The following is a 114,073-nucleotide window of genomic DNA, read 5'->3' as shown; positions in this document are numbered from 1 at the left end:
AGTCCGGCGGCGGTCAGGGCCGCGTCGACGCGCTGCTGCGACTCGCGGGCCAGGTCCGTCCGGCGGCGCAGCAGCAGGCGTGGCGAGTCGCCGAACCTGTGCTGCAGCAGGGCCCGTTCCCGCAGGTGCTCCCCGACGGTCAGGGCCGGTTCCAGGTCGGTGACACCGGCCACGTTGGCCACGGCGGCGACGCGGCGCACGGCCGCCATGTGCCGGGGGATCGCGGACCCGCCCACGGCGGCCGCGCCCTTGGTGGCCTTCATCCGTCCCGTGAGCGCGAGCAGCAGGCACGTACGGCCGGAGCCGGACGGTCCCTCGATCGCGATCAGCGAACCGGGCTTCGCGTCGAAGGTGATGTCCCGGAAGGCCCACCCCCGTGGCCCCTTGAGCCCCAGGCCCTCGGCTGTGACGTTCACGCCGTCCACAAGCCCCCCTGCATGCTTGCCATCTTTTGAACTGACTGGTCAGTGCAAAAATACGCCCGAACCTGCGATCGAGGCAAAACCCCAGGTCAGAACGGATTGTCAGTGCCATACCTCACGATGGGCACATACGGCACCTGTGCCGTCACCCAGACGACAGGAGGTTCGTCATGGCCAACTCCTCCGCAGCCGCCGCCCACCGGCGCCGCGCCACCGGCCCTGCCCCCTCACTGACCGGCCCGGCGAGCGATGTGCACCCCGTGCTCCGCCGGGCCACGGCCCCGCCCGCCGCCCTCGACCTGCTGACGCAGGCCCGGGCCGGCCTCGAAGAAGCCGCCGTCCTGGAAACCCCCAACGAGCGCTATGCGACGGCCCACCTCGCCGCGCTGCGCACCGCCGCCGCCGTGCTCGCCGCCCGGGGCCGCCCCGAGACCTCCCCGCGCCGCCGGGCCCGCATCCGCAGCGCCTGGGAGGTGCTGCCCGAGATCGCCCCCGAACTGACCGAGTGGAGCGCGCTCTTCGCCTCCGGCGCCGCCCGCCGGGCCCGTGCCGAGGCGGGCATCGAGGGAGCGGCCAAACAGCGGGACGCCGACGACCTGATACGCGACGCGGGGATGTTCCTCCGCATCGTCGAGCGGATGCTGGTGCTCCAGCCCGTCCTGCCCCAGCCCCGGCAGGACACCGACGAGCGCGGCGGCCCGGGCCCGCACGACGGTCTGCCGGACGCGGGCTGACCGGCGACGGTCCACCGGTCGGGACGGACACGGCAGTGCACCTCGGCGGTGACCGGCTACGGCGCCGGAGGCAATAGGGTGGAGTTTCCTGAAGCCGTCCGCCCTGCCGAGGAGTCAACTGCCGTGTCGGACCCGATGCGCCCGCCCGTCTCCCCCCACCACCCGGAAACGACGTCGCCGCGCTCCGGCTCCTCCCGACCCCGCGCCTCTCTCCGTACCGCCGTGGTTTGGGAGGTCCTCCAGGACGCCCTCGACCGCCGGATCAAGGCCACGGGGCGGGACTCGCTGGATGTGCTCGACACCGGAGGCGGCAGCGGCAACTTCGCCGTGCCCCTCGCCCGCCTCGGTCACCGTGTCACCGTCGTCGACCCCAGCCCGAACGCGCTGTTCGCGCTGGAGCGCCGCGCCGCCGAGGCCGGCGTCGCCGACCGGGTCAAGGGCGTCCAGGGCGATGCCCTCGGCCTGTTCGAGGTGGTCGAGCGCGGCGGCTACGACGCCGTGCTGTACCACGGCGTCCTGGAGTACGTCGACGACCCCGCCGAGGGCCTGCGCAACGCGGTCGCCGCGCTGCGCCCCGAGGGCGTCCTCAGCGTGCTCGCCGCCGGTCTCGGCGGTGCCGTCCTCGCCCGGGCCCTCGCCGGTCACTTCAAGGAGGCCAAGCAGGCCCTGGAGAACCCGGAGGGCCGCTGGGGCGCCGGCGACCCGATGCCGCGCCGCTTCACCGCGGAGCAGCTCACCGCGCTGGTCGAGGGCGCGGGCCTGACGGTCGGTGCGGTGCACGGCGTGCGGGTCTTCGCCGACCTGGTGCCCGGCGTCCTCGTGGACACCGAGCCCGGCGCCCTCGACGCCCTGCTCAAGCTGGAGGCCGCGGCGGCCGAGCTGCCCGCCTTCCACTCCGTCGCCACCCAGCTCCATGTGCTCGGTGAGACGCGAGGGGCCGCAAAGGCCTGAGCGGCCTCCCGGGACGCGGCGCTGATCAGGGACTTGGCGGCAGATGGAGTACGCCACAAGCCCCCCGATCGAGCGGTTTGCGCCGTATGATCGAGGTATACCGTCCGGCATGACGGATCGGCCGCCGGGGAATGGAAGCCTCAGCGAGCCGAGACGGCCATGGCGGATTCCGGTTGGCCTATTGGCGTAGAGGGGCGGGTTTCAAGGGGGCGATTCCCTGCCTATCCTGAAGGGACCCCCAGGTCGCCCCGGCGACTGCACGATGAGGAGGACTCCGTGCCGCTCTCGGAGCACGAGCAGCGCATGCTCGAGCAGATGGAGCGAGCGCTGTACGCCGAAGATCCCAAGTTCGCGTCGGCGCTTGAGGGAAGTGGGCTGCGGACGTACACCCGGCGGCGGGTCTACCAGGCGGTCGCAGGCTTCCTCGTGGGTATCGCGCTCCTCATGGCCGGAATGGTCGCACAGCAGATCTGGGTCAGCGTGGTGGGCTTCCTCGTCATGCTGGGCTGTGCCGTACTCGCCGTCACAGGCTGGCGGAAGGCGCCCAAGCCGGGTGAGCAGCCCGCGGCCGCCCCGCGCCGCCAGGTACGGCAGAAGCGCTCCATGATGGACCGGATCGAGCAGCGCTGGCAGCGCCGCCGGGACGAGCAGCAGGGCCACTAGCCGCTCGCCGGTTCGCGCCCACAGCTCGCGCACACCACAGCAGACATCCGTGAGGGGTGACCACCGGCCGGTGGTCACCCCTCACGCGTTCTCCGGTCTCAGCCCTGCTGCCCCGAAGGCCTGCGCAGCGTCGGCCGGGCCGCCACCGCACGCGCCCTGAGCGCCGTCCACCGGGCCGACACCGCCCACAGCACCCGCACCATCGACCGCGGCGCGAACCGTGCCCGCAGCCGCGTCCGCCCGCTCACGCCGCCGTTCAGGCCGGCGATCACCCGGCGCACGTCCTCCGCCAGGCCAGCCACCAGGCGCGGCCGGGGCGCGTACAGCACCTGCTCCAGCGCGTCCGCCACCCGGTGCACGGCGGCCCCGGCCGCATGGTCGAGATCTCCCAGCCGCACGATCCGGGCCGCGGCCCTGCGCGGCGTCTGCGACTCGTCCGGCAGGATGCCCACGTCCCAGGCGCTGTCGATCAGCTCCTGCCAGGCCGCCAGCGTGTGTGCCGCCGCGCCCTCCTCGGTCCGCGCGTGCGCGCCGAGCCGTACCGACCGCACCCGCGCCCGCCACAGCATCGGCGCCAGCGGGATCGCCAGCACCACCAGGGCGCCGAGCCCGATCAGCGCGTACCACAGCCAGCGCCACGAACCGCCGCCACCGCTGTGCGCCGCCACCGCCTCGGACGGGCTGCCGCACGCGTCGAGCCCCCGCAGCTGGGCCTTGCAGCTCTCGCTCGGCGAGGCCGACACCGACGGCGCCGCCGACGCCCCGTGGGACGGCACGGTCTCCTCCGGCTTGGAGGTGCCGGGCTTGTTCGACAGGGTGTACGACGGCACGGTGCCCCGGGTCGGGGTCGGCTCGAAGCGGGTCCAGCCCACGCCCTCGAAGTACAGCTCGGGCCAGGCGTGCGCGTCCTTCAGGCTCACCGAGACCGTGCCGTCCGCCTGCGGGGTGCCGGGCGCGAAGCCCACCGCGACCCGGGCGGGGATGCCGAGCGTGCGGGCCATCGCCGCCATCGTGAAGGAGAAGTGGACGCAGAAGCCCTGCTTCTTCTTCAGGAAGGTCGCGATCGCGTCGGGACCGCGGCCGACCTCCACCTGGGTGTCGTACTGGAAGCCGCCGGACACCGCGAAGTAGTCCTGGAGCTTGACCGCCTCCTCGTAGTGGCTCGCCGAGCCCGCGGTGATCTCCTTGGCGGTCCTGGCCACCACCTTCGGCACCCTGGACGGCACGTTGGTGTACTCGCGCCTCAGCGTCGCCGGCGGCTGCGGAGCCGCGGCCAGCTGCTCGGCGGTCGGCTGCACGTCCAGGCTGTTCACCTGGTAGGTCTCGCCGCGCGTGTTCTGCCCGTGGTCACCGACGAGCGTCATGCCGACGGGCTCGTACCGCCATTTGCCGCTGACCCGCACACCGCTCGGCGGGTACGGCATCGGCAGCCAGTCCTGCGCGTACCAGTCCGCGGCCGTGATCGTCGTCTTCACGGTGGTGCGCTTGACGCCCGTGCCCAGGCCGACGGGCGTGGGGAAGACGTCGGGCACGCCGACGATGTGCCGCTGGGACGGCTTCCAGGTGGTGCCGTCGAAGTCGTCCAGCGAGACGATCCGCAGATACATGTCCGAGAGGTCGCCGGCACTGGTCTTCAGGGACAGCACCTGGCGGTCGGTCTCCACGTTCAGGCTGTCGCGCAGGGACACCAGGGGGTTGACTGCGGAGATCGTGCCGCCGTTTCCGTTGCCCGCGCCGACGCCCGCTCCGGCGCCGTCCAGCAGGCCGCCCTGCATCGCGGGCAGGGCCAGCGGCACCACCAGGGCGACACCGAGGGCGACCGCGCCGATCCGGCGTCCGGTGCGCACCGGGGCCACCGCGCCGGCCTCCGGGTCGCCCGGGGCGCGGGCCGCGCTGCCGAAGACCCGGCCCCACTGGGCCAGCCGCTCCCGGCCCTCGGCGAGCAGCAGCATCAGATAGCCGGCCGCCGCGACCAGGAACCACAGCCAGTCGGTGCCGCCGCCGGACAGTCCCGCGGCCACCGAGTACAGCGCGAGCAGCGGCAGTCCGGCCGGGGCCGCGCTGCGGAAGGTCACCGCGAGGGTGTCCACCAGCAGGCCGATCACCAGGACACCGCCGATCAGCATCAGCTTGATGCCGTCGGTGAGCGGTGCCGGTATCGCGTACTGGCTGACGTCGTCGGAGCCCTGCTGGAGCAGGTCGCCGAAGTGCCGGAAGGCCTGCGGACCGGGGACCAGCCCGACGAGCGCCTGCTGCCGGGCGAAGACCAGGGTCAGCAGCATCAGCGTGACCAGGACCTGCGCCGCCACGGTCAGCGGCCGAGCCAGCGGCACCCGCCGGGCCGCCGCGCCCACTCCGGCCTGCACGGCGACCAGCAGCACCGTCTGGAAGAGCCACGTCGGCTGGTCCACCAGGGGCAGCAGTGCGCACGCGGCCATCAGCGTCGCCGCGGCGGCACACAGGGCAAGTCGTGCCCGCCCGCTCATCACAGTGCCTCCCCGCTCACCGCGGTCAGGCCCGAGCGTTCCCGGTCCGCCTGCCGCCACAGATCGTTCAGCGAGGCGCCGCGCGGCACGCTCAACGCCGTCCAGCCCGCCTCGCGCAGGATGCGCAGCCGCTCGCCGTGCCGATCGCCCGGGCCCGGTACGTCCGTGGCCTCCCGCACCCAGGTGTCCGGGTCCAGCACGAACGCGATCGCACCGCCGCTGCGTTGGCGCATCTTCGCGACCACCGCGGCCTGCTCCTCGTCGAGATCGCCCAGGAAGGCGACCAGCAGCCCCTCGTTCCCGCCGCGCAGCATGTCGTACGCCCGGGACAGGCCCGTGCCGTCGGAGTGGTCGATCACCGCGAGGGTGTCCATCATCAGCCCGGCCGCGTCCGCGGAGTCCTGGCCGGCACCCGCGAACCCGTCGGCGCCCTCGCCGGGCACCGAGCTGCCGTTCTCCGTCAGCAGGCGCACCGTGAAGCCCCGTTCGAGCATGTGCACCAGGACCGACGCGGTGCCCGAGACGGCCCACTCGAAGGCCGAGTCGGGGCCCGCGCCCTCGTAGCCGACGCCCCGGGTGTCCAGCAGGACCGTGCAGCGTGAGCGGCGCGGCTGCTCCTCGCGGCGCACCATCAGCTCGCCGTAGCGCGCGGTGGAGCGCCAGTGCACCCGGCGCAGGTCGTCGCCGTAGCGGTACCCGCGCGGGATCACGTCGTCCTCGCCCGCGAGGGCCAGCGAGCGCTGCCGCCCGTCGCCGTACCCCTTGGCCTCGCCGCTGAACCGGACCGGCGCCAGCGGCTCCACGCGCGGGATGACGGTCAGCGTGTCGAACGTCGAGAAGGCGCGGGTGAGTTCGCACATCCCGAACGGGTCGGTCAGCCGCAGCTGCAGCGGACCCAGCGGATAGCGGCCGCGCAGGTCCGATCGGACCCGGTAGGACACCTCGCGGCGGCCGCCCGGCTCCACCCGGTCCAGCACGAAGCGCGGCCGGGGCCCGAGCACGTAGGGCACCCGGTCCTGGAGCATCAGCAGGCCCGTGGACAGCCGGGAGACGTTGTCCACCCGCAGGTGCACCCGGGCCTCGCTGCCCGCGGGCACGCGCGCGGGGGAGAGCCGGCGGCTGCCGGCCACCCGGTAGCGCGTGCGGTAGAGCACGGTCGCGCAGAGCAGGGGCAGCACGGCCAGCAGCAGGCCGACCCGCAGCAGATCCATCTGGCCCAGCACATAGGCGCAGACCGCGGCCGCGATCCCGGCGGCCAGGAAGGAACGCCCGCGAGTGGTGAGCCCCGCCAGGGCCGTACGGACCCCGCCCGCCTCCCCGCGGTCGGACTCCGCCTGCCCCGTCCCCCCGGCGCTCATCACAGACTCCGCGGGGGCTGCTGCGGATAGGCCGGGACACCCCGGCCGAGACCGCCGAAGCCGCTCTGCTGCTGCGGCGCCGCGGGCACCGGGGTGTGCTGCAGGATCTCCAGCACCACCTGCTCGGCCGTACGGCGGTTGAGCTGGGCCTGGGCGGTGGGCAGCAGCCGGTGGGCGAGGACGGCGACGGCGAGTGCCTGGACGTCGTCCGGCAGCGCGTACTCCCGGCCGCTGAGGGCGGCGGACGCCTTCGCCGCGCGCAGCAGATGCAGCGTCGCGCGTGGGGAGGCGCCGAGTCTGAGGTCGGGGTGCGTGCGGGTGGCCGCGACCAGCTCCACCGCGTACCGCCGCACCGCCTCGGAGACGTGCACCCCGCGCACCGCCTCGATCAGCTTCACGATCTCGTGCGCGTGCGCCACCGGCTGGAGGTCCTCCAGCGGGGAGACCCCGCCGTGCACGTCCAGCATCTGCAGCTCGGCCTCGACGCTCGGGTAGCCGACGGAGACCCGGGCCATGAAGCGGTCGCGCTGCGCCTCGGGCAGCGGATAGGTGCCCTCCATCTCCACCGGGTTCTGCGTGGCCACCACCATGAAGGGGCTGGGCAGTTCGTAGCTCTGCCCGTCGATGGTGACCTGGCGTTCCTCCATGGACTCCAGCAGCGCGGACTGGGTCTTGGGCGAGGCGCGGTTGATCTCGTCGCCGATCACGATCTGCGCGAAGATGGCGCCCGGCTTGAACTCGAAGTCCCGGCGCTGCTGGTCCCAGATGGACACACCGGTGATGTCCGAGGGCAGCAGGTCGGGCGTGAACTGGATGCGCCGCACCGAGCAGTCGATGGACCGCGCCAGTGCCTTGGCGAGCATGGTCTTGCCCACTCCGGGGACATCCTCGATCAACAGATGTCCCTCGGCGAGCAGTACGGTCAGCGAAAGCCGTACGACCTCGGGCTTGCCCTCGATCACACCCTCCACCGAACTGCGGACACGCTCCACAGTGGCGGTCAGATCAGTGAGGCTCGCTCGATCGTCATAGGTCGTCACCCGGCCCTCCTCGGCCCGTTCTTACTCGGGCCGACGCTCTGCGATGCGAAACCGGCCCACCCCGAAAACACGGACACCGCGTGGAAAAGGTTCCACGCGACGCCCACACCCCGCATTCTTGCTGCCGTTACCGATTCGTGTCACTCGCCTGTGGACAACTGCCCGCACGATGTCGGTCTTACGGTCTTTTCGACCACCGTTTTCGATGCCGTGCGGCGGAATGCTTTCGCAGGCGGTGGTGTTCGGGGTGGGCCGGCGGCCCCGGTCAGGCCGGGTCGACCTCGCGCAGCAGACCGGTGTGCACGTCGAAGACGAAGCCGCGCACGTCGTCGGTGTGGAGCAGGAACGGCGAGGTGCGCACCCGCTGCATGGACTGACGGACGTCCTGGTCGACGTCCCGGAAGGACTCCACCGCCCACGCCGGGCGCTGGCCGACCTCCATCTCCAGTTCGTGCCGGAAGTCCTCGGTGAGGGACTCCAGACCGCATCCGGTGTGGTGGATCAGGACGATGCTGCGGGTGCCGAGCGCCCGCTGGCTGATGGTCAGGGAGCGGATCACGTCGTCGGTGACGACTCCGCCCGCGTTGCGGATGGTGTGACAGTCGCCGAGCTCCAGGCCGAGCGCGGCGTGCAGGTCGAGTCGGGCGTCCATACAGGCCACCACGGCCACGTGCAGGACCGGACGGGCGTCCATGCCGGGGTCGGTGAAGGCCTCGGCGTAGTGCCCGTTGGCCTCCACCAGGCGGTCCGTCACGGTGCCACCGCTGGTTATGGCGGCTTCGGATCCAGGGGGAACTGCTGCGGAAGTCGTCATACTGACGACGTTACTGGTCACCCCCGGTCCTGGCCTGCTGTGAGAGCGGACAAAGAACGTCATCGTGGCTTGTTGTGAGCTAACCCACACGGAGGGCAAACGGGGGCCGGACGGGTGAATCTTTTCGAATTGCCGCTCCGCCCGAGGTGCGGTACGCGACGCGCAGGCCGGTTGATTGACCGCGAGACACGGTGGACTAAAGTGACGCGAAGCGGGAGGGGTGGCTCTCCCTGCTGGTGAAACCCCGGAGACCCCGGCCCACACCCGGACCGTCTCCCCACGTGCGCGGCGCGTACGTACGGCTCGGCCTCCTCCCGCTCCCGGTCGGCTGACGCTTCCGGCGCCGGCAGGCCTCCCCTTCACAGAGCGGGCGGGGACCCGGCGGTGCGTCACGGCCCGCCGGAACTGAGAGGCCCCCTTGAGTCAGAGTCGACACGTCCCGGTGATGCTCCAGCGGTGCCTGGATCTGCTGGCACCTGCCCTGGAGGGGCCGGGAGCGGTGGTCGTCGACTGCACCCTCGGCCTCGGCGGCCACAGCGAGGCCCTGCTGACGCGGTTCCCCGAGGTGCGGCTCGTCGCCCTCGACCGGGACAAGGAGGCGCTGCGCCTGTCCGGCGAGCGGCTCGCGCCCTTCGGCGACCGGGCCACCCTGGTGCACGCCGTCTACGACGAGCTGCCCGACGTACTGGACCGGCTGCGCATCCCGCGCGTGCAGGGCGTCCTGTTCGACCTCGGCGTCTCCTCCATGCAGCTGGACGAGGCCGACCGCGGCTTCGCCTACGCCCAGGACGCCCCCCTCGACATGCGCATGGACCAGACGACCGGCATCAGCGCCGCCGAGGTCCTCAACACCTACCCGGCGGGCGAGCTGGTGCGGATCCTGCGCGCGTACGGCGAGGAGAAGCAGGCCAAGCGGATCGTCTCCGCCATCGTCCGCGAACGCGAGAAGGAGCCGTTCAGCAACAGCGCGCGGCTCGTCGAGCTGATCCGGGACGCGCTGCCGCAGGCCGCCAAGCGCACCGGAGGCAACCCGGCCAAGCGCACCTTCCAGGCGCTGCGCATCGAGGTCAACGGCGAGCTGTCCGTCCTGGAGCGGGCGATCCCGGGCGCGGTGAAGGCCCTCGCCGTCGGCGGGCGCATCGCCGTGCTGTCGTACCACTCGCTCGAGGACCGGCTGGTGAAGCAGGTGTTCGCGGCCGGCGCCGCGTCCACCGCGCCGCCCGGGCTGCCGGTCGTGCCCGAGCGCTACCAGCCGCGGCTCAAGCTGCTCACGCGCGGTGCCGAACTTCCCACCGAGGAAGAGGTCGCCGAGAACCGCAGGGCCGCCCCGGCCCGGCTGCGGGGCGCCGAGCGCATCAGGGAGGACGCCGAGTGAGCGAATCGGGTCGGTTGGGTTTCCGAACTCACCCGTCGGCGCGCCGGAGCCACCGGAGGCCCAGTGAGTAGGAAACCCGAACTGAGGGGGAGGGCCGCCCGGCTCGCCCGGCTCTTCCCGGCCGGCCGCGCCCGCGCGGCCCGCACCCCGTTCGTCCTCCTCGTCGTCCTGCTGCTCGGCGGCGGCCTCATCGGGCTGCTGGTGCTCAACTCCGCCCTCAGTGAAGGCTCGTTCAAACTCGACGACCTGCAGAAGCAGACGAAGAACCTCACCGACGAGGAACAGGCGCTGCAGCGGGACATCGACGCCTACTCGTCCCCCGACGCCCTCCAGCGCCGCGCCCGCGAACTCGGCATGGTCCCCGGCGGCGACCCGGCCTTCCTCGGCTCCGACGGCAAAGTCAAGGGCGTACCGAACGCGGCCAGCCCCGAGCCCGCCACCTTCGCGCAGCCCGTCGCCCCGGAGGCCCTCCCCATGGCCCCCGGCGCCTCCGTGCCGCCCTCGACCGCCGCGACCCCGTCGTTCCCCTCGGCCGCGCCTACACAGCCGCCCGCGACCCCCGCCCCCTCGGCCCCGGCGGCCGCCCCGGGCGGGGCGGTGCCGCCGCCCGCCACCCTCCAGTCCGCGCCCACCCCGACCCCCGGCAGGTGACGGAAGTGTCCGACAGGGAAGCGCCGCGGCGCCGCGTGCCCGGCCCCGCGAAGCCGCCCCGGCCGCGGGGCGCCGTACGGCGGCAGCCCGAGCCCGGCGCCCGTCCGGCCCGCCGGCCGAGCGGGGCCCGGCCCATGCCCCCGCCCGCCCTCCGGCTCGGCAGCCCCCGACCCCGGCTGCGCATGGTCGGCCTCGCGCTCACCCTGGTGCTGCTCGCCTTCGTCGTACGGCTGCTCCAGGTCCAGGCCGTCGACGCGAGCGCGTACGCCGCCAAGGCCGAACTGAACCGGTACGTCGTGCACACCCTGGCCGCCGACCGCGGCCAGATCACCGACCGCAACGGTGTGGCCCTCGCCATCAGCGAGGACGCGTACGACATCACGGCCGACCCGACGATGTTCACCGTCAAGCAGCTCAAGATCGACGACGGACCCGAACAGGCCGCCGCGCTGCTCGCGCCGATCCTCGGCCAGGACCAGGCCACGATCGTCAAGAAGCTCAGGCCCGCGAACAAGCTGTCGCGCTACACCCGGCTCGCCACCCGGCAGACCCCGCAGGTCTGGAAGCAGATCAAGGACCTGAAGAACGCGCTCGCCCAGAAGGCCAAGACCGACAACACCTCGGCCAACGTGCTCGCGGGCGTCTTCGCCGACCCCAGCAGCCAGCGCGTGTACCCCAACGGCGAGCTGGCCGCCGGGATACTGGGCTGGGTCAACGCCGAGGGCCAGGGCGGCGGCGGCATCGAGCAGGAGCTGAACAAGCAGCTGTCCGGCAAGGCCGGCAAGATCCGCTACGCCCAGTCCGGCGGCCGCGAGGTGCCCACCGCGGGCTCGACGGAGACGCCCGCCGTGCCCGGCAGCGACGTCGAGCTCACCATCGACCGCGACATCCAGTGGGCCGCCCAGAACGCCATCACCGAGCAGGTGAAGAAGTCCAGGGCGGACCGCGGCTACGTCATCGTCCAGGACACCCGCACCGGCGAGATCCTGGCCATGGCCAACTCTCCTGGCTTCGACCCGAACGACCTGTCGAAGGCCGACGGGGCGGCCATGGGCAACCCGGCCGTCCAGGACGCCTACGAGCCCGGCTCCACCGCCAAGGTGATGTCGATGGCGGCGGTGCTGGAGCAGAACGCGGCCACCCCGCTCACCCACGTCGTCGTACCGAACCGGCTGCACCGCGGCGACCGCCTCTTCCAGGACGACATGGACCACAAGACCTGGTACCTCACGCTCAACGGCGTGCTCGCCAGGTCCAGCAACATCGGCACCATCCTCGCCACCGGCCAGCTCGGCAAGACCCAGCCGGAGGCCAACAAGGTCCTCTACTCGTACCTGCGCAAGTTCGGCATCGGCGGCCCCACCGGGCTCGGCTTCCCCGGCGAGACCAGGGGCATCCTCGCGCCCGCCGGCAAGTGGTCGACGTCGCAGCAGTACACGGTTCCTTTCGGCCAGGGCTTCTCCCTGAGCGCCATGCAGGCCGCCTCCGTGTACTCGACGATCGCCAACGGCGGGGTCCGCGTCGAGCCGACCCTGGTGCGCGGCACCGAGGGCGCCGACGGCCGCTTCACCCCTGCCGCCCAGCCTCGGAAGACGCGCGTGGTCAGCGAGAAGACGGCCAGGACGCTCGCCCAGATGCTGGAGTCCGTCGTGGACGACGAGCACGGCACCGGCGTCAAGGCCCGCATTCCCGGCTACCGGGTCGCGGGCAAGACGGGTACGGCCAACCGCGTGGATCCGGCCACCGGCCGCTACCGCGGCTACACCTCGTCGTTCGCCGGATTCGCACCCGCGGACAACCCGCGGATCACCGTCTACTGCGCGATCCAGAACGCCACGTCCGGCAGCTACTACGGCGGCCAGATCTGCGGACCCATCTACAAGAAGGTGATGGAGTTCGCCCTGAAGACCCTCCAGGTCCCGCCGACCGGGGCGAAGCCGGCGAACCTGCCCGTCGAATACAAGCCCTGATCAGCCCCGCCCCGCACCACCGGAACACCACCAGGAACGAGCCCGTGAGAACGATCACCCCCGATTCCGGGAACCAAGGCGCCGCAGAGCCCTCACTTCGCTCCGGAGCGGGTGCGCCCGGTACGCTCACCGCCGTGCCACACGCTGATCAGTCCCAAACCTCCCAGAAGGGCGCTTCCGTGACATATCCGGGACCGCCGCGACCGGTTCAGGTCTCCGCCACACCCCTCGCGGAGCTGGCCGATCAGCTGGGTGCCGCCGTCCCGGACAGCGCCGCCGAGGTCACGGGGATCACCCACGACTCGCGCGCCGTCCGCCCCGGAGACGTGTACGCCGCCCTTCCGGGGGCCCGCCTGCACGGCGCCGACTTCGTGACCCAGGCCGCCGGCCTCGGCGCGGTCGCCGTGCTGACCGACCCGACGGGCGCCGAGCGCGCCGCGGCGACCGGACTGCCGGTCCTGGTCGTGGCGGACCCGCGCGGGCGGATGGGCGAACTGGCGGCGACGATCTACGGCCACCCCGGCCGCGACCTGCTCCAGATCGGCATCACCGGCACCTCCGGCAAGACCACCACCGCCTACCTGGTCGAGGGCGGTCTCAAGACCACCCGCGACACCGGACTCATCGGCACCGTCGAGATGCGCATCGGCGAGGAGCGCATCAAGTCCGAGCGCACCACCCCCGAAGCCACCGACCTGCAGGCCCTGTTCGCCGTCATGCGCGAACGCGGCGTCGAGGCGGTCGCCATGGAGGTCTCCAGCCACGCCCTGGTCCTCGGCCGGGTCGACGGCTGCGTCTTCGACATCGCCGTGTTCAACAACCTCAGCCCGGAGCACATGGAGTTCCACTCCGACATGGAGGACTACTTCCGGGCCAAAGCGCAGCTGTTCACGCCGAAACGCAGCAAACTCGGTGTGATCAACGCCGACGACGAGTACGGCCGCCGGCTCGCCGAGGAGGCGACCGTCCCGGTCGTCACCTTCTCCGCCGAGGGCCACCCCGACGCCGACTGGCGCGCCCAGGACGTCGAGGTCGGCCCCATGGACTCGACGTTCACCGTCGTCGGCCCCCAGGGCGAGCGCGTCCACGCCAAGTCGCCGCTGCCGGGCCCCTTCAACGTGGCGAACACCCTCGCCGCCATCGTCGCCCTCGCCGTGGCCGGCCTCGACCCGCAGGTCGCCGCAGACGGCGTCGCCGCCGTACCGGGGGTCCCCGGCCGCCTGGAGCGGGTGGACGCCGGGCAGCCCTACCTCGCGGTCGTCGACTACGCGCACAAGACCGACGCCGTCGAGTCGGTGCTCAAGGCGCTGCGCAAGGTCACCAAGGGCCGGCTGCACGTCGTTCTCGGCTGCGGCGGCGACCGCGACCAGACCAAGCGCGCCCCGATGGGCGCCGCCGCGGCCCGGCTCTCCGACACGGCCGTACTGACCTCCGACAACCCCCGCTCCGAGGATCCGCTCGCGATCCTCGCGACCATGCTCCAGGGCGCGGCCTCCGTGCCCGCGCACGAGCGCGGCGAGGTGCTCCTGTTCGAGGACCGGGCCGCCGCGATCGAGGCCGCCGTGGGCCGGGCACGGCCCGGCGACACCGTGCTGGTCGCGGGCAAGGGCCACGAGCAGGGCCAGGACATCGCCGGCGTGATCCGTCCCTTCGACGACCGCCAGGTGCTTCGCGAAGCTATCCAGAAGACCCAGGGATGAACTTGTGATCGCCCTCTCCCTCGCCGAGATCGCAGCAGTCGTCGGCGGGCAGACGCACGACATACCGGATCCGTCCGTCCAGGTCACCGGACCGGTCGTACGGGACTCCCGCGAGGTGGTGCCAGGCACCCTGTTCGCCGCCTTCGTCGGCGAGCGCGTGGACGGCCACGACTTCGCGCAGGCCGTCGTGGAGGCGGGCGCGGTCGCCGTACTGGCGTCGCGTCCCGTCGGCGTGCCCGCGATCGTCGTGGACGACGTCCAGACCGCCCTCGGCGCCCTCGCCCGCCATGTCGTACGACGGCTCGGCGCGACCCTCGTCGCGCTGACCGGCTCGGCCGGCAAGACCAGCACCAAGGACCTCATCGCCCAGGTGCTCCGGAGCAAGGCGCCGACCGTGTTCACGCCCGGCTCGCTCAACAACGAGATCGGGCTGCCGCTGACCGCCCTGTCCGCCACCGAGGACACCAGGTTCCTCGTCCTGGAGATGGGCGCGCGCGGCATCGGCCACATCCGCTACCTCACCGACCTCACCCCGCCGAAGATCGGCCTGGTGCTCAACGTCGGCACCGCCCACATCGGCGAGTTCGGCGGCCGTGAGCAGATCGCGCAGGCCAAGGGCGAGCTGGTGGAGACGCTGCCCGAGGACGGAGCCGCGATCCTCAACGCCGACGACCCGTTGGTCCGTGCCATGGCCTCCCGTACCAAGGCGAAGGTGGTCCTTTTCGGAGAGTCGGCCGAAGCGGACGTACGCGCCGAGAACGTGCGACTCACGGACAGCGGACAGCCCGCCTTCAGGCTTCACACACCCTCCGGTGCAAGCGATGTGACCATGCGCCTGTACGGTGAGCACCACGTGTCGAACGCGCTCGCCGCGGCCGCCGTCGCCCATGAGCTGGGCCTGTCCGCGGAAGAGATCGCCACCGCGCTCTCCGAGGCGGGCTCCCTCTCCCGCTGGCGGATGGAGGTCACCGAGCGCCCGGACGGCGTGACCATCGTCAACGACGCCTACAACGCCAACCCCGAGTCCATGCGGGCCGCCCTCAGGGCGCTCGCGGCCATGGGCAAGGGGCGCCGCACGTGGGCGGTGCTCGGCAAGATGGCCGAGCTGGGGGACGAGGCGCTCGCCGAGCACGACGCCGTCGGACGGCTCGCCGTCCGGCTCAACGTCAGCAAGCTCGTCGCGGTCGGGGGGATTGAGGCCTCCTGGCTGCAACTGGGCGCATATAACGAGGGTTCGTGGGGTGAGGAGTCGGTGCACGTGTCCGACGCACAGGCGGCGGTCGACCTGTTGCGCAGCGAGTTGCGCCCAGGGGACGTCGTGCTCGTGAAGGCGTCCCGTTCGGTGGGGCTCGAAAGCGTCGCCCAGGCGCTCGTCGAGGCCGGTGCCGAGGGTGAGGTTGCCGCCCGATGATGAAGCAGATCCTGTTCTCGGGAGTCATCGGCCTCTTCCTGACCCTGATCGGGACCCCGCTGCTGATCAAGCTGCTGGCCCGCAAGGGGTACGGCCAGTACATCCGTGACGACGGCCCGCGCGAGCACGCCAGCAAGCGCGGTACGCCCACCATGGGTGGTATCGCCTTCATCCTGGCGACGATCGCCGCGTACTTCCTGAGCAAGCTCATCACCGGCTACCCGCCCACCTACTCCGGCCTGCTGGTGCTCGGCCTGATGTTCGGCATGGGTCTGGTCGGCTTCCTGGACGACTACATCAAGATCGTCAAGCGGCGTTCGCTCGGTCTGCGGGCCAAGGCGAAGATGGCCGGCCAGCTGATCGTCGGCATCTCCTTCGCGGTGCTGTCGCTGATGTTCTCCGACTCCCGGGGCAACACCCCGGCCTCCACCAAGCTGTCGTTCATCACGGACTTCGGCTGGTCGATCGGCCCGGTGCTGTTCGTCGTCTGGGCGCTGTTCATGATCCTGGCGATGTCGAACGGCGTGAACCTCACCGACGGTCTGGACGGCCTCGCCACCGGCGCCTCCGTCCTCGTCTTCGGCGCCTACACGTTCATCGGCGTCTGGCAGTTCCAGGAGTCCTGCGCCAACGCGCAGACCCTGACCAACCCGGCCGCCTGCTACGAGGTGCGCGACCCGCTCGACCTCGCCGTGATCGCCTCCGCCCTGATGGGCGCCTGCCTGGGCTTCCTGTGGTGGAACACCTCGCCGGCGAAGATCTTCATGGGCGACACCGGTTCGCTCGCCCTCGGTGGTGTCCTGACGGGCCTGGCCATCCTCTCCCGCACGGAGCTGCTGGTGGCCATCATGGGCGGCCTGTTCGTCCTCATCACCATGTCGGTCGTCATCCAGGTCGGCTCCTTCCGGCTCACCGGCAAGCGCGTCTTCCGGATGGCGCCACTCCAGCACCACTTCGAACTCAAGGGCTGGTCCGAAGTCCTGGTGGTGGTCCGCTTCTGGATCATCCAGGGAATCTGTGTAATTGTCGGACTTGGCCTCTTCTATGCGGGATGGGCAGCGGACAAGTGACCTCCTCGGTGCCTTCTGAGCCTTCTGACTTCCAGGGCAAGCACGTCACCGTCGCCGGGCTCGGCGTCTCCGGCGTCCCGGCGGCGAAAGTGCTGCACGCGCGCGGCGCGATCGTCACGGTCGTCAACGACGGCGACGACGCACGCGCGCGTGAGCAGGCCGCGGAGCTGGAGGCGCTCGGGATCACCGTGCGCCTCGGCGACGGCGCGACGCTTCCCGAGGGCACCGAGCTGATCGTCACCGCGCCCGGCTGGAAGCCGGACAAGCCGCTGTTCCTCGCGGCCCAGCAGGCGGGTGTGCCCGTCTGGGGCGACGTGGAGCTGGCCTGGCGCCTGCGGGGCCCCGACGCGGCCCCCTGGCTGGCCGTGACCGGCACCAACGGCAAGACCACCACCGTCCAGATGCTGGCGTCGATCCTGAGGGCCGCAGGCCTGCGCACGGCCGCCGTCGGCAACATCGGCGTCTCCCTGCTGGACGCGGTCCTCGGCGAGGAGCGGTACGACGTCCTGGCCGTCGAACTGTCCAGCTACCAGCTCCACTGGGCGCCCTCCCTGCGCGCCCACTCCGCGGCCGTCCTGAACCTCGCCCCGGATCACCTCGACTGGCACGGCTCCATGGAGGCGTACGCCGCCGACAAGGGCCGCATCTACGAAGGCAATCGGGTCGCCTGCGTCTACAACGTGGCCGACAAGCTCACCGAGGACCTGGTGCGCGAGGCGGACGTGGAGGAGGGCTGCCGCGCCATCGGCTTCACCCTCGGCACCCCGGGCCCCTCCCAACTCGGCGTCGTGGACGGGATCCTGATCGACCGCGCCTTCGTGGAGAACCGCCACAAGAACGCGCAGGAGCTGGCCGAGGTCTCCGACGTCAACCCGCCGGCCCCGCACAACATCGCCAACGCCCTTGCCGCCGCGGGCCTCGCGCGCGCCTTCGGGGTGCCCGCCAAGGCCGTACGCGACGGCCTCAGGGCCTTCAGGCCGGACGCCCACCGCATCGCGCACGTCGCCGACATCGACGCGGTGGCGTACGTGGACGACTCCAAGGCGACCAACACCCATGCCGCGGAAGCCTCGTTGGCGGCATATGAACCGATCGTATGGATTGCGGGCGGTCTGGCGAAGGGCGCGACCTTCGACGAGCTGGTCGCCAAGTCGGCAAAGCGACTTCGCGGTGCCGTCCTGATCGGCTCCGATCGTGCCCTGATCCGCGAGGCCCTCGCGCGACACGCCCCGGAAGTACCCGTCGTCGACCTCGAACGGGCCGACACTGGGGCGATGCTCCAGGCGGTGACGGAGGCGAAGCGGCTCGCGCAGCCCGGCGACACGGTGCTGCTGGCCCCGGCCTGCGCCTCCATGGACATGTTCACCAACTACAACCAGCGCGGTGACGCGTTCGCGGAGGCGGTCCGCGAACTCGGAGCGGGCGCCTGACGGCGGGTCTCACCCCCTGGGTGCTTCGGGACCCTTGGAGGTACGCGTGAGGCGGATGTGGCTCGGGTTTGGTCGGCGGGTGCGAGGAGCTGGTGATGCCCAGTAGCCGTACAGGCCGTCCCCCGGTTCAGCGCGCCGCCAGAAGGCCCACGGCACCCCGGCCGTCGGGCGACAACCCTCTCCTGCGGCTCTACCTGCGCGCGCGCAAGGCCTGGGACCGGCCGCTGACCGCCTACTACCTGATCCTCGGTGGCAGCCTGCTGATCACCGTGCTGGGCCTGGTGATGGTCTACTCGGCCTCCCAGATCACCGCGCTGCAGTTGTCGCTGCCGGGGTCGTACTTCTTCCGCAAGCAGTTCCTCGCCGCGCTCATCGGCAGCGGACTGCTGTTCGCCGCCTCCCGTATGCCGGTGAAGCTGCACCGGGCACTCGCCTACCCGATCCTCGCCGGTGCCGTCTTCCTGATGGTCCTGGTGCAGGTGCCGGGGATAGGGATGGCGGTCAACGGCAACCAGAACTGGATCTCCCTCGGCGGCTCCTTCCAGATCCAGCCCAGCGAGTTCGGCAAGCTCGCCCTGGTGCTGTGGGGCGCCGACCTGATGGCCCGCAAGCAGGAGAAGAAGCTGCTGACCCAGTGGAAACACATGCTGGTGCCGCTGGTGCCGGTCACCTTCCTGCTGCTGGGCCTGATCATGCTCGGCGGCGACATGGGCACCGCGATCATTCTCACGGCGATCCTGTTCGGCCTGCTGTGGCTCGCGGGGGCGCCGACCCGGCTGTTCGCCGGCGTCCTCTCGATCGCCGGTCTGATCGGTGTGGTCCTGATCAAGACCAGCCCCAACCGGATGGCCCGGCTCGCCTGCATTGGCGCAACCGAGCCGAAGTCCGGGGTCGCCGACTGCTGGCAGGCCGTGCACGGGATCTACGCCCTCGCCTCCGGCGGACTCTTCGGATCCGGTCTCGGCGCGAGTGTGGAAAAATGGGGCCAACTACCTGAAGCACACACCGACTTCATTTTCGCCGTCACCGGTGAGGAACTGGGCCTTGCGGGGACGCTGTCGGTGCTCGCCCTGTTCGCGGCTCTAGGCTATGCGGGTATCCGCGTGGCCGGACGCACGGAGGACCCCTTCGTGAGGTACGCCGCGGGAGGCGTGACCACCTGGATCACCACCCAGGCGGTGATCAACATCGGTGCGGTGCTCGGTCTGCTGCCGATCGCCGGCGTCCCCCTCCCGCTGTTCTCCTACGGAGGGTCCGCCCTGCTGCCGACCATGTTCGCCATCGGGCTGCTGATCGCCTTCGCACGCGACGAGCCCGCTGCGCGGGCGGCGCTTGCCATGCGGCAACCTCGCTTTGGTAGAAAGCGGGCTGGAGGCGCCAGGATGGATCGGGGGCCTCGGAGATGGAACACGATGCGACGGCGTGCCTCGGTGGCGCGTTCGTCCGGAGAGCGGTGAATTTCGGTGCATGTCGTACTCGCTGGTGGGGGGACCGCCGGCCACATCGAGCCCGCGCTCGCCCTCGCGGACGCCCTGCGCAGGCAGGATCCGACCGTGGGGATCACGGCCCTGGGCACGGAACGCGGACTTGAGACCCGACTCGTCCCGGAGCGCGGCTACGAGCTGGCGCTGATCCCCGCGGTGCCACTGCCCCGCAAGCCCACGCCCGAACTGATCACCGTTCCGGGCCGGCTGCGCGGCACGATCAAGGCCGCCGAGCAGATCCTGGAGCGCACCAAGGCCGACTGTGTGGTCGGCTTCGGCGGCTACGTCGCCCTGCCCGGCTACCTGGCCGCCAAGCGCCTCGGGGTGCCCATCGTGATCCACGAGGCCAACGCGCGGCCCGGCCTGGCGAACAAGATCGGCTCGCGGTACGCGGCCCGGGTCGCCGTCTCCACTCCGGACAGCAAGCTGCGCGACGCCCGCTACATCGGCATCCCGCTGCGCCGCTCCATCGCGACCCTGGACCGCGCCGCCGCCCGCCCCGAGGCCCGCGCCCGCTTCGGCCTCGACCCGAACCTGCCCACGCTGCTCGTCTCCGGCGGTTCGCAGGGTGCCCGGCGCCTCAACGAGGTCGTCCAGCAGGTCGCTCCCTGGCTGCAGCAGGCCGGCATCCAGATCCTGCACGCGGTCGGCCCGAAGAACGAACTGCCGCAGGTGCAGCAGATGCCGGGAATGCCCCCCTACATCCCGGTAAGTTACCTGGACCGGATGGACCTCGCGTACGCCGCGGCCGACCTGATGCTCTGCCGCGCGGGCGCGATGACCGTCGCCGAACTCTCCGCCGTCGGGCTCCCGGCCGCCTACGTCCCGCTGCCCATCGGCAACGGCGAACAGCGGCTGAACGCCCAGCCGGTGGTGAAGGCCGGCGGCGGACTCCTCGTCGACGACGCGGAGCTGACCCCCGAGTGGGTGCAGCAGAACGTCCTGCCCGTGCTCGCCGACCCGCACCGGCTGTACGAGATGTCACGCGCGGCAAGCGAGTTCGGTCGCCGGGACGCCGACGAGCTGCTGGTCGGCATGGTGTACGAGGCGATCGCCTCGCGCCGATAGGACTGTATGACGAAGGGGCAGTGAGCGTGGCCGGACCGACGACCGCCGAGCGCGGTGAACGCCAGCAGGAGTCGTCCGGCCCGCCGCTCGCGCGAAGGTTGAGGAAACTCCGCCTTCGTACGATCGTCATTCTGGCGGTCGCTCTGGTGCTCCTCGGGGCGGGTTCCGCTTGGGCGTTGTACGGCTCCTCGTGGCTGCGTGTGCAGCGCGTCTCGGTCTCGGGCACCCGTGTCCTGACCCCGGCCGACGTGCGCGAGGCCGCCTCCGTGCCGGTCGGGGACCCGCTGATTTCCGTGGACACGGACGCCATCGCGGCCCGACTTCGCCGGAAATTGCCCCGAATTGACACCGTTGATGTCGTCCGTTCCTGGCCGCATGGAATCGGCCTGAAAGTCGTCGAGCGCACCCCGGTGCTGCTTGTCCGAAAAGCGGGGAACTTCGTCGAAGTCGACGAGGAAGGTGTCCGTTTCGCCAAGGTTTCGCAGGCGCTGAAAGGCGTTCCGACGCTGGAATTGACCGCATCCCGCAAGGGTTCCGGTTCCGCCAGCTTCCGGCGTTTCGGCACCGACCGGCTGGTGCGCGAGGCGGTCCAGGTCGGCGGCGACCTGCCGGCCGCGGTCGCCCGGGACACCCGGACCGTCCAAGTCCGTTCCTACGACGACATCTCGCTGGAGTTGGGCGACGGCCGCACCGTGGCATGGGGCAGCGGCGAGAACGGCCGCGCCAAGGCACGGGCCCTCACAGCTCTCATGAAAGCAGCTCCCGGTGCGCGGCACTTCGATGTCAGCGTCCCCACCGCCCCTGCGTCATCGGGGAGTTGACGCACATCAGCGCAGGCCAGCACCCTGGTTGGGCACTGCTACGGCTGATCACATAGGGTGAAAAGAAAAACGGGAGGTTCGGCGTGTTCGTTGAACGGGCGCCACTTGTCGACTTAGTGTCCTGTTCAGAAGACTCCAGGGAACAGACACACTGGTAACCCTAAACTTCAGGGTTAGGGTTCGGGTCGGCGTTCGGACCGTCCCATTCGGCATCCGTCGTCCCGGTGCGGGGAACCGCCCGGTGGCGACAACGTAATTCGAGGCGAGAGGCCTTCGACGTGGCAGCACCGCAGAACTACCTCGCAGTCATCAAGGTCATCGGTGTCGGCGGCGGTGGTGTCAATGCCATCAACCGGATGATCGAGGTCGGTCTCAAGGGTGTCGAGTTCATCGCCATCAACACCGACGCACAGGCGCTGTTGATGAGCGACGCCGACGTGAAGCTCGACGTCGGCCGCGAACTCACCCGCGGACTCGGCGCCGGAGCCAACCCGGCCGTCGGCCGCAAGGCCGCCGAGGACCACCGCGAGGAGATCGAGGAGGTCCTCAAGGGGGCCGACATGGTCTTCGTGACGGCCGGTGAAGGCGGCGGCACCGGCACCGGCGGCGCGCCCGTCGTGGCCAACATCGCGCGCTCGCTGGGCGCCCTCACCATCGGCGTGGTCACGCGTCCGTTCACCTTCGAGGGACGGCGCCGCGCGAACCAGGCCGAGGACGGCATCGCCGAGCTGCGCGAAGAGGTCGACACCCTCATCGTCATCCCGAACGACCGGCTGCTGTCCATCTCGGACCGCCAGGTCTCGGTCCTGGACGCCTTCAAGTCCGCCGACCAGGTCCTGCTCTCCGGTGTTCAGGGCATCACCGACCTCATCACCACCCCCGGTCTGATCAACCTCGACTTCGCCGACGTCAAGTCGGTCATGTCCGAGGCCGGCTCGGCCCTGATGGGCATCGGCTCGGCCCGCGGCGACGACCGCGCGGTGGCCGCCGCCGAGATGGCGATCTCCTCGCCGCTCCTCGAGGCCTCCATCGACGGCGCCCGGGGCGTCCTGCTCTCCATCTCCGGCGGCTCCGACCTCGGCCTGTTCGAGATCAACGAGGCCGCCCAGCTGGTCAGCGAGGCCGCCCACCCCGAGGCCAACATCATCTTCGGCGCGGTCATCGACGACGCCCTCGGCGACGAGGTGCGGGTCACCGTGATCGCGGCCGGCTTCGACGGCGGCCAGCCGCCGGCCCGCCGGGACAATGTTCTCGGTTCGGCGTCCTCCTCGGCCCCGGCCCGCCGCGAGGAGTCCGCTCCGGTACGGCAGCCGGAGAGCCGCCCGTCCTTCGGCTCGCTGGGCAGCGTGACCCCGAAGGAGGAGCCGGAGCCGACGCCCGAGCCGGTGGCCGACGTCCCGGCCGCCCCGCCGGTCCCGTCGTCGCGGAACTACTCGGACAGCGCGGCCGAGGAACTGGACGTCCCGGACTTCCTGAAGTGATAGGACAGCGCGAGAGCGTGAGCGGCGCGCACTTCGCCTTCACCGACCGGTGGGGCGGGGTGAGCGCCGCTCCGTATGAGGAGCTCAACCTCGGCGGCGCGGTCGGGGACGATCCCGCGGCCGTGCGGGGGAACCGGGAGCTGGCCGCGAAGGCGCTCGGGCTGGACGCCGGGCAGGTCGTCTGGATGAACCAGGTGCACGGCGCCGACGTGGCCGTCGTGGACGCGCCCTGGGGTGAACGGCCCGTACCGGAGGTCGACGCGATCGTCACCGTCCGCCGGGGACTCGCCCTGGCCGTCCTCACCGCCGACTGCGTGCCGGTGCTGCTGGCCGACCCCGTCGCCGGGGTCGTGGCCGCGGCGCACGCCGGGCGGCCCGGCATGGTCAAGGGGATCGTTTCCGCTGCCGTACGGGCCATGGCCGAACTCGGCGCCGAGCCGGGCCGGATCGTCGCCCGCACCGGACCGGCCGTCTGCGGCCGGTGCTACGAGATGCCGGAGCAGATGCGCGCCGAAGTGGCCGCCGTCGAGCCGACGGCGCACGCCGAGACGAGCTGGGGCACACCCGCGGTCGACGTGAGCGCCGGAGTGCACGCACAGCTCGACCGGCTCGGGGTGTGCGACCGGGCGCACTCGCCGGTGTGCACGCTGGAGTCGGGCGATCACTTCTCGTACCGCCGTGACCGCACCACCGGGCGGCTCGCGGGCTACGTCTGGCTGGACTGATGGGGCATGACGGACCGTAAGACCGAACTCGCCGCAAATCTGGCGAAAGTCGAGCAGCGCATCGCCGCCGCGTGCGCGGCGGCCGGGCGGGGGCGGGAAGAGGTGACCCTGATCGTGGTCACCAAGACCTACCCGGCGAGTGATGTGCGGATTCTGTCGGAACTCGGTGTGCGTCATGTCGCCGAGAACCGGGACCAGGACGCGGCACCGAAGGCCGCGGCTTGTGCGGATCTGCCCCTGAATTGGCATTTTGTCGGCCAGTTGCAGACCAACAAGGTACGTTCCGTGGTCGGTTACGCCGATGTCGTGCAGTCCATCGATCGCGCGCGACTCGTCACCGCGCTGTCGAAGGAGGCCGTGCGGGTGGAGCGCGAGGTGGGGTGTCTCATCCAGGTCGCGCTCGACGCCGGCGAGAGCCTGCGGGGCGAGCGCGGTGGCGTGGCGCCCGGCGGAATCGAAGAGTTGGCCGACCTCGTGGCCGGTTCGCCCGGACTGCGGCTCGACGGACTGATGACCGTCGCTCCGCTCACCGGGGAGTACGCGGGACGCGAACAGGCGGCATTCGAGCGGCTCATGGATTTGTCGACTGACCTGCGCCGAGCCCATCCGGCTGCAACCATGGTGTCGGCAGGGATGAGTGCGGACCTCGAACAGGCCGTGGCCGCCGGGGCGACACATGTGCGCGTCGGCACCGCGGTACTCGGAGTCCGCCCCAGGCTCGGGTAACGTCGCCAAGAAGTCGGACCACAGCAGAAAATATGGTCAGTGCCTGTGAAGGCGGGCACAACGACCTCGTGGATCGCGGGCACTTGGCAGTCGTCAGTCGATCCACCACAGAGCGGAGGACTCAGAGCATGGCCGGCGCGATGCGCAAGATGGCGGTCTACCTCGGCCTCGTGGAGGACGATGGGTACGACGGCCGCGGATTCGACCCCGACGACGACTTCGAGCCCGAACTGGACCCGGAGCCCGAGCGGGACCACCGACGGCATGAATCGTCACACCAGTCGCACAGTGCACATCAGTCCCAAAGGGACGAAGAGGTGCGAATCGTGCAGCCGCCCGCACCGCGTGAACCGGTGGCCCGTTCGACTTCGCTCGCCGCGGAATCCGGACGTCCGGCGCGCATCGCGCCCGTGGCATCCATCACACAAGAACGTCAGTCCCTGGAGAAGAACGCACCGGTGATCATGCCCAAGGTTGTGTCGGAACGAGAGCCTTACCGGATCACCACGCTTCACCCGCGGACGTACAACGAGGCCCGTACCATCGGGGAACACTTCCGTGAGGGCACCCCGGTGATCATGAATCTGACTGAGATGGATGACACAGACGCGAAGCGACTTGTCGACTTTGCGGCCGGTTTGGTGTTTGGTCTTCACGGCAGCATCGAGCGGGTGACGCAGAAGGTATTCCTGTTGTCTCCTGCTAACGTCGATGTCACGGCGGAGGACAAGGCCCGCATCGCAGAGGGCGGGTTCTTCAACCAGAGCTGAGACGCACCACCGGAAAGAAGCACGGAACAGGGGAGAGGGAAGTCCAGGCCATGAGCGTGTTCGCGCAGGTGATCTACATCGCGCTGATGGTGTTCCTCGTTGTGCTCATCTTCCGGCTGGTCATGGACTATGTCTTTCAGTTCGCCCGCTCGTGGCAACCCGGCAAGGCGATGGTGGTCGTCCTTGAGGCCACCTACACTGTCACCGATCCACCGCTGAAGCTTCTGCGGCGGTTCATCCCGCCGCTGCGTCTCGGGGGCGTGGCGCTCGACCTGTCCTTCTTCGTACTGATGATCATCGTCTACATCCTCATCTCCGTTGTGCAGAGCTTCTTGTGATGAGAGTGGACGATACGGTCTTGCCGACTGCCGATGACTACGTTGAGGTGAAGAGATGCCGTTGACCCCCGAGGACGTGCGGAACAAGCAGTTCACGACCGTCCGCCTCCGAGAAGGCTATGACGAGGACGAGGTCGATGCCTTCCTCGACGAGGTCGAAGCCGAACTGACCCGTCTGCTCCGCGAGAACGAGGACCTGCGCGCCAAGCTGGCCGCGGCCACGCGCGCTGCTGCCCAGAACCAGCAGAACATGCGCAAGCCTCCGGAGCCGCAGGACCAGCAGCAGGGCATGCGAGGTCCGGGCGCTCCGGTACCCGCCGGCATATCGGGCCCGCCGCAGCAGCAGATGGGTGGCCCCATGGGTGGTCCGCCCCAGCTGCCGAGCGGTGCCCCGCAGCTGCCCGCCGGTCCCGGCGGTCAGGGCGGCCCGCAGGGTCCCGGCCCGATGGGCCAGGGTCCGATGGGCCAGGGCCCCATGGGTGGTCAGCCGCCCATGCCGCAGCAGATGGGTGGCCCGATGGGCGGCCCGATGGGCGGTCCGATGGGCGGCCCCGGTCAGGGCCCCGGTGGCGACAGCGCCGCCCGTGTCCTCTCGCTGGCTCAGCAGACCGCCGACCAGGCGATCGCCGAGGCCCGCTCCGAGGCCAACAAGATCGTCGGCGAGGCCCGCAGCCGCGCCGAGGGTCTGGAGCGTGACGCCCGTGCCAAGGCGGACGCGCTGGAGCGGGACGCGCAGGAGAAGCACCGCGTCGCCATGGGCTCCCTGGAGTCCGCGCGCGCCACGCTGGAGCGCAAGGTCGAGGACCTGCGCGGCTTCGAGCGCGAGTACCGCACGCGTCTGAAGTCGTACCTGGAGTCGCAGCTGCGCCAGCTGGAGACGCAGGCCGACGACTCCCTGGCTCCGCCGCGCACCCCGGCCACCGCCTCCCTGCCGCCGTCCCCGGCGCCCTCCATGGCACCGGCCGGCGCGGGCGCGCCGTCCTACGGCGGCAACCAGCCGATGGGTGGCCCTCCGGCCCCGCCGGCCCCGTCCTACGGCGGCCAGCAGCAGATGACCCCCGCGATGACCCAGCCCATGGCTCCGGTCCGTCCGCAGGGTCCGTCCCCGATGGGCCAGGCACCCTCGCCGATGCGCGGGTTCCTGATCGACGAGGACGACAACTGACGGGCCGCGGCCACTAGTACGACAACGGCGTCGGCAGCGTTCAACAGGGCGGGGCCCCGGACTTCGGTCCGGGGCCCCGCCCTTTTTACGCGTGTTGCTGCCTCAGAGAAGAAGGGGCCCGGCCTCCTCGCCGGAGACCGGGCCCTTCAAACGATCAGCGCTCAGGCCTTGCGCAGCCGGAACGTGAGAGACAGCCCCTCGTCGGTGAACGGCTCGCCGAAGCTGTCGTCCGCCTCACCCTGGCCGAAGTCGGTCGACAGGACCTCCTCGGCGATCAGTTCGCTGTGCTCGGTCAGGGCCGCGATGACTGCCGTGTCCGTGGAGGTCCAGCGCAGCGCGATCCGGTCGGCGACGTCCAGGCCGCTGTTCTTGCGGGCCTCCTGGATCAGCCGGATCGCGTCACGGGCCAGGCCCGCCTGCCGCAGCGCCTCGGTGATCTCCAGGTCCAGGGCGACCGTCGCGCCCGAGTCGGACGCCACCGACCAGCCCTCGCGCGGGGTCTCCGTGATGATCACCTCGTCCGGGGCGAGGGCGACCGTCTCCCCGTCGACCTCGACCGACGCCGTGCCCTCGCGCAGGGCCAGGGACAGCGCCGCCGCGTCCGCGTTCGCGACGGCCTTGGCCACGTCCTGGACGCGCTTGCCGAACCGCTTGCCCAGGGCGCGGAAGTTGGCCTTGGCGGTGGTGTCCACCAGTGAGCCGCCGACCTCGGACAGTGACGCCAGCGCGGAGACGTTCAGCTCCTCGGTGATCTGGACGTGCAGCTCGGGGTCCAGGTTCTCGAAGCCGGTGGCGGCGATCAGGGCCCGGGACAGCGGCTGGCGCGTCTTGACGCCCGACTCCGCGCGCGTGGCACGGCCCAGCTCCACCAGCCGGCGGACCAGGACCATCTGCTTCGACAGGTCGGGGTTGATCGCGCCGAGGTCCGCCTCGGGCCAGGAGGCCAGGTGCACCGAATCCGGGGCGCCCGGGGTCACCGGCACCACCAGGTCCTGCCACACCCGCTCGGCGATGAACGGGGTGATCGGGGCCATCAGCTTCGTGACCGTCTCCAGCACCTCGTGCAGCGTGCGCAGCGCGGCCTTGTCACCCTGCCAGAAGCGGCGGCGCGAGCGGCGGACGTACCAGTTGGACAGGTCGTCGACGAACGCGGAGAGCAGCTTGCCGGCGCGCTGGGTGTCGTACGCCTCCAGCGCCTGGGTCACCTGGTCGGTGAGTGCGTGCAGCTCGGACAGCAGCCAGCGGTCCAGCACCGGGCGGTCGGCCGGGGCCGGGTCCGCAGCGGACGGCGCCCAGTTCGAGGTACGGGCGTACAGCGCCTGGAAGGCCACCGTGTTCCAGTACGTGAGCAGCGTCTTGCGGACGACCTCCTGGATCGTGCCGTGGCCCACCCGGCGGGCCGCCCACGGGGAGCCGCCGGCCGCCATGAACCAGCGCACCGCGTCCGCGCCGTGCCGGTCCATGAGCGGGATCGGGTCCAGGGTGTTGCCCAGGTGCTTGGACATCTTGCGGCCGTCCTCGGCGAGGATGTGGCCGAGGCACACGACGTTCTCGTACGACGACTTGTCGAAGACGAGGGTGCCGACAGCCATGAGGGTGTAGAACCACCCGCGCGTCTGGTCGATCGCCTCGGAGATGAACTGCGCCGGGTAGCGGCTCTCGAACAGCTCCTTGTTCTTGTGCGGGTAGCCCCACTGCGCGAACGGCATCGAACCCGAGTCGTACCAGGCGTCGATCACCTCGGGCACGCGCGTGGCGGTCTTGCCGCAGCCGTCGTGACGGCAGGCGAAGGTGACGTCGTCGATGTACGGGCGGTGCGGGTCCAGGCCGGCCTGGTCGGTACCGGTCAGCTCGGTCAGCTCCGCGCGGGAGCCGACGCAGGTGAGGTGGTCGTCCTGGCAGCGCCAGATCGGCAGCGGGGTGCCCCAGTAGCGGTTGCGGGACAGCGCCCAGTCGATGTTGTTGTTCAGCCAGTCGCCGAACCGGCCGTGCTTGACCGTCTCCGGGAACCAGTTGGTCTGCTCGTTCTCCTGGATCAGGCGGTCCTTGACCGCCGTGGTGCGGATGTACCAGGAGGGCTGCGCGTAGTAGAGCAGCGCGGTGTGGCAGCGCCAGCAGTGCGGGTAGCTGTGCTCGTACGGGATGTGCTTGAAGAGCAGACCGCGCTGCTGGAGGTCCTCGGTGAGCTTCTCGTCCGCCTTCTTGAAGAAGACGCCGCCGACGAGTGGGACGTCCTCCTCGAAGGTGCCGTCGGGGCGGACCGGGTTCACGACCGGCAGGCCGTACGACCGGCAGACCCTGAGGTCGTCCTCACCGAAGGCGGGGGACTGGTGGACCAGACCCGTACCGTCCTCGGTCGTGACGTACTCGGCGTTCACCACGTAGTGGGCCGGCTCCGGGAACTCCACCAGCTCGAACGGACGTTGATACGTCCAGCGCTCCATCTCGGCGCCCGTGAAGGACTGGCCGGTGGTCTCCCAGCCCTCGCCGAGCGCCTTGGCGACGAGCGGCTCGGCGACGACGAGCTTCTCCTCGCCGTCGGTCGCGACCACGTAGGTGACCTCGGGGTGCGCGGCGACCGCCGTGTTGGACACCAGGGTCCACGGGGTCGTCGTCCACACCAGGAGCGCGGCTTCGCCGGCGAGCGGTCCGGAGGTGAGCGGGAAACGGACGTACACGGACGGGTCCACGACCGTCTCGTAGCCCTGCGCCAGCTCGTGGTCGGACAGGCCGGTGCCGCAGCGCGGGCACCAGGGGGCGACGCGGTGGTCCTGGACCAGCAAGCCCTTGTTGAAGATCTCCTTCAGCGACCACCAGACGGACTCCACGTACTCGGGGTCCATGGTCCGGTAGGCGTCTTCCAGGTCGACCCAGTAGCCCATGCGGGTCGTCAGGTCGGTGAAGGCGTCGGTGTGCCGGGTCACCGACTCGCGGCACTTGGCGTTGAACTCGGCGATGCCGTACGCCTCGATGTCCTGCTTGCCGGAGAAGCCCAGCTCCTTCTCGACCGCCAGCTCCACCGGGAGGCCGTGGCAGTCCCAGCCGGCCTTGCGGGCCACGTGGTAGCCGCGCATGGTGCGGAAGCGGGGGAAGACGTCCTTGAAGACCCGCGCCTCGATGTGGTGGGCGCCGGGCATGCCGTTCGCGGTGGGCGGGCCCTCGTAGAACACCCACTCCGGGCGGCCCTCGGACTGCTCCAGGCTCTTGGCGAAGATCTTCTGGTCGCGCCAGAAGTCGAGCACGGCGTGCTCAAGCGCGGGCAGGTCGACCTGGGCGGGCACCTGGCGGTACGTCGGCGCTGTCATCTGCGAGCATCCTCCAACGGAACTTGCTGCCTTCCGTCGGAGGGACGAGAGCCTTCATTCCTGCTACGCCGTGTGCGGCGCGCTCCCGCGGTACCACCCTCCTTGGCTCCCCGCCGCGCCGTACGCGCCGGTGAGCCCCCTCATTGGGGTCGCGAAGCCGGCTCTACTCGCCGTGGGTCCTCCACGGCTTTCTTCCGGCGGCTCCGGGGTGATCTTCACGTCGCGCTCACCCCCGGGCTCACACCGTCCCCGGGTCGCTCTGGGCTGCGTACGTCGCTACTCGTCCCCATCCACGCTTTTCGCTCCGCCCAGTGTACGGCGCCGCGCGGACAGCGGCCGACCGCTTTTCGGGGCCCGCTCGGGGCCCCGCCGGGGCGGCGGCGGGATGACCCGAATGGCGAGGGGTACGGGTGCGCGCATCCGGGCGCGCCCGGCTCGGCGGATTACCCGGCGGGGAGCTGGGCACAACGGATGCAGGTCCGTTGCGCGGGGGGTGCGGGCGGGCGAATCGGGCGGTGTGCCCCGTTGCCGCGGGACTCAAGTCGATTTATCGTCCCAGCACGATTCGCGGGCAAGATCACAATATGTGAAGGGGTCGCGGCCATGGTGGCGAAGAAGACCGCCGTACAGCAGCCGGCGACCGGCCGCTCCCAGGGAGCCGGCCGCAAGAAGACCACGCGCGCGGGTGCCGCCTCGGCCGGCCTGGCGGGACCGGTGAAAACGGTCCGTTCCCGCGCCGACGGAACAGCACGCTCCGACCGCCCCCCAGGCGGCACGGCAGCCACCAAGACACCGAGGAAGCCGCCCGGGGAGCAGCCGAACGCTGCCACGAAGAGGGCGGCCGCCGCAGAGGAGACCGAGCGGAAGAGGGGCTCGACGGCCAAGAGGGGCTCTACGGCGGGGGCCGGGAAGAGCACGGCCGTCGTGGACGCCGGCAAGAGCACGGCGGTCGAGGAAGCCGGGACGAGCGCGTCGGTCGGGCAGGCAGGGAAGAAGACGGCGTCTGGGGAGGCGGGGACGAAGCCTGCCGCCGGGAAGGCGGGCGCTGGGAAGGTTGCGGCCGAGGCGGGGGTGGTCGAGGGGGCTGCGGCCGGGAAGGCGGCGGCTGGGAGGACGGCGGGCAAGAAGGCGGCGGCTGAGGGCGCGGTGGCCGAGCAGGCTGCGGCAGGTAGGGCAGCTGGGAAGGTTGCGGTCCAGGCGGGGGTGGTCGAGGAGGTCGCGGCTGGGAGGGCGGCGGGCAAGAAGGCTGCGGCTGAGGGCGCGGTGGCCAAGTCGGCTGCGGCAGGTAGGGCGGCTGGGAAGAGAGCGGGCGCCGGGAAGGCTGCCGCCGAGGCGGGGGTGGTCGAGGAGGTCGCGGCTGGGAAGGCGGCGGCCGGGAGGACGGCGGGCAAGAAGGTTGCGGCTGGGGAGGCGGACACGAAGCATGCCGCCGGGAAGGCTGCGGCTGAGGGCGCGGTGGCCAAGCAGGCTGCGGCCGGTAAGGCGGCTGGGAAGAGAGCGGGCGCCGGGAAGGCCGCGGCCGGCGTAGGGGCGGTCGAGGAGGCTGCAGCCGTGAAGACGGCGGCAGAGAAGACGGCGGCCGGGAGGTCAGCGGCCAAGGAGACGGCACCGAGGAAGGCTGCGGCCAAGAAGACAGCGGCCAAGGAGGCGGCTGCCGAAGACTCGGCTGCGAAAGCGGTGCCCAAGAAGGGCGCGGCCAAGGAAACGACCGCCAAGGAGACGAGCGCCAAGGAAACGGCCGCCAAGGGGACGGCAGTCAAAGAGTCGGTCGCGGAGGCGGGGGTCAAGAAGGCAGCGGGCAAGGAGACGGGTGCCAAGGGGACGGCCGCCGGCAAGAAGAGGGCCGGGAAGGGCGCCGTTGCCGAGAAGGGGGGCGGGAAGGCGGTGGAGGTGGCCGCCGAGGAGACGGTTGCCGGTGGAGTCGTGAAGAAGGCTGCCAGGAAGGCCGTCGGCAAGAAGGCGGTTGGCGAGGGCGTCTCCACCAGGGCGGCAGGGAAGAGCACGGCCAAGAAAGCGGGCGCGGCGCGGGCCGCGAAGCAGACGGGAGCCACGACGGTGGTTGCGAAGAAGACTCCTGGCACGGCCACGGCGGAGCAGACCGCCGTTCCCAAGGCGCGGGTCGCCGCGGCGGAGCCCGGCGAGCTGGCGGTGCGCCCGGGCGAGGAACCCTGGACCCCGGACGAGGTCGCGGAGGCCCGTGCCGAGCTGGAGTCCGAGGCGGAGCGGCTGCGAGCTGAGATCAGCTCCTCCGAGGCGTCCCTCGTGGGCCTGATGCGGGAGTCCGGGGACGGCGCGGGCGACGACCAGGCCGACACCGGAGCCAAGAACATCACGCGCGAGCACGAGATGGCGCTGGCCGCCAACGCGCGCGAGATGCTCATCCAGACCGAGCGCGCCCTGGAACGGCTCGACGCGGGCACCTACGGCCTGTGCGAGAACTGCGGAAACCCCATCGGCAAGGCCCGCATGCAGGCGTTCCCGAGGGCCACACTGTGCGTGGAGTGCAAGCAGAAGCAGGAACGTCGCTCCTGAGCACCAGGGCCCGCCGGGACGTGCCGTACTCTCGTCCTCAGTCAGGCACCTAGGTTGAGGGACTCACGTGGCAGAGGCGGAGCGCATCATCGGTACGCCGGACACCCCGGACGACAGCGGCGAGCAGACGTCCGGCGTGTCCGACACGGGTGAGCAGGGGGCGGCGGCGCCGCAGCGGACCGGGCGCGGGCGCCGGATCGCGGTGCTGTTCGCGGTGGCCGCGTTCGCGTACGCCCTCGACCTGATCAGCAAGATGATCGTGGTCGCGAAGCTGGAGCACCACGCCCCGATCGAGGTGATCGGGGACCTGCTGGAGCTGCACGCCATCCGCAACCCGGGCGCGGCCTTCGGCTTCGGCGCGGCCTTCACGATCATCTTCACGCTGATCGCGGCCGCCGTGATCGTGGTGATCATCCGTCTGGCCCGCAAGCTCTACAGCTTCCCCTGGGCGATCGCCCTCGGCCTGCTGCTCGGCGGCGCGCTCGGCAACCTCACCGACCGGATCTTCCGGGAGCCCGGGATCTTCCAGGGCGAGGTCGTGGACTTCATCGCACCCAAGGGCTTCGCGGTGTTCAACCTGGCCGACTCGGCGATCGTGTGCGGCGGCATCCTGATCGTGCTGCTGTCCTTCCGCGGCCTGGACCCCGACGGCACCGTCCACAAGGACTGACGCCGACCGCCACCGCGGGGGCGTTGTCCACAGGCTCGTTCGGGGCCGTCGGAGCCGTCCGGCATACTCGTCGGGTGAGCACGATTCCCGAGATCCGTACCCTGCCCGTGCCCGACGGCCTGGAGGGCGAGCGCGTCGACGCCGCCATCTCCCGCATGTTCGGCTTCTCCCGCACCAAGGCGGCGGAGCTGGCCGCGGCCGGCAAGGTCCAGGTCGACGGGACGGTGGTCGGCAAGTCGGAGCGGGTGCACGGAGGCGCCTGGCTCGAGGTCGAGATGCCCCAGGCACCCGCGCCCGTGCAGGTGGTCGCCGAGCCGGTCGAGGGCATGGAGATCGTGCACGACGACGATGACGTGGTCGTGATCGTCAAGCCGGTCGGCGTGGCCGCGCACCCCTCGCCGGGCTGGAGCGGCCCGACCGTCATCGGCGGTCTCGCCGCCGCCGGGTACCGGATCTCCACCTCCGGCGCCGCCGAGCGCCAGGGCATCGTGCACCGCCTGGACGTCGGCACCTCCGGCCTGATGGTCGTCGCGAAGTCCGAGTACGCGTACACGTCGCTCAAGCGCCAGTTCAAGGAGCGCACGGTCGACAAGCGCTACCACACCCTCGTCCAGGGCCACCCGGACCCGACGAGCGGCACGATCGACGCCCCCATCGGCCGCCACCCGAACCACGACTACAAGTGGGCGGTCACGGCCGACGGCAAGCCCTCCGTGACCCACTACGACCTCATCGAGGCCTTCCGCGCCGCCTCCCTGCTCGACGTGAAGCTGGAGACCGGCCGCACCCACCAGATCCGCGTCCACATGTCCGCCCACCGCCACCCCTGCGTCGGTGACCTGACGTACGGCGCCGACCCGACCCTCGCCAAGCGGCTGCACCTGACCCGCCAGTGGCTGCACGCGGTGCGGCTCGGCTTCGAGCACCCCGGGGACGGGCAGTGGGTGGAGTTCGCCTGCGACTACCCCGAGGACCTGCAGAGCGCCCTCGACCAGGTACGCGAGGAGACGTGGGCGTGAGCACGCCGTACACCGTCCGGATCGCCGAGGACCCCGCCGACCGCGAGGCCTGCTTCACGGTGCGCAAGAGCGTCTTCGTCGTCGAGCAGGGCGTCCCGCAGGACATCGAGTACGACGCGTACGACGCCGCGGCCGTGCATGTGCTGGCGGTCCGCGAGGACGGCGTGGCGCTCGGCACCGGCCGCCTGCTGTACGGCGAGGCGGCCGCGGCGAAGACCGGCGGGGACGCCTCGGTGGGCTCCCTGGGGCGGCTCGCCGTCACCCGTGAGGCGCGCGGGCTGGGCGTCGGCGTGGCCCTGGTGCGGGCCATCGAGGAGGCGGCACGCGCGCGTGGCCTGGCCGCGGTGGACCTGCACGCGCAGACCCACGCCCTGGGCTTCTACGAGCGCCTCGGGTACGAGGCGTACGGCCCGGAGTACCCGGAGGCCGGGATTCCGCACCGGGCGATGCGGCGCGTCCTGTAGCCGAGGCGCCGTGACGGCCGGGGCGCCGAGGGCCGTGGCAGGCTGGACGCCTGCCGTGTGATCGTCGACTCCCGGAGCGCCGGCCGTGGACCAGTTGGCTCTGTTGTTCGTGGTGCTGCTCGGGGCCCTGGTGAGCGTCCCGGTGGGGGAACGGCTCGGGTTGCCGGCGCCGGTGCTGATGACCGTGCTCGGCGGGGTCCTGGCGGTGACCGCCTTCGTGCCCGACGTGGACATCCCGCCCGAGCTGATCCTGCCCGGCCTGCTGCCGCCACTGCTCTACGCCGCCGTACGACGGACCTCGTGGCGGCAGTTCACGGCGAACAAGCGGCCGATCTTCCTGCTGGCCGTCGCGCTGGTCTTCGTGACGACGATCTGCGTGGCGGCCGTCGCCCATGCGATCGTGCCGGGCCTGCCGGTCGCCGCCGCCGTCGCGCTGGGCGCGCTGATCGCCCCGCCCGACCCGGTCGCCGCCACCGCCGTCGCCGGGCAGCTCGGGCTGCCGCGCCGCCTGGTGTCGATCCTGGAGGGCGAGGGGCTCTTCAACGACGTCACGGCCATCGTGCTCTACCACGTGGCGATCGCCGCCGCCGTGAGCGGGGAGTTCTCGGCCTGGCACGCCGGTCTCGACCTGGTCCTGTCGGCCGTGGTCGCGGTCGTGGTGGGACTGGTGCTCGGCTGGGGCGCGAACAAGCTGATGGACCTGCTCGGTGACCCCACCCTGCAGATCGGGATGACCCTGCTGGTGCCGTACGCCTCCTACGTGCTCGCGGAGGAGCTGCAGGGGTCCGGGGTGCTCGCCGTGCTCACCACGGCCCTCTTCCTCGCCGAGTACGCCACCGACGCCGACGACGTGATGACCCGGCTGGCCGGGTACACCTTCTGGGACATCGTCGACACGCTCGTCACCGGCGTCGCCTTCGGGCTGATCGGCCTCGAACTGCACAACGCGATCAGGACGGCGAGCGGGCGCTGGGGGGAACTGCTCGGCTGGTCCGCCGTCATCGTCGGCGTCGTCGTCCTCGTACGGCTGCTGTGGCTGATGCCCGCGACCTGGCTGACCAAGCGGCTGCACGCCCGGCGGGACTACGACGAGGAGATCCCGGTGGGCTGGCGGGAGACCGTGGTGATGTGGTGGTCCGGGATGCGCGGGGTGGCCTCGGTGGCGCTGGCGCTGGCGATCCCGCTCAGGACGGACGACGGATCTCCCTTTCCCGAGCGCGACGAGATCATCTTCATCGCGTTCGGGGTGATCATCGCCACGTTGGTGCTGCAGGGGCTGACCCTGCCCTGGCTGGTGAAGCGGCTCGGGGTGCGGGCGGACTCCGAGCGGGAGAAGGAGTTCGAGGAGGAGCTGGCGCGACGGGCCACGAAGGCCGCCAGACGGAGGCTGCGGGAGATCGAGCAGGTGGAGGAGTTGCCGGAGGAGCTGGCCGAGCAGATGTTGCGGCGGGCCTTCGACATCGGGATCCGGATCAGCCCGGACCTGGGGGAGACGGAGCGGCGGGAGGCGCATCAGCACAGGGAGCGGCGGGTGAAGCGGGTGCGGCGGATTCAGGGGGAGATGTTGAGTGCGGCCCGGCATGAGGTGTTGGCCGCGCGGAGTGAGCCGGGGGCGGATCCCGAGATTGTGGATCGGGTGCTGAGGCATCTCGATGTGCGGAGCCTGCGTTGAGATTTTTCTCCCACCCGCGCACCACCCGTTTTCCAGTCGGCCGAGAGGTCGGCGTTTGCCGTGGGGCTGCGGCGCCGTCGGCGGCTTTCCGTGCGTCTCGTCCATGGCGATCCCGGCCCGCGCAGGGCGGTGCACAGGACGAGCTTCGTTCGTCGGCTCCTCAACCTGCGTGTTTGCGGCGCCCCGCGGGAGGCCGCGCTACGGCGTTGTCGTACCCGGCTGGCACCATGGCCTCATGAACATCATGCTCTTGCATTCGGCCTATGGGCTCAGGCCCGCGGTGCGCGAGGCCGCGGACCGGCTGCGCGCGGCGGGCCACGAGGTGTGGACGCCGGACCTCTTCGAGGGGCGCACGTTCGACACGGTCGAGGAGGGGATGGAGTTCAAGGAGCGGATCGGCAAGGAGGAGTTGCTGAAGCGGGCCGTGCTGGCGGCGGCGCCGTACTCGGAGCGGGGGCTCGTGTACGCCGGCTTCTCGCTCGGCGCCTCCATCGCGCAGACCCTGGCCCTCGGCGACGAGAAGGCACGCGGTCTGCTGCTCCTGCACGGCACCTCGGACCTCGCGCCGAACGTACAGGTGGACGAGCTGCCCGTGCAGTTGCACGTCGCCGAGCCGGACCCGTTCGAGACGGACGACTGGCTGAGCGCCTGGTATCTGCAGATGGGCCGGGCCGGGGCCGACGTGGAGGTCTACCGCTATGCGGGCGCCGGGCACCTCTACACCGACCCCGAGCTGCCGGACTACGACCGGGAGGCCGCCGAGGCCACCTGGCGGGTGGCGCTCGGCTTCCTCGACGGCCTGCGGGCGGCGTAGCCGGGCACTCCTCGGTGACGAGTTGTCAGCCACACCCTCTGATGCCGGAACTCTCGCGCCGGTGGTTGCCTCGGACCAGCCGGAGCGATCGGCTACACCGGGTCGTAGGTGCGCTCCACCTTCTGCGTGCCGCTGCGGGTGCGGTACGAACGCACCCAGGAGGAGGTCGCGTCGGCATCCGTGCGGTCGGACAGGACGTAGTAGTCCATCTGCGCACGGTCGGCGGTGATGTCCAGGACGCCGTAGCCGTGGCGGTCGGTGTCCACCCAGTGGACGTGCCGGTTGGCCGCCTTGATGACCGGTGAGGCGATCGCGGAGACGGTGCCCTCGGGGACCTTCACGATGTCGTCGAGGTTGTCGGAGGTCACCGAGGTGACCACGAACTCGGTGGCCGCCGAGGCCGACAGCGGGTAGGTGCCCGCGTCCACCGGCACGTCGTTGGCCCACGCCATGTGGATGTCACCGGTCAGGAAGACGGTGTTGCCGATGGCGTTGGAGCGCAGGTGGTCCAGCACCTCGCGGCGGTCGTCGGTGTAGCCGTCCCACTGGTCGGTGTTGGCGGCGATCCCCTCCTGCGGCAGTCCGAGCAGCTTGGCGAGGGGCTTGAACAGGTCGGCGGAGAGCGAGCCGAAGGAGAACGGCGAGATCATCACCGAGTTGCCGACCAGCCGCCACTTGGTGTCGGAGGCCTTCAACCCGGCCTTCAGCCAGTCGAGCTGGGCCCGGCCGGTGATCGTACGGTTCGGGTCGTCCACCGAACCGCTCGCCGTGCCGGCCTGCTGGGAGCGGAAGGAGCGCAGGTCCAGCAGGGAGAGGTCGGCGAGCTTGCCGAAGCGCAGCCGGCGGTAGGTGGTGCCGGCGATCGCGGGGCGGACCGGCATCCACTCGAAGTAGGCCTGCTTGGCGGCGGCCTGGCGGTCCGTCCAGGTGCCCTCGGCGCCCTCGGTGTGGTTGACCGCGCCGCCCGACCAGGCGTTGTCGGCGAACTCGTGGTCGTCCCAGATCGCGATGACTGGTGCCTTCAGGTGCAGCGCCTGCAGGTCGGGGTCGGTCTTGTACTTCGCGTGCCGGATCCGGTAGTCGGCGAGCGTGAGGATCTCGTTCGCCGGCGCGTGCGGGCGGACGACCGTGCCCCGGGCCGCGTACTCGCCGGACTTGTACTCGTAGATGTAGTCGCCGAGATGCAGCCAGGCGTCGAGGTCGGTGCGGGCCGCGAGGTGGCGGTAGGCGGAGAAGTAGCCGGCCTCCCAGTTGGCGCAGGAGACCACGCCGAAGCGCAGGCCGGAGACGGCAGCGTCCGCCGCCGGCGCGGTGCGGGTACGCGCCACCGGGGAGTTCGTGCCGCCGGCCGAGAAGCGGAACCAGTAGTCGGTGGCCGGTTCCAGGCCGCGGATGTCGGCCTTGACGGTGTGGTCGGAGGCGGCGGTCGCCTTGGTCGAGCCCTTGGCGACGACGTTCGTCAGCGCCTTGTCCTTGGCGACGACCCAGCTCACTTCGGTGTCCGGGCCGATCCCGGAGCCGGGTATCGCCTGCGGGGTGGGGGTCACCCGGGTCCACAGCAGCACGCCGTCGGGCAGCGGGTCGCCGGAGGCGACGCCGTGCAGGAAGGCGGGGGCGTCCGTGGCGGCGCGCGCCGGCAGGGCGGCGGCGAGCGGTCCGGCCAGGACAGCAGTCGCCGCCGCGGCCTTGACGACCGTACGGCGGCGGGGCGACAGGGAGTTGAGGCGCTTTGCGGCCTCGGATGGCTGGTATCGACTGGTCACGACCGATCAGGTTACTGATCGGTACACGTCAGAGCGGGCGAACTCCGAAAGTTCGCCCGCTCTTCATGTGAAGGTCAGTTTCTGAGGAGCCGTCAACCCTTGAGAGCCGCGTCCACGGCGCTGTTGAAGTCGGCCACCGTCAGGATCACCTTGCCGTCGCTGAGCTTCTTGCCGTCCATGACGAAGCTCGGGGTGCCCGTCACGCCGTCCTTGTTGTCGTCGAACGTCTTCGACATGGCCATCGCCCAGGCGTCGTAGGTGCCCTTCTTGACCGCGTCCTGGAACTTCGTGTTGTTCTTCAGCGCGGGCACGGTGTCGGCGACCTTGATGAGGTAGCTGTCGTCCTTGAACTTGTCCGTCTGCTCGTCCGGGTGCCACTTCGCGGAGTACAGCGCGGTCTTGTACTCGAGGAACGCCTCGGGGCTGACGTTGAGCGCGGCACCCAGCGCGCTCAGCGCGTTCTTGGAGCCGGTGCCGTTGTCGTGGGCGTCGAGGAACGTGCCGCTGATGAACTGGAGCTTGAACTTGCCGTCGTCGATGTCCTTCTTCACGGTCGAGCCGACTACCTGCTCGAACTGGGCGCACACGGGGCAGCGCGGGTCCTCGTAGATCTTGAGGGTCTTCTTGGCGCTGTCCTTGCCGATGACGACGGTGGTGCCCTTCGTGCCCGTGGTGTTGGCCGGGGCGACGACCGACGCGTCCTTCAGGGCCTCCCAGTAGCTGGGCTTGTTCATCTGGACGACCGCGTAGCCGATGCCGCCGGCCGCGGCCAGCACGCCCACGACCGAGGCGGCCACGATGACCTGCCGCCTGGCCCTGTCGCGCTTGGCCTGCCGCTCGCGCTCCTGGCGCAGCCGCTCCCGGGCCGCCGTCTTCGCCGACTGGCTGTTCCGCTTGCTCATGTTGGTGATCTCCATGTGGGACGCGCACACGTCGTACGCGGGATACGTATGGGGGACTGATCGTGCTCAGGCGAATGCCGGTGAGCACGGCGGTCCACGCCGTCCCAGGGAGTGCACGAGGAGCCGGTCGCGCGCGGTGACCGGGCGCAGGGCCGGGCGCGGCAGCCGGCGCGCCGGTAGGAGTCGTACGGCGACCGCGGCCACCGCCAGCAGCAGCGGCCGGAAGGTGGTGGCGGCGACCGCGCGCAGCAGCTGGGTCAGGGCCCGCTCGCCCCGGCGCAGCCAGGCGGCGGCCAGCAGCCCCACGCCGATGTGCGCGGCGAGCAGCAGCCAGGCGGCGGCCGGGCTGGCGTGCGCGAGCAGTGCCGCGCCGCCACGGCCCGAGGCGCCCGTCACCTGGGCGAGCGGGGTGCCCACGCTGCCCTGGCACAGCACGTCCAGGCCGAGGGCGCGCAGTGGTCCGGCGACCGGCCCGCCCGCCCTGCCGTAACAGGCGTGCTGGCCCGTGGTGAACACCGTGTCCGCGGCCAGCTCCAGCGGGATCAGCAGGGCAGCGATCCGGCCGAAGCCACGCTCGCGGCCCGCCAGCGCGTACGCGGTCAGGAACACGCCGGTGGCGACCGCGGCGACGGTCGACACCGGCAGCGGGGCCCTGGACAGCAGGACGTGCGACGCGGTGCTGAGCGTCACGACCACGGCCGTGAACAGCGCCGCGCGCACGGCTCTGAGCTGGGTCCCGGAAATGTCCATTGCGAGAGCAGAGTCTGTCACGTACGCGAGTAAGAGACCCCTAAAGAGTGCCTGTGAGTGTGCGAGGTTACAGCCCCGGAATCCGGCCGTTGCGGAACAGGTCGACGAAGATCTGGTGGTCGGCACGCGCGCGTGCGCCGTACCCGTGCGCGAAGTCCACCAGCAGGGGCGCGAAGCCCTCCTCGTCGGCCGCGAGCGCCGCGTCGATGGCCCGCTCGGTGGAGAACGGCACCAGGGACTCGCCGGAGGTGTCGTCCGCCGCCGCGTGCATCGTGGCCGTGGCCCGGCCGAGGTCGGCGACGACGGCCGCGATCTCCTCCGGGTCGTCGATGTCGCCCCAGTCCAGGTCGACCGCGTACGGCGAGACCTCGGCGACCAGCTGGCCCGCGCCGTCCAGCTCGGTCCAGCCCAGCCACGGGTCGGCGTGCGCCTGCAGGGCGCGCTGGGAGATCACCGTGCGGTGGCCCTCGTGCTGGAAGTACTCCGCGATCGCCGGGTCCGTGATGTGCCGGGAGACGGCCGGGGTCTGGGCCTGCTTGATGTAGATCACGACGTCGTTCTCCAGGGCGTCGCTGTGGCCCTCCAGGAGGATGTTGTACGACGGCAGGCCGGCCGAGCCGATGCCGATGCCGCGACGGCCCACGACGTCCTTCACCCGGTACGAGTCCGGGCGGGTCAGGGAGGAGTCCGGAAGGGTCTCCAGGTAGCCGTCGAAGGCCGCCAGCACCTTGTAGCGGGTGGCGGCGTCCAGCTCGATGGAGCCGCCGCCCGATGCGAAGCGGCGCTCGAAGTCGCGGATCTCGGTCATCGAGTCCAGCAGCCCGAAGCGGGTCAGCGAGCGCGCGTCACGCAGCGCGTCCAGGAGGGGACCCTGCGCGGTGTCCAGCGTGAACGGCGGCACCTCGTCCCGCTTGGCGCCCGTGGCCAGGGCGTGGATGCGCTCGCGGTAGGCGGCCGCGTAGACCGTCACCAGCTCGGTGATCTGCTCGTCGCTGAGCGCCTTCGCGTACCCGATGAGTGCGACGGAGGCGGCGAAGCGCTTCAGGTCCCAGGTGAACGGGCCGACGTAGGCCTCGTCGAAGTCGTTGACGTTGAAGACCAGGCGGCCGTTGGAGTCCATGTAGGTGCCGAAGTTCTCGGCGTGCAGGTCGCCGTGGATCCACACCCGCGAGGTGCGGTCGTCCAGGTACGGGCCGCCGCGCTTCTCAGCGTCGAGGTCGTGGTAGAAGAGGGCCGCCGTGCCCCGGTAGAACGCGAACGCCGAGGCCGCCATCTTCCGGAACTTCACCCGGAACGCGGCCGGGTCGGCGGCCAGGAGCCGGCCGAAGGCGGTGTCGAAGACGGCGAGGATCTCCTCGCCGCGCTGCTCGTCGTTGAGCTGGGATACCGACATCGCGGGGTGCCTCCTGGTGCAGTGCCTGTACGACAGCGTTTCTGCCGTCTCCAACGCACGAAGGTACGTGGGAGTGCCCGTGGAGTGTCAGTCCCGAGGCATAGACTTCGACGCTGACCCCAGAACTGTCCGCCACCCCTTCGCCGAGTGTTTCCCCTGGAGGCCTCACCGTGTCAAAGCCGCCCTTCACGCACCTGCACGTCCACACCCAGTACTCGCTGCTGGACGGTGCCGCGCGGCTCAAGGACATGTTCAACGCCTGCAATGAGATGGGCATGACGCACATCGCCATGTCCGACCACGGCAACCTCCACGGCGCGTACGACTTCTTCCACAGCGCGAAGAAGGCCGGAATCACCCCGATCATCGGGATCGAGGCGTATGTCGCCCCCGAGTCCCGGCGCAACAAACGCAAGATCCAGTGGGGCCAGCCGCACCAGAAGCGCGACGACGTCTCCGGTTCCGGTGGTTACACCCACAAGACGATGTGGGCCGTGAACAGGACGGGCCTGCACAACCTCTTCCGGCTCTCCTCCGACGCCTACGCCGAGGGCTGGCTGCAGAAGTGGCCCCGGATGGACAAGGAGACCATCGCCCAGTGGTCCGAGGGCATCGTCGCCTCCACCGGCTGCCCCTCGGGTGAGGTGCAGACCCGGCTCCGCCTCGGCCAGGAGGAGGAGGCCCTCAAGGCCGCCGCCGACTACCAGGACATCTTCGGCAAGGACCGGTACTTCCTGGAGCTGATGGACCACGGCATCGAGATCGAGCACCGGGTCCGTCAGGGCCTCCTCGACATCGGCAAGAAGCTCGGCATCCCGCCGCTGGTCACCAACGACTCGCACTACACCTACGCGCACGAGGCCGGCGCCCACGACGCCCTGCTGTGCATCCAGACCGGCAAGAACCTCTCCGACCCGGACCGCTTCAAGTTCGACGGCACCGGCTACTACCTGAAGTCCACGGACGAGATGTACGCCATCGACTCCTCGGACGCCTGGCAGGAGGGCTGCGCCAACACGCTCCTCGTCGCCGAGATGGTGGACACCACCGGCATGTTCGAGAAGCGCGACCTCATGCCCAAGTTCGACATCCCCGAGGGCTACACCGAGGTCACCTGGTTCAAGGAGGAAGTGCGCCGCGGCATGGAGCGCCGCTTCCCCGGCGGCATCCCCGACGACCGCCAGAAGCAGGCCGACTACGAGATGGACGTCATCATCTCGATGGGCTTCCCCGGCTACTTCCTCGTGGTCGCCGACTTCATCATGTGGGCCAAGAACAACGGCATCGCCGTCGGCCCCGGCCGAGGCTCCGCGGCCGGTTCGATCGTCGCCTACGCCATGGGCATCACCGACCTCGACCCGATCCCGCACGGCCTGATCTTCGAGCGGTTCCTCAACCCCGAGCGCATCTCCATGCCCGATGTCGACATCGACTTCGACGAGCGCAGGCGCGTCGAGGTGATCAGGTACGTGACCGAGAAGTACGGCGCCGACAAGGTCGCCATGATCGGCACCTACGGCACCATCAAGGCCAAGAACGCGATCAAGGACTCCGCGCGCGTGCTGGGCTACCCGTACGCGATGGGCGACCGCATCACCAAGGCCATGCCCGCCGACGTCCTCGGCAAGGGCATCCCGCTCTCCGGCATCACCGACCCCAGCCACCCGCGCTACAGCGAGGCCGGCGAGGTCCGCGGGATGTACGAGAACGAGCCGGACGTGAAGAAGGTCATCGACACCGCGCGCGGTGTGGAGGGCCTGGTCCGGCAGATGGGCGTCCACGCGGCCGGCGTGATCATGTCCAGCGAGACCATCACCGAGCACGTCCCGGTGTGGGTGCGGCACACCGACGGTGTGACCATCACCCAGTGGGACTACCCGAGCTGCGAGTCGCTCGGCCTGCTGAAGATGGACTTCCTGGGCCTGCGCAACCTCACGATCATGGACGACGCCGTCAAGATGGTGAAGGCCAACAAGGGGGTCGACATCGACCTCCTCGGCCTCCCGCTCGACGACCCGACGACCTTCGAACTGCTCCAGCGCGGCGACACCCTCGGCGTCTTCCAGTTCGACGGCGGCCCCATGCGCTCCCTGCTCCGGCTGATGAAGCCCGACAACTTCGAAGACATCTCCGCCGTGTCGGCCCTGTACCGCCCGGGCCCGATGGGCATGAACTCCCATACGAACTACGCGCTGCGCAAGAACAAGCAGCAGGAGATCACGCCGATCCACAAGGAGCTGGAGGAGCCCCTCGAAGAGGTCCTCGCGGTCACCTACGGCCTGATCGTCTACCAGGAGCAGGTGCAGAAGGCCGCCCAGATCATCGCCGGCTACTCGCTCGGCGAGGCCGACATCCTCCGCCGCGTCATGGGCAAGAAGAAGCCCGACGAACTGGCGAAGAACTTCACCATCTTCCAGGCCGGCGCCCGCAAGAACGGCTACAGCGACGAGGCGATCCAGGCCCTGTGGGACGTGCTGGTCCCCTTCGCCGGCTACGCCTTCAACAAGGCCCACTCGGCCGCGTACGGCCTGGTGTCGTACTGGACCGCGTACCTCAAGGCGAACTACCCCGCCGAGTACATGGCCGCCCTGCTGACCTCGGTCAAGGACGACAAGGACAAGTCGGCGATCTACCTCAACGAGTGCCGCCGCATGGGCATCAAGGTGCTCCCGCCGAACGTCAACGAGTCGGTGCACAACTTCGCCGCCCAGGGCGACGACGTGATCCTCTTCGGCCTCGAAGCGGTGCGCAACGTCGGCACCAACGTGGTCGAGTCGATCATCAAGAGCCGCAAGGCGAAGGGCAAGTACTCCTCCTTCCCCGACTACCTCGACAAGGTCGAGGCGGTCGCGTGCAACAAGCGCACCACGGAATCCCTGATCAAGGCCGGCGCCTTCGACACCATGGGGCACACCCGCAAGGGCCTCACCGCGCAGTACGAGCCGATGATCGACAACGTGGTCGCGGTCAAGCGCAAGGAGGCCGAGGGGCAGTTCGACCTCTTCGGCGGCATGGGCGAGGAGCAGAGCGACGAGCCCGGCTTCGGACTCGACGTGCAGTTCACCGACGAGGAGTGGGACAAGACCTACCTCCTCGCCCAGGAGCGGGAGATGCTCGGTCTGTACGTCTCCGACCACCCGCTCTTCGGCCTGGAGCACGTGCTGTCCGACAAGGCCGACGCGGGCATCGCCCAGCTCACCGGAGGTGAGCACGCGGACGGCGCGGTGGTCACCATCGGCGGCATCATCTCGGGCCTGCAGCGCAAGATGACCAAGCAGGGCAACGCCTGGGCGATCGCCACGGTCGAGGACCTCGCCGGTTCCATCGAGTGCATGTTCTTCCCGGCGACGTACCAGCTCGTGTCGACCCAACTCGTCGAGGACGCGGTCGTGTTCGTCAAGGGCCGGCTCGACAAGCGCGAGGACGTGCCGCGGCTGGTCGCAATGGAGCTGCAGGTGCCCGACCTGTCGAACGCGGGCACCAACGCGCCGGTGATCCTCACCATCCCGGCGGTCAAGGTCACCCCGCCGATGGTCAGCCGCCTCGGCGAGATCCTCAGCCATCACAGGGGCGAGAGCGAGGTCCGCATCAAGCTCCAGGGGCCGACGAAGACGACGGTGCTCCGGCTGGACCGGCACCGTGTGAAGCCGGATCCGGCGCTCTTCGGAGATCTGAAGGTGCTGCTCGGCCCGTCCTGCCTGGCGGGCTGAGCCCATGCGGCGGGAAGGGGCGCACCCTCGACGGGTGCGCCCCTTCCGTGTGCCTGGGCTTCAACTGCCCTTTAGTTGTGGCCGAAGCGCTGCTGCTTCTTACGAGCAACATCCGCCGGGCTGCCCGGGACGTGCATCGGGGACTCGTGCGCCTCCGAGGACGAACGCTGCGTGTGCTCCTGGGCCTGCTGGGCCTGCGAGCGCTGCTGGCTGCCCTGCTTGCGGTTCTTGTTCTTGGCCATGGTGATCTGCCTCCTGTGGGGGATCTAGGGGCCAGGGCCGCGACCAGATTCACATAAGCTGACATCACGCGCATGTCGGATAATTACCGTGTGTAACAGGGGCGATGGGCGAGCGGCATGCGCAAACGCCACGCCGAAGATCGAGTTCCGGCCGTTAACCTCCGCGTGGTCGGGCAGACTCGAAGGAAGTCCGGAGCAAAGGAAGTCCGAAGCAAGAGCCTCCTGGGAAGAGGGTGAGTCGCGTGGACCGCTGCATCGTCCTGGTGGACGCCGGGTATCTGCTGGGAGCCGCCGCCAGCCTCCTTGCCGGTGAGCCCTCACGGTCCCGGATCACCGTCGACCACGCCGCGCTGATCCAGGCCCTGCGCGAACGAGCGGAGTCGGAGACCGAGCGCCCGCTGCTGCGCATCTACTGGTTCGACGGCGCCCCCGACCGGGTCCCCCAGCCGGAGCACCGCCGGCTGCGCGTGATGCCCCGCGTCACCGTCCGGCTCGGCGCCCTCACCCGCAGCGACGGACGCTGGGCGCAGAAGGGCGTGGACGCCGCCATGCACGCCGAGCTGACCGAGCTGGCCCGCAACCGCGCCTGCTCCGACGTCGTCCTGGTCACCGGCGACGGCGACCTGCTGCCCGGCATGATGGCCGCCAAGGAGCACGGCGTCGCCGTCCACCTGTGGGCCGTACAGGCCGCCGACGGGGACTACAACCAGTCAGAGGACCTGGTCGCCGAGGCCGACGAGCGGCGCGTACTGGACCGAGCCTGGATCACCCAGGCGGTCCGCGCCAAGGAGCTGACCGGCGTCTGCGCACCCCCGCCCGCGCCCCGCCCCGAGATCGCCGCGATCCTCTCCGCGCCGCTGCCCGAGTCCGCGCTCGCCACGCCCGCCGAAGCACCCGCAGAGGACGGCGCCCACGCGCCGGCCGCCGCGGCCGAGGCCGGAACCCAGGAGCGGGTGCCCGCCGCCAAGGGCGTACCGACCCCCAAGGACCTCGCCGCGCTGCGCGCACCCGGCGCACAGGCCGTGCAGCATCCGGCGACCGCGACCCTCAGGTGGTCCTCCGACAAGGGCTGGGTGGACCGGCCCGGCGGGGTCTCCGAGCCGCCCGAGATCGCCTCCATGCCGACGCTGGCCCAGCTCACCACCGCCGAGCAGCGCTGGGCCGACCGGGAGGAGGACATCACCACGGTCGGCGGCGACCCGTACGAGGTCGGGCAGGTCTTTGCCCGCCGCTGGATGTCCCGGCTCGGCGACCAGGGCCAGCTGCAGCGGCTGTCCACGATGTACCCGCGCATCCCGCACCGCATCGACGGCGAGCTGCTGCGCTACGCCGCCCGCTTCGGGCTGCTCGCCCACAAGGACGACCAGATCGACGAGCACGACCGTTACGCCATCCGGGCGGGCTTCTGGCGGGAGGTCGACGTACCGGCCGCGGCCGAGCACGCCCCGGCCGGGGAGTGAGCCGGAACCTTTCGCGGTGGCGGGATGAGAAGCCGGGGGTGAGGAGAGGCCCCAAAGGCGAGTAAAGGGGCCGGACCCCGTAGTCTCGTGCCTTGTGAGTACGCGCGTGGGACAGGCACTTCGGCAGGACGAGGTCGTACGCGTGCGCGGGCTCAGCAAGACCTACCCGCGCGTGAAGGGGCGCCGCGGAGCGCCGGGCGCGCCCGAGGTGCGGGCCACCGACGGCGTGGAACTGGATGTACGGCGCGGAGAGATCTTCGGCCTGCTCGGGCCGAACGGCGCCGGCAAGTCCACCCTCGTACGACAGCTCACCGGACTGCTGCGGCCGGACGCCGGCAGCGTCGAGATCCTCGGCCACGACATCGTCAGGCACCCCGAGCGGGCCGCCCGGATCCTCGCCTACCTGGGGCAGGAGTCCTCCGCGCTGGACGAGCTGACCGTCGCGCTCGCCGCCGAGACCACCGGACGCCTGCGCGGCCTGGACGTACGGCAGGCGCGCGCCGAGCGGGACGCCGTACTGGAGGAACTGGGCCTCACGCCGATCGCCGGGCGGGCGCTGAAGAAGCTGTCCGGCGGTCAGCGGCGGCTCGCCTGCTTCGCCGCAGCCCTCGTCGGCGAGCGGTCGCTGCTCGTGCTGGACGAGCCGACCACCGGCATGGACCCGGTGGCCCGGCGCGCGGTCTGGGCGGCCGTGGACCGGCGCCGGGCCGAGCGCGGTACGACCGTGCTGCTGGTCACCCACAACGTCATCGAGGCCGAGACCGTCCTCGACCGGGTCGCCGTCCTGGACCAGGGCAAGGTCATCGCCTGCGACACCCCGGCCGGGCTGAAGGAACAGGTCTCCGGCGAGGTGCGGGTGGAACTGGTGTGGCGGGAGCGGGCACCGCTGGACGTGCCCGAGGTCGCCGTGCTGCGCGAACGGGCCGTGGAGTCAGGGCGGCGCTGGACGCTCCGGCTCGCGCCCGAAGAGGCCCGGGCCGCCGTCGCCACGGTGACCGGCGGGGCCGCCTTCGCCGCCCTGGACGACTTCACGCTCGCCACGCCCAGCCTGGAGGACGTCTACCTGGCGCTGGGCGGGGCGGCGCGGCAGGGGCTGGTGAAGGCGTGAGTGCGACGAACGCCGTACCCGTATGGTCGCTGTGGGACGGCGGCGCGGCTGCCGCAGGGAAGAGGAGCAGCGCGTCGTGAGTGTCGTACCCGCGGAGGTTCTGCCGGGCGGTGCCCGGGCCGTGCCGGAGCCGGCCCGGCTCGCGGCCGAGCTCGGGCCGCCCGCGCGGCTGTGGCCGTCGCTGGTGGCCGTCTACCGGGCCCAGCTGTCCCGGGCCCGGGTGGCGCGCATCCCGCTGCTGTTCGTGGCGACCTTCCAGTCCGTCGGCATCGCCGTGATGATGCGGGGCGTCGTCGACAGCGGCAGTGAGGCCCAGTCCGTGGTGGCCGGGTCCTCGGTGCTCGTCGTCGCGTACGTCGCCCTCAATCTGCTGTCGCAGTACTTCGGGCAGCTGCGGGCCAGCGGCGGGCTCGACCACTACGCCACGCTGCCGGTGCCGCCCGCGGCTGTCGTGCTGGGCGCGGCGGGGGCGTACGCCTCCTTCACCGTGCCGGGCACCCTGGTGACCGCCGTCTTCGGTTGCGTGCTGTTCGGGCTGCCGCTGTCCAACCTGTGGATCCTGGTGGCCGTCGTCCCGCTCGCCGGGGCCGCACTCGCCGGACTCGGCGCCGCCTGCGGGCTGCTCGCGCCGCGGCCCGAGCTGGCCACGCTCCTCGGGCAGCTGGGCATGTCGGCGGCACTGCTGCTCGGTGTGCTGCCGGCCGATCGGATGCCCGAGATCGTACGGCTGGCCCGGGACCTGCTGCCGTCGACCTATGGCGTGGAGGCCTACGCGCGGACCTTCGGGGCGCACCCGGACTGGGCCGCCGTCCTTGCTGACCTGGGGGTCTGTGCGGGCGTCGGAGTGATCTCGCTGGCCGTGGCGACCTGGGCCTACCGCAGGGCCGCCGTCCGATGACGCGGCCCACAGCGCGACCTGGCACGATGTCAGGGTGACCGCACCGCTGACTCCGCCCACGCCGCCGCACGACGACTCCCCGCACCAGGTCTGGCAGGCGCCGCCGCCTGCCGGGGCGCCGGGCATGGGCCTGTACGAACAGGACGGCCCTGGGATGAAGAAAGAAGTCCTGGAAGCCGTCGTGATCGCGATAGCGGTGGCGCTGGGCGGGGTGCTGTTCGGGCTGCTGTGGTGGTGGCTGGCGCCGCATGTGCCGCTGGTGGGGGACGCGGTCGACAAGAGCTGGGTCGTCTACATCAAGGACACCGAGGGGGAGCAGGCGGCCGGGGTGGACGGAACGTTCACGCTGCTCGGGTTGGCCTTCGGGCTGGTCAGCGCGATCGTCGTGTTCGCGCTGCGGCGGCGCGGCGGTGTGCCCTTGGTGGTGGCGCTGGGCCTGGGCGGTCTGCTCGGGTCGCTGCTGGCGTGGCGGCTGGGGGTGTGGCTGGGACCCACGTCCGACGTGATCGCGCACGCGAAGGAGGTCGGGAAGGGGGTCACCTTCTCGGCGCCGTTGAAGCTGGGGGCGAAGGGCGCGCTGCTGGCCTGGCCGTTGGCCGCGTCGCTGGTGCATCTGGGGCTGACCGCGCTGTTCGGGCCCCGGGACCCCGAGCCGTATCCGCAGGGACCGGCCCCGAAGGACGGGTACGGAGCCCCGCCGGCGTAATCCCGTCAGCCCCGGCCGATCGGTGCCAGCACCGCTTCGGTCAGCTGTGCCAGGTCTCCCGGAGTCAGCTCGACCTCCAGGCCCCTGCGGCCGGCCGAGATGCAGATCGTCGCGTGGGCCTCGGCCGAGTCGTCCAGGACGGTGCGGAGCTTCTTGCGCTGGCCCAGGGGGGAGATGCCGCCGCGTACGTAGCCGGTGGTGCGTTCCGCGCGGGTGGGGTCGGCCATGGTCGCCCGCTTGCCGCCCACCGCCGCGGCCAGCGCCTTGAGGTCCAGCGTGCCGGAGACCGGCACCACCGCCACCGTCAGCGCGCCGTCCACGTCGGCCACCAGGGTCTTGAAGACCCGGTCGGGGGAGACGCCCATGGCCTGCGCCGCCTCCTCACCGTAGGAGGGGTGGGAGGGGTCGTGGTCGTAGGAGTGCAGGGTGAAGTCCACGCCCGCTGCAGTCAGGGACACCGTCGCGGGAGTCCCACCGGACTGTTGCTTCGACTTCTTCGCCATCGGGGTGTCGGCCTCGGTTCGCTCAGTTCAGGCTGGTCGGCGTCCGCGTCAGCTCGAACGCGGGCAACGACGGAAGGTTACGGATGATGGCCGTCTCGGCGCGAAGGAGTTTCAGCTCGTCCCGGAGCCGGGAGGCGATGTCCGGCGCCTGCAGCAGCCGTTGCTTGGTCGGTGTGTCCAGGACCATCGCCGCCGCCACCAGGTAGGAGACCACCGACGGGTCGTCCGGGAGGTCCGCGCCCGTCGACACGGAGCGCTCTCGGGCGCCCGCCAGGCGCTTCTGGTACTGGCGGAAGGCGCGCAGGACGCCCTCGGCCAGGGCGCCCGCCTCCTCGCCGGGGTCCTCCGGCAGCTCCTCCAGCTCCGCCGTCAGGAACGGGCCCGACGCGTCCACGGACAGCAGCCGTACCCGGGTCGTCCCGGTCGCCAGCACCTCGAACGTGCCGTCGGCGCGCTCCCGGATGGTCGCCGCGTCCGCCACACAACCCACGCCGTGGAAGGACGTGAGGGGGTCCGGGCCGAAGCCCGCGGCTGGCCCCCGCTCGGGCTGTGCGGTCGGATCCGGCATGCCCGGCGCGCTCGGTGCCACCTCGTGGCCGTCGCGGATCGCCACGACGGCGAACCGGCGCGGTTCGTCCTCGGGGGTCTTCAGAAGCTCGCGCATCATGGCGCGATAGCGCTCCTCGAAGATGTTCAGGGGCAGCACGAGCCCGGGGAACAGCGCCGAGTTCAGCGGGAACAGAGGGAGTCGGACGGTGGTCACGGCGCCCCAGCCTAATGGTCGGGGGCGGCGGCTCGGCCGCGGTGTTCGTTCCGCGGTCGCGCCGGTGCCGCCAGGAGTGCGGTCAGGGTGGTGGTGCCGGCGGCCGTCAGGAGCGCCTCGCGCAGCCTGAGGAAGTGGCCCAGCGGGTCGTCGGAGAGCCGGTCCCAGGGGAACGAGGTGGCGTACGGGCCGATCAGGCGAAGCTGGCTGCGGGCGTCCTCCCAGCGTTCGAGCCGGGCGAGGACGTAGAGCAGCTTGTTGCGGATCTCGGCGCACGACGGCGTGGCCGCCGGGAACCGGCCGGAGAGAGCGATCGCCCGGTCGGCCGCCGCGTGCAGCCGCTCGCGCGGCACATCGGGGCCGCAGCCGTCGGTCAGGTAGGCGAGGGCCGCCCGGGCCGGCAACGCCTGCACGAGCGAATCGGCCGGGGCGTCCTGCGCGGCCAGGTCGGCGAAGTCGAAGCACTCGCGGTGCGAACCGTGCCAGAAGGCGCTCAGGTAGCGCAGGGCGGCCACGTGGCAGCCGTAGTGGTGCGGGGCCCGCCGGACCGCCGCCTCCCACAGCTCCTCGAAGTAGCGGTGCCCGGCACGGGAGCCGCGTGCGTGGTCGAGCGCGATCCGCCAGGGCACCGGGTCGCGGCCGTCGGCCTTGGCGGCGGCCGTGATCAGCGGGCTCACCTCGCGCAGCAGCTCGGCGCGGGCCGGGGAGGGCCAGGCGCGGTCCACCGCGAGCTGGGCCGCGACGAGCGTCACGCCGGGGTCGTCCGAGGCGGCCGCGCGCCAGGCCTCGAACCACTCGCAGCGCGAGCGGGCGAAGGCGGCCAGCCGCCGGGTGTAGCGGTCGTGGGCCTCCCACTCGGCCGCCGCGCGGGTGGTGGCGAGCAGGGCGGAGGCGGCGCCGTACTCGCCCCGGCCGGCCGCGACCAGCACGGGGGAGAGGCGTTCGTCGGGCGCGTCGAGGACGGCCTCGTCGCCGGCCGACTGAGGGCCGACGGGGCGCGAGGCACGTCGTGTCATCCGTGTGGGGCGGAGGAACGCCGGCAGCAGAGCCATGGTGTCGACCATTGAAAGTCCGCAGGTCGGGGCTGCGCCAGAGGGTCGGGGCAAGTCGTGGAAGGTTGTACGCCCGATGGTCAAGGACAAGTAAAAGGTGATTGTTCAACCAATGTGGCGCAGCTGCCCCATGTGACGTACGTGCCGTTCAGTCAGGCGTCAGCCGCGCCGCAGCAGCCGGGTCGCCCCCGCCGCCACCGTCGTCGCCAGGATCCAGCCCATCAGGATCATCGCCGCCGCCAGCCACTGCCAGCCGCCGCGCAACTGCCACTGGCCGGCCTGGCCCAGGTCGATCACCGGCAGCAGCAGGTCCAGCGTGAACAGGGCGGGGCTCCAGGTCGGATGGTCGCCGGGGTTCACCGGCGGATGGCCGGCGTGCGAGAACGCCAGCGTGCCCGCCGCCCACAGCACCGCCATCCACACCGCCGCCCGGCCCGGCCGATAGCCGTAGGCCACCGTCCAGTCCTGGACGTACCCCCAGCACTTGGCGGCCGGCGGCAGCGTCTCGCGGCGCCGGCGCTGCTTGGCGAGCAGCACCTCGCGGGCGTCCTCGTCCTCCCCGGCCGCGCGCAGCACGGTGGCCAGCCGCTCGTACGGCTCCGGGTTGTACTCGGCGGTGGCCGCCGCCACCCAGTCCAGCCGCCGGGTCAGCGGGAACGGGCCCTGCGGTACGAGGCTCTCGTACGCGAAGCCGCCCATGTGGAGGTTGCCCGGGCCCGGCCAGCTGCCCGCGTGGTCCACCAGGTTCACGATCCGCGCGCCGGACAGCACCGCCTTCCCGCGCTCCGGCCTGTCCCCGAGGAAGCGCAGCTCGGGCGTCTGCACCCGGCGCAGCGACAGCTCCTGGTCCTCGGTGAAGGTGAACCGGGCCCGCTCCAGGTCCACCGCGTCCCCGAAGCGGCCGTCGTCCAGCCGTATCCCGCCCCGGCACTCGAAGCGCTGGATGCGTGTCCCGCGCGCGGGGGTCGTCCCGCTCAGCAGCGGGTTGCCCACGCCGGCCGGGGTCAGATAGAGGGTGCGCCCCACCGTCAGCTGGGGGGCGTTCAGGGCCAGGCGCGCGTACGGGTTGGCCAGTTTCGCTCCCCGCAGGCTCAGCGAGACCCCGACCTTGGCGCTGCGCAGGCTCAGCTCGCCGTGCGACTCCAGCAGCTCCGCCTGCAGGTCCTGGCCCACGGTCATGCCGTCCGCGGCGATCGAGCGGCCGCTGCGGTCCCGGTAGACGATCGCCTGGTTGAGCAGCAGGTCCGTGCCGATGTGCGCGTCGGTCAGCCGCACCCCGTTCTGGAAGCGGCAGCGCGGCAGGTGCAGATCGCCCTCGGTGTGCACCCGGGCCGCCTCCAGGCGGGGCACCGCGCAGTCCACCAGACGCAGGGTCGTGAACCGGGCCTCGGGCAGGAGGACCTGCTCGTCGAAACGGCAGCCGCGCAGCTCCACGTACGGCGTGACCGTGCCGCCCGCCAGGTCCACCGTGCCGGTGACCCGCACGCCGACCAGCTTCAGCGAGGACACCCGGCCCGCGAGCGCGGGCGGCCCGTCCAGCACCAGCCAGCAGACGATGCGCGCCCTGACGCTCCGCTCGGGCCCCCAGGGATGCCCGCCGTGCGGATCGTCCACGACGGAGTCGCCGCTGCTCAGGTCGTACACGCTGCCGTTGCGGAAGGCCTGCCACATGCCCGCCTCGGCCGCGGTCAGGTCGTCCGGCAGGTCCCCGGTGTGGATGCCGGCCCCCTCGGTCACCGCTCTTCCTTCCTCCTCTGACTACTCGTGACTACTCGCTGTCACGTTCCCCGTACACCCGTTCATGCCCGCTGAGTGACGCCTGTTACACAAGACGTGAAGGCGATCTTCCGGGTTCCGGCCAGGCTATGTACCGCCCGCTGTCCCGCGTTCTGTATCAGCCATTGATACGCGCGGACGGCTCCGGACCCCGGTCTGAGAGAATTGACACCGTGATCTCCCGAATCGATCTGCGCGGCGACGCCCTCCCCGAGGGCCCCGCCCTGCGCGACCTGCTGCCCCGAGCCGACTTCGACGTTCAGGCCGCCCTGGAGAAGGTGCGTCCGATCTGCGAGGCCGTGCATCATCGGGGCGACGCGGCGCTGATCGACTTCGCCGAGAAATTCGACGGAGTACGGCTGGAATCCGTCCGTGTCCCGGCCCAGGCGCTCACCGACGCGCTGGGCGGCCTCGACCCGGCCGTGCGCGCGGCCCTGGAGGAGACCATCCGCCGCGCCCGCCTGGTCCACCGCGAGCAGCGCCGTACGACGCACACCACCCAGGTCGTGCCCGGCGGGTCCGTCACCGAGAAGTGGGTGCCGGTCGACCGCGTCGGGCTGTACGCCCCGGGCGGCCGCTCGGTCTACCCGTCCTCCGTGGTCATGAACGTGGTGCCCGCGCAGGAGGCCGGTGTCGAGTCGATCGCGCTCGCCTCCCCGGCGCAGGCAGACTTCGGTGGGCTGCCGCACCCGACGATCCTCGCCGCGTGCGCGCTGCTCGGCGTGGACGAGGTCTACGCGGCCGGCGGCGCCACCGCCGTCGCGATGTTCGCCTACGGCACCGAGTCCTGCCCGCCCGCCAACATGGTCACCGGCCCCGGCAACATCTGGGTGGCCGCGGCCAAGCGCTACTTCACCGGCAAGATCGGCATCGACGCCGAGGCCGGCCCCACCGAGATCGCGGTCCTCGCGGACGACACCGCCGACCCGGTGCACGTGGCCTCGGACCTGATCAGCCAGGCCGAGCACGACCCGCTGGCGGCCGCCGTACTGGTCACCGACTCGGTCGAGCTGGCGGACGCGGTGGCCAAGGAGCTGGAGCCGCAGGTGGCGGCCACCAAGCACATCGAGGACCGGATCGTCCCGGCCCTGAACGGCAAGCAGTCCGCGATCGTCCTGGTCGACGGCATCGAGGAGGGCCTGCGGGTCGTCGACGCGTACGGCGCCGAGCACCTGGAGATCCAGACGGCGGACGCCGCCGCGGTCGCCGACCGGGTCAGGAACGCCGGCGCGATCTTCATCGGCCCCTGGGCCCCGGTCTCGCTCGGCGACTACGCGGCCGGGTCCAACCACGTCCTGCCCACCGGCGGCTGCGCCTGCCACTCCTCCGGCCTGTCCGTCCAGTCCTTCCTGCGCGGCATCCACATCGTCGACTACACGAAGGACGCGCTGGCCGAGGTCGCGCACCACGTGGTGACGCTGGCGGAGGCGGAGGACCTGCCCGCGCACGGCGCGGCGATCAAGGCAAGGTTCGGTTGGAAGGTACCCGAGGGCAAGTGACAGGCATCGACGATCTCCCCGTACGGGACGAGCTGCGCGGCAAGTCCCCCTACGGCGCGCCCCAGTTGGACGTCCCCGTACGGCTGAACACCAACGAGAACCCGTACCCGCTGCCCGAGCCGCTGGTCGAGCGGATCACGGAGCGGGTGCGCGAGGCCGCCCGGAACCTGAACCGCTACCCCGACCGGGACGCGGTCCAGCTCCGCACCGAGCTGGCCAAGTACCTGACGAAGACCGGCAAGTACCCGCTTGGCGTCGAGAACGTGTGGGCCGCCAACGGCTCCAACGAGGTCATCCAGCAGCTGCTGCAGACCTTCGGCGGACCGGGCCGCACGGCCATCGGCTTCGAGCCGTCGTACTCGATGCACGCGCTCATCGCGCGCGGCACGGGGACGGGCTGGATCTCGGGCCCCCGCAACGAGGACTTCGACATCGACCTCGCCATCGCCGAGCAGGTCATCGCCGAGCACCGGCCCGACGTCGTCTTCATCACCACCCCCAACAACCCCACCGGCAACGCGGTTCCGCCCGAGACGGTCCTCGCGCTGTACGACGCGGCTCAGGCGGCCAAGCCGTCCATGGTCGTCGTCGACGAGGCCTACATCGAGTTCAGCCACGGCGACTCGCTGCTGCCACTGCTGGCGGGCCGGCCGCACCTGGTCATCTCCCGGACCATGTCGAAGGCGTTCGGCGCGGCGGGCCTGCGCCTCGGCTACCTCGCCGCGCACCCCGCGGTCGTGGACGCGGTGCAGCTCGTACGGCTGCCGTACCACCTGTCGGCGATCACCCAGGCGACCGCCCTGGCCGCCCTGGAGCACACCGACACGTTGCTGAAGTACGTCGAGCAGCTGAAGTCGGAACGGGACCGGCTGGTGAGCGAGCTGCGGGAGATCGGTTACGACGTCACCGAGTCCGACGCGAACTTCGTGCAGTTCGGCCGGTTCGAGGACTCCCACACCGCCTGGCAGAAGATCCTCGACCGGGGCGTCCTGGTCCGGGACAACGACGTACCGGGGTGGCTGCGGGTGTCCGCCGGAACCCCCGAAGAGAACGACGCGTTCCTCGACGCGGTACGTGAAGTCATGAAGGAGCTTGAGGCATGAGCCGCGTAGGACGTGTGGAACGGACGACCAAGGAGACCTCGGTCCTCGTCGAGATAGACCTCGACGGCACCGGGCGGACCGACATCGCGACGGGCGTCGGCTTCTACGACCACATGCTCGACCAGCTGGGCCGGCACGGTCTGTTCGACCTGACCGTGAAGACCGACGGCGACCTGCACATCGACTCCCACCACACCATCGAGGACACCGCCCTCGCGCTCGGCGCCGCCTTCAAGCAGGCGCTCGGCGACAAGGTGGGGATCTACCGCTTCGGCAACTGCACGGTCCCGCTGGACGAGTCCCTCGCCCAGGTCACCGTCGACCTGTCCGGCCGCCCCTACCTCGTGCACACCGAGCCCGAGAACATGGCGCCGATGATCGGCGAGTACGACACGACGATGACCCGGCACATCCTGGAGTCCTTCGTCGCCCAGGCGCAGATCGCGCTGCACGTGCACGTGCCCTACGGGCGCAACGCGCACCACATCGTGGAGTGCCAGTTCAAGGCGCTCGCCCGTGCCCTCCGTTACGCCAGCGAGCGCGACCCGCGCGCGGCCGGCATCCTCCCCTCCACGAAGGGCGCGCTGTAACCCATGAACGGTCTGTCCACCGTCCTGATCGTCGTCGGCCTCTTCCTGGTCGGCGGCATCATCTCCTTCGTCAAGCAGAAGATGCCCACGAGCCTCATCGTGCTGCTGTCCATCGGCGCGGCCATGTGCCTCGTCTCGGGCGTCCTGAGGCTGGAGGTGTGGAATTGAGCGCCAAGCGAGTGGTCGTCTTCGACTACGGCTTCGGCAACGTCCGCTCCGCCGAACGTGCCCTCGCGCGCGTGGGGGCCGATGTCGAGATAACGCGCGACTTCGACCGGGCGATGAACGCCGACGGCCTGCTGGTGCCGGGCGTCGGCGCCTTCGCCGCCTGCATGCAGGGGCTGCGCGGGGCCCGTGGTGACTGGATCATCGACCGCCGGCTGTCCGGCGGGCGCCCGGTGATGGGCATCTGCGTCGGCATGCAGATCCTGTTCGCCAGTGGCATCGAGCACGGCGTCGAGACCGAGGGCCTCGACGAGTGGCCCGGCACGGTCGAGCCGCTCCAGGCCGACATCGTGCCCCACATGGGCTGGAACACGGTCGACTCCCCGCTCGACTCCGAGCTGTTCGCCGGCCTGGACCGGGAGGCGCGCTTCTACTTCGTGCACTCCTACGCCGTTCACGACTGGACCCTGGAGACCAACAACCCGGTCATGCACCCGCCCAGGGTGACCTGGTCGACGCACGGCAAGCCCTTCGTGGCGGCCGTGGAGAACGGCGCCCTGTGGGCCACCCAGTTCCACCCCGAGAAGTCCGGCGACGCCGGTGCCCAGCTCCTCACCAACTGGATCGGAACCCTGTAGACCATGGCCAAGCTCGAACTCCTTCCCGCCGTCGACGTCCGTGACGGCCAGGCCGTCCGCCTCGTGCACGGTGAGTCCGGGACCGAGACGTCCTACGGCTCCCCGCTGGAGGCCGCCCTCGCCTGGCAGCGCTCCGGCGCCGAGTGGCTGCACCTGGTCGACCTGGACGCCGCCTTCGGCACCGGCGACAACCGCGAGCTGATCGCCGAGGTCGCCAGGGCGATGGACATCAAGGTGGAGCTGTCCGGCGGCATCCGCGACGACGACACCCTCGCCGCCGCCCTCGCCACCGGCTGCACCCGGGTGAACCTCGGCACCGCCGCCCTGGAGACCCCGGAGTGGGTCGCCAGGGTCATCGCCGAGCACGGCGACAAGATCGCAGTGGGCCTGGACGTGCGCGGCACGACCCTGCGCGGCCGCGGCTGGACCCGTGACGGCGGCGACCTCTACGAGACGCTGGAGCGCCTCGACAAGGAGGGCTGCGCCCGCTACGTCGTCACCGACATCGCCAAGGACGGCACGCTGCAGGGCCCGAACCTGGAGCTGCTCAAGAACGTCTGCGCCGCGACGGACCGTCCGGTCGTGGCCTCCGGCGGCGTGTCGTCGCTCGACGACCTCCGGGCCATCGCCGAGCTGGTACCCCTCGGTGTCGAGGGCTCCATCGTCGGGAAGGCCCTGTACGCGAAGGCGTTCACCCTGGAAGAGGCCTTGGAGGCTGTGTCGTCATGACCGATGCCGTGCGGCGCGTGCAGAGCGGAAGTCCCTGGGAAGAGAGCTTCGGGTTCGCGCGCGCCGTCGCGGCGGGTGACCGTGTGCTGGTGGCCGGTACGACGTCCTTCCGGGGCCGTGTGCTGTACGGGGAGGGCGACCCGTACGAGCAGGCCAAGGTGGCGTTCACCAGCGCACTGGAGGCGATCGCGGAGTTCGGGCTCGGTATCGAGTCCGTGATCCGCACGCGGATGTACCTGACCCATGTGCGGGACGTGGACGCCGTGGGCCGGGCCCACAAGGAGATCTTCGACTCCGTGCGCCCGGCCTCGACCCTGCTGGTCGTGGAGGGCTTCGTCGACCCGCGCATCATGGTCGAAGTGGAACTAGAGGCATTCAGAGGAGCCGTGAACTCATGACCCTGGCGGTCCGAGTCATCCCCTGCCTGGACGTGGACAACGGCCGGGTCGTCAAGGGCGTCAACTTCCAGAACCTGCGCGACGCGGGCGACCCGGTCGAGATGGCCAAGGTGTACGACGCCGAGGGCGCCGACGAGCTGACGTTCCTGGACATCACCGCCTCGTCCGGCAACCGGGAGACGACGTACGACGTGGTGCGCCGCACCGCCGAGCAGGTGTTCATCCCGCTGACCGTCGGCGGCGGCGTCCGCACGGCCGAGGACGTGGACAAGCTGCTGCGGGCCGGCGCCGACAAGGTGGGCGTCAACACGGCGGCCATCGCCCGCCCGGACCTGATCCGCGAGATCGCGGAACGCTTCGGCCGACAGGTCCTGGTCCTCTCGGTGGACGCCCGGCGCACTCCTGAAGGCACCTTCGAGGTGACCACCCACGGCGGCCGCCGTGGCACTGGCATCGACGCCGTCGAGTGGGCGCACCGGGCCGCCGAGCTGGGCGCCGGCGAGATCCTGCTGAACTCCATGGACGCGGACGGCACCAAGGACGGCTACGACCTGGAGATGATCGCGGCCGTCCGCAAGCACGTCACCGTCCCGGTGATCGCCTCCGGCGGCGCGGGCCGGCTCGCGGACTTCCCACCGGCCATCGAGGCGGGCGCGGACGCGGTCCTGGCCGCGTCGGTGTTCCACTTCGGAGACCTGCGGATCGGCGAGGTGAAGCAGACCCTGCGGGAGGCGGGGCACCCCGTTCGCTAGTTCGAAGAGTCCCACTGGGCAGTGAACGCGGCAGTGATCACGGTCCCGTCCCTCTAAAGTGCTCGTATGCCTGGAATCACGATCGAGTTCACCGAGGAAGAGCTGGCCGAACTGCGCGCGGAGGCCAAGGAACAGGGCGTCGCGATCAAGAGGCTCGCGCACGACATACTGACCGAGGATGTCGTTCGGCGGCGGCAGAAGCAGCGGTTCGTCGAGGGGGCCACGAAGTACGCCCGGGAGATCATGGGGGACTTCGAAGAGCGCTTCCCGGCGGGACTCCGGTGACGCTCTACGTGGACGCGGGCTGGATTCTCAACGTCCAGGTCGAGGTCTCACCCCATAACACCCCGATCCGTGACTGGGGCGGGCTGCACTGCATGGCCGAGCGGCACAGGTACGAGCGCAGCGCGGGCGAGCCCTACTACGAAGAGGCCGAGTCGCGCGCGGCGACGTTCCTGCACACGGCGTTGAGGCTGCGGCCGTTCACGGACTACAACGCGACGATCGGCATCGGCTGCGTCCGCGCGTACATGGAGGCGTCGGGAACACCGCTCGATCCGCGGCCCGGCGACTGGGCGAAACTCGTTTCCGACATCCGCAGCGACGAAGCCGACCTGGCGGAAGTCGCCCGACTGCTGCGCGAGTGGGCCACCTGACCCGGTGACCGACTCCGACATAGCCGTCTCCCGGGCGGAGGCGACGCACGCGCTCCCCGCCCACCGCGACCCCAACGTCCTGCGCTGGCTCGGGGCCTACACCTCCTCGATGCTCGGCGACAGCATCTACTACATCGCCCTGTCCTGGGCCGCCGTCCAGGCCGGAACGCCCGCGCAGGCCGGGCTTGTGATGTCCGCCAGTGCGCTTCCCCGGGCCGTGCTGATGCTCGGTGGTGGGGTGATCGCGGACCGGCTCGGCCCGCGTCGTGTTGTCATCGGCAGCGACGCCGTGCGCTGCGCAGCCGTCCTGGCCGTGGCCGCGTTGCTGTCCCTCACCAGCCCCGGGCTGTGGCCGCTCGCTCTGCTGGCCCTCGTCTTCGGCACCGTCGACGCTGTATTCATGCCCGCCGTCGGCGCCCTCCCGGCCGGATCACCGGCAAGGACCAGCTCGCCCGGGTACAGGGCATGCGGGGCCTCGCCATCCGCTTCTCCAACGTCGTCGGCGCCCCGCTCGGCGGCCTCGGCGTGGCGCTCGGCGGTGCGGCGACCGCGTTCACCCTCGCCGGACTGCTCATCGCGGTGTCGGTGCCGCTGCTGGTCTCCGTACGGGTCCGGAAGCTGCCGACGGACGACCGGGTCGACACGCGGGAGACGTCCGCCTGGCGGGATCTGCGGGAAGGTCTGCGCCACATCCGCCGCCACCGCGTCCTCGCCCCGCTCATCCTGGCCATCGCCCTCGGCGACTTCGGCTTCGTCGGGCCGTTCAACGTCGGCCTGACCCTGCTCGCCGACGGGCGCGGATGGGGCGCCTCCGGGATGGGCTGGATCCTCGCCGGGTTCGGCGTCGGCGCGGGCGCCGCCTCGCTGCTGCTCACCGTCCGCGGGCGGCTGCCGCGCGCCGGGCTGGTCGCCGCGTACGCCATACTCGGGGGCTCCGTCGCGATCGGCGCCCTCGCCTTCGTGCCAAGCCTCGCCGGGGCCGTCGGGGTGGCCCTGCTCGTCGGACTCCTCGCAGGGCTCAGCGGCGCCCTGTGCGGGGCCCTGCTCCAGACCCAGGCCGACCCCGCCTACCTCGGCCGGGTCACGGCCGTCTCCAGCCTGGTCAGCCTCGGACTCGCCCCGCTGAGCATGCCGTTCGCGGCCGCCGCGATCGGTGCCTGGGGACTCGGCCCGGTCTACGTCGTCAGCGCCGTTGTCTGCGGCCTCGGCGGGCTCGTCGCCCTGTACGTCCCGGGCCTGCGCCGGGCCGAACTGCCCCGCTGAGACTCAGCCGTGGGCCGGCTTGGGCTGGGTCAGTTGGATCAGGTTGCCGACCGTGTCGTCGATGACGGCCGCGATCACCGGACCCTGCTCCTGCGGCTCGTGGGTGAAGCGCACGCCGAGGTTCACCAGCCGCTTGTACTCGGCCTGGATGTCGTCCACCGAGAAGACGATGCACGGGATCCCCGCCTCGTACAGGGCCCGGCGGTACGGCTCCGCGATGGGGCCGTCGCCGGGCTCCAGCAGCAGCTGGAGATCGTGCTGGGCCCCGCCCGGCGCGCCGACCGTGACGAACAGCGTGCCGCCGCCCAGGTCCAGATGCGTACGGGTCTCGAAGCCGAGGACGTCCGTGTAGAAGGCGTGCGCCTTCGGCACGTCGTCCACGTACACACCGGTCATCGCGACCTTGATCATGAGGTGCCTCTCAGATGCCCAGCTGCTTGGAATCGTGCAGCTTCGCGATGGCGTTCTCGTCGCCGTCCAGCTCGACCTTGGCCGCGCTCTGCCGGCCGAACGCGAACATCAGCAGCTCCGCCGGCTCGCCGGTCACCGTCACCACGGGCGCACCCCGGTGGGCGACGGCCGTCTGGCCGTCCGGACGCCGCAGGACCAGGCCCGTCGGCACACCCCGGCCCAGCAGACGGGCGGTGCGCTCCAGACGGGACCACAGCGACTCCTGGAAGACGGGGTCGAGCTCGCGCGGCGTCCAGTCCGGCTGGGCGCGGCGCACGTCCTCCGTGTGGACGTAGAACTCCACGATGTTGGCCGCCTCGTCGATCTGCTTGAGCTGGAACGGCGAGAAACGCGGCGGGCCGGTCCGGATCAGCTGGATCAGCTCCTCGTACGGCTTCGCGGCGTACTCGGCCATCACCTTCTCCAGCCGCGGCGCGAGCTGCTTGATCAGCGTGCCCCCGGCCGCGTCCGGCCGCCGCTCCCGCACCACCACGTGCGCGGCCAGATCGCGCGTCAGCCACCCCTCGCACAGGGTCGGGGCCTCCGGGCCGGTGGTTTCCAAGAGGTCGGCGAGCAGAAGCCGTTCACGCTGAGCGAAGGTCGACATGCAGTCAGCCTACGACCACGCAGAGGGTCCGCCCAGTGGACCTGGGCCGTCACCCTCCGTGCCGCGCGGCACAATGGCACCCATGACCAGTACGCCTCCGCCCAGCAGCCTCGACCCCGAGATCGCCGCGCGCCTCAAGCGCAGCGCCGACGGGCTCGTCCCGGCCATCGCCCAGCAGTACGACACCGGTGAGGTGCTGATGCTCGGCTGGATGGACGACGAGGCGCTGCATCGCACGCTCACCACGGGCCGCTGCACCTACTGGTCGCGCAGCCGCCAGGAGTACTGGGTCAAGGGCGACACCTCCGGCCACTTCCAGTGGGTCAAGTCCGTCGCCCTCGACTGCGACGCCGACACCCTGCTGGTCAAGGTCGACCAGGTCGGCGCCGCCTGCCACACCGGCGCCCGCACCTGCTTCGACGAGGACGTGCTGCTCAAGGACGCCGATTCCGGCGTGCAGGCACAGGATCAGTAAGGTCAGCCGCCATGGACCTCGAGACCTTCCGCAAGCTCGCCACCGACCGACGCGTCATCCCGGTCACGCGCAAGCTCCTCGCCGACGGCGACACCCCGGTCGCGCTCTACCGCAAGCTCGCCGCCGAACGCCCCGGCACCTTCCTGCTGGAGTCCGCGGAGAACGGCCGCTCCTGGTCCCGCTACTCCTTCGTGGGCGTGCGCTCCGCCGCGACCCTCACCGCACGGGACGGCGAGGCCCACTGGCTCGGCGCCCCGCCCGTCGGCGTCCCCACCGGCGGCGACCCGCTCGCCGCCCTGCGCGCCACCCTCCAGGCCCTGCACACCCCGCACCAGGAGGGCATGCCGCCCTTCACCGGCGGCATGGTCGGCTACCTCGGCTACGACATCGTCCGCCGCCTGGAGAAGATCGGCCCCGGCGAGCGCGACGACCTGAAGCTGCCCGAGCTGACCATGCTCCTCACCAGCGACCTCGCCGTCATGGACCACTGGGAGGGCTCGGTCCTGCTGATCGCCAACGCGATCAACCACAACGACCTCGACACCGGGGTGGACGAGGCCTACGCCGACGCCGTGGCCCGCCTCGACGCCATGGAGGCCGACCTGTCCCGGGCGGTCGCCCAGCCCCCGGCCGTCCTGCCGCCCTCCGAACTGCCCGAGTACACCGCCCTGTGGGGCGGCCCCGACTTCCAGGCGGCCGTGGAGGACGTCAAGGAGCGCATCCGCGCGGGCGAGGCCTTCCAGGTCGTGCCCTCCCAGCGCTTCGAGACCCCGTGCACGGCGAGCGCGCTGGACGTCTACCGGGTCCTGCGGGCCACCAACCCGTCCCCGTACATGTACCTGTTCCGGTTCCCCCACGGGGATGGAGGCGCATTCGACGTCGTCGGCTCCTCCCCGGAGGCGCTGGTCAAGGTCGAGGACGGGCGCGCGATGGTCCACCCCATCGCCGGCACCCGGCACCGCGGCGCCACCCCGCAGGAGGACCAGGCCCTCGCCGAGGAGCTGCTCGCCGACCCCAAGGAGCGTGCCGAGCACCTGATGCTGGTCGACCTCGGCCGCAACGACCTCGGCCGGGTCTGCGAGCCCGGCTCGGTGGAGGTCGTGGACTTCATGTCCATCGAGCGCTACTCGCACGTCATGCACATCGTGTCCACGGTCACCGGCCGGGTCGCCCAGGGCCGTACGGCCTTCGACGTGCTGACCGCCTGCTTCCCGGCGGGCACCCTGTCCGGCGCGCCCAAGCCCCGCGCCATGCAGATCATCGACGAACTCGAGCCGTCCCGCCGCGGCCTGTACGGCGGCTGCGTCGGCTACCTCGACTTCGCCGGCGACTCCGACACCGCCATCGCCATCCGCACCGCCCTGCTCCGGGACGGCACGGCCTATGTGCAGGCCGGCGCGGGCATCGTCGCGGACTCCGACCCGGTCGCCGAGGACCAGGAGTGCCGCAACAAGGCCGCCGCGGTACTGCGAGCCGTCCACACGGCGAACCGTCTCGGACGGTAGGAGCCGGTCGGTGAAGGACGGTTGAGAGCGTCCGACGTGAACCCCGGGTGACGGTTCGCCCGGGGTTCAAGCGATAGTGGACTACGTGACTGCCGTACCTCACCCCCGTTCCGAAGCCGCCGCGCCCGCCCGGTCCGGCCGCCGGAGCCTCGCCCTCGCCCTGCTGTTCGGTGCGCTCGGCGCGGCCGTGGCGCTGCTCGCGACCCGGCAGCGCTGGGCGGAGGGCACCGCCACGGTGGCCGGCGGCGCGTTCCCGCTGACCGCCAAGGGCAGCGACGTCACGGGCGTCCCCGCGGCCCTCGCCATAGTGGGCCTCGCCGCGCTCGTCGCCGTCTTCGCCGTCCGCGGGGCGGGCCGCCTCGCCGTCGCCGCGCTGCTCGCGCTCTCCGGCGCGGGCAGCGTCGCCGCCGCCCTCGTCGGGGCGTCCGACGGCTCCGCGCTGGACGAGAAGGCCGCACAGACCACCGGCGACACCTCGGCCACGGTCGCCGCCCTCAGCCACACCGGCTGGCCGTACGTCGCGGCCGTCGGCGGCGTCCTGATCCTGCTCGCCGGGCTGCTGGCCCTGCGCTACGGCAGCCGGTGGCCCGCCATGTCCGGCCGCTACGAGCGCGGGGCCGACCGCCCGCGGCGCAAGGCGCGACCGGTGGACCCGGAGCGGCCCGAGGAGATCTGGAAGGCCCTGGACCGGGGCGAGGATCCGACCGGCGCCTGAGCAGGTACCACCTGGGGGCGCAGATGTGGCGAACCAGACGTCACCCCAGCGTCCGCCATGCGTGCGCGTACGGAACAATGGACGACGAGCGTCCGGCTCGGACTAGGACACACAGCAACGAGGAGCAAGTCATGGCGGGCAGCAGCCACGGTCACACCCCGGCCGCCTGGACCGGCGTCACCATCGCCTTCATCGGTTTCTGCGTCGCGGGCGCCTTCATGGTGATGGCCCAGCCCGTGGGCTTCTGGGCCGGCATGGTGCTCGTGCTCCTCGGCGGCGTCGTGGGCGCCGCGATGCGCGCCATGGGCCTCGGCCAGCCGAAGCAGCAGGCGCTCGCCGTCACGCACGCGGCCCCCGCCGCGACCCGCGAGCCGGCCGCCGCCGAGAGCTGAGCACCACCGCTTCCCACGAGGGGCGGCCCGAACCCGAGGAGGGTACGGGCCGCCCCTCGCGCGTATCGGGGGCGCGGTCGGCGTATGTCGCCGACGGCTACGCGCGGCCCGGTGCGAGTCGGCGCCGCCGAGCCCGCCCCCTCGCGCGCGTGCGCGGGGCGTGCGGGGCAGAATGCCTAGCGTGAACGCCGACAGCCACAGCGCCCCGCGCACCAGCCCGCCGCCCGCCCTGTGGGGCCGGCTCGCCCTTCCGGCCGGCCTGATCGCGGCCGTCGGCGGCGCCTTCGCGTACGTCGGCACGGTCGACCCGAACGAAGCCGGCCACTACCCGGTGTGCCCCCTGTACCGGCTCACCGGCCTGTACTGCCCCGGCTGCGGCGGACTGCGCAGCGCGCACGCCTTCGTCCACGGCGACTTCCTCACCGCCCTGCACGACAACGCGGCGGGCGTGGCCGCCTACCTGGCCTTCGCGGTGCTGTGGACCGTCTGGGTGGTCCGCGCGGTGCGCGGCCGGCCGCTGCGGATCGAACTCGGGCGGGTACAGATGTGGAGCATCGGCGCGTTGCTGCTGGTCTTCACCGTGGTTCGGAACCTGCCGGGCGGCGGCTGGCTGCACCCCTAGACCGGCTCCTGGACCGCTCTCGGACCAGTCCACGGAATGTCCAGGTGGTGGGACCGGTACAGCTCGGATGCAGGCCCATCGTGGACCTGCGGATACCATCAAAGTGACCAAGGGTTTTCAGAACCCGAAGGAACAACCGTCTGAAAGGGGGCCGCTCGCGTGAGTGTGCTCGACGAGATCATCGACGGAGTCCGTGCCGACCTCGCGGAGCGGCAGGCACGCGTCAGCCTCGACGAGCTCAAGGAGCGTGCGGCGAAGGCCCCCGCCGCCAAGGACGGGGTGGCCGCGCTCAAGGGCGACGGTGTCAAGGTGATCTGCGAGGTCAAGCGCTCCAGCCCCTCCAAGGGCGCGCTGGCCGCGATCGCCGACCCGGCCGGGCTCGCGGCGGACTACGAGGCGGGCGGTGCCGCCGTCATCTCCGTCCTCACCGAACAGCGCCGCTTCGGCGGCTCGCTGGCCGACCTGGAGGCCGTCCGCGCGCGGGTGGACATCCCGGTCCTGCGCAAGGACTTCATCGTCACGTCGTACCAGCTGTGGGAGGCCCGCGCGTACGGCGCCGACCTCGCGCTGCTGATCGTGGCCGCCCTGGAACAGCCGGCTCTCGAGTCGCTGATCGAGCGTGCCGTCTCCATCGGTCTCACCCCGCTCGTCGAGGTGCACGACGAGGACGAGGTCGAGCGGGCCGTGGCCGCGGGCGCCAAGATCATCGGCGTCAACGCGCGCAACCTGAAGACCCTGGAGGTCGACCGCGGCACCTTCGAGCGGGTGGCCCCGGAGATCCCCGAGGGCATCGTCAAGGTCGCCGAGTCCGGTGTGCGCGGGCCGCACGACCTGATCGCGTACGCCAACGCCGGCGCCGACGCGGTCCTGGTGGGCGAGTCCCTGGTCACCGGCAAGGACCCGAAGACGGCTGTCTCCGACCTGGTCGCGGCGGGCGAGCACCCCGCGCTGCGGCACGGCCGAAGCTGATCAGCGGATAGGCTTGCCGCGATGACTGCGACCACACCCGCCACGGCCACGGACCGGTACGCCCGCCTCGCGCGCGGCTGCCGCCCGCGTGGCTGCCGCGCGCCCGCCCGCAGGGTGCACGGCCGACGGGTGCGGTACGTCATCGGTGACGAGCCGGGGCAAGTCAACGGCATGCGATGGCAGCAGCCGACCTGTAGGGGCGCGGGGCAGTGCCCGAACATGCGGCTCCGCCGCGCGGCCGCGACCAGCCACAACGGGCCCGCAGCCGACTGACGATCCCCGCCCCCACGGCGATCAGTGCTGTTCACACACCACTCCACTCACCGTGAGGTATCCGCATGCCCAGCGAGTTCTTCATCCCTGACCCCACCGGCCAGGTGCCCAGCGTCGAAGGCTACTTCGGCGCGTTCGGCGGCAAGTTCATCCCGGAGGCCCTCGTCGCCGCCGTGGACGAGGTCGCCGTCGAGTACGAGAAGGCGAAACACGACCCCGAGTTCGCCCGCGAGCTGGACGACCTGCTCGTCAACTACACCGGCCGCCCCAGCGCCCTCACCGAGGTGCCGAGGTTCGCCGAACACGCCGGTGGCGCCCGGGTGTTCCTCAAGCGGGAAGACCTGAACCACACCGGCTCCCACAAGATCAACAATGTTCTCGGCCAGGCCCTGCTCACCAAGCGCATGGGCAAGACCCGCGTCATCGCGGAGACCGGCGCCGGCCAGCACGGCGTCGCCACGGCCACCGCCTGCGCCCTGTTCGGCCTCGACTGCACCATCTACATGGGCGAGATCGACACCCAGCGCCAGGCCCTCAACGTGGCCCGTATGCGCATGCTCGGCGCCGAGGTCGTCGCCGTGAAGTCCGGCAGCCGCACGCTGAAGGACGCCATCAACGAGGCGTTCCGGGACTGGGTCGCCAACGTCGACCACACCCACTACCTGTTCGGCACGGTCGCCGGCCCGCACCCCTTCCCGGCCATGGTCCGCGACTTCCACCGGGTGATCGGCGTGGAGGCACGGCGGCAGCTCCTGGAGCGCGCCGGCCGTCTCCCCGACGCCGCCGTCGCCTGCGTCGGCGGTGGCTCCAACGCCATCGGCCTCTTCCACGCCTTCATCCCCGACGAGGGCGTCCGCCTGATCGGCTGCGAGCCGGCCGGGCACGGCGTGGAGACCGGCGAGCACGCGGCCACCCTGACCGCGGGCGAGCCCGGTATCCTGCACGGCTCCCGCTCCTACGTCCTGCAGGACGACGAGGGCCAGATCACCGAGCCGTACTCGATCTCAGCCGGTCTGGACTACCCGGGCATCGGCCCCGAGCACTCCTACCTCAAGGACAGCGGCCGCGCCGAGTACCGCGCGGTCACCGACGACGCCGCCATGCAGGCCCTGCGCCTGCTGTCGCGCACCGAGGGCATCATCCCGGCCATCGAGAGCGCCCACGCCCTCGCCGGTGCCCTGGAGGTCGGCAAGGAGCTGGGCAAGGACGGGCTGATCGTCATCAACCTGTCCGGCCGCGGCGACAAGGACATGGACACGGCGGCGCGCTACTTCGGCCTCTACGACACCGACGCCGAGGTGGCCGCCAACGAAGCCGACACCGCCGAGATCGAGGGGGACGCCAAGTGAGCGGCAACATTCAGCTTCTGAACGACACCCTCGCCGCCGCCAAGGCGGAGGGGCGCTCCGCCCTCATCGCCTACCTCCCGGCCGGCTTCCCGACCGTGGACGGCGGCATCGAGGCGATCAAGGCCGTCTTCGACGGCGGCGCCGACGTCGTCGAGGTCGGTCTGCCGCACAGCGACCCGGTCCTCGACGGCCCGGTCATCCAGACCGCCGACGACATCGCCCTGCGCGGCGGAGTCAGGATCGCGGACGTCATGCGGACGGTCCGGGAGGCGCACGAGGCGACCGGGAAGCCGGTGCTCGTGATGACCTACTGGAACCCCATCGACCGCTACGGCGTGGAGCGCTTCACCGCCGAGCTGGCCGAGGCGGGCGGCGCGGGCTGCATCCTGCCCGACCTGCCGGTCCAGGAGTCGGGCCTGTGGAGGGAGCACGCGGAGAAGCACGGTCTCGCCACCGTCTTCGTCGTCGCCCCCAGCAGCAGGGACGAGCGGCTCGCCCAGATCACCGCGGCGGGCAGCGGCTTCGTCTACGCGGCCTCGCTGATGGGTGTCACCGGCACCCGTGAGTCGGTCGGCGTCCAGGCCCACGACCTGGTCGAGCGCACCCGGGCCACGGGCAGCCCGCTGCCGGTGTGCGTCGGGCTCGGCGTCTCCAACGCGGCCCAGGCCGCCGAGGTCGCCGGCTTCGCCGACGGCGTCATCGTCGGCTCGGCGTTCGTGAAGCGGATGCTGGACGCCCCGGACCACGCCTCCGGCATCGAGGCGGTGCGCGGGCTCGCCGGTGACCTGGCGCGGGGTGTACGCGGACAGGCGTAACCGTCCGTAACGGAAGATTCGGTCACTCGAACGAGTGGACCTCAGGTCGGGGAGGCGCGCTGCGCCTCCCCGGTTCGTTCTGGGGGTGTGAGCGAGAAGAACCGTGACGGAAAGCGCACCGCCCGGGAGCGGCTGGCGGTCGAGCGCGAGAAGCAGAAGTCCGCGGAGAAGCGACGGCGCGCGTTGATCGTGGGTGCGAGCGTCGTCTGCGTCCTGGGGCTCGCGGCGGTGATCGGGGTGATCGCCGCCAACTCGGGCAAGAAGACCGCCAGCGCGAGCCCGGTCGTGGCGCCCTCCGGCGCGCAGGGCAAGGACAGTCTCGCGATCCCGGTCGGCAAGGACGGCGCCAAGGCGACGCTCACGGTCTGGGAGGACTTCCGCTGCCCGGCCTGCCAGTCCTTCGAGACGATGTACCGGCCCACGCTCCACGAGCTGACCGACGCGGGCAAGCTCAGAGTCGAGTACCACCTGGTCCGGCTGATCGACGGCAACCTCGGCGGCACCGGCTCGCTGCGCGCTGCCAACGCCGCGGCCTGCGCCCAGGACGCCGGAAAGTTCCGCGACTACCACGACGTGCTGTACGCGAACCAGCCGAAGGAGACCGACGACGCCTTCGGGGACAACGCCAAGCTGATCCAGCTGGCCGGCAAGGTGAACGGCCTCGACACCCCCGCGTTCCAGAAGTGCGTCAAGGACGGCACCCACGACAGCTGGGTGAACAAGTCCCACAAGGCCTTCCAGACCGGCGGCTTCAGCGGCACGCCCACCGTCCTGTTCGGCGGCAAGAACATCTACGCGGACCAGACGATGACCCCGGCGAAGCTCAAGCAGATGGTGGAGGACGCGAACCGCGGGTAAGCGTGTTTCTCACGTGCCCGTTATGGACCCGTAGCCGGGCTGCCTGCCGTCCTCACGGCCCGGCACGGTAGCGTCGACCTTGCCATGGAACTTGCCTACATTCCCAGCCCGTCGCGCGGGGTCTGGAACCTCGGACCGATTCCGCTGCGCGCCTACGCGTTCTGCATCATCATCGGCGTCTTCGTCGCCGTCTGGCTCGGCAACAAGCGCTGGATCGCCCGGGGCGGGCGAGCCGGCACGGTTGCCGACATCGCTGTCTGGGCCGTTCCCTTCGGCCTCGTCGGCGGCAGGCTCTACCACGTGATCACGGACTACGAGCTGTACTTCAGCCCGGGCCGTGACTGGGTGGACGCCTTCAAGGTGTGGGAGGGCGGCCTCGGCATCTGGGGCGCGATCGCGCTCGGTGCGGTGGGCGCGTGGATCGGCTGCCGGCGCCGGGGCATCCCGCTGCCCGCCTACGCCGACGCCATCGCCCCCGGCATCGCCTTCGCGCAGGCCATCGGCCGCTGGGGCAACTGGTTCAACCAGGAGCTGTACGGACGCGAGACCCATGTGCCGTGGGCGCTGCACATCACCTCCTCCGAGGGCGGCCGGGTACCGGGCTACTACCACCCGACCTTCCTCTACGAGTCCCTGTGGTGCATCGGCGTCGCCCTCCTGGTCATCTGGGCCGACCGCCGCTTCCAGCTGGGCCACGGCCGGGCCTTCGCCCTGTACGTCGCCGCGTACTGCGTGGGCCGCGGCTGGATCGAGTACATGCGCGTCGACGACGCCCACCACATCCTGGGCCTCCGCCTCAACGACTGGACCGCGATCATCGTGTTCCTGCTGGCGGTGACGTACATCGTGGTGTCGGCCAAGAAGCGGCCGGGCCGTGAAACGGTGGTGGAACCGGGCGCCTCCGACGGTCCGACCGAGGGCGTCGCAGCCGCCGAAGCCGACGGTGAGGAAGCCGGCGCCGAGGCCAAGGCCGACGCCGAGGTCGAGGACAAGGCCGGGGACGAGGCAGAGGGCAAGGCCGAGCCTGATGCCGTGGAGGCGAAGGACGAGGCGGAGTCGGCGAAGAAGAGCTGACGGCTGTTGTACGACACCGAGGGCGCCCGGAATCTTCCGGGCGCCCTCGGTGCGTGCGGAGGAAGGTTCAGTGCCGCCGCCCCAACGACAGAGTCCGCTGCGCTGCCGCCACCACCGCCGCGTCGACGAAGCGGCCGTCGGGCAGGGCCTGGGCGCCTTCGTTCGTGGCCGCGGCCTTGATGATCGTTTCCGCTGACTCGATCTCCGCGGACGTCGGGAGATACGCCCGCTCGATCACCGGCAGCTGCCGTGGGTGGATCGCCGCCCGGCCCAGGAAGCCGAGGGCGCGGCCGCGGGCGCAGGAGGCGGCCAGGCCGTCCAGGTCACGGATGTCGGGGTGGACGGACTGGGCCGGCGGTGCCAGGCCGGCCGCGCGGGCCGCGACGACCACCCGGGAGCGGGGCCAGTCGAGGCCCGCGTCGGCCCGTACCCCCAGGTCGGCCCGGAGGTCGGCCTCGCCGAGGGAGACACCCCGCAGGGACGGATGGGCGGTGGCGATGGCGTACGCGTGCTCGATGCCGAGGGCCGACTCCAGCAGGGCGTACAGGGGGACCGGAGTGGCCACGGCGACCTGCCTGATCTGGCCCGGGGACGTCACCTTCGGGAGCCGCAGCCCGGACACGCCCGGCAGTGTGGCCAGCGCCGTGAGGTCGGCGGCCGCCCAGGGGCCGTCGAGGGCGTTGACGCGGACGTGGACCGGGACGGGCTGTGGCTCGCCGAGACGCTCGGTCGTGGCCGCGCGGGCGTAGTCCTTGCGGTCGGGGGCGACCGCGTCCTCCAGGTCGATCACCACCACGTCGGCGCCCGCGGCCAGCGCCTTGGCCACGACGTGCGGTCGGTCGCCGGGTACGTAGAGCCAGGTCAGCGGGAACGGCGTCACAGCGCGCCCTCCTCGCGCAGGGCGCGCAGCTCGGCCGGGGCCAGGCCCAGCTCGGTGAGCACCGCCTCCGTGTCGGCGCCGTGCGGGCGGCCGGCCCAGCGGATCGCGCCGGGCGTGGCGGACAGCCGGAAGAGCACGTTCTGCATGCGCAGCGGACCCAGCTCCGGGTCGGCGACGGTGGTGACCGTGTCCAGGGCCTGGTACTGGGGGTCTGCCAGCACGTCCCGGGCGTCCTGGACCGGGGCCACCGCCGCGTCCGCCTTCTCGAAGGCCGCGAGGACCTCGGTGCTGGAGCGGGCCGCAATCCAGGAGCCCACCGCCTCGTCCAGGACGTCGGCGTGCGCCGCCCGGTCCGTGCCCGTGGCGAACCACGGCTCCTCGATCAGCTCCGGGCGGCCCACCAGCCGCAGCACCCGCTCCGCCACCGACTGCGCGGAGGTGGAGACGGCGACCCAGCGGCCGTCGGCGGTGCGGTAGGTGTTGCGCGGGGCGTTGTTCGCGGACCGGTTGCCGGTGCGTTCCTGGATGTAGCCGAGCTGGTCGTACCAGGTGGGCTGGGGGCCGAGGACGGCGAGGATCGGCTCGATGATCGCCATGTCCACGACCTGCCCCTCGCCGGTCCGGTCCCGTGCGGCCAGGGCCGTCAGCACGGAGTACGCCGTGGCCAGGCCCGTGACCGAGTCGGCGAGCCCGAACGGCGGGAGCGTCGGCGGTGCGTCCGGTTCGCCGGTGAGGGCCGCGAAGCCGCTCAGCGCCTCGGCGAGGGTGCCGAAGCCGGGCCGGTGCGCGTACGGGCCGAACTGGCCGAAGGCCGTGACCCGGGTGAGGATCAGCCGCGGGTTGGCGGCGGACAGCTCCGCCCAGCCCAGATCCCACTTCTCCAGGGTGCCGGGGCGGAAATTCTCGATCACCACGTCGGCGGTGGCGGCGAGCCGGAGCAGGGTCGCGCGGCCGCCGGGCTTGGACAGGTCGAGGGTGATGGTCCGCTTGTTGCGGCCGAGCACCTTCCACCACAGGCCGACGCCGTCCTTCGCCGGGCCGTGCCCCCGGGACGGGTCGGGGCGGCCGGGATGCTCCACCTTGATCACCTCGGCGCCGAAGTCGCCGAGCAGGGTCGCGGCCATGGGGCCGGCGAAGAGGGTGGCCAGATCGAGGACCCGCAGTCCGTCGAGGGGCTGGATCCGCGGGGCCGTACCCGCAGCCGCAGTCGTACTCGCCGTCGCGTTCGTGGTCGTACTCATGCTCATGCCGTGCACTGCGCGTCGATCTCCGGGCGGTACGGCATCGACGCCGACGCCCCCTCCCGCTGCACGGACAGGGCCGCGGCGGCGGCCGCCCAGGACAGGGCCTCGCGCACCGGCTTCTCCTCGGCGAGGGCCACCGCGAGCGCGCCGACGAAGGTGTCGCCCGCCCCTGTGGAGTCCACGGCCTTCACCTCGGGTGCGGGCACCACCAGGGGTTCGGCGCCCCGGGCCAGGTACAGGCTGCCGGTCGCGCCCAGGGTGACGACGACCTCCGGGACCAGGTCGAGCAGGGCGGCGGCCGCCTCCCGCGGGTCGGTGCGGCCGGTGAGGGTGACCGCCTCGTACTCGTTGGGGACCAACAGGTCGGTCGCGGCGAGGAGTTCGGGCGGGAGCGGCTGGGCGGGGGCCGGGGTGAGGATGGTGCGGACGCCGTGCCGGTGGGCCGTCTGCGCGCCCGCGACTACCGCGGCCAGCGGGATCTCCAGCTGGAGCAGCAGGGCGTCGACGGAGGCGAGCACGCCCTCGTCGCCGGGCGCGAGGTGGTCGACGGTGCCGTTCGCGCCGGGGATGACGACGATGGAGTTGCCGCCCTCGGCGTCCACCACGATGTGCGCGGTGCCGGACGGACCCTCGACCGTGCGCAGGAAGTCGGTGTCCACACCGGAGTGTTCGAGGGTGTCGCGCAGGCGCACCCCGAAGGCGTCGTTGCCGACCGCGCCGATCATCGAGACCGTGGCGCCGGCGCGGGCCGCGGCGATCGCCTGGTTGGCACCCTTGCCGCCGGGGATCGTACGGAACTCCCGTCCCGTCACGGTCTCGCCGCGCTGCGGAGCCTTGGTGACGTAGGTGACGAGGTCCATGTTGGTGCTGCCGAGGACGGCGATGTGGGTCATGGTCGGGTCGCCTCCAGGTGCGTGAGGTGGGCGAGGGTATCGAAGCCGGTGCCGTCGAAGTCGGCGACGGAGGTGGCGAGCCGGTTCTTCAGCGGGGCCCGCCAGCGCTCGGGGAGCGCGCTCGGGGTGCCGGCGAGGAGGCCGGCGACGCTGCCGGCGGTCGCTCCGCCCGAGTCGGTGTCCCAGCCGCCGGACACGGCTCGGCAGACGGAGCCGGTGAAGTCGCCGTCCGCGTGGGTGAGGGCGGCGACGATCAGGGCGGTGTTGGGGATGGCGTGGACCCAGTGGTGGGTCGCGCCGTAGGCGGCGTGGAGTTCGTCCACGACGTCGTCGAAGTCCTGGTGTTTCCTGGCCGTTCGCAGGGCGTGGTCGATCGCGTGCGCCAGGCGGGAGCGGGGTGGGACCACGGTGCGGCCGGTGTGCAGGCAGGCGTGGATGTCGTGGGTGCCGGTCGCCGCCGCCGCGAGGGTGGCGGCCGTGAACATGGCCGCGTAGACGCCGTTGGCGGTGTGGGTGAGGCGCGCGTCGCGGTGGGCCTGTTCGGCGGCGGCCGCGGGGTCGCCCGGGTTGGTCCAGCCGTGCATGTCGGCGCGGATCAGGGCGCCGATCCATTCGCGGAACGGGTTGCGGTGGCGGGCGGTGTGCGGGGGTTCGATGCCGGTGAGGAGGTTGCGGAAGGCGATGCGCTCGGCGGTGAAGGTGCGGCCGGGTGGGAGTTCGTCGAGCCAGAGCCGGGCCACGTCGGTGGTGGTGAAGGTCCTTCCGTGGCGCCTGAGCAGGAGGAGGTTGAGGAGGGGGTAGTTGAGGTCGTCGTCCTCGGGCATGCCGTCGATGTTCTCGGCGAGGGAGGTCGCGACGGAGCGGCGGTTCCAGGGGTACTGGGCGAGCAGGTCTTCGGGGACGCCGCGCGCGGTGAACCAGGTGGACAGGGGCCAGTTGCCGGCGGACCGGGCGAGGGCGCGGATGCCGTCCAGGGGCAGCTTCTCGACGGGTTTGCCGAGGAGACAGCCGATGGCCCGGCCCAGCCAGGATGCTTCGAGGGCGAGGGGGGTGAGGGCGGGTGTGGGGCGTCCGGAGGGTTCGGGCCAGTCCGGGCACAGTGCCTTGATACGGGCCAGGTCCGTCGGCTCGTCGTCGGTCAACCGGCCGGGCAGGTCGGCGAGTTCGTCCAGCAGGTCCTCCGCCAGCAGCCGAAGGTACCGCGATGCCGGCCGCGGTGAGGATCCCGCGCGCTCCGGTGGCTCCAGGCCGCCCGCCGCCCGCCATCTCGCCTCGATCCTCGACGGTTCCCGGCCGTCCAGGCGGGCCTGGTGGAGTTCGTGGCCCAGGAGGTCCTCGGGCTGGACCCAGGTCAGGCGGAGCATGCCGTGCCTCCGAGCGCCGCGAAGGCCTGCTCGTGTGCACGCCGGCGGCGCACGTCCCGGGCGAAGACCTCGCGGGTGACCGCGGCCAGGGTGCGGGCCGGCTCCCACAGGTCCAGGCGGCTCGCCTCCGCCACCGTCTTCGCCCAGTCCTCCGGGACCGGGGAGCCCAGGGCGCCCGCGAGTGCGCCGGCCATCGTGGCGATCGAGTCGCAGTCGCGGCCGTAGTTGACCGCACCCAGGACCGCCTGGCGGTAGTCGCCGCCGGCGACCAGCAACATGCCCAGCGCGATGGGGAGTTCCTCGATGGAATGCAGCCGGGAGGGGCGCCGGGCGCCGAGCGAGGGGGCGCGGTAGTCGGGGCCGACCGTGTCGTACGGGGCCACCGCCGCCCGGAGAGGGACCAGGGCCGACTCGAAGTCGCCGTGGGCGCACGCCACTTCGCAGACCTTCTCGATCGCCGTGCGCGTGCCGTCCTTCGCCAGGGACAGACAGGCGCTGAGCACGGAGTCCGGGGTCGCGCCCGGTGCGGTGGCGGCGGCGACCGCCGCGGCGAAGACTCCGGCGGCCTCACGGCCGTACGACGACTGGTGCGCACCCGCGATGTCCAGCGCCTCGGCGTAGGCCCCGGCGGGGTCGGCCGCGTTGACCAGGCCGACGGGGGCCATGTACATCGCCGCACCGCAGTTGACGATGTTGCCGACGCCCGCTTCCCGGGGGTCCACGTGACCGTAGGCCAGCCGTGCCACGAGCCACTTCTCGGCGAGGAAGACACGGTGGAGCGGCAGCGCCTCGGCCTCCAGCTCCGGGATCCAGCGCGGGTTGGTCATCAGGTCCGGGACCAGGTGCTCGGCGACGGCGTACGCGTCGAGGTGGTCGCGAACGCGGGCGTAGACCCTGACCAGCGCGTGGGTCATCAAGGTGTCGTCGGTGACGTGGCCGTCGCCCTTGTGGTACGGGGCGATGGGGCGGGCCGTGCGCCAGTCGTCGCCGTGCCAGGGGCCGACGATGCCGTGGACCCGGCCCCCGTGGCGGTCGGTGATCTGGTCGGGGGAGTAGCCCTCGACGGGGCCGCCGAGCGCGTCGCCGACGGCGGCTCCGACCAGGGCTCCGGTGATCCGCTCGTCCAGGCCGGGCCCGCGGCTTTCTTCTCCTATGGGCGTCATGCCCCGAATCATCCTCCTGGTCGGGCCCGTTGTGCGGCTTCCAGGAGTCCGGCGAGTTCCACCAGGTCGGTGCCGGTGAGGCGGGGGAGGGTGCAGCCGGAGAGGATGCGGCAGGCGTCGCGCCAGCCGGCCGGGACGGCCGCGCCGCCGCCCAGGGCGCCGGTGAGCGCGCCCGCGAGGGCGGGGGCGGAGTCTGCGACCCGGGACAGACAGGCGGCGGCGGGGACGGCCTCGGCGAGGCGGCCGCGGGCGGCCGTGGCGAGGGCCAGGGCGACGGGGACGGTCTCGGCGGCGGCGATGCCGTAGCTGTAGACGTGGTCGACGATCTGGTGTTCGAGGAGGGGGACGAGGGCGAACGCCGACTCGCTGTCCTCGGCCAGGGCGAGGGCGTGGCGGGTGTTGCGGCCGATCTCCGTCGCCGCGGGCAGTTCGGTGAGCGCGGCCGTCACACAGGTGTCCGGGTCCGCTCCGGTGAGGGCGAGCGCGAGGGCCGCCGCCATCGCGCGGGCGCCGTGCACGCCGTCGCCGTCCTGGGTGTAGCGGGCGTCGAACTCGGCGAGGCCGGCGGCGCGTTGGGGGTCGCCGGGGTGGGCCACCGCGAGGACGCAGGCGCGGACGCAGGCGGCGTCGTCGAAGTAGTGCGGGTTGTCGTGGCCGGTGGCGGGCGGGCGCAGACCGGCGGCGAGGTTGCCGAGGCCGGCGCGGACGGAGATGCGGGCGCGCAGGGGCAGTACGGCGGACTCGATCTCGGGCGCGCGGTCCGCCGCCGCGGCGACCTCGGCGGCGACGGCGGTCCAGGTGAGGTCGATGGCGGCGCGCATACGGCGTTCCCGGCTGAGGTCGCCGAGCACGTCGTCGTCGCCGGCCCGCAGGACCGCCTCCGCGGCGAACGCCGCCCACTCGGCGTCGTCGGAGGGGCCGAGGCGGAGGGGTTCCGGCGGCTGGTTGAGCGCGATCGGCACGGGCAGGGTGGTGGTGGCGTTCTGCTCGGCGAAGGTGTCCAGTTCGCGGGTCAGGCGGCGGGTCCACTCGGGCATTCTGGCGGCGCGGTGCCGGGCGGCGGGCCAGCCGGCGGCGTCGCCTGCGGCCAGGCCCAGCAGGAGTCCCTCGATGCGGCGCGTCACGGCTGGGCCTCGCTGTCCTGGTGAGCGGAGTTGGCCGCACCCACCAGGGGGCTCTGCCCCCTGGACCCCCGGACCTTTGCCCACCCACCACCCGACTCGGGTGGCTGGGAAGTGGTGGGGTGGGGTGTGGGTGGCTCGGTCGGCTGAGAAATGGTCGGTCCATGGCCCCGGACGTCCTCCGGCGAGAAGTCCGGCTGCACCACCCCCGCCCCCCACTTTCCGCCCTCCCCCGGCACCAGCAGCTCCGCCACGTCCAGGACGTGGTGGCCGGCCATGGAGGGCAGGCAGCGACCGCGGGCCGGGCCGATGGCCGAGGCCCAGTCCGGGGGGATCGCCGAGATGCCCTGGGTCGCGCCCGACAGGGCGCCCGCCACCGCGGCCGTCGTGTCCGCGTCGCGGCCCATGTTGACCGCCGTGAGGACCGCCTCCCGGAAGTCGCCGTCCGCCGCCGCGTACGCGCCGAAGGCGAGGGCGACCGCCTCGGGGGCCAGGTCGGTCCAGGGGTAGCCGCCGATGACCACCGCGGAGCGGACCGCGCGTTCGCCGCGGTGGGCCACGGTCACCGCCCGCCGCAGCGAGCGGGCTGTCCAGGAGTCCTCGGGGACGACGGCGAGCGCCGAGGCGATCACCACCGCGGACGAGGCGCCCGCCATCGCCGCCGCCACTCCCGCCGCGACCGCCTGGCCGCCGTAGATGCCCTCGCCCTCGTGGCTGACCAGGCCGTCGATCGCCACCAGACGGGCCGCTTCGGCGGGGCGGCCCGCCGCGAAGACGCCGAAGGGCGCCGCCCGCATCGCCAGGCCGTCGCTCCAGGCGTGCCGGTGCTGGGCGGAGATGGGCGCCGCGAGGCCGCGGCGGAGGTTCTCCAGCGTGCCCCGCTCGCTGAAGCCCGCGCCGCGGAAGGAGCCCTCGGCCCGGTCGGCGATCCACTCGTGCCACGCGGCCTCGACATGGGCGGGGGTGAGTGCCGAGCCGTGCCGGGCCAGCAGCAGGCCCGAGAAGATCGCGTACTCGGTGTCGTCCGTACCGCACGGCTCCTCGGTGACGAACCCCGTGATGCGGCCCCAGCGGGCGCGGATCTCGGAGGGCTTCAGGTTCTCCGCGGGCGCCCCGAGCGCGTCTCCGACGGCCAGGCCGAGCAGAGCGCCGCGGGCCCGTTCGCGCAGTCCGGCGGCGTCCCCGGGCGCCGCGGCCTGGGGAGTGCAGGCGATCGATGCCATGGGCGGCCTCTCCTTCGCGGGACCTTTGCGGATGTCTGCCACGGGAGGGGTGCGGGTGAGCCTCGGCGGCCGCCGTGTCACCCGGTCGGCATCTGAGCAGTCATGATCACGGATGAGCGTTCAGCGGTAAAACCGCAGGTTAGCCCAGCCTTTCCTTGCTGGCGGCGATGAAATTATCGGCGTACGTTCGTTGTTGTCGAAAAGTAGAACTCATCCAAAGTTAGCTTTGGCTAATCTTCCTGGGGGACCCGCATGGCCATCATCGAGACCGAGGCGGCGCTGCACGAGGCGCACCGCGACAACCACACGCACCGGGACGTGAACGGTGGCTGGCTGCGTCCCGCCGTCTTCGGTGCCATGGACGGCCTGGTCTCCAACCTCGCTCTGCTGACCGGTGTCGCCGGCGGTTCCGTCGGTCACCAGACCATCGTCATCACCGGGCTCGCGGGCCTCGCCGCCGGTGCCTTCTCCATGGCGGCCGGTGAGTACACCTCCGTCGCCTCGCAGCGCGAACTCGTCGAGGCCGAACTCGACGTCGAGCGGCGTGAGCTGCGCAAGCACCCGCAGGACGAGGAGGACGAGCTGGCCGCGCTCTACGTGGCCCGTGGGGTGGAGCCGCAGCTGGCCCGTGAGGTCGCCCGGCAGCTGTCCGAGGACCCCGAGCAGGCTCTGGAGATCCATGCCCGCGAGGAGCTGGGCATCGACCCCGGTGACCTGCCCTCGCCGCTGGTCGCGGCCGTGTCGTCCTTCGGGTCGTTCGCGCTCGGCGCCCTGCTGCCCGTGCTGCCGTTCCTGCTGGGTGCGACCGCCCTCTGGCCGGCCCTGCTGCTCGCGCTCGCCGGGCTCTTCGGCTGTGGTGCGGTGGTGGCCAGGGTGACCGCGCGGACCTGGTGGTACAGCGGCCTCAGGCAGCTCGCGCTGGGCGGTGCGGCGGCCGGTGTGACATACGCCCTGGGCAGCCTGTTCGGAACCGCCGTAGGATAGTGCGACCGCAACTTATGCGATGGGCCGCATAAGTAGCCGTTACTTGCTGGTTTCGAATGCTTAACCACCGGGCATGAGCCGTAAGCGCTGTGGGCAATGACGCCTGCGGCGCACTCGCGGGAGGAGCGACGACGCTCCACCCGCCCCCTGCGGGCCGACGGACACCGATCTGATCGATCTTGTCCCGCTCGGTCCCCCCATACTTTCCCGTCGCTCGTGTGCGGCGCTGCCGTGACCCCGCGGCACCTGCCGCAAACCCGGGCGGCGTCCGCATGTTGGAACGGAGTATCCGGTTCCCGAGAACCGCTCCATCATGTAACCTGCACGAAATTTAGCCACATCCGCAGAGGGCCAACGTCGTCCCTCGGCACTTGCCACATGCCACATGACGACGACGGGAGAGCCGATGCGTACGCCGCGCCAGCCGTCCCAGCATTCCGCGAATGGCCAGAACTGGTCGTTCATGGATGCTCGCCCTGCTGCGCAGGGTATGTACGACCCCCGCAACGAGCGCGACGCCTGTGGCGTCGGCTTCGTGGCCACCCTCACCGGTGAGGCGAGCCATGCGCTGGTCGAGCAGGCGCTGACTGTCCTGCGCAACCTCGAGCACCGCGGCGCCACCGGCTCCGAGCCCGACTCCGGCGACGGCGCCGGCATCCTCTCCCAGGTGCCCGACGCCTTCTTCCGTGAGGTGGTCGGATTCGACCTTCCCGCGGCGGGCTCGTATGCCGTGGGCATCGCCTTCCTGCCGGGTGAGGGGACCCAGGACGCCGTCTCGCGGATCGAGACGATCGCGGCCGACGAGGGCCTGACCGTCCTCGGCTGGCGCGAGGTTCCCGTCGCACCGGAACTGCTGGGTGCCACCGCCCGGTCCACCATGCCGGTCTTCCGGCAGATCTTCGTCGCCGACGGCGCCAGCGAGGGCATCGCGCTGGACCGCAAGGCCTTCGTGCTGCGCAAGCGCGCCGAGCGGGAGGTCGGTGTCTACTTCCCGTCGCTCTCCGCCCGCACGATCGTCTACAAGGGCATGCTGACCACCGGCCAGCTGGAGCCCTTCTTCCCGGACCTGTCCGACCGCCGCTTCGCCTCGGCCGTCGCGCTCGTCCACTCGCGCTTCTCCACGAACACCTTCCCGTCGTGGCCGCTCGCGCACCCCTACCGCTTCGTCGCCCACAACGGTGAGATCAACACCGTCAAGGGCAACCGCAACTGGATGCGCGCCCGCGAGTCCCAGCTGGTGTCCGACCTGTTCGGCCCCCAGGAGAAGCTGGACCGCATCTTCCCGGTCTGTACGCCGGACGCCTCCGACTCCGCTTCCTTCGACGAGGTGCTCGAGCTGCTCCACCTCGGCGGCCGCTCGCTCCCGCACGCCGTGCTGATGATGATCCCGGAGGCGTGGGAGAACCACGACTCCATGGACCCGGCCCGGCGCGCCTTCTACCAGTTCCACTCCACGATGATGGAGCCCTGGGACGGCCCCGCCTGCGTCACCTTCACCGACGGCACCCAGGTCGGCGCCGTGCTCGACCGCAACGGTCTGCGCCCCGGCCGTTACTGGGTCACCGACGACGGCCTCGTCGTCCTCGGCTCCGAGGTCGGCGTCCTCGACATCGACCCGGCCAAGGTCGTCCGCAAGGGCCGCCTGCAGCCCGGCAAGATGTTCCTGGTCGACACCGTCGAGCACCGCATCATCGAGGACGACGAGATCAAGGCGCAGCTCGCCGCCGAGGCTCCCTACGCCGAGTGGCTGGAGGCCGGTGAGATCGAGCTGGGCGACCTGCCCGAGCGCGAGCACATCGTCCACACCCACGCCTCGGTCACCCGCCGCCAGCAGACCTTCGGCTACACCGAGGAGGAGCTGCGCGTCATCCTCGCGCCGATGGCCAAGGCCGGCGCCGAGCCGATCGGTTCGATGGGCACCGACTCGCCGATCGCCGCTCTCTCCGAGCGCCCGCGGCTGCTCTTCGACTACTTCACCCAGCTGTTCGCGCAGGTCACCAACCCGCCGCTGGACGCGATCCGCGAGGAGCTGGTCACCTCCCTGCGCAGCTCGCTGGGCCCGCAGGGCAACCTGCTCGACCCGACCGCCGCGTCCTGCCGCTCCGTCGTGCTGCCGTTCCCGGTCATCGACAACGACGAGCTGGCCAAGCTCATCCACGTCAACGCCGACGGCGACATGCCCGGCTTCAAGGCCGCGACCCTCTCCGGCCTGTTCCGGGTCTCTGGCGGCGGTGACGCCCTCGCCGCGCGGATCGACGAGATCTGCGCCGAGGCCGACGCGGCCATCGAGAACGGCGCCCGGCTGATCGTCCTCTCGGACCGGCACTCGGACGCCGAGCACGCGCCGATCCCGTCGCTGCTGCTCACCGCGGCCGTCCACCACCACCTCATCCGCACCAAGCAGCGCACCCACGTGGGCCTGCTGGTCGAGGCCGGCGACGTCCGCGAGGTCCACCACGTCGCGCTGCTGATCGGCTTCGGCGCCGCGGCCGTGAACCCGTACCTGGCGATGGAGTCCGTCGAGGACCTGGTCCGCGCGGGCACCTTCCTGTCGGACATAGAGCCCGAGCAGGCCATCCGCAACCTGATCTACGCCCTCGGCAAGGGCGTCCTGAAGGTCATGTCCAAGATGGGCATCTCGACCGTCGCCTCCTACCGCGGCGCCCAGGTCTTCGAGGCCGTCGGCCTGGAGGACGCCTTCGTCGAGAAGTACTTCAACGGCACCGCCAGCAAGATCGGCGGCGTGGGCATCGACGTCATCGCCAAGGAGGTCGCCGCCCGCCACGCCAAGGCCTACCCGGCCTCCGGCATCGCCCCGGCGCACCGCGCCCTTGAGATCGGCGGCGAGTACCAGTGGCGCCGCGAGGGCGAGCCGCACCTGTTCGACCCGGAGACGATCTTCCGCCTGCAGCACTCCACGCGCTCCGGCCGGTACGACATCTTCAAGAAGTACACGGAGCGGGTGAACGAGCAGTCCGAGCGTCTGATGACGCTGCGCGGCCTGTTCGGCTTCAAGTCCGAGCGCCGGCCCATTTCCATCGACGAGGTCGAGCCGGCGAGCGAGATCGTCAAGCGGTTCTCGACCGGCGCCATGTCGTACGGCTCCATCTCCAAGGAGGCGCACGAGACCCTCGCCATCGCCATGAACCAGCTGGGCGGCAAGTCCAACACCGGTGAGGGCGGCGAGGACCCGGAGCGCCTGTACGACCCGGCGCGCCGGTCCAGCATCAAGCAGGTCGCCTCCGGCCGCTTCGGTGTGACCTCCGAGTACCTGGTCAACGCGGACGACATCCAGATCAAGATGGCCCAGGGCGCCAAGCCCGGCGAGGGCGGCCAGCTGCCCGGCCACAAGGTCTACCCGTGGGTCGCGAAGACGCGTCACTCCACGCCGGGCGTGGGTCTCATCTCCCCGCCGCCGCACCACGACATCTACTCCATCGAGGACCTGGCCCAGCTGATCCACGACCTCAAGAACGCCAACCCGGCCGCACGTATCCACGTGAAGCTGGTGTCGGAGGTCGGCGTCGGCACGGTCGCGGCCGGTGTGTCCAAGGCGCACGCGGACGTGGTCCTGATCTCGGGTCACGACGGCGGTACGGGCGCCTCCCCGCTGACCTCGCTCAAGCACGCGGGCGGTCCCTGGGAGCTGGGCCTGGCCGAGACGCAGCAGACGCTGCTGCTCAACGGCCTGCGCGACCGGATCGTGGTCCAGACGGACGGCCAGCTGAAGACCGGCCGTGACGTGGTCATCGCCGCGCTGCTCGGCGCCGAGGAGTTCGGTTTCGCGACCGCTCCGCTGGTCGTCTCCGGCTGCGTGATGATGCGCGTCTGCCACCTGGACACCTGCCCGGTCGGCATCGCCACCCAGAACCCGACCCTGCGCGACCGCTTCAACGGCAAGGCCGAGTACGTGGTGAACTTCTTCCAGTTCATCGCCGAGGAGGTCCGCGAGATCCTCGCCGAGCTGGGCTTCCGCTCCATCGAGGAGGCCGTCGGCCACGCCGAGGCGCTCGACGTCGCCCGTGCCGTCGACCACTGGAAGGCGCAGGGCCTGAACCTGGAGCCGCTGTTCCACGTGCCGGCGCTGCCCGAGGGCGCGGTGCGCCACCAGGTCGTCGAGCAGGACCACGGCCTGGAGAAGGCCCTGGACAACGAGCTGATCAAGCTGGCCGCGGACGCGCTCGCCGCCTCGGACGCCACCGAGGCACAGCCGGTGCGCGCCCAGGTCGCCATCCGCAACATCAACCGCACGGTCGGCACCATGCTCGGCCACGAGGTGACGAAGAAGTTCGGTGGCGCGGGCCTGCCCGACGACACCATCGACATCACCTTCACCGGCTCCGCCGGCCAGTCCTTCGGCGCGTTCCTGCCGCGCGGCGTCACGCTGCGCCTGGAGGGCGACGCCAACGACTACGTCGGCAAGGGCCTCTCCGGCGGCCGCGTCGTCGTCCGCCCGGACCGTGCGGCCGACCACCTCGCCGAGTACTCGACCATCGCGGGCAACACCATCGCCTACGGCGCCACCGGCGGCGAGCTGTTCCTGCGCGGCCGTACCGGTGAGCGGTTCTGCGTCCGCAACTCCGGCGCGCTGGTCGTCTCCGAGGGCGTCGGCGACCACGGCTGCGAGTACATGACCGGCGGTCGCGCGGTGGTCCTCGGCCAGACCGGCCGCAACTTCGCGGCGGGCATGTCCGGCGGCATCGCGTACGTCATCGACCTCGACCGCGACAACGTCAACGTCGGCAATGTCGGCGCGGTCGAGACGCTGGACGACTCGGACAAGCAGTGGCTGCACGACGTGGTGCGCCGCCACGCCGAGGAGACCGGCTCGACGGTCGCCGAGAAGCTGCTGGCCGACTGGGACACGGCCGTGGCGCGGTTCAGCAAGATCATCCCCAGCACCTACAAGGCAGTGCTCGCCGCCAAGGACGCCGCCGAGCGAGCCGGTCTCTCCGAGACCGAGATCACCGAGAAGATGATGGAGGCGGCGATCAATGGCTGACCCGAAGGGCTTCCTGAACCACGGCCGTGAGGTCGCCAAGACCCGCCCCGTCACCGAGCGCGTCAAGGACTGGAACGAGGTCTACGTCCCCGGCTCCCTGCTGCCGATCATCAGCAAGCAGGCCAGCCGGTGCATGGACTGCGGCATCCCGTTCTGCCACAACGGCTGTCCGCTGGGGAACCTGATCCCCGAGTGGAACGACTACGCCTACCGCGAGGACTGGGCGGCCGCCCAGGAGCGCCTGCACGCGACCAACAACTTCCCGGAGTTCACCGGTCGCCTCTGCCCGGCCCCCTGCGAGTCGGCGTGTGTGCTCGGCATCAACCAGGCGCCGGTCACCATCAAGAACGTCGAGGTCTCGATCATCGACAAGGCGTGGGAGACCGGGGACGTCGCTCCGCAGATCCCCGAGCGCCTGTCCGGCAAGACCGTCGCCGTCATCGGCTCGGGCCCGGCGGGCCTCGCCGCCGCCCAGCAGCTGACTCGGGCCGGCCACACGGTCGCCGTCTACGAGCGCGCGGACCGCGTCGGAGGCCTCCTCCGGTACGGCATCCCCGAGTTCAAGATGGAGAAGCGGCACATCAACCGCCGCATCGAGCAGATGCGCGCGGAGGGCACCCGCTTCCGCACCGGCATCGAGATCGGCCGCGACCTCAAGGCGACCGACCTGAAGAAGCGGTACGACGCGATCGTGATCGCCGCCGGCGCCACGACCGCCCGTGACCTGCCGGTGCCGGGCCGCGAGCTCCAGGGCATCCACCAGGCGATGGAGTACCTGCCGCTGGCCAACAAGGTGCAGGAGGGCGACTACGTCACCGCGCCGATCTCGGCCGAGGGCAAGCACGTCGTCGTCATCGGCGGTGGCGACACCGGCGCCGACTGCGTGGGGACCGCCCACCGCCAGGGCGCGGCCTCCGTCACCCAGCTGGAGATCATGCCCCGCCCGAACGACGAGCGGCACCCGACCAGCCAGCCCTGGCCGACCTTCCCGATGCTCTACAAGGTCACCTCGGCGCACGAGGAGGGCGGCGAGCGGGTCTACTCCGTCTCGACGACCCACTTCGAGGGCGACGAGGACGGCAACGTGCAGTGGCTGCACCTGACCGAGGTCGAGTTCGTCGACGGCAGGCTGACCCCGAAGCCGGGCACCGAGCGCAAGATCCCGGCCCAGTTGGTCACCCTCGCCATGGGCTTCACCGGCACCGACCGGGAGAACGGTCTGGTGGAGCAGTTCGGCCTGGAGCTGGACGAGCGCGGTAACATCGCTCGCGACGCCGACTTCCAGACCAACGTGCCGGGTGTGTTCGTCGCCGGTGACGCCGGCCGGGGCCAGTCCCTCATCGTGTGGGCGATCGCGGAGGGCCGCTCGGCCGCCCGCGGTGTCGACCGGCACCTGACCGGAGCCAGCGACCTGCCGGCCCCGATCCGCCCGACGGACCGCTCGCTGATGGTCTGACGGCTGCGCAGAAGAACGTCCCGTACAAAGGCGTACGGAACACTGGTGGCGCCTGCCCCACAGTCCCCGACCGGACGTGGGCAGGCGTCGCCGCCTTTTCAGCGTGAACTCGCCTTCAGCCCCTCGAACTTCACGGTCGCGTCCTCGGTGTAGGCGCCCACCCTGCCCTCGTTGTAAGGCCGTTCGTCGTCGACGAAGGTCACCAGGTGCCTGCCGCCCACCTCGACGGCGAGGTTCCCGCCGTTCTGCTCCACCCGGACCGTGTACCAGGCGCCCACCGGGTACACCGTCCGCCCGGTCGCCAGGAAGCGCTGGCCTCCCGGATAGGCCGGATCCCGCTTCCCCAGCTCCCAGCCGTTCGGCTTGAGGGTGATGTAGTAGAAGTGCTCCGGATCGGTGTACGCCCAGACCAGCCACGGCACTTCCCACGGGTTCGGGTCGGGATCGCGCAGCTGCCGCACCGTCCGCATCCGCGCCTCGTACCGCACGTCCGTGTACGAGGCGGTGCTCACCACGAGGCCCGCGTGTGTGGTGCCGGGGTCCTCCGCGGCCCTGGGGGAGAGCGACAGGGAGTCGTCGTCGCCCACGTTGGTGCCGTGGCCGTTGAACACCGAGAGCCAGCGGCCGTGGACCGTGCCGTCGATCCAGGGCTTGGGCGGCGGTGCGGCCTCGCCCCGGCACTGGGTCAGGGCGACCGCCAGGAGCGCGGTCAGCGTGAGCGCCAGTGCCAGGGTGGTGAGCAGACGACCCCTGCGCCCCTGCGGGATCGGCGGGATCCGGCGGCGGGGGCGCAGGAGCGATGACGTCATGCCGCAGAGTATGGCCCGGACGCGGTGAGGCCGACCGGAACTTCGGCGGCGAAGTCCTCGGCCAGTTGGGCGAGTACACGCCCGGCGGCCCGTCCGTCCCCGAACGGGTTGCCCGCGGTCGCCATCCGCCGGTACTCCAGCGGATCGTCCAGCAGCCGCTCGGCCCAGGTCACGATGGCGTCCGGGTCCGTGCCGATCAGCCGGGCCGCGCCGGCCTCGACCGCCTCCGGGCGCTCGGTGGTCGTACGCAGCACCAGCGCGGGCTTGCTCAGGCTCGGGGCCTCCTCCTGGATGCCGCCGGAGTCGGTGAGCACCAGGTCGCACTCGGCCAGCGTGGCCGCGAAGTCCAGGTAGTCGAGCGGTTCGACGAGCGAGATACCGGTGTGGCCGTCGAGTTCGGGCAGCAGTGCGTCCCGTACGGCGGGGCTCTTGTGCAGCGGCAGCACGATCTCCACGTCCCCGCGCCCGGCGAGCCGGGCGAGCGCACGGCCCATGCCGCGCATCCGCTCGCCCTGGTTCTCCCGGCGGTGCAGGGTCACCAGGACCCGCCGGGCGCCGGTGCGGAACGCCGAGGTGCCGGTGCCCTCGGCCAGCACCCACAGCAGGTTGTCGATGACGGTGTTGCCGGTGGTGAACACCTGCTCCGCCGGGACACCCTCGTCGGTCAGATGCCGTGCCGCGCGCGAGGTCGGAGCGAAGTGCCAGCGGGCCATACGTCCGATCAGGCTGCGGTTCAGCTCCTCCGGGAACGGGTTGTCGATGACCCCGGTGCGCAGCCCCGCCTCGACGTGGGCGACCGGGATCTTCTCGTAGAACGCGGCCAGGGCGCCGGCCAGCGCCGTCGTGGTGTCCCCCTGCACCACGACCAGGTCCGGCCGCTGCTCCCGCATGGCCTCGCCCAGCTCGCCGACCAGTCGGGCGGTCAGCTCGGACAGCTGCTGCCGGCTGCGCATCACGTCGAGCGCGACCCGTACGTCGACGCAGAGCAGGCCGAGCATCTGGTGGAGCATCTCGCGGTGCTGGCCGGTGGTGACGACGATCGGCTCGAACTGCTCGCTGTCGGCCATGGCCCGCGCCACCGGCGCCAGCTTGATCGCTTCCGGCCGGGTGCCCAGCACCAGCATGGCGCGTACGGGCAGGGTTGACGGAGGTGTGGACATGGAAGGCCCCCCTAGGGCATGCGCGATCGTCGCAGGACCGCGCAAGGTGTGAGCGGTGCGGAGATGAGAGACGCGACGAGAGAAGAGATGAGAGAAGAGATGAGAGACGCGCGGCGGGAAGGCCGCGGGAGAGGGACGGTGGCCCTCAGGTGCGCGCGGTCTTCAGCCAGGTCTGCTTGCCGGTGAGCATCCGCCAGAACCCCCACCAGCCGGCGAAGAACCAGATGTAGCCGTAGAAGACGAAGACATGGGCGAGGAGCACACAGCGCACCAGCCCGAGCTGCCGCTCACGCTTGAAGTAGACGTAGCCGTACGTGTAGGCGGCCGTGAACGAGAGGACGTACGGCCCGAGCAGCCACATCGGTGACACGAGCGCGTGGCCCACCTGGACGGAGGCCATCACGGTGGCACCCAGGGCGACCAGGAAGGAGAGCGGCAGCAGCGAGGTGAGCAGGATCAGGACCGGGCTCGACAGGTGGTAGAGCATGTCCAGCGCCGGCCGGGTCGGCACGTCCCTGAGGATGAGCGGGACGAGACCGGCGGACTGCAGATGACCCTGGAACCAGCGGGATCGCTGCCGGACCAGGCGGCGCAGGCTGAGCACGGCCTGCTGGGACACCGCAGCGGTGGTGCAGTGCATGTTGGTCCAGCCCTTGGCGATCAGGCGTACCCCGAGGTCGAGGTCCTCGGTGAGGCTGTCGCTCCACGGGCCGTTCCCGTCCAGCGTGTTGAGCGCCGACAGCCGCATGAACTGCCCGTTGCCGCCCATGCCCACGCTGCCGATGAAGCGCCGGGCGCTCTGGAACACGTCGCCGTACACGACGAACTCCATGTCCTGCATGCGGGCGAGCAGCCCCAGGTGCCGGTTGTACATACGGACGCAGACCTGAACCGCGCCCGTACGCGGGTCGTCGAAGTACGGGTCGACGGACTGCACGACGTGCGGGTCGAGCCGCCCGTCCGCGTCGACCACGCACAGCACGACGTCCGCCGGGTCGTGCCCGGCGAGCAGACCGGACTCCCTGAGGTGCCGCACCCCGTCGTTGAGGGCGGCGCCCTTGCCCCGGCGTGCGTTCGGCGGAGTGCGCCGGTGCAGCCGGACCAGGTTCGGGTCGGCAGCCAGTGCGATTTCACTGGTGCGATCGTCGGAGCCGTCGTCTATGACCAGGGCCATGAAATTCCTGGCGGGTAACGAAGTGATGCGCGCAAGGCTTTCTGCGAGAACTTTCTCCTCGTTCAGACACGCCAGCAGGAATACGTAGAAACGTTCTCTCCGGTCTGTCCTGGAGCGCCGAATTCTGCGTCGGGAGAGAAGGAAAAGACTGGTGTTGTAGCAGCCGGCCATCACGATCAGAGTGATGCTCGACCAAAGGAGCAGCTCAATGATCACGGCTGCCCCCGGTGTGGGCCCGCATCCGCTGTCCCTGACGTCGCAGATGTATCCGGGCCAGCAGTATCAGGCACGCCGTCAGGCAGTAGAACAGAAATCCGGCCCCGGCTACCGCTTGTAGTGCCTTGGCTAAAGGTAGTCCGGGTATTGCTTCCGGTGCGGCCATCGCGCCTGCCAAGGGCAGCAGTGCTCCCAGGGCGGGTCGTCCGTACATTGTCCCCCCATATTCGGTGCGCATCCCCAATGCGCGAGGCGAACTTAGCAGACCTTCCGGGACCGAGAAGGACATTTGACAGTCATCGAGGTGACCAGAAGAATCTGGTCTTCCTAACGCCAAATGCTTCGTCAATCATTTGGCAAAGTGGGGGGAAGATCGTGAGACGAGTGATCCCGTCTCGGAGGCGGGCACGCAGCCGAATTTCCGTCGTTCTACTACTCGTCGCCGCTCTGCTGAGCGGCACGTTCATGGCCACCAACGCCCAGGCCGCCGGGGGGCAGCACCACAGGGGCGAGGCCGCCGGCACCAGGTCCGGACTCAACCGGGTCGACCTCAAGGGCTGGGCGAAGGCCCAGCTCAGGGCCGACCAGACGCGGCGCACCCGGCCGCACCCCAAGACCACCCCGACCACCCGCGCGGCCGCGGCCGCCGTCCCGGTCCGCACCGCGGCCAAGGCGACCACCGCGACCCGGCAGAAGGCCCTGCTCGCCCCTGCCGACGCGGCCGCGGACGCCACTCAGCCCGCACTCGTCCTCTACGACACGGCGGGCCCCTACGGGCAGCTGGGCGAGCTGTACGCGATGGCCACGGCCAACCTCGCCGGCCACTTCGGCACGGTGACGGCCAAGCCGGTCCAGCAGTACACCGCCGGAATGATCGACTCGTACTCGGCCGTGATCTACATCGGCTCGACGTACTACGGCGGCACCATCCCGGACGCCGTCCCGGCCGCCTTCTACGCCGACGCGTCGGCGAGCACCAAGCCGGTGATCTGGATGGGCGCCAACATCTGGAACATGGCGGGGGCGGTGGGCGTAGCCCAGTTCACGCAGAAGTACGGCTGGGACCCGACGACGTCGTACTACGAGGACGGCGGTTCGATCGGCAACGTCACACAGGTGACGTACCGCGGCCAGACGCTGACCCGCACCATCCCGGCCGGGCAGGACGGCGGCGTGCTGCGCCCCAACGTCCTGACGGGGCCCGGGTATCCGGCCGTCACCCGGCTCGCGGAGGGCCTGGACAGCTCGAACGGGCACACCTTCGGCTGGGCGGTCCGCTCGTCCAACCTCACCTACATCGGTGAGATCCCGTTCGCCTACGTCTCCGAGACCGACCGCGTCATCGCCTTCGAGGACCTGCTCTTCGACGCCCTCGCCCCGGCCACCACCGAGCGGCACCGGGCGATGGTGCGCCTGGAGGACATCAGCCCCGACGCGGATCCCGACGATCTGCGGGCGATGGCCGACTACCTCTACTCGCAGAACATCCCGTACGGCATCAACGTGATCCCCGTCTACAAGGACCCGGGCGGCACCTACAACAACGGTGTCCCGCAGACGATCACGCTTGCCCAGCGCCCGCAGGTGGTCAGCGCGCTGAAGTACATGCTGGCCAGGGGCGCGGTCCTGATGGACCACGGCTACACCCACCAGTACGGCAACGTCGCCAACCCCTACAACGGCGTCACCGGCGACGACTTCGAGTTCTACCGGGCGCACGTCGACTCCGCGAACAACGTCGTCTACGACGGCCCGGTCGCCGAGGACTCCAGCCTCTGGGCGCAGACCCGGGTCACCAGCGCGCTCGCCCAGTTCGCCCTGGCGGGCCTGCCCAGGCCGACGCTGTGGACCACCCCGCACTACGCGGGCTCCGCGGCCGACTACAAGGTCTTCAGCGCCAACTTCTCGGCGCGTCTTGAGCGTTCGCTCTACTTCGCCGGGACGCTGAGCGGGGCTCCGTCCGACCCGAACCGGTTCATCGGCCAGTTCTTCCCGTACGTCGTGAAGGACGTCTACGGCACCAAGGTGCTGCCCGAGAACATCGGCAACTACGAGACGGAGGCGTACAACAACCACCCGGCGCGCCTGCCCGCCGACCTCATCGCCTCGGCGAAGGCCAACCTGGCGGTGCGCGACGGAGTGGCGAGCTTCTTCTACCACCCGTACTACCCGGTGCAGCCGTTGAAGGACACGATCGACGGCATCAGGGCACTCGGCTACACCTTCGTCAGCCCGGCGGCGCTGTGACGGCGCCCGCCCCCAGGAGGAGGACCGTCGCCGTCATGGCGGCGGTCCTCCTCGCCGCCGGCGGCTGCGTGTCCACCGGGCCGGGCCGCGGGTCCGGCCACGGCAGCACGCACGCCTCCCGCCCGGAGACCGGGACCACCACCATGCGCGGCATCACCCTGCCCTCGTGGAACCGCACCGACTACGACAGCCCGGCCGCACCCCGCTATCTGCGCGGCATCAAGGCCACCGGGGCCCGCTGGGTCACCTTCACCCCGACCTGGTACCAGAAGCGGGTCACCGACTCCGGCCCGCACACCACGGAGGAGACCGCGAGCGACGCGAGCCTGCGCAGGATCGTCGAGCGCGCCCACGCGGCCGGCCTCAACGTGATGATCAAACCGCATGTGGACCTGCCCGGCGACCAGGACCGCGCCGAGATCCGCCCCCGCGACCGGTCCGCCTGGTTCGCCGTCTACCGCCGCTTCATCACCCACTACGCGGACATCGCCGCCGACACCGGAGCCGAACAGCTCGCGGTCGGCACCGAACTCGCCGGGGTCTCCGGCGACACCGCCGCCTGGACCAAGGTGATCAAGGCGGTCCGCGCCCACTACGACGGCCCGCTGACCTACGCCGCCAACTACGACGAGTACCAGCACATCCACTTCTGGCAGGACCTCGACCTCATCGGCATCGACGCCTACTGGCCGCTCGCCGAGAAGCCCACCACCGATCCCGCCCTGCTGAACCGCGCCTGGGCCCCGATCCGGCAGAAGCTCGCCGCGTACTCCGCACGGCAGCACCGCCGGATCCTGTTCACCGAGGCCGGCTACGTCAGCCAGCGCGGCTCCACCACCGCCCCGTACTCCTGGACCGTCAGCACGCACCCGGCCGACGCCGAACAGGCCGCCGCCTACCGGGCGCTCCTCGACTCCTTCGAGGGCCGCCCGTGGTGGGCCGGGGTCTGCTGGTGGATGTGGGACGACTGGCCGGGCAGCGGCGAGACCCCGGCACACCTGGCGTACACCCCGCACGGCAAACCCGCGGAGGAGGTGCTGCGCCGCAAGTGGGCCGGCTGACGCCGGCGGCGGACGTCGAGGAAGATGTCGAGCCCGTCGAGCTTGGCGCGGCGGATGACGGTGGAGTTCTCGGCGCCGGCCACGATCTGCTGCGCCGGCTCCTTCTCGGCGGCGCGGCCAGGCCCGGCGGGGCGTCGGCGACGGCCTCCGCGTCCCGCCCGACCCGGCCCGCCCCTCGGCCTCCCGGGAAGCCGTGGCGTGCTTGCCCTCCGGGGAGCGGGACCGGTCGCGGCCGGCGGCGTACTCCGCCGCCGCGACGACCACCGGCACGGCCGCGAGCAGCAGGGTTCCCGCTCGCCTTACGCGGCCGCGCCGCCCGTGAGATCCGCGGCCTTGACCCAGGCGAGGACCAGCAGCAGCGCCAGCAGAGCCACGCACGCGCCCGCCTGGATCAGGACACGGCGGTTGCCCCGGGGCGCGTACGCGTACGCCAGCGTCACCGCCCCGCCCGCCAGCAGGCCCCCGAGGTGACCCTGCCAGGAGGTCACCCACGCGGAGATCACCAGCCACAGCAGCAGACCGCCCATGTACTGGTTGACCGCACGCATGTCGTAGCCGAGGCGACGGCCCATGACGTAGTACGCGGCGCCCAGCCCGAAGATGGCGCCGGAGGCGCCGACCGTGGGGGTCTCGGGGGCGATCAGCAGCACCAGGACCGAGCCGCCGAGCGCCGACAGCAGGTACAGGGCGAGATAGCGCACCCGGCCCAGCTGGGCCTCGACCACCCGGCCGACGTTCCACAGCGCCAGCATGTTCATCAGGATGTGCGCGATGCCGAACGTGCCCTCGCCGGGCGTCAGGTGCAGGAACGCTCCGGTCAGCAGCCGGTACCACTCGCCGTGGGCGACGCCCTCCGGGTAGTAACCAGCCGGCACGGTGCCCAGCATGGCGAACCGGTCCTCGACCGAGGGCCGCGCCAACTCGGCCAGATAGGCAAGCACGTTGAGCCCGATCAGCACGTATGTCACCAGCGGCACCGCGCTGATCCGGCCGCCGAACGCGGTGCGCGCCTGCCGGATCGAGCGTGCGCCCTCCTTCACGCACTCCACGCACTGATGACCGACCGCGGCCTCCCGCATGCAGGACGGGCAGATGTGGCGGTCGCAGCGCGTGCAGCGGACGTGGGACTCCACCTTGGGGTGACGAAAGCAGGTGGTGACGGCGGACTCGGCGGTCACGGCCGGCTCCTCTGAGGAAAGGTTCGGGACAGGGCGAGCCGGTGGGGACGGCGGCGAACAAAATAGCGAACTGAAGTGACGGGAGCGACAGCTGGGGCCTCTGATCCCTTAGGCTCGGTTTCCCGCACAGCCAAGGGGGGAACCATGGCCGCCATCAGCTTGCGCAAGGTGGAGGAGACCGCGCCCGCGCTCGTCGAGCCGTACCGCTCGGCTGGCGTCTGCCTGCGCAAACACGGCCTGGACGGGCTGCGGGCCGCCGTGTACCTGGTGGTCGACTACTCGGGCTCGATGAAGCCGTACTACAAGGACGGCAGCGTGCAGGCGCTCGCCGACCGGGTGCTGGGCCTGTCCGCGCACCTGGACGACGACGGCCGGGTGCCCGTGGTGTTCTTCTCCACGGACGTCGACGCGGTCACCGACATCGCCCTCGACGGCCACGAGGGCCGCATCGAACGGATCGCTGCCGGGCTCGGGCACATGGGCAAGACCAGCTACCACCTGGCGATGGACGCCGTCATCGACCACTACATGGACAGTGGCGCCACCGACCCCGCGCTGGTCGTCTTCCAGACCGACGGCGGCCCGATCAACAAGCTCGCCGCGGAGCGCTACCTGTGCAAGGCGGCGAAGCTGCCGCTGTTCTGGCAGTTCGTCGGCTTCGGCGACCCGGACAGCCGCCAGTTCGAGTTCCTGCGCAAACTGGACGAGCTGGCGGTCCCCGGCAAGCGTCCCGTGGACAACGCCGGCTTCTTCCACGCGGGCCAGGATCCCCGGAAGGTCTCCGACGCCGAGCTGTACGACCGTCTCGTCGCCGAGTTCCCCCAGTGGCTCGCGGCCGCACGCGCCGCGGGCATCGCGCGGCCTGCCTGAGCCGAGCGCCGGCCGGCCCCGGCCGCTCAGCCGGCGTCCTCGAGCACCACGTCCCTGCACCCGTCGGGCGTGCCCCACGCGGTGCGCAGGGCACGGGCCTTGGTCAGCCACAGGGACAGGTCGTACTCCGCCGTGTACCCGATCGCGCCGTGCAGCTGGAGTGCCGTGCGGGCGGTGGCGTAGGCCGCCTCGCAGGCCTTCAGCTTGGCGGCCGCGACGTCCGCGGGGCGCAGGGACACCGCCGCTCCGAAGATCAGGGGCCGGGCGAACTCCAGGGCGATCTTCGCGTCGGCGAGGCGGTGCTTGACGGCCTGGAACGAGCCGATGGGGACACCGAACTGCGTGCGCTGCCGGACGTGCGCGACCGTCCGGTCGAGCAGGGCGAGTCCCACGCCGAGGGCCTGGGCGGCGATGGCCAGGCGCGCCCAGGTGAGGGCGCGGGTGTCCGGCGGGCCGGGGGACAGGAGTTCACCGCCGGGGGCCAGCGGGGTCAGCCGGCGGGCCGGGTCGAGGGAGGGGCGGACCGGGCCGGGACCTGGCGACAGGTGCAGTCCTTCCGCGGCCGGGACGAGGTGGAGGGCGGCCGCGTCACCGTCGAGGGCGTACCCGGTGGGCGCCGCCACGGTGGCGATGATCTCGCCCGCCGCGAGCCCGGGCAGGAACCGCTTGGCCGGCCCGTCCGCACCGAGCAGTACGGCCGCGGCGACCGTCTCCACCAGCGGCCCGGGCACCGCGTGTCTGCCCAACTCCACGAACGCGACGGTCAGTTCCACCGGGTGCGGCCCCAGCCCCCCGTACTCCTCGGGCACGGCGAGACCGAACACCCCCGCCTCCGCTATACGACGCCACAGCGCGCGGCCGCCCGCATGGTCGCCACGGCTCCAGTCCCGGACCACCGCCGGGGTGTCCGCCGCCGTCAGCATGGCGTGCAAGGAGTCGGCGAAGGCACGCTGCTCGGTGTCGAGGAGGAAGCGCATCAGCGGCGTCCCTTCGGCAGGCCGAGCAGGCGCTCGGCGACGATGTCGCGCTGGATCTCGTTGGTCCCCGCGTAGAGGGGACCGGCCAGCGAGAAGACGTACCCCTCCGCCCAGTCCGTGTCCGCCGACTCGCCCTCCTCGCCGAGGAGATCGAGCGCCGTCTCGTGCAGGGCCAGGTCGTACTCGGACCAGAACACCTTGTTCATGCTGGACTCCGGGCCGAGCACGGCGCCCTCCAGGAAGCGGGCGGCGGCCGCGTAGGTGAACAGCTGGTAGGCGCGGGCGCCGATCAGGGCGTCCGCCACCCGCTCACGTGCCTGTTCCGGGCGGCCCTGCGCCCTCCACAGCTCCAGCAGCCGGGCGGCGGAGGCGAGGAAGCGGCCGGGTGAGCGCAGGGTGAGGCCGCGTTCGTTGCCCGCCGTGGACATCGCGATCCGCCAGCCGTGGCCGGGCTCGCCGATCACGTCCTCGTCCGGCACGAACACCTCGTCAAGGAACAGCTCCGCGAAGGCCGGCTTCCCGTCCAGGCGGCCGATCGGGCGGACGGTGACCCCGGAGGCCCGCAGGTCGAACATCAGATACGTGAGCCCCTGGTGCGGCTTCGGGGCCTCGGGGTCGCTGCGGAACAGGCCGAAGGCCCGGTCGGCGAAGGCCGCCCGCGAGGACCAGGTCTTCTGGCCGATCAGCAGCCAGCCGCCGTCCGTCCGTACCGCCCTGGAGGTGAGCGAGGCCAGGTCGGAGCCCGCCTCCGGCTCGGACCAGGCCTGCGCCCAGACCACCTCGGCGGAGGCCATCGGCGGCAGCACGCGCGCGCGTTGCTCCTCCGTGCCGTGGTCGAACAGGGTCGGTGCGAGCAGGCTGATCCCGTTCTGGCCGACCCGGCCCGGCGCGCCCGCCGCCCAGTACTCCTCCTCGAACACCAGCCACCTGAAGAGGCCGGCCGCACGGCCACCGTACTGCTCGGGCCAGGACACCACCGACCAGCGGTCCGCGGCCAGTTCGGCCTCCCAGGCGCGGTGCGCCGCGAAGCCCTCCGCGGTCTCCAGGGAGGGGAGCGGGGTGCGCGGCACGTGTGCCGCCAGCCAGGCGCGGGCCTCGGCGCGGAACTCCTCGTCGGCCGGAGCGTGGGTCAGGTCCACGGTCGCCGTCACCGTCCTTCCCTAACAAGTGTTTGGTAGGTTAGCGTGGCCCTATGACAGGCGTCGAGAGTCCGGCGTACGAGCCCGGGCACGGGCTGCTGAAGGGGCGCACCGCCGTCGTCACCGCTGCGGCCGGCGCGGGGATCGGCGGGGCCACCGCGCGCCGCTTCCTGGAGGAGGGCGCCCGGGTGCTGATCAGCGACGCGCACACGCGCCGCCTGAAGGAGCACGAGGCCCGCCTCGGCCGGGAGTTCCCCGGCGCGGTGGCCGCGGTGCCCTGCGACGTCACCGACGAGTCCCAGGTGGGCGCACTCTTCGAGGCAGCCGTACGGGAGCACGGAAAGCTCGACATCGTGGTCAACAACGCGGGCCTCGGCGGCACCTCGGACCTCGTCGACATGACCGACGAACAGTGGTCCCGCGTCCTCGACGTCACGCTGAACGGCACCTTCCGCTGCACCCGGGCGGCCCTGCGCGCGATGCGGGACACCGGCGGCGGGGTGATCGTCAACAACGCCTCCGTCGTCGGCTGGCGCGCCCAGGCCGGCCAGGCCCACTACGCCGCCGCCAAGGCCGGCGTGATGGCGCTGACCCGGTGCGCGGCGATCGAGGCGGCCGCCTACGGGGTGCGGGTCAACGCGGTGGCACCCAGCCTCGCCATGCATCCGCACCTGGTGAAGGTCACCTCCGCCGAACTGCTCCGGGAACTGACCGCACGGGAGGCCTTCGGGCGGTACGCCGAGCCCTGGGAGGTGGCCAACGTGATCGTGTTCCTGGCCTCCGGCTACTCCTCGTACCTGACCGGCGAGGTCGTCGCCGTCAGCAGCCAGCATCCCTGACGACGGGCAGACCACAATGGGTTCGTGCCGACCAAGAAGAAGCCCCAGGTGACCGCCCCGAAGAAGCCCACGGCCGCCGCCACGAGGAAGCCCGCGGCTGCCGCCGCTCAGGACCGCCGCCACGAACTCCTCGGCACCGCCGCCGAGGTCTTCGCCGAGCAGGGCTACAACGCCACCACCGTCCGCACCATCGCCGACCACGCGGGAATGCTCGCGGGCAGCCTCTACTACCACTTCGACTCCAAGGAGTCGATGCTGGAGGAGATCCTGCGGACCTTCCTGGACGAGCTGTGGGACGGCTACGACACCGTCCTGGCCTCCGGGCTCGGGCCCCGCGAGACCCTGGAGGCCCTGGTCACCGAGTCCTTCCGGGAGATCGACCGGCACCGCGCCGCCGTCGCGATCTACCAGAAGGAGAGCAAGCAGCTCGTCGCGCAGGACCGCTTCGCCTTCCTCGCCGACTCGCAGCGCCGGTTCGAGAAGGCATGGCTGTCCACGCTCGAACGCGGAGTCGCCGAGCGCGTCTTCCGCGCCGACCTGGACGTCCGGCTCACCTACCGGTTCGTCCGGGACACGGTGTGGGTCGCCGCGTCCTGGTACCGGCCCGGCGGACAGCACAGCCCGGAGGAGATCGCCCGTCAGTACCTGTCGATGGTGCTGGACGGGATCGCCGTACGCGAATGACATCACGCTCAACACCCCTTTCCTGTGAGGGAGTCGCCATGGCCGAGGCCTACATAGTCGAAGCGGTCCGCACGCCCGTCGGGCGGCGCGGGGGAGGGCTCAGCGGGGTCCACCCGGCCGACCTGGGCGCCCATGTGCTCAAGGCGCTCGTGGAACGGTCCGGGATCGACCCGGTCGCCGTGGAGGACGTCGTCTTCGGCTGCCTGGACGCGGTGGGACCGCAGGCCGGGGACATCGCCCGCACCTGCTGGCTGGCCGCAGGGCTGCCCGAGGAGGTGCCGGGCGTCACCGTCGACCGGCAGTGCGGTTCCTCCCAGCAGGCCGTGCACTTCGCCGCGCAGGCCGTGCTCTCCGGCACCCAGGACCTGGTGGTCGCGGGCGGGGTGCAGAACATGTCCCAGATCCCCATTGCCTTCGCCTCCCGGCAGGCCGCCGACCCCCTCGGCCTGACCGACGGACCCTTCCTCGGCAGCACCGGCTGGCGCGCCCGCTACAGCGACCAGCCCGTCAACCAGTTCGCCGGCGCCGAGATGATCGCCGCCAAGTGGGGCATCAGCCGCGCCGACCAGGAGGAGTTCGCCCTGCGCTCGCACCGGCGGGCGGTCTGGGCCATCGACACCGGCCGCTTCGAGCGCGAGACCGTCCCCTACGGCCAGGTCACCGTCGACGAGGGCCCGCGCCGGGACACCTCCCTGGACAAGATGGCCACCCTCAAGCCCGTCCTCGACGGCGGCACCATCACCGCGGCCTGCTCCTCCCAGGTCTCCGACGGAGCCGCGGCCATGCTGCTCGCCTCCGAGCGGGCGGTACGGGAACACGGGCTGCGCCCGCGGGCCCGCGTCCACCACCTCTCCGTGCGCGGCGAGGACCCCATCCGCATGCTCTCCGCGCCGATCCCGGCCACCGCCCACGCCCTGAAGAAGACCGGCCTGACCATCGACGCCATCGACCTCGTGGAGATCAACGAGGCCTTCGCCCCCGTCGTGCTCGCCTGGCTCAAGGAGACCGGCGCCGACCCGGAGAAGGTCAACGTCAACGGCGGCGCCATCGCCCTCGGCCACCCGCTCGGCGCCACCGGCGTCCGGCTGATGACGACCCTGCTGCACGAACTGGAGCGCACCGGCGGCCGGTTCGGCCTCCAAACCATGTGCGAGGGCGGCGGTCAGGCGAACGTGACGATCATCGAACGCCTCTGAGTCTCTCCAGCCCTGCCAGCACCTCCTCGGCCTCCTTCACGATCCGCTCCACCAGCTCCGCGCACGACGGCAGGTCGTCGATCACCCCGGCGACCTGCCCTGAGGCCATCACCCCGAGGTCCGTACGGCCGTCCACCATCGCCGACTTCAGCAGCATCGGCGTGTTCGCGGCCAGCAGCACCTGACTCCAGGACAGCTCCTTGCCGTGTCTGAGGGCCAGGCCGTCCCGGACCAGCTGCCGCCAGGTGAGCCCCGACAGCCGCCGGAAGCCAGAGGCCCGCCGCACCGCGTGGGCGAGAGCCCGTATGCGGCCGGACCGCTCCAGCGCGTCGACCAGGTCGGTGCGCAGCATCCGGTGCGGCAGCCCGTCCACCGCCCGGGTGACCGTCACGTCCCGGACCGTCGCCGCCAGATACCGGGCCTTCACCGCGGTCGGCACCGTCGAGTCCGAGGTGAGCAGGAACCGGGTACCCATCGCCACCCCGGCCGCCCCGTAGGCCAGCGCCGCGACCAGGCCCCGCCCGTCGAAGAAGCCGCCCGCCGCCACCACCGGTATCCGCACCGCGTCCACCACCTGCGGCAGCAGCACGGTCGACGCCACCTCGCCGGTGTGCCCGCCGCCCTCGCCGCCCTGCACGATCACCGCGTCCGCACCCCACGCGGCCACCTTCTCGGCGTGCCGCCGCGCCCCGACGGACGGGACGACCACCACACCTGCCTCCTTGAGCCGGGTGATCAGCTCGGGGGAGGGAGCCAGGGCGAAGGAGGCCACCCGGACGTGCTCGTCCAGCATGATCTGCACCCGGTCGGCCGCATCGGCCGCGTCCGCCCGCAGGTTCACCCCGAACGGCGCCCGGGTCCGCGACCGGACCTCCCGTATCGCCGCCCGCAGCTGGTCGACGGTCATCGTCGCGGAGGCCAGGATGCCGAGCGCCCCCGCGTTCGCCGCCGCCGAGACCAGCCGGGGGCCGGCCACCCAGCCCATCCCGGTCTGCACGATCGGATGCCGGACCCCGACCAGCCGGGTCAGCGCGGTCTCCATCACCCCCTCGCCGCCTCGGGCACCTCACGCGCGCGGGCCCCCGCCGGATCCAGCACCTCGCGGATCAGCCGCAGCTCCTCCTCGCCGGGGTCCCGGGTGTACGGCACCTCGTCGGGCACGGCGAGCGCGAAGCCCGTCGCCTCCCGCACCTGCTCCACACTCACCCCCGGATGCAGCGAGGCCAGCCGCATCGAGCGGTCGGGGGTGGCGAAGTCGAAGACGCCGAGGTCGGAGACGACCCGGGGGATGCGGTGGAAGCGGGCCGTGCTCCCCAGCTCCGCCGCCCGGTCGTACCCCACCCCGCACACCATGTCCACCCGCTCCACGAACACCCGCCCGGAGTGTCTCGGGATCCAGTAACTCGTCGGATTGTTCAGCGTGTTCAGCGGTGCTCCGCGCACCCCGAGCAGCTGCCGCCGGGGCCGGGTCCAGTCGCCGATGCAGGAGATGTTCTGGTTGCCGTACCGGTCGATCTGGCTCGCGCCCATCATCACGTGCCGGCGTCCGCCCGCCACCAGCGCCAGATGCTGCCGGTAGGGCAGCCAGCCCTCGGGTGTGCCGTCCGGGCGGACCAGCAGCGCCTCCCCGTCGGTGAGCAGCAGGTCCGGCGCGAAGGTGAGCCGGGCCAGCCGCGCGCCCAGCGACGGGATCAGACCCATCGGACTGGCCAGGATCTCCCCGCCGCCCCGCCAGGCCTCGGCGCAGGCGATCACGCAGTACTCGGCGCGGGTGGGCGGGGGAAGAGGGCCGCGGGTGGGCGAGGGAAGGGGGGCTCGGGTGGGCTTCATGCTTCCCGCTCCTTCCGCCACTCCCGCACCGCCGACCGGTACGCCTCCTCGTCCCCGGACAGGAACCGCTCGGCGAACTCCGGCCACGGCGTGGACGCGTACTCCCGCTGGTACTCCTCGTCCCGGCCGTAGTCCGGCGCGCAGGAGGTGAAGTGTGCGCCGTTCGGTGCCTCGACCACACCCGTCACCGTGAGCCGCTTGAGAAGCAGCGACTGCGGGGCCGCCTCCTTCGTCAACTCGGCCGTGTCGACGATCCGTTCGCAGGAGACGTAGGCCTCGTCCGCCGCCTCGCAGAACAGGTCGTCGAAGTAGGGGTCCGGGCCCAGGTACTGCCCGTTGCCGAGCCGGTCGGCGCGGTTGACGTGCACCAGGGCCGCGTCCATCCGCAAGGCCGGCATGGCCACGAACGTCTCCCCGTCCTCGTACGGCGAAGTGACCGTCCTCAGACCCGGGTTGACCCGCATGACGTCCGAGCCGACACCCGCCCGCACCGGCAGGAAGGGCAGCCGGTGGGCGGCCGCGTGCAGCCCCCACATGAACATCCCCTCGTCGACCTCCGTCAGCTCGAAGTCCCCGCGCTCCCGGGCTGCCCGGTAGTGCGGTTCGAGCGGGATGGAGTCGAGCGTGACGAAGGCGGTGACCAGGGTGCGGATCCGGCCGGCCGCGGCCAGCATGCCGATGTCCGGGCCGCCGTACGAGATGACCGTGAGGTCTCCGATCCCGGCTCTCAGCAGGGCCCTGACCAGCGCCATCGGCTTGCGCCGTGAACCCCAGCCGCCGATGCCCAGGGTCATCCCGCTGGACAGCCGGGAGACCACCTCGTCGGCGGTCATCGTCTTGTCGCCCACCTACGCCCCCTCCTTCCCGAACGTGTCGCGGACCCGGTCGGCCAGTCCGCTGAGGTTGGCCTCGAACGTGAAGCCCTGTTCGAAGCGGTAACTGCGGCGCACGTCGACGGGATCGATCCCGTTGATGGCGGCCTTGGCCATGCGCAGCAGCCGTCCGTCCTTGGCGGCGATCTCGTGGGCCAGCTCCAGCGCAGCTGCCTGCAACTGCGCCCGGGGCACCACCCGCCACACCGAGCCGTGCGCGTGCAGCTCGGCGGCGCTCGCCGTGCGCGAGGTGTAGTACAGCGCGCGCATCAGGTGCTGCGGAACCAGCCGGGCCAGATGCGTGGCGGCACCCAGCGCGCCCCGGTCCAGCTCCGGCAGCCCGAAGGAGGCGTCGTCGCTCGCCACGATCGCGTCCGCGTTCCCCACCAGGCCTATCCCGCCGCCCAGACAGAACCCGTGCACCGCCGCTATCACTGGCGTCTCGCACTCGTACACCGCCGCGAAGGCCTCCGCGCAGCCCTGGTTGGCGCCGATCAGTGCCTCCTGACCCGCCGCCTGTATCTCCTTGATGTCCACGCCCGCGTTGAAACCGCGCCCCTCGGCGGCCAGCACCACGCACCGCACCCCGGGGTCACGGCCCGCAGCGCGCACGGCCTCGGCCAGGGCGAACCAGCCGCTCACCGGCAGCGCGTTCACCGGCGGGAAGTCGACCGTGACTACGGAAATCCCCTTTTCCGGGACCGACATGGAGACACCCATGGACGCATCAGCTACCTTCGCACTCAACGCCTTTCCACCAAACATTTGTTAGGTGTGAGGCTTCGAAGCTAGCAGTCGGCGAAGACGAGCGGGAGAGCCTGTGGAAAACTCCGCGGCAGGGCCTGTGGACAACTCGCTGCGCGGCAGGACCGTCGTCGTCACCGGCGGCACCCGGGGCGTCGGGGCGGGCATCGCGCAGGCCTTCGCCCGGGCCGGTGCCCAGGTACTGGCCTGCGCCCGGCGTCCGCCCGAACAGCCCCTCGAAGGCGTGGAGTTCGCCCCCCTCGACCTGCGCGATCCGCCCGCCGTCCGCGCCTTCTTCGCCGCGCTGCCCCGGCTCGACGTCCTCGTCAACAACGCGGGCGGCACCCCGTACCGGCGGCTGGCCGACGCGGACGCCGAGCGGCACGCCCGGGTCATCGAGCTGAACCTCGTCACCCCGCTGACCGCCTCCCTCGCCGCCTACGACCGGCTCCGGCGCGCCCGAGGCTCGGTCGTCATGGTCGGCAGCGTGAGCGGCGGCCGGCCCTCGCCCGGCTCGGCGGCCTACGGCGCGGCCAAGGCGGGCCTGGCGAACCTGGCCGCGTCGATGGCCGTGGAATGGGCGCCGGAGGTCCGCGTCAACACGCTGGTCGTCGGCATGGTCCGCACCGAGCAGTCCCATCTGCACTACGGCGGCCCGGACGGCCTCGCCGCGGTCTCCCGCACCGTCCCGCTCGGCCGGCTGGCCACCCCCTCGGACGTCGGCGCGGCCGCCGTCTTCCTCGCCTCCGACGCGGCCGCCTACATCAGCGGGGCGAGTCTGCAGGTGCACGGGGGCGGGGAGCGGCCCGCCTTCCTCGACGCCGCGACCGCCGACAAGGAAGAACAAGGAGGCCTGGCATGACCGGAATCTGCGCAGGGCGAGTCGTCGTCGTCACCGGAGCCGGACGGGGGCTGGGCCGCGCCCACGCCCTCGCCTTCGCCACCGAGGGCGCCCGGGTCGTCGTCAACGACCTGGGCGTCGGGCTGGACGGGGTACCAGGACCCGACAGCCCGGCGGCGGCCGTCGTCGCGGAGATCCGGGAGGCGGGCGGCGAGGCGATCGCGCACGGCGGCGACATCGCGACCACCGAGGGCGCCGCCTCCCTGATCCGGACCGCCGTCGAGACGTACGGCCGCCTCGACACCCTCGTCAACAACGCCGGCTTCCTGCGCGACCGCATGCTCGTCAACCTCGACGAGGACGACTGGGACGCCGTGATCCGCGTCCACCTCAAGGGTCACTTCCTCCCCCTCAAACACGCCGCCGCGCACTGGCGGGCCGAGGCCAAGGCCGGCCGCACGCCGGTCGCCCGGATCGTCAACACCAGCAGCGGGGCGGGCCTGCTGGGCTCGGTCGGGCAGGGGAACTACAGCGCCGCCAAGGCCGGGATCATCGGCCTGACCCTCGTCGCGGCGGCCGAACTCGCCCGCTATGGCGTCCAGGTCAACGCCATCGCCCCGGCGGCCCGCACCCGTATGACGGAACGCACCTTCGCCGAGACCATGGCGGCTCCGGCCGCAGGCTTCGACACCATGGCCCCCGAGAACGTCTCCCCGCTGGTCGTCTGGCTCGGCTCCGCGGCGTGCGCCGGGGTGAGCGGCCGGGTGTTCGAGGCGGAGGGTGGCCGGATCACGGTGATGGAGGGCTGGCGCGCGGGGCCCGGCCTGGACAAGGGGGCGCGGTGGGCCCCGGCCGAGGCGGGGGAGGCGGCGCTGAAGTTGTTGGCAGAGGCGGAGGTGCCGGGGGTGGTGTACGGGGCTGAGGGGTAGGGGCGGCCGCCGAGTGCTCGGAGCTGCACTGGGCCCACCAGGGGGCTCCGCCCCCTGGACCCCCGGCCTATGCCCACCCACCACCCGACTCGGTGGGTCGAGAAGCGCAGGTACAAACAGTCGAGAAGCGCAGGTACAAACAGGGGTGCCGTGCACCTAGGTGTCGCACTCCAGAACCGTTTTGCACAACCCGCACCGCGCCCGAACCCGCCCCCGGACCGGCACCCTGATGCGCTGGTGGCAGGTGGGGCAGGGGAAGGAGACGCGGAGGTGGCCGGCGGGGTCGGGGCTGAAGGCGTACGGCGCTCCGGGCGGGACGCCGTGGCGCCGGTCGTGGGCGTAGCGGCGCCGGCCCGCCCAGCCGGCCGCGGTCAGCGGCGGCTGCTGCTCGTCCCGCCGGGCCCGCTCCATGCCCTTGCCGTAGGCTGTGTACGCCTGCGGGCTGGTGAACCACACGGAGGGATCCTCGCCGAAGAGCCGGGCCCGTTTGGCGAGGACGTAACCGAACTCCTCGGGGGTGAGATAGCCGAGCTTCTGGGAGGAGGCGCTGTCCTCGCGGTAGGCGTCCAGCAGCAGCCACCCCGCGCCCAGGTAGGTCGTCGCCGTGTCCGTGAGGATCTCGTTCTCCGCCGTGGTGGGGAAGGCGAGGTCGAGGCGGTGCAGGTAGACGTGGGTCACCTCGTGGGCGAGGGCGGCGCCGATGTCCCTGCGGTGGGTGCGGAAGCGGTCGTTCAGCTCGACGAAGTACTCGGGGCCCGCCGCCAGTTCGACATTGGCCGCGTGGCTCATCTCCCGGAAGTCGACGATCAGCCGGGCGTCGGGCAGCCGGAAGTGCCGTACGATCTCGCGGGCCACGCGCTGGGCGCCCAGATGCAGGTCGTCCGTGTCGCTGAAGGCCACGTCGGCGGGGGCCACGCTGGCCGAGAAGGTCTGCACGGTGTCGTACGACAGCCGCTTGTACAGCGCGGTGATCGCGGCCCGCACCGTCTCCAGATGCGGGTAGCCGTGCTCGACCGGTCCGCCGTTCGCCACGTCCGACCCCCTAAGACGCCCAGAACTGCCATCCACTCTAGGCGGGTGTGAGCGGATTTCGCCGGTAGGCGGACTGACCACCCTCACACGAGCCGCGGCCCCCGGATCAGGGGCTCAGACCGGCAGCAGCCGCGGCGTGCGCGGACCCGGCCCCGCCTCCTGAAGTTCCAGCACCCACACCTCGTTCTCGCCCTCCCGCAGCACCGGCCCGGGGACGTACAGGGAGCGCTGCGGCCCCACGGACCAGTAGCGGCCCAGGCCGAAGCCGTTGACCCAGACGAAGCCCCGCGTCCAGCCGGGCAGTTCGAGCCGGGCGTCCCCGGCCCCGCGGACCGTGACGGTGCCCCGGTACAGCCCCGGGGCACCGTCCCCGGACAGCGCGCCGAAGGGCACCGCCTCCAGGCCGTCGTCGAAAGCGTCCAGATCGAGCCCGCGCGCGCGTACCCCGTGCAGATACTGCCGCTCGTGCAGGACGCCCCCGGTGATGCCCTTCGCCTCGCCGGAGCGCGGCCCGTAGTTCACCCTCCCCAGGGACTCCACCCACAGCTCCACGCACGCGGGGCCCGCGACGGGCTCCTTCAGCCGGGGCTCCTCCTCGGTGAGCACCCCGGCCCGCTCGCCGTCGACGTACACCACCGCGAGATCCCTGAGCCCGCGCACCGTCAGCGGGTACGGCTGCCGCGGTCCCGGCACGCTCACCTCGTAGCGCACCAGGCCCCGGGCGACGCCCAGCTCCTCGAAGGACGGCGGTACGGGGGTGACGGTCTCCTCGCCGCCGAGCGCCTCCAGGACGTCACCCATGGGTGCCCATCCGGTGAGCGCCACCTCCGTCGGAGAGACCAACCGAGCAGGCGGGGGCGGAAGTTCGGGCAGGGGAGCAGGGTGGTACCCGGCCAGCACCTCGCGGAAGCGCCAGAACTTCTCCGTGGGGCGCCCGTGCTCGTCGACCGGTGCGTCGTAGTCGTACGAGGTCACGTCCGGCTCCAGCGCGCCCTCGTACAGCTCGCCGCCGCCCCGGTTGGCGCCCGCCCAGCCCGCGAAACTCGTGCCGCCGTGTGCCATGTACAGGTTCACCGAGGCGCCGCACTCCAGGATCTCCCGCAGAGCCTCGGTGGCCTCCCCGGGATCCCGTACGACGTGTTCGCCGCCCCAGTGGTCGAACCAGCCGCACCAGAACTCCATGCACATCAGCGGGCCCGCGGGGCGGTGGCGGCGCAGCGTCTCGAAGGCCGCGCGCGCGTGGGAACCGAAGTTCACCGTGGCGAGCACACCGGGCAGCGAGCCGCCGGTGAGCATGTGGTCCTCAGGGCCGTCCGAGGTGAACAGCGGCACCGTGACGCCCTTGACCCGCAGCAGCTCGGCGAGCTGCTCCAGGTAGTCCGCGTCCGAGCCGTAGCTGCCGTACTCGTTCTCGACCTGCACCATGATCACCGGGCCGCCCCGGTCGATCTGCCGGGGCACGATCTCGTGCAGCAGCTGGTGGAACCAGTTCCGCACGTGGAACAGGAAGCGCTCGTCACGGGTACGCGCGCGCGTACCCGGCTCGCCGGTCACCCAGTGCGGCAGCCCGCCGTTCTCCCACTCGGCGCAGATGTACGGACCCGGCCGCACGATCGCCCACAGGCCGGCCTCGCAGACCGCGTCCAGGAACCGGCCGACCGCCCGCACGTCCCTGAAACGCCCCGGGCCCGGCTGGTGCAGGTTCCACGGGACGTACGTCTCCACGCAGTTGAGGCCCATCGCCCGCAGCATCTCCAGCCGGTGCCGCCAGTGCGCCTCGTGCACCCGGAAGTAGTGCAGCGCCCCGGACAGCAGCCGTACCGGCCGCCCGTCCAGCAGGAAGTCGGATTCCCCCACCGTGAACTCGCTCATGCACCCAAGCCTCGGCCCTGGCGGTGATCGACGCCATGGACGAAGATCGGCGCTGCTTGGACAAAAGTCCGCCGTCGCCGACGCCGGGAGGAGCGCCGATGTACCAGACCTGGATGCGGTTCTTCAGCCCCGGCCCCGCCCACCACCGTCTCGGCCTGGTCTGCCTCGGTGTCGGCCTCCAGTACGGCACGCTGCCCACGGTCGGCCCCCGCACCCTCGACCACCACGTGGCCGTCGTGGTCAGCACGGGCGGCGGCTGGTACCAGGGCGCCGACGGCCGCCGTACCACCGTCACCGCGCCCGCGCTGCTCTGGCTCACCCCCGGAGTGCCGCACCACTACGGGCCCGACCCGGACACCGGCTGGGACGAGGGCTTCGTCGACTTCGCCGGGCCCGCCACCGCGACCTACACCGAACTCGGCTACATCGAGCCCGAGCGGCCCGTCGTGCCGCTCTCGGACGCCACCGGCCCCCGCGCGGTCGTCGCCCGCATCGCACGCGCCGCCCGCCGCGGCAACCCCCTGCTGGAGGTCGAGACCGGCGCCGCCGTCCACGAACTCCTCGTCGCCCTGCGTCGCGCCCGCGCCGACCTCGCCCCCGACGGCGACCAGGTGCTCCAGGCCCTGGCCCGGGACGCCTGCCGGCCGATGAGCGTCGCCGACCACGCCGCCCGGCACGGCATGACCCCCGCCGAGCTGCGCAATGCCGTCCGCCGCGCCGCCGGATGCAGCCCCAAGGACTACCTTCTCGGCATCCGCCTGGGCCGCGCCAAGGAACTCCTCGCCGCCACCGAGCTGCCCGTCGCCGCCGTCGCCCGCCGCGTCGGCTACGACGACCCCGCCTACTTCTCCCGCCTGTTCTCCCGCCGGGTCGGCCTCGCCCCCGTCCGCTTCCGCGCCCAGCAGGGCCGCAGCGTCCCCGGCGGCTGGAGCGACCGGATCCCGGATCCGGACGATCCTCCGACGATCGGCGGCTGATCGCATGCTGATCAGCCGGTGAACGGGAGGTGCCCCGCCCCTTAGGGTTGACGCCCATGACCATCAGGAACACCGGTAGCGATGACGTCGACCCCGCGGTCCGCCAGGAACTGGAGCGGCTGCGTCAGAGCATCGACAACATCGACGCAGCCGTCGTCCACATGCTCGCCGAGCGCTTCAAGTGCACTCAGCAGGTCGGCCGGCTCAAGGCGGTGCACCAGCTGCCGCCCGCCGACCCGGCCCGCGAGGCCCGGCAGATCGAGCGGCTGCGCAGCCTCGCCGAGAACGCCAAGCTCGACCCGGCGTTCGCGGAGAAGTTCCTGAACTTCATCATCGCCGAGGTGATCCGGCACCACGAGTCCATCGCCGAGGACACCGCGAACGGGCAGCCCGCCTGATCCCCGCCGGAGGGTACACCGGGCAGGGGGTGCGGGGCCGGACATATGTCGTGTAACGATCCACCCCTGTGCGCTGTCGGCGGCATCAGGCAGCATGGCGTGCATGTCCGTCATCACGCGCGACGAAGCGCAGCTCCGAGCACAGTTCCTCGACGTCCACCGCTACTCGATCGAGCTCGACCTCACCACGGGGGACGAGACCTTCGACTCCCGTACCGTGATCAGGTTCAGCGCGCGGGCCGACGGGGACACGTTCGTCGAGCTGAAGCCCGTCGAGCTGCGCGCCGTCACGCTGGACGGACAGCCCCTCGACCCGGAGTCCTTCCAGGACGAACGGCTGCCGCTGAAGAACCTCACCGCCGGCGAGCACGAGCTGCGGGTCGACGCGGTCATGCCCTACTCCAGCACCGGCGAGGGCATGCACCGCTTCACCGACCCCACCGACGGCGAGACGTACGTCTACACACAGCTGTTCCTGGACGACGTCCAGCGGGTCTTCGCCGCCTTCGACCAGCCCGACCTGAAGGCCGTCTTCGAGCTCACCGTCACCGCGCCCGACGGCTGGAACGTCCTCGCCAACGGCATCACCGAGCACCTCGGCGAGGGCCGCTGGCGGGCCGCCCCGACCCCGCTGATCTCCACCTACCTCGTCGCCGTCGCCGCCGGCCCCTGGCACTCCGTGCGCACCGAGCACCGCGGCCTGCCCTTCGGCATCCACTGCCGCCGCTCCCTCGCCCCCCACCTCGAGGCCGACGCCGCGGAGATCCTCGAGGTCACGCGCGCGTGCTTCGACCGCTACCACGAGAAGTTCGAGGAGCCCTACCCGTTCGACTCCTACGACCAGGCGTTCGTCCCCGAGTTCAACGCCGGAGCCATGGAGAACCCCGGACTGGTCACCTTCCGCGACGAGTTCGTCTTCCGCTCGGCCGTCACCGACACCGAGCGGCAGACCCGCGCCATGGTCATCGCCCACGAGATGGCCCACATGTGGTTCGGCGACCTCGTCACCCTCAAGTGGTGGGACGACATCTGGCTGAACGAGTCCTTCGCCGAGTACATGGGCTACCAGACCACCGCCGAGGCCACCCGCTTCGCCGACACCTGGACCGACTTCGGGGTCGCCCGCAAGGCCTGGGGCTACGACGCCGACCAGCGCCCCTCCACCCACCCGGTCGCCCCCGAGGCGGTCGACGACACCGCCGCCGCCCTGCTCAACTTCGACGGCATCTCCTACGCCAAGGGCGCCTCCGCGCTGCGCCAGCTGGTGGCCTGGCTCGGTGAGAAGGACTTCCTCTCCGGCATCAACATCCACTTCAAGCGGCACCGGTTCGCCAACGCCACCCTCGCCGACTTCATCGACTCCCTCGCCGCGGCCACCGAGCGCGACGTGCACGCCTGGGCCGACGCCTGGCTGCGCACCACCGGTGTCGACACGCTCACCCCGGCCATCGGGTCCGTCGACGGCACCTGCGCCCTGACCGTCGACCGCGCGGGCAGCCGCCCGCACCGCGTCACCGTCGGCCTCTACGACCACGACCTCGGCGACGAGGGCCGCCTCACCCTGCGCGAGCGCATCGGCCTCGACGTCCCGCAGACCGCCCCGCAGCCCATCGGCAAGCGCCCCGCGCTGCTCCTGGTCAACGACGGCGACCTGACCTACGCCAAGGTCCGCTTCGACGCCGACTCCTTCGAGGCGGTCCGCACGGGCCTGTCCGGGCTGCCCGACCCGCTCACCCGCGCGGTGGTGTGGAACGCCCTCAGGGACGCCGTCCGCGACGGCGAACTCCCGCCCCAGGCCTATCTGGAGACAGCCCGCGCCCACCTCCCGCTGGAGACCGACCTGGCCCTCGTCCAGGGTGTCCTCGCGTTCGCCTCCACCCATGTCGCCGACCGCTTCCTGCGCCCCGAGGACCGCCCGGCCGCCCTCGCCACCCTCAGCTCCCTCTGCCGCGACCTGCTGCGCCGCACCGAGGACGGCGACAACCCCGGCCTGCGCCTGGTCGCCGTACGGCACTTCATCGACGTCGCCGCCCACCCCGACACCATCGCCGCCTGGCTCGCCGAGGGCACGGTGCCCGGCGGTCCGGAACTCGACCCCGAGCTGCGCTGGCGCATCCTCGTCCGGCTCGCCGTGCTCGGCGCCACCGACGAGGCCGCCATCGCCGCCGAGCTGGAGCGCGACCCGTCCGCCACCGGCCGGGAGGGCGCCGCCACCTGCCGCGCCGCCCTGCCCGACCCCGAGGCCAAGCGTGCGGCCTGGGAGTCGATGTTCGTCACGGACGACCTCTCCAACTACCTGTTCACGGCCACCGCGCGGGGCTTCTGGCAGCCCGAACAGGCCGACCTGGTACGCGCGTACGTGCCGCGCTACTACAAGGACGCGGTCGCCCTCGCCGCCCGCCGCGGCCCGGCCATCGCCGTCGCCGCCGGCCGCTGGGCCTTCCCGTACCACGCCGTCGACGCGGAGACCCTCGCCCTCGGCGAGGCCTGCCTGAACGAGGCCGACCCGGTCGTCGCCCTCCGCCGCAAGCTGGTCGACGAACTGGACGACCTGGCCCGCGCGTTGCGGGTACGGGGGGAGTAGGGCCGGGGACGTAGGGCGCGGCCGGGGTGGCTGGTCCCTGACGACGATGCGGAGGGCCGATCGTCGTGCCTAGGCTCGGAAGGCCTAGGACGACCAGGACGATCAACCCCAGCCCAGGAGGCAACCCGTGATCGTAGTCACCGGTGCGACCGGCAACGTCGGCCGTGCCCTCGTCGAGCGTCTGGTCGCCGCCGGCCGGCCGGTACGGGCACTGACCCGCGACCCCGAGCGCGCGGGTCTGCCCCGGCACGCCGAGGTGGTGAGGTTCGCACCGGAGGAGCCCGCTGCCCTGTTCGAGGGAGCGAGCAAGCTCTTCCTGTACGTCCAGGCGGGCGGCGAGCGGACAGCCGCCCTGCTGGCGGCCGCGCGCACGGCCGGGGTGCGCCACGTCGTGCTGCTCTCTTCCGGGATCATCCAGGAGGGCGCCGACGAGACCCATCCCATCCACGTCATGCACGCCACCGCCGAGCGGCAGGTGCGCTACAGCGGCCTGGAGTGGACGTTCCTGCGCCCCAACGCCTTCGCCACCAACGCGTTGCAGTGGGCACCGCAGATCCGTGCCGGCAACACCGTCCACGGTGTCTTCGCGGGCATGCTCACGGCCCCTATCCACGAGGACGACATCGCCGCCGTGGCCGAGCGCGCCCTGCTGGACGACGGTCACGAAGGCGCCGTCCACCGCCTCACCGGGCCCGAAGCGACCACCAACACCGACCAGATCGCCGCGATCGGCCGGGCGGTGGGCCGCGATCTGACCTTCGTCGAGGTGTCCCCGGAAGAGGCGGGACCCAAGCTGTTCCCGCACACCCCGCCGGAGTTCGTCCAGCCCTTGCTGAAGAGCTTCGCCGCCACCGTGGGCGTACCCCCCGAGATCACCGCCACGGTCGAGAAGGTCACGGGCACTCCGGCGCGCACCTTCGACCAGTGGGCACAGGATCACGCGGACGACTTCCGAGGCGTCTAGAACCTAGACGAGTAGTTCCGATGTGGCTCAGTGGTCGTAGGCGATCAGTGACCTGGTGATGGGTGCGCCGATGGTCCGGTTGTGCCAGATCGCGCAGG

Annotated in this window: 101 protein-coding genes and 2 pseudogenes (1 of these 103 cut by a window edge); 67 read left to right on the top strand and 36 right to left on the bottom strand. The window is 71.5% G+C overall.

The features are described from left to right. Positions 1 to 425 carry the 5' portion of an ATP-binding cassette domain-containing protein gene (locus ACFYZZ_RS32820; protein ID WP_389183741.1) on the bottom strand. 421 nt of this gene lie to the left of the window's left edge, so 425 of the gene's 846 nt are visible here — the first part of the coding sequence; the start codon lies at positions 423 to 425; the stop codon falls past the left edge of the window. Between the two features lie 167 nt (positions 426 to 592). Between ACFYZZ_RS32820 and ACFYZZ_RS32815 the strand changes: the two genes are divergently transcribed. The 3 genes from ACFYZZ_RS32815 (at position 593) to ACFYZZ_RS32805 (ending at position 2,770) form a co-directional block, all read left to right on the top strand. Beyond that, entirely contained in the window at positions 593 to 1,156 is a 564-nt protein-coding gene (locus tag ACFYZZ_RS32815) for an SAV_6107 family HEPN domain-containing protein (protein ID WP_389183738.1), read from the top strand. Between the two features lie 123 nt (positions 1,157 to 1,279). After that, positions 1,280 to 2,107, top strand: a complete 828-nt coding sequence (locus tag ACFYZZ_RS32810; RefSeq protein WP_389183735.1) for a methyltransferase — start codon at positions 1,280 to 1,282, stop codon at positions 2,105 to 2,107. Between the two features lie 276 nt (positions 2,108 to 2,383). After that, positions 2,384 to 2,770 (top strand): DUF3040 domain-containing protein, encoded by a 387-nt coding sequence (locus tag ACFYZZ_RS32805; protein WP_386574290.1) that lies wholly within the window; start codon positions 2,384 to 2,386, stop codon positions 2,768 to 2,770. Positions 2,771 to 2,868: 98 nt separating this feature from the next. On the opposite strand, the gene ACFYZZ_RS32800 is transcribed toward ACFYZZ_RS32805, so the two are convergent. The 4 genes from ACFYZZ_RS32800 to ACFYZZ_RS32785 form a co-directional block, all read right to left on the bottom strand. Continuing rightward, positions 2,869 to 5,256 carry a DUF3488 and DUF4129 domain-containing transglutaminase family protein gene (locus ACFYZZ_RS32800; RefSeq protein WP_389183732.1) on the bottom strand — a complete coding sequence of 796 codons (2,388 nt, stop codon included), beginning with the start codon at positions 5,254 to 5,256 and terminating at the stop codon, positions 2,869 to 2,871. Continuing rightward, complete coding sequence (locus ACFYZZ_RS32795; RefSeq protein WP_386574288.1) at positions 5,256 to 6,614, bottom strand: DUF58 domain-containing protein; 1,359 nt, start codon at positions 6,612 to 6,614, stop codon at positions 5,256 to 5,258. The genes ACFYZZ_RS32800 and ACFYZZ_RS32795 overlap by 1 nt, the downstream gene beginning before the upstream one ends. Further along, positions 6,614 to 7,654, bottom strand: coding sequence for an AAA family ATPase (locus ACFYZZ_RS32790; protein ID WP_386574287.1), 1,041 nt, complete (start codon positions 7,652 to 7,654; stop codon positions 6,614 to 6,616). The genes ACFYZZ_RS32795 and ACFYZZ_RS32790 overlap by 1 nt, the downstream gene beginning before the upstream one ends. Before the next feature lie 265 nt (positions 7,655 to 7,919). After that, positions 7,920 to 8,531, bottom strand: coding sequence for a beta-class carbonic anhydrase (locus ACFYZZ_RS32785; RefSeq protein ID WP_389183728.1), 612 nt, complete (start codon positions 8,529 to 8,531; stop codon positions 7,920 to 7,922). Between the two features lie 355 nt (positions 8,532 to 8,886). Between ACFYZZ_RS32785 and rsmH the strand changes: the two genes are divergently transcribed. The 16 genes from rsmH to ACFYZZ_RS32705 all read left to right on the top strand — a co-directional run bounded on the left by rsmH (position 8,887) and on the right by ACFYZZ_RS32705 (position 26,653). Beyond that, positions 8,887 to 9,843: a 16S rRNA (cytosine(1402)-N(4))-methyltransferase RsmH gene (gene rsmH, locus ACFYZZ_RS32780; protein ID WP_389183725.1), complete on the top strand. Its 957-nt coding sequence runs from the start codon at positions 8,887 to 8,889 to the stop codon at positions 9,841 to 9,843. Positions 9,844 to 9,906: 63 nt separating this feature from the next. Next, complete coding sequence (locus tag ACFYZZ_RS32775; RefSeq protein WP_389183722.1) at positions 9,907 to 10,494, top strand: septum formation initiator family protein; 588 nt, start codon at positions 9,907 to 9,909, stop codon at positions 10,492 to 10,494. Between the two features lie 5 nt (positions 10,495 to 10,499). Then, complete coding sequence (locus ACFYZZ_RS32770; protein WP_389183720.1) at positions 10,500 to 12,464, top strand: penicillin-binding transpeptidase domain-containing protein; 1,965 nt, start codon at positions 10,500 to 10,502, stop codon at positions 12,462 to 12,464. Between the two features lie 44 nt (positions 12,465 to 12,508). Beyond that, positions 12,509 to 14,164, top strand: coding sequence for a UDP-N-acetylmuramoyl-L-alanyl-D-glutamate--2,6-diaminopimelate ligase (locus ACFYZZ_RS32765; RefSeq protein WP_389183717.1), 1,656 nt, complete (start codon positions 12,509 to 12,511; stop codon positions 14,162 to 14,164). 4 nt (positions 14,165 to 14,168) lie between these two features. Further along, on the top strand, positions 14,169 to 15,575 hold the full coding sequence (murF, locus tag ACFYZZ_RS32760) for a UDP-N-acetylmuramoyl-tripeptide--D-alanyl-D-alanine ligase (RefSeq protein ID WP_389183714.1): 1,407 nt from the start codon (positions 14,169 to 14,171) through the stop codon (positions 15,573 to 15,575). Continuing rightward, positions 15,575 to 16,645 (top strand): phospho-N-acetylmuramoyl-pentapeptide-transferase, encoded by a 1,071-nt coding sequence (mraY, locus tag ACFYZZ_RS32755; RefSeq protein ID WP_389184265.1) that lies wholly within the window; start codon positions 15,575 to 15,577, stop codon positions 16,643 to 16,645. Before murF ends, mraY begins: the two co-directional genes overlap by 1 nt. After that, positions 16,627 to 18,075, top strand: coding sequence for a UDP-N-acetylmuramoyl-L-alanine--D-glutamate ligase (murD, locus tag ACFYZZ_RS32750; RefSeq protein ID WP_389183711.1), 1,449 nt, complete (start codon positions 16,627 to 16,629; stop codon positions 18,073 to 18,075). Before mraY ends, murD begins: the two co-directional genes overlap by 19 nt. A gap of 95 nt (positions 18,076 to 18,170) precedes the next feature. Continuing rightward, complete coding sequence (ftsW, locus tag ACFYZZ_RS32745; RefSeq protein ID WP_389183708.1) at positions 18,171 to 19,532, top strand: putative lipid II flippase FtsW; 1,362 nt, start codon at positions 18,171 to 18,173, stop codon at positions 19,530 to 19,532. A 6-nt stretch (positions 19,533 to 19,538) separates the two neighbouring features. Further along, complete coding sequence (murG, locus tag ACFYZZ_RS32740; RefSeq protein ID WP_145875226.1) at positions 19,539 to 20,627, top strand: undecaprenyldiphospho-muramoylpentapeptide beta-N-acetylglucosaminyltransferase; 1,089 nt, start codon at positions 19,539 to 19,541, stop codon at positions 20,625 to 20,627. Positions 20,628 to 20,653: 26 nt separating this feature from the next. Next, entirely contained in the window at positions 20,654 to 21,448 is a 795-nt protein-coding gene (locus tag ACFYZZ_RS32735) for a cell division protein FtsQ/DivIB (protein WP_389183705.1), read from the top strand. Positions 21,449 to 21,726: 278 nt separating this feature from the next. Beyond that, positions 21,727 to 22,929, top strand: a complete 1,203-nt coding sequence (gene ftsZ / locus ACFYZZ_RS32730; protein ID WP_389183702.1) for a cell division protein FtsZ — start codon at positions 21,727 to 21,729, stop codon at positions 22,927 to 22,929. Next, on the top strand, positions 22,926 to 23,654 hold the full coding sequence (gene pgeF / locus ACFYZZ_RS32725) for a peptidoglycan editing factor PgeF (RefSeq protein ID WP_389183700.1): 729 nt from the start codon (positions 22,926 to 22,928) through the stop codon (positions 23,652 to 23,654). The genes ftsZ and pgeF overlap by 4 nt, the downstream gene beginning before the upstream one ends. A gap of 6 nt (positions 23,655 to 23,660) precedes the next feature. Continuing rightward, a complete protein-coding gene (locus ACFYZZ_RS32720) occupies positions 23,661 to 24,380 on the top strand; it encodes a YggS family pyridoxal phosphate-dependent enzyme (protein WP_389183697.1) in 720 nt (239 codons plus the stop codon). 128 nt (positions 24,381 to 24,508) lie between these two features. Then, positions 24,509 to 25,150 (top strand): cell division protein SepF, encoded by a 642-nt coding sequence (locus ACFYZZ_RS32715; protein WP_023551436.1) that lies wholly within the window; start codon positions 24,509 to 24,511, stop codon positions 25,148 to 25,150. 50 nt (positions 25,151 to 25,200) lie between these two features. Beyond that, on the top strand, positions 25,201 to 25,488 hold the full coding sequence (locus ACFYZZ_RS32710) for a YggT family protein (protein WP_094220204.1): 288 nt from the start codon (positions 25,201 to 25,203) through the stop codon (positions 25,486 to 25,488). A 55-nt stretch (positions 25,489 to 25,543) separates the two neighbouring features. Then, entirely contained in the window at positions 25,544 to 26,653 is a 1,110-nt protein-coding gene (locus ACFYZZ_RS32705; protein ID WP_389183692.1) for a DivIVA domain-containing protein, read from the top strand. A 161-nt stretch (positions 26,654 to 26,814) separates the two neighbouring features. On the opposite strand, the gene ileS is transcribed toward ACFYZZ_RS32705, so the two are convergent. Beyond that, positions 26,815 to 29,958: an isoleucine--tRNA ligase gene (gene ileS / locus ACFYZZ_RS32700; protein WP_389183689.1), complete on the bottom strand. Its 3,144-nt coding sequence runs from the start codon at positions 29,956 to 29,958 to the stop codon at positions 26,815 to 26,817. Between the two features lie 603 nt (positions 29,959 to 30,561). On the opposite strand from ileS, the gene ACFYZZ_RS32695 reads away from it, so the two are divergent. The 6 genes from ACFYZZ_RS32695 to ACFYZZ_RS32670 all read left to right on the top strand — a co-directional run bounded on the left by ACFYZZ_RS32695 (position 30,562) and on the right by ACFYZZ_RS32670 (position 37,129). Then, positions 30,562 to 32,490 (top strand): TraR/DksA C4-type zinc finger protein, encoded by a 1,929-nt coding sequence (locus ACFYZZ_RS32695; RefSeq protein WP_389183686.1) that lies wholly within the window; start codon positions 30,562 to 30,564, stop codon positions 32,488 to 32,490. A gap of 67 nt (positions 32,491 to 32,557) precedes the next feature. Further along, a complete protein-coding gene (gene lspA, locus ACFYZZ_RS32690; protein WP_386574270.1) occupies positions 32,558 to 33,160 on the top strand; it encodes a signal peptidase II in 603 nt (200 codons plus the stop codon). 74 nt (positions 33,161 to 33,234) lie between these two features. Next, entirely contained in the window at positions 33,235 to 34,179 is a 945-nt protein-coding gene (locus ACFYZZ_RS32685; RefSeq protein ID WP_389183683.1) for an RluA family pseudouridine synthase, read from the top strand. Next, on the top strand, positions 34,176 to 34,643 hold the full coding sequence (locus tag ACFYZZ_RS32680; protein ID WP_389183680.1) for a GNAT family N-acetyltransferase: 468 nt from the start codon (positions 34,176 to 34,178) through the stop codon (positions 34,641 to 34,643). Before ACFYZZ_RS32685 ends, ACFYZZ_RS32680 begins: the two co-directional genes overlap by 4 nt. A gap of 85 nt (positions 34,644 to 34,728) precedes the next feature. After that, entirely contained in the window at positions 34,729 to 36,315 is a 1,587-nt protein-coding gene (locus ACFYZZ_RS32675) for a Na+/H+ antiporter (RefSeq protein ID WP_389183678.1), read from the top strand. Between the two features lie 235 nt (positions 36,316 to 36,550). Beyond that, a complete protein-coding gene (locus ACFYZZ_RS32670; RefSeq protein ID WP_389183675.1) occupies positions 36,551 to 37,129 on the top strand; it encodes a dienelactone hydrolase family protein in 579 nt (192 codons plus the stop codon). Positions 37,130 to 37,221: 92 nt separating this feature from the next. Here ACFYZZ_RS32670 and ACFYZZ_RS32665 read toward each other — a convergent pair whose 3' ends face one another. The 4 genes from ACFYZZ_RS32665 to ACFYZZ_RS32650 all read right to left on the bottom strand — a co-directional run bounded on the left by ACFYZZ_RS32665 (position 37,222) and on the right by ACFYZZ_RS32650 (position 41,937). Continuing rightward, the gene (locus tag ACFYZZ_RS32665; RefSeq protein WP_389183673.1) at positions 37,222 to 38,892 is read right to left on the bottom strand and encodes an alkaline phosphatase D family protein; all 1,671 of its coding nucleotides are present in this window, start codon (positions 38,890 to 38,892) and stop codon (positions 37,222 to 37,224) included. Between the two features lie 92 nt (positions 38,893 to 38,984). Then, positions 38,985 to 39,794, bottom strand: coding sequence for a thioredoxin domain-containing protein (locus ACFYZZ_RS32660; RefSeq protein ID WP_389183671.1), 810 nt, complete (start codon positions 39,792 to 39,794; stop codon positions 38,985 to 38,987). Positions 39,795 to 39,860: 66 nt separating this feature from the next. Next, a complete protein-coding gene (locus ACFYZZ_RS32655; protein WP_389183669.1) occupies positions 39,861 to 40,544 on the bottom strand; it encodes a hypothetical protein in 684 nt (227 codons plus the stop codon). A 67-nt stretch (positions 40,545 to 40,611) separates the two neighbouring features. Then, positions 40,612 to 41,937, bottom strand: coding sequence for a DUF2252 domain-containing protein (locus ACFYZZ_RS32650; RefSeq protein WP_389183666.1), 1,326 nt, complete (start codon positions 41,935 to 41,937; stop codon positions 40,612 to 40,614). A 170-nt stretch (positions 41,938 to 42,107) separates the two neighbouring features. Between ACFYZZ_RS32650 and dnaE the strand changes: the two genes are divergently transcribed. After that, positions 42,108 to 45,647, top strand: a complete 3,540-nt coding sequence (gene dnaE / locus ACFYZZ_RS32645) for a DNA polymerase III subunit alpha (protein WP_389183663.1) — start codon at positions 42,108 to 42,110, stop codon at positions 45,645 to 45,647. A 71-nt stretch (positions 45,648 to 45,718) separates the two neighbouring features. On the opposite strand, the gene ACFYZZ_RS32640 is transcribed toward dnaE, so the two are convergent. Next, positions 45,719 to 45,889, bottom strand: a complete 171-nt coding sequence (locus tag ACFYZZ_RS32640) for a hypothetical protein (RefSeq protein WP_386574260.1) — start codon at positions 45,887 to 45,889, stop codon at positions 45,719 to 45,721. A gap of 242 nt (positions 45,890 to 46,131) precedes the next feature. Between ACFYZZ_RS32640 and ACFYZZ_RS32635 the strand changes: the two genes are divergently transcribed. The 4 genes from ACFYZZ_RS32635 (at position 46,132) to ACFYZZ_RS32620 (ending at position 50,061) form a co-directional block, all read left to right on the top strand. Continuing rightward, complete coding sequence (locus ACFYZZ_RS32635; RefSeq protein WP_389183660.1) at positions 46,132 to 47,349, top strand: NYN domain-containing protein; 1,218 nt, start codon at positions 46,132 to 46,134, stop codon at positions 47,347 to 47,349. A 94-nt stretch (positions 47,350 to 47,443) separates the two neighbouring features. After that, positions 47,444 to 48,457: an ABC transporter ATP-binding protein gene (locus ACFYZZ_RS32630; RefSeq protein ID WP_389183657.1), complete on the top strand. Its 1,014-nt coding sequence runs from the start codon at positions 47,444 to 47,446 to the stop codon at positions 48,455 to 48,457. Positions 48,458 to 48,533: 76 nt separating this feature from the next. Beyond that, positions 48,534 to 49,355 (top strand): ABC transporter permease, encoded by an 822-nt coding sequence (locus ACFYZZ_RS32625; RefSeq protein ID WP_389183654.1) that lies wholly within the window; start codon positions 48,534 to 48,536, stop codon positions 49,353 to 49,355. Between the two features lie 34 nt (positions 49,356 to 49,389). Further along, entirely contained in the window at positions 49,390 to 50,061 is a 672-nt protein-coding gene (locus tag ACFYZZ_RS32620; RefSeq protein ID WP_389183651.1) for an AAA family ATPase, read from the top strand. Between the two features lie 5 nt (positions 50,062 to 50,066). On the opposite strand, the gene ybaK is transcribed toward ACFYZZ_RS32620, so the two are convergent. The 4 genes from ybaK to ACFYZZ_RS32600 all read right to left on the bottom strand — a co-directional run bounded on the left by ybaK (position 50,067) and on the right by ACFYZZ_RS32600 (position 54,116). Further along, on the bottom strand, positions 50,067 to 50,564 hold the full coding sequence (ybaK, locus tag ACFYZZ_RS32615; RefSeq protein WP_389183648.1) for a Cys-tRNA(Pro) deacylase: 498 nt from the start codon (positions 50,562 to 50,564) through the stop codon (positions 50,067 to 50,069). Between the two features lie 22 nt (positions 50,565 to 50,586). Continuing rightward, entirely contained in the window at positions 50,587 to 51,327 is a 741-nt protein-coding gene (locus ACFYZZ_RS32610) for an LON peptidase substrate-binding domain-containing protein (RefSeq protein WP_389183646.1), read from the bottom strand. An 11-nt stretch (positions 51,328 to 51,338) separates the two neighbouring features. Continuing rightward, a complete protein-coding gene (locus tag ACFYZZ_RS32605) occupies positions 51,339 to 52,391 on the bottom strand; it encodes a hypothetical protein (protein ID WP_389183643.1) in 1,053 nt (350 codons plus the stop codon). A gap of 147 nt (positions 52,392 to 52,538) precedes the next feature. Further along, on the bottom strand, positions 52,539 to 54,116 hold the full coding sequence (locus tag ACFYZZ_RS32600; protein ID WP_389183641.1) for an oxidoreductase: 1,578 nt from the start codon (positions 54,114 to 54,116) through the stop codon (positions 52,539 to 52,541). Positions 54,117 to 54,328: 212 nt separating this feature from the next. On the opposite strand from ACFYZZ_RS32600, the gene hisD reads away from it, so the two are divergent. The 11 genes and pseudogenes from hisD to ACFYZZ_RS32545 all read left to right on the top strand — a co-directional run bounded on the left by hisD (position 54,329) and on the right by ACFYZZ_RS32545 (position 61,948). Then, on the top strand, positions 54,329 to 55,654 hold the full coding sequence (gene hisD, locus ACFYZZ_RS32595) for a histidinol dehydrogenase (RefSeq protein WP_389183638.1): 1,326 nt from the start codon (positions 54,329 to 54,331) through the stop codon (positions 55,652 to 55,654). Further along, complete coding sequence (locus ACFYZZ_RS32590) at positions 55,651 to 56,757, top strand: histidinol-phosphate transaminase (RefSeq protein ID WP_389183635.1); 1,107 nt, start codon at positions 55,651 to 55,653, stop codon at positions 56,755 to 56,757. The genes hisD and ACFYZZ_RS32590 overlap by 4 nt, the downstream gene beginning before the upstream one ends. Beyond that, entirely contained in the window at positions 56,754 to 57,347 is a 594-nt protein-coding gene (gene hisB, locus ACFYZZ_RS32585; RefSeq protein WP_030783530.1) for an imidazoleglycerol-phosphate dehydratase HisB, read from the top strand. Before ACFYZZ_RS32590 ends, hisB begins: the two co-directional genes overlap by 4 nt. Positions 57,348 to 57,350: 3 nt before the next feature. After that, positions 57,351 to 57,515, top strand: a complete 165-nt coding sequence (locus tag ACFYZZ_RS32580) for a hypothetical protein (RefSeq protein ID WP_386574244.1) — start codon at positions 57,351 to 57,353, stop codon at positions 57,513 to 57,515. Further along, positions 57,506 to 58,150, top strand: coding sequence for an imidazole glycerol phosphate synthase subunit HisH (hisH, locus tag ACFYZZ_RS32575; protein WP_389183632.1), 645 nt, complete (start codon positions 57,506 to 57,508; stop codon positions 58,148 to 58,150). Before ACFYZZ_RS32580 ends, hisH begins: the two co-directional genes overlap by 10 nt. A 3-nt stretch (positions 58,151 to 58,153) precedes the next feature. Next, positions 58,154 to 58,879: a bifunctional 1-(5-phosphoribosyl)-5-((5-phosphoribosylamino)methylideneamino)imidazole-4-carboxamide isomerase/phosphoribosylanthranilate isomerase PriA gene (gene priA, locus ACFYZZ_RS32570; protein WP_386574241.1), complete on the top strand. Its 726-nt coding sequence runs from the start codon at positions 58,154 to 58,156 to the stop codon at positions 58,877 to 58,879. Further along, entirely contained in the window at positions 58,876 to 59,277 is a 402-nt protein-coding gene (locus ACFYZZ_RS32565; protein ID WP_386574240.1) for a RidA family protein, read from the top strand. The genes priA and ACFYZZ_RS32565 overlap by 4 nt, the downstream gene beginning before the upstream one ends. Next, positions 59,274 to 60,029: an imidazole glycerol phosphate synthase subunit HisF gene (gene hisF, locus ACFYZZ_RS32560; RefSeq protein ID WP_389183628.1), complete on the top strand. Its 756-nt coding sequence runs from the start codon at positions 59,274 to 59,276 to the stop codon at positions 60,027 to 60,029. Before ACFYZZ_RS32565 ends, hisF begins: the two co-directional genes overlap by 4 nt. Before the next feature lie 66 nt (positions 60,030 to 60,095). Beyond that, positions 60,096 to 60,314, top strand: a complete 219-nt coding sequence (locus ACFYZZ_RS32555; RefSeq protein ID WP_386574238.1) for a hypothetical protein — start codon at positions 60,096 to 60,098, stop codon at positions 60,312 to 60,314. Then, positions 60,311 to 60,685, top strand: a complete 375-nt coding sequence (locus ACFYZZ_RS32550) for a hypothetical protein (RefSeq protein ID WP_389183625.1) — start codon at positions 60,311 to 60,313, stop codon at positions 60,683 to 60,685. Before ACFYZZ_RS32555 ends, ACFYZZ_RS32550 begins: the two co-directional genes overlap by 4 nt. A 109-nt stretch (positions 60,686 to 60,794) precedes the next feature. Next, positions 60,795 to 61,948, top strand: a pseudogene (locus ACFYZZ_RS32545) (MFS transporter). Positions 61,949 to 61,951: 3 nt separating this feature from the next. Here ACFYZZ_RS32545 and ACFYZZ_RS32540 read toward each other — a convergent pair. Then, on the bottom strand, positions 61,952 to 62,359 hold the full coding sequence (locus ACFYZZ_RS32540; protein ID WP_389183622.1) for a VOC family protein: 408 nt from the start codon (positions 62,357 to 62,359) through the stop codon (positions 61,952 to 61,954). A 10-nt stretch (positions 62,360 to 62,369) separates the two neighbouring features. After that, a complete protein-coding gene (locus tag ACFYZZ_RS32535; protein WP_386574234.1) occupies positions 62,370 to 63,005 on the bottom strand; it encodes a TIGR03085 family metal-binding protein in 636 nt (211 codons plus the stop codon). A gap of 82 nt (positions 63,006 to 63,087) precedes the next feature. Here ACFYZZ_RS32535 and hisI point away from each other — a divergent pair, with 82 nt between their 5' ends. The 11 genes from hisI (at position 63,088) to lgt (ending at position 72,052) form a co-directional block, all read left to right on the top strand. Then, a complete protein-coding gene (gene hisI / locus ACFYZZ_RS32530; protein ID WP_389183620.1) occupies positions 63,088 to 63,480 on the top strand; it encodes a phosphoribosyl-AMP cyclohydrolase in 393 nt (130 codons plus the stop codon). A gap of 11 nt (positions 63,481 to 63,491) precedes the next feature. Beyond that, entirely contained in the window at positions 63,492 to 64,985 is a 1,494-nt protein-coding gene (locus tag ACFYZZ_RS32525) for an anthranilate synthase component I (protein ID WP_389183617.1), read from the top strand. A gap of 76 nt (positions 64,986 to 65,061) precedes the next feature. After that, positions 65,062 to 65,700 (top strand): TIGR02234 family membrane protein, encoded by a 639-nt coding sequence (locus ACFYZZ_RS32520; RefSeq protein ID WP_389183614.1) that lies wholly within the window; start codon positions 65,062 to 65,064, stop codon positions 65,698 to 65,700. A 131-nt stretch (positions 65,701 to 65,831) separates the two neighbouring features. Beyond that, entirely contained in the window at positions 65,832 to 66,092 is a 261-nt protein-coding gene (locus tag ACFYZZ_RS32515) for an HGxxPAAW family protein (RefSeq protein WP_386574230.1), read from the top strand. Positions 66,093 to 66,264: 172 nt separating this feature from the next. After that, positions 66,265 to 66,714, top strand: coding sequence for a DUF2752 domain-containing protein (locus tag ACFYZZ_RS32510; RefSeq protein WP_389183611.1), 450 nt, complete (start codon positions 66,265 to 66,267; stop codon positions 66,712 to 66,714). Positions 66,715 to 66,873: 159 nt separating this feature from the next. After that, entirely contained in the window at positions 66,874 to 67,683 is an 810-nt protein-coding gene (gene trpC / locus ACFYZZ_RS32505) for an indole-3-glycerol phosphate synthase TrpC (protein WP_389183608.1), read from the top strand. Between the two features lie 21 nt (positions 67,684 to 67,704). Further along, positions 67,705 to 67,956, top strand: a complete 252-nt coding sequence (gene trpM / locus ACFYZZ_RS32500) for a tryptophan biosynthesis modulator TrpM (RefSeq protein WP_386574227.1) — start codon at positions 67,705 to 67,707, stop codon at positions 67,954 to 67,956. A gap of 65 nt (positions 67,957 to 68,021) precedes the next feature. Continuing rightward, the gene (gene trpB / locus ACFYZZ_RS32495; RefSeq protein WP_386574226.1) at positions 68,022 to 69,305 is read left to right on the top strand and encodes a tryptophan synthase subunit beta; all 1,284 of its coding nucleotides are present in this window, start codon (positions 68,022 to 68,024) and stop codon (positions 69,303 to 69,305) included. Then, positions 69,302 to 70,120, top strand: coding sequence for a tryptophan synthase subunit alpha (trpA, locus tag ACFYZZ_RS32490; protein WP_389183604.1), 819 nt, complete (start codon positions 69,302 to 69,304; stop codon positions 70,118 to 70,120). Before trpB ends, trpA begins: the two co-directional genes overlap by 4 nt. Positions 70,121 to 70,207: 87 nt before the next feature. Continuing rightward, positions 70,208 to 70,978, top strand: a complete 771-nt coding sequence (locus tag ACFYZZ_RS32485; protein WP_389183601.1) for a DsbA family protein — start codon at positions 70,208 to 70,210, stop codon at positions 70,976 to 70,978. Positions 70,979 to 71,062: 84 nt separating this feature from the next. Continuing rightward, positions 71,063 to 72,052: a prolipoprotein diacylglyceryl transferase gene (gene lgt, locus ACFYZZ_RS32480; RefSeq protein ID WP_389183598.1), complete on the top strand. Its 990-nt coding sequence runs from the start codon at positions 71,063 to 71,065 to the stop codon at positions 72,050 to 72,052. A gap of 67 nt (positions 72,053 to 72,119) precedes the next feature. Here lgt and ACFYZZ_RS32475 read toward each other — a convergent pair whose 3' ends face one another. From ACFYZZ_RS32475 to ACFYZZ_RS32445, 7 genes and pseudogenes are all read right to left on the bottom strand, one after another. Next, on the bottom strand, positions 72,120 to 72,932 hold the full coding sequence (locus ACFYZZ_RS32475) for an HpcH/HpaI aldolase/citrate lyase family protein (RefSeq protein WP_389183595.1): 813 nt from the start codon (positions 72,930 to 72,932) through the stop codon (positions 72,120 to 72,122). After that, a complete protein-coding gene (locus ACFYZZ_RS32470) occupies positions 72,929 to 74,173 on the bottom strand; it encodes a CaiB/BaiF CoA transferase family protein (RefSeq protein WP_389183592.1) in 1,245 nt (414 codons plus the stop codon). Before ACFYZZ_RS32470 ends, ACFYZZ_RS32475 begins: the two co-directional genes overlap by 4 nt. A 2-nt stretch (positions 74,174 to 74,175) precedes the next feature. Beyond that, entirely contained in the window at positions 74,176 to 75,069 is an 894-nt protein-coding gene (gene rbsK / locus ACFYZZ_RS32465) for a ribokinase (RefSeq protein ID WP_389183589.1), read from the bottom strand. Further along, positions 75,066 to 76,433, bottom strand: a complete 1,368-nt coding sequence (locus ACFYZZ_RS32460) for an ADP-ribosylglycohydrolase family protein (protein ID WP_389183586.1) — start codon at positions 76,431 to 76,433, stop codon at positions 75,066 to 75,068. The genes rbsK and ACFYZZ_RS32460 overlap by 4 nt, the downstream gene beginning before the upstream one ends. Then, complete coding sequence (locus ACFYZZ_RS32455) at positions 76,421 to 77,596, bottom strand: ADP-ribosylglycohydrolase family protein (RefSeq protein ID WP_389183583.1); 1,176 nt, start codon at positions 77,594 to 77,596, stop codon at positions 76,421 to 76,423. Before ACFYZZ_RS32455 ends, ACFYZZ_RS32460 begins: the two co-directional genes overlap by 13 nt. An 8-nt stretch (positions 77,597 to 77,604) precedes the next feature. Continuing rightward, a complete protein-coding gene (locus ACFYZZ_RS32450) occupies positions 77,605 to 79,041 on the bottom strand; it encodes an ADP-ribosylglycohydrolase family protein (RefSeq protein WP_389184262.1) in 1,437 nt (478 codons plus the stop codon). A 62-nt stretch (positions 79,042 to 79,103) separates the two neighbouring features. Beyond that, positions 79,104 to 79,940 (bottom strand): annotated as a pseudogene (locus ACFYZZ_RS32445) (ADP-ribosylglycohydrolase family protein); the annotation flags it as partial. 252 nt (positions 79,941 to 80,192) lie between these two features. Between ACFYZZ_RS32445 and ACFYZZ_RS32440 the strand changes: the two are divergent. The 3 genes from ACFYZZ_RS32440 (at position 80,193) to ACFYZZ_RS32430 (ending at position 87,382) form a co-directional block, all read left to right on the top strand. After that, on the top strand, positions 80,193 to 80,924 hold the full coding sequence (locus ACFYZZ_RS32440; RefSeq protein ID WP_389183580.1) for a VIT1/CCC1 transporter family protein: 732 nt from the start codon (positions 80,193 to 80,195) through the stop codon (positions 80,922 to 80,924). Positions 80,925 to 81,330: 406 nt separating this feature from the next. Continuing rightward, positions 81,331 to 85,926, top strand: a complete 4,596-nt coding sequence (gene gltB / locus ACFYZZ_RS32435) for a glutamate synthase large subunit (protein ID WP_389183577.1) — start codon at positions 81,331 to 81,333, stop codon at positions 85,924 to 85,926. Continuing rightward, entirely contained in the window at positions 85,919 to 87,382 is a 1,464-nt protein-coding gene (locus ACFYZZ_RS32430; protein WP_389183574.1) for a glutamate synthase subunit beta, read from the top strand. The genes gltB and ACFYZZ_RS32430 overlap by 8 nt, the downstream gene beginning before the upstream one ends. A gap of 98 nt (positions 87,383 to 87,480) precedes the next feature. Here ACFYZZ_RS32430 and ACFYZZ_RS32425 read toward each other — a convergent pair whose 3' ends face one another. From ACFYZZ_RS32425 to ACFYZZ_RS32415, 3 genes are all read right to left on the bottom strand, one after another. Next, complete coding sequence (locus ACFYZZ_RS32425) at positions 87,481 to 88,191, bottom strand: calcium-binding protein (protein WP_389183571.1); 711 nt, start codon at positions 88,189 to 88,191, stop codon at positions 87,481 to 87,483. Continuing rightward, positions 88,188 to 89,351, bottom strand: a complete 1,164-nt coding sequence (wecB, locus tag ACFYZZ_RS32420; RefSeq protein ID WP_389183568.1) for a non-hydrolyzing UDP-N-acetylglucosamine 2-epimerase — start codon at positions 89,349 to 89,351, stop codon at positions 88,188 to 88,190. The genes ACFYZZ_RS32425 and wecB overlap by 4 nt, the downstream gene beginning before the upstream one ends. 145 nt (positions 89,352 to 89,496) lie before the next feature. After that, positions 89,497 to 90,696: a glycosyltransferase gene (locus tag ACFYZZ_RS32415; protein ID WP_389184259.1), complete on the bottom strand. Its 1,200-nt coding sequence runs from the start codon at positions 90,694 to 90,696 to the stop codon at positions 89,497 to 89,499. A 510-nt stretch (positions 90,697 to 91,206) separates the two neighbouring features. Between ACFYZZ_RS32415 and ACFYZZ_RS32410 the strand changes: the two genes are divergently transcribed. Both ACFYZZ_RS32410 and ACFYZZ_RS32405 read left to right on the top strand, forming a co-directional pair. Beyond that, positions 91,207 to 92,988, top strand: coding sequence for a DUF2334 domain-containing protein (locus ACFYZZ_RS32410; RefSeq protein WP_389183565.1), 1,782 nt, complete (start codon positions 91,207 to 91,209; stop codon positions 92,986 to 92,988). 35 nt (positions 92,989 to 93,023) lie between these two features. After that, positions 93,024 to 94,049, top strand: a complete 1,026-nt coding sequence (locus tag ACFYZZ_RS32405) for a glycoside hydrolase family 113 (protein ID WP_389183561.1) — start codon at positions 93,024 to 93,026, stop codon at positions 94,047 to 94,049. Between the two features lie 299 nt (positions 94,050 to 94,348). Here the strand turns inward: ACFYZZ_RS32405 and ACFYZZ_RS32400 are convergent, their stop codons facing one another. Further along, entirely contained in the window at positions 94,349 to 95,227 is an 879-nt protein-coding gene (locus ACFYZZ_RS32400) for a rhomboid family intramembrane serine protease (RefSeq protein ID WP_389183558.1), read from the bottom strand. 144 nt (positions 95,228 to 95,371) lie between these two features. Between ACFYZZ_RS32400 and ACFYZZ_RS32395 the strand changes: the two genes are divergently transcribed. Next, the gene (locus ACFYZZ_RS32395) at positions 95,372 to 96,097 is read left to right on the top strand and encodes a VWA domain-containing protein (RefSeq protein WP_389183555.1); all 726 of its coding nucleotides are present in this window, start codon (positions 95,372 to 95,374) and stop codon (positions 96,095 to 96,097) included. Positions 96,098 to 96,123: 26 nt separating this feature from the next. On the opposite strand, the gene ACFYZZ_RS32390 is transcribed toward ACFYZZ_RS32395, so the two are convergent. Both ACFYZZ_RS32390 and ACFYZZ_RS32385 read right to left on the bottom strand, forming a co-directional pair. After that, positions 96,124 to 97,074: an acyl-CoA dehydrogenase family protein gene (locus ACFYZZ_RS32390; RefSeq protein WP_389183552.1), complete on the bottom strand. Its 951-nt coding sequence runs from the start codon at positions 97,072 to 97,074 to the stop codon at positions 96,124 to 96,126. Beyond that, on the bottom strand, positions 97,074 to 98,213 hold the full coding sequence (locus tag ACFYZZ_RS32385) for an acyl-CoA dehydrogenase family protein (protein ID WP_389184256.1): 1,140 nt from the start codon (positions 98,211 to 98,213) through the stop codon (positions 97,074 to 97,076). Before ACFYZZ_RS32385 ends, ACFYZZ_RS32390 begins: the two co-directional genes overlap by 1 nt. 53 nt (positions 98,214 to 98,266) lie before the next feature. Here ACFYZZ_RS32385 and ACFYZZ_RS32380 point away from each other — a divergent pair, with 53 nt between their 5' ends. The 3 genes from ACFYZZ_RS32380 to ACFYZZ_RS32370 are packed head-to-tail and all read left to right on the top strand — an operon-like array spanning position 98,267 to position 100,932. Then, positions 98,267 to 99,052 carry an SDR family oxidoreductase gene (locus ACFYZZ_RS32380; RefSeq protein WP_386574200.1) on the top strand — a complete coding sequence of 262 codons (786 nt, stop codon included), beginning with the start codon at positions 98,267 to 98,269 and terminating at the stop codon, positions 99,050 to 99,052. A gap of 24 nt (positions 99,053 to 99,076) precedes the next feature. After that, complete coding sequence (locus ACFYZZ_RS32375; RefSeq protein ID WP_389183548.1) at positions 99,077 to 99,736, top strand: TetR/AcrR family transcriptional regulator; 660 nt, start codon at positions 99,077 to 99,079, stop codon at positions 99,734 to 99,736. 38 nt (positions 99,737 to 99,774) lie between these two features. Beyond that, positions 99,775 to 100,932: an acetyl-CoA C-acetyltransferase gene (locus ACFYZZ_RS32370; protein ID WP_389183545.1), complete on the top strand. Its 1,158-nt coding sequence runs from the start codon at positions 99,775 to 99,777 to the stop codon at positions 100,930 to 100,932. Here the strand turns inward: ACFYZZ_RS32370 and ACFYZZ_RS32365 are convergent. Genes ACFYZZ_RS32365 through ACFYZZ_RS32350 form a run of 4 tightly spaced genes read right to left on the bottom strand, consistent with a single transcriptional unit; the run spans position 100,916 to position 104,354 of the window. Then, the gene (locus ACFYZZ_RS32365) at positions 100,916 to 101,974 is read right to left on the bottom strand and encodes an NAD(P)H-dependent flavin oxidoreductase (protein WP_389183542.1); all 1,059 of its coding nucleotides are present in this window, start codon (positions 101,972 to 101,974) and stop codon (positions 100,916 to 100,918) included. The genes ACFYZZ_RS32370 and ACFYZZ_RS32365 overlap by 17 nt on opposite strands. Then, positions 101,974 to 102,762, bottom strand: a complete 789-nt coding sequence (locus ACFYZZ_RS32360) for a CoA-transferase subunit beta (protein WP_389183540.1) — start codon at positions 102,760 to 102,762, stop codon at positions 101,974 to 101,976. The genes ACFYZZ_RS32365 and ACFYZZ_RS32360 overlap by 1 nt, the downstream gene beginning before the upstream one ends. Beyond that, entirely contained in the window at positions 102,759 to 103,610 is an 852-nt protein-coding gene (locus ACFYZZ_RS32355) for a CoA transferase subunit A (protein ID WP_389183537.1), read from the bottom strand. The genes ACFYZZ_RS32360 and ACFYZZ_RS32355 overlap by 4 nt, the downstream gene beginning before the upstream one ends. Continuing rightward, complete coding sequence (locus ACFYZZ_RS32350) at positions 103,611 to 104,354, bottom strand: enoyl-CoA hydratase family protein (protein ID WP_389183534.1); 744 nt, start codon at positions 104,352 to 104,354, stop codon at positions 103,611 to 103,613. A gap of 100 nt (positions 104,355 to 104,454) precedes the next feature. Here ACFYZZ_RS32350 and ACFYZZ_RS32345 point away from each other — a divergent pair, with 100 nt between their 5' ends. Continuing rightward, a complete protein-coding gene (locus tag ACFYZZ_RS32345; protein ID WP_389183531.1) occupies positions 104,455 to 105,240 on the top strand; it encodes an SDR family oxidoreductase in 786 nt (261 codons plus the stop codon). Beyond that, a complete protein-coding gene (locus ACFYZZ_RS32340) occupies positions 105,237 to 106,148 on the top strand; it encodes an SDR family oxidoreductase (protein WP_389183528.1) in 912 nt (303 codons plus the stop codon). Before ACFYZZ_RS32345 ends, ACFYZZ_RS32340 begins: the two co-directional genes overlap by 4 nt. A gap of 156 nt (positions 106,149 to 106,304) precedes the next feature. Here the strand turns inward: ACFYZZ_RS32340 and ACFYZZ_RS32335 are convergent, their stop codons facing one another. Both ACFYZZ_RS32335 and ACFYZZ_RS32330 read right to left on the bottom strand, forming a co-directional pair. Continuing rightward, positions 106,305 to 107,180, bottom strand: a complete 876-nt coding sequence (locus ACFYZZ_RS32335) for a hypothetical protein (RefSeq protein ID WP_389183525.1) — start codon at positions 107,178 to 107,180, stop codon at positions 106,305 to 106,307. A gap of 114 nt (positions 107,181 to 107,294) precedes the next feature. Beyond that, positions 107,295 to 109,052, bottom strand: coding sequence for a beta-galactosidase family protein (locus ACFYZZ_RS32330; protein WP_389183522.1), 1,758 nt, complete (start codon positions 109,050 to 109,052; stop codon positions 107,295 to 107,297). Between the two features lie 98 nt (positions 109,053 to 109,150). On the opposite strand from ACFYZZ_RS32330, the gene ACFYZZ_RS32325 reads away from it, so the two are divergent. From ACFYZZ_RS32325 to ACFYZZ_RS32310, 4 genes are all read left to right on the top strand, one after another. Next, entirely contained in the window at positions 109,151 to 110,029 is an 879-nt protein-coding gene (locus ACFYZZ_RS32325; RefSeq protein ID WP_389183519.1) for an AraC family transcriptional regulator, read from the top strand. A 56-nt stretch (positions 110,030 to 110,085) separates the two neighbouring features. Continuing rightward, a complete protein-coding gene (locus ACFYZZ_RS32320) occupies positions 110,086 to 110,427 on the top strand; it encodes a chorismate mutase (RefSeq protein WP_389183516.1) in 342 nt (113 codons plus the stop codon). A 103-nt stretch (positions 110,428 to 110,530) separates the two neighbouring features. Beyond that, positions 110,531 to 113,011, top strand: coding sequence for an aminopeptidase N (pepN, locus tag ACFYZZ_RS32315; protein WP_389183513.1), 2,481 nt, complete (start codon positions 110,531 to 110,533; stop codon positions 113,009 to 113,011). Between the two features lie 127 nt (positions 113,012 to 113,138). After that, positions 113,139 to 113,975 carry an NAD(P)H-binding protein gene (locus ACFYZZ_RS32310; RefSeq protein WP_389183510.1) on the top strand — a complete coding sequence of 279 codons (837 nt, stop codon included), beginning with the start codon at positions 113,139 to 113,141 and terminating at the stop codon, positions 113,973 to 113,975. Positions 113,976 to 114,073 lie beyond the last annotated feature (98 nt).

The sequence above is a fragment of the Streptomyces sp. NPDC001816 genome (assembly GCF_042892235.1).
Lineage (GTDB): Bacteria > Actinomycetota > Actinomycetes > Streptomycetales > Streptomycetaceae > Streptomyces.
The sequence above is the reverse complement of the archived record's forward strand: the minus strand, read 5'-3'. Positions and strand labels throughout refer to the sequence as shown.

What these genes read in the sequence shown, in the direction of transcription:
- ACFYZZ_RS32815 (WP_389183738.1), top strand. Translation starts at nt 593, where the DNA reads ATGGCCAACTCCTCCGCAGCCGCCGCCCACCGGCGCCGCGCCACCGGC.
- ACFYZZ_RS32800 (WP_389183732.1), bottom strand. Translation starts at nt 5,256, where the DNA reads ATGAGCGGGCGGGCACGACTTGCCCTGTGTGCCGCCGCGGCGACGCTG.
- ACFYZZ_RS32795 (WP_386574288.1), bottom strand. Translation starts at nt 6,614, where the DNA reads ATGAGCGCCGGGGGGACGGGGCAGGCGGAGTCCGACCGCGGGGAGGCG.
- ACFYZZ_RS32785 (WP_389183728.1), bottom strand. Translation starts at nt 8,531, where the DNA reads ATGACGTTCTTTGTCCGCTCTCACAGCAGGCCAGGACCGGGGGTGACC.
- mraY (WP_389184265.1), top strand. Translation starts at nt 15,575, where the DNA reads ATGAAGCAGATCCTGTTCTCGGGAGTCATCGGCCTCTTCCTGACCCTG.
- murD (WP_389183711.1), top strand. Translation starts at nt 16,627, where the DNA reads ATGGGCAGCGGACAAGTGACCTCCTCGGTGCCTTCTGAGCCTTCTGAC.
- ftsW (WP_389183708.1), top strand. Translation starts at nt 18,171, where the DNA reads ATGCCCAGTAGCCGTACAGGCCGTCCCCCGGTTCAGCGCGCCGCCAGA.
- ACFYZZ_RS32720 (WP_389183697.1), top strand. Translation starts at nt 23,661, where the DNA reads ATGACGGACCGTAAGACCGAACTCGCCGCAAATCTGGCGAAAGTCGAG.
- ACFYZZ_RS32715 (WP_023551436.1), top strand. Translation starts at nt 24,509, where the DNA reads ATGGCCGGCGCGATGCGCAAGATGGCGGTCTACCTCGGCCTCGTGGAG.
- ACFYZZ_RS32710 (WP_094220204.1), top strand. Translation starts at nt 25,201, where the DNA reads ATGAGCGTGTTCGCGCAGGTGATCTACATCGCGCTGATGGTGTTCCTC.
- ACFYZZ_RS32705 (WP_389183692.1), top strand. Translation starts at nt 25,544, where the DNA reads ATGCCGTTGACCCCCGAGGACGTGCGGAACAAGCAGTTCACGACCGTC.
- ileS (WP_389183689.1), bottom strand. Translation starts at nt 29,958, where the DNA reads ATGACAGCGCCGACGTACCGCCAGGTGCCCGCCCAGGTCGACCTGCCC.
- ACFYZZ_RS32695 (WP_389183686.1), top strand. Translation starts at nt 30,562, where the DNA reads ATGGTGGCGAAGAAGACCGCCGTACAGCAGCCGGCGACCGGCCGCTCC.
- ACFYZZ_RS32670 (WP_389183675.1), top strand. Translation starts at nt 36,551, where the DNA reads ATGAACATCATGCTCTTGCATTCGGCCTATGGGCTCAGGCCCGCGGTG.
- ACFYZZ_RS32660 (WP_389183671.1), bottom strand. Translation starts at nt 39,794, where the DNA reads ATGAGCAAGCGGAACAGCCAGTCGGCGAAGACGGCGGCCCGGGAGCGG.
- ACFYZZ_RS32655 (WP_389183669.1), bottom strand. Translation starts at nt 40,544, where the DNA reads ATGGACATTTCCGGGACCCAGCTCAGAGCCGTGCGCGCGGCGCTGTTC.
- ACFYZZ_RS32650 (WP_389183666.1), bottom strand. Translation starts at nt 41,937, where the DNA reads ATGTCGGTATCCCAGCTCAACGACGAGCAGCGCGGCGAGGAGATCCTC.
- ACFYZZ_RS32640 (WP_386574260.1), bottom strand. Translation starts at nt 45,889, where the DNA reads ATGGCCAAGAACAAGAACCGCAAGCAGGGCAGCCAGCAGCGCTCGCAG.
- ybaK (WP_389183648.1), bottom strand. Translation starts at nt 50,564, where the DNA reads ATGGCGAAGAAGTCGAAGCAACAGTCCGGTGGGACTCCCGCGACGGTG.
- ACFYZZ_RS32605 (WP_389183643.1), bottom strand. Translation starts at nt 52,391, where the DNA reads ATGGTCGACACCATGGCTCTGCTGCCGGCGTTCCTCCGCCCCACACGG.
- hisB (WP_030783530.1), top strand. Translation starts at nt 56,754, where the DNA reads ATGAGCCGCGTAGGACGTGTGGAACGGACGACCAAGGAGACCTCGGTC.
- ACFYZZ_RS32580 (WP_386574244.1), top strand. Translation starts at nt 57,351, where the DNA reads ATGAACGGTCTGTCCACCGTCCTGATCGTCGTCGGCCTCTTCCTGGTC.
- priA (WP_386574241.1), top strand. Translation starts at nt 58,154, where the DNA reads ATGGCCAAGCTCGAACTCCTTCCCGCCGTCGACGTCCGTGACGGCCAG.
- ACFYZZ_RS32565 (WP_386574240.1), top strand. Translation starts at nt 58,876, where the DNA reads ATGACCGATGCCGTGCGGCGCGTGCAGAGCGGAAGTCCCTGGGAAGAG.
- hisF (WP_389183628.1), top strand. Translation starts at nt 59,274, where the DNA reads ATGACCCTGGCGGTCCGAGTCATCCCCTGCCTGGACGTGGACAACGGC.
- ACFYZZ_RS32555 (WP_386574238.1), top strand. Translation starts at nt 60,096, where the DNA reads ATGCCTGGAATCACGATCGAGTTCACCGAGGAAGAGCTGGCCGAACTG.
- ACFYZZ_RS32540 (WP_389183622.1), bottom strand. Translation starts at nt 62,359, where the DNA reads ATGATCAAGGTCGCGATGACCGGTGTGTACGTGGACGACGTGCCGAAG.
- ACFYZZ_RS32535 (WP_386574234.1), bottom strand. Translation starts at nt 63,005, where the DNA reads ATGTCGACCTTCGCTCAGCGTGAACGGCTTCTGCTCGCCGACCTCTTG.
- hisI (WP_389183620.1), top strand. Translation starts at nt 63,088, where the DNA reads ATGACCAGTACGCCTCCGCCCAGCAGCCTCGACCCCGAGATCGCCGCG.
- ACFYZZ_RS32525 (WP_389183617.1), top strand. Translation starts at nt 63,492, where the DNA reads ATGGACCTCGAGACCTTCCGCAAGCTCGCCACCGACCGACGCGTCATC.
- ACFYZZ_RS32515 (WP_386574230.1), top strand. Translation starts at nt 65,832, where the DNA reads ATGGCGGGCAGCAGCCACGGTCACACCCCGGCCGCCTGGACCGGCGTC.
- ACFYZZ_RS32510 (WP_389183611.1), top strand. Translation starts at nt 66,265, where the DNA reads ATGCCTAGCGTGAACGCCGACAGCCACAGCGCCCCGCGCACCAGCCCG.
- trpM (WP_386574227.1), top strand. Translation starts at nt 67,705, where the DNA reads ATGACTGCGACCACACCCGCCACGGCCACGGACCGGTACGCCCGCCTC.
- trpB (WP_386574226.1), top strand. Translation starts at nt 68,022, where the DNA reads ATGCCCAGCGAGTTCTTCATCCCTGACCCCACCGGCCAGGTGCCCAGC.
- lgt (WP_389183598.1), top strand. Translation starts at nt 71,063, where the DNA reads ATGGAACTTGCCTACATTCCCAGCCCGTCGCGCGGGGTCTGGAACCTC.
- ACFYZZ_RS32470 (WP_389183592.1), bottom strand. Translation starts at nt 74,173, where the DNA reads ATGAGTACGACCACGAACGCGACGGCGAGTACGACTGCGGCTGCGGGT.
- rbsK (WP_389183589.1), bottom strand. Translation starts at nt 75,069, where the DNA reads ATGACCCACATCGCCGTCCTCGGCAGCACCAACATGGACCTCGTCACC.
- ACFYZZ_RS32460 (WP_389183586.1), bottom strand. Translation starts at nt 76,433, where the DNA reads ATGCTCCGCCTGACCTGGGTCCAGCCCGAGGACCTCCTGGGCCACGAA.
- ACFYZZ_RS32455 (WP_389183583.1), bottom strand. Translation starts at nt 77,596, where the DNA reads ATGACGCCCATAGGAGAAGAAAGCCGCGGGCCCGGCCTGGACGAGCGG.
- ACFYZZ_RS32440 (WP_389183580.1), top strand. Translation starts at nt 80,193, where the DNA reads ATGGCCATCATCGAGACCGAGGCGGCGCTGCACGAGGCGCACCGCGAC.
- gltB (WP_389183577.1), top strand. Translation starts at nt 81,331, where the DNA reads ATGCGTACGCCGCGCCAGCCGTCCCAGCATTCCGCGAATGGCCAGAAC.
- ACFYZZ_RS32430 (WP_389183574.1), top strand. Translation starts at nt 85,919, where the DNA reads ATGGCTGACCCGAAGGGCTTCCTGAACCACGGCCGTGAGGTCGCCAAG.
- ACFYZZ_RS32425 (WP_389183571.1), bottom strand. Translation starts at nt 88,191, where the DNA reads ATGACGTCATCGCTCCTGCGCCCCCGCCGCCGGATCCCGCCGATCCCG.
- wecB (WP_389183568.1), bottom strand. Translation starts at nt 89,351, where the DNA reads ATGTCCACACCTCCGTCAACCCTGCCCGTACGCGCCATGCTGGTGCTG.
- ACFYZZ_RS32415 (WP_389184259.1), bottom strand. Translation starts at nt 90,696, where the DNA reads ATGGCCGGCTGCTACAACACCAGTCTTTTCCTTCTCTCCCGACGCAGA.
- ACFYZZ_RS32410 (WP_389183565.1), top strand. Translation starts at nt 91,207, where the DNA reads ATGGCCACCAACGCCCAGGCCGCCGGGGGGCAGCACCACAGGGGCGAG.
- ACFYZZ_RS32405 (WP_389183561.1), top strand. Translation starts at nt 93,024, where the DNA reads ATGGCGGCGGTCCTCCTCGCCGCCGGCGGCTGCGTGTCCACCGGGCCG.
- ACFYZZ_RS32395 (WP_389183555.1), top strand. Translation starts at nt 95,372, where the DNA reads ATGGCCGCCATCAGCTTGCGCAAGGTGGAGGAGACCGCGCCCGCGCTC.
- ACFYZZ_RS32390 (WP_389183552.1), bottom strand. Translation starts at nt 97,074, where the DNA reads ATGCGCTTCCTCCTCGACACCGAGCAGCGTGCCTTCGCCGACTCCTTG.
- ACFYZZ_RS32380 (WP_386574200.1), top strand. Translation starts at nt 98,267, where the DNA reads ATGACAGGCGTCGAGAGTCCGGCGTACGAGCCCGGGCACGGGCTGCTG.
- ACFYZZ_RS32370 (WP_389183545.1), top strand. Translation starts at nt 99,775, where the DNA reads ATGGCCGAGGCCTACATAGTCGAAGCGGTCCGCACGCCCGTCGGGCGG.
- ACFYZZ_RS32365 (WP_389183542.1), bottom strand. Translation starts at nt 101,974, where the DNA reads ATGGAGACCGCGCTGACCCGGCTGGTCGGGGTCCGGCATCCGATCGTG.
- ACFYZZ_RS32360 (WP_389183540.1), bottom strand. Translation starts at nt 102,762, where the DNA reads ATGAAGCCCACCCGAGCCCCCCTTCCCTCGCCCACCCGCGGCCCTCTT.
- ACFYZZ_RS32350 (WP_389183534.1), bottom strand. Translation starts at nt 104,354, where the DNA reads ATGGGTGTCTCCATGTCGGTCCCGGAAAAGGGGATTTCCGTAGTCACG.
- ACFYZZ_RS32340 (WP_389183528.1), top strand. Translation starts at nt 105,237, where the DNA reads ATGACCGGAATCTGCGCAGGGCGAGTCGTCGTCGTCACCGGAGCCGGA.
- ACFYZZ_RS32330 (WP_389183522.1), bottom strand. Translation starts at nt 109,052, where the DNA reads ATGAGCGAGTTCACGGTGGGGGAATCCGACTTCCTGCTGGACGGGCGG.
- ACFYZZ_RS32325 (WP_389183519.1), top strand. Translation starts at nt 109,151, where the DNA reads ATGTACCAGACCTGGATGCGGTTCTTCAGCCCCGGCCCCGCCCACCAC.
- ACFYZZ_RS32320 (WP_389183516.1), top strand. Translation starts at nt 110,086, where the DNA reads ATGACCATCAGGAACACCGGTAGCGATGACGTCGACCCCGCGGTCCGC.
- pepN (WP_389183513.1), top strand. Translation starts at nt 110,531, where the DNA reads ATGTCCGTCATCACGCGCGACGAAGCGCAGCTCCGAGCACAGTTCCTC.